Origin of the sequence: Ferrimonas sp. YFM, from assembly GCF_030296015.1 — a bacterium.
In the GTDB taxonomy this organism is placed as follows: domain Bacteria; phylum Pseudomonadota; class Gammaproteobacteria; order Enterobacterales; family Shewanellaceae; genus Ferrimonas.
On the sequence record NZ_AP027368.1, the window covers coordinates 1 to 114595 of the forward strand.

At 59.3% G+C, this 114595-nt stretch carries 98 protein-coding genes, 2 tRNA genes and 3 rRNA genes (1 of these 103 cut by a window edge); 49 read left to right on the plus strand and 54 right to left on the minus strand.

Annotation, left to right across the window (positions count from 1 at the left end; translation table 11 throughout):
- Positions 1–27: 27 nt before the first annotated feature.
- Genes dnaA through gyrB form a run of 4 tightly spaced genes read left to right on the plus strand, consistent with a single transcriptional unit; the run spans position 28 to position 6013 of the window.
- Positions 28–1404 carry a chromosomal replication initiator protein DnaA gene (dnaA, locus tag QUE41_RS00005; RefSeq protein ID WP_286340990.1) on the plus strand — a complete coding sequence of 459 codons (1377 nt, stop codon included), beginning with the start codon at positions 28–30 and terminating at the stop codon, positions 1402–1404.
- Between the two features lie 15 nt (positions 1405–1419).
- On the plus strand, positions 1420–2520 hold the full coding sequence (gene dnaN / locus QUE41_RS00010) for a DNA polymerase III subunit beta (protein ID WP_286340991.1): 1101 nt from the start codon (positions 1420–1422) through the stop codon (positions 2518–2520).
- Entirely contained in the window at positions 2520–3584 is a 1065-nt protein-coding gene (gene recF / locus QUE41_RS00015; protein WP_286340992.1) for a DNA replication/repair protein RecF, read from the plus strand. Before dnaN ends, recF begins: the two co-directional genes overlap by 1 nt.
- 14 nt (positions 3585–3598) lie before the next feature.
- Entirely contained in the window at positions 3599–6013 is a 2415-nt protein-coding gene (gene gyrB, locus QUE41_RS00020; RefSeq protein WP_286340993.1) for a DNA topoisomerase (ATP-hydrolyzing) subunit B, read from the plus strand.
- Between the two features lie 274 nt (positions 6014–6287).
- On the opposite strand, the gene QUE41_RS00025 is transcribed toward gyrB, so the two are convergent.
- The 3 genes from QUE41_RS00025 to glyQ form a co-directional block, all read right to left on the minus strand.
- A complete protein-coding gene (locus tag QUE41_RS00025; RefSeq protein ID WP_286340994.1) occupies positions 6288–7325 on the minus strand; it encodes a GMP reductase in 1038 nt (345 codons plus the stop codon).
- A 228-nt stretch (positions 7326–7553) separates the two neighbouring features.
- Complete coding sequence (glyS, locus tag QUE41_RS00030) at positions 7554–9626, minus strand: glycine--tRNA ligase subunit beta (RefSeq protein WP_286340995.1); 2073 nt, start codon at positions 9624–9626, stop codon at positions 7554–7556.
- Positions 9627–9632: 6 nt separating this feature from the next.
- Positions 9633–10544 (minus strand): glycine--tRNA ligase subunit alpha, encoded by a 912-nt coding sequence (gene glyQ / locus QUE41_RS00035; RefSeq protein ID WP_028110351.1) that lies wholly within the window; start codon positions 10542–10544, stop codon positions 9633–9635.
- Positions 10545–10666: 122 nt separating this feature from the next.
- Between glyQ and QUE41_RS00040 the strand changes: the two genes are divergently transcribed.
- Positions 10667–11245 (plus strand): DNA-3-methyladenine glycosylase I, encoded by a 579-nt coding sequence (locus tag QUE41_RS00040; RefSeq protein ID WP_286340996.1) that lies wholly within the window; start codon positions 10667–10669, stop codon positions 11243–11245.
- Positions 11246–11292: 47 nt separating this feature from the next.
- Here the strand turns inward: QUE41_RS00040 and QUE41_RS00045 are convergent, their stop codons facing one another.
- From QUE41_RS00045 to fadB, 4 genes are all read right to left on the minus strand, one after another.
- A complete protein-coding gene (locus QUE41_RS00045; RefSeq protein WP_286340997.1) occupies positions 11293–14469 on the minus strand; it encodes an amidohydrolase family protein in 3177 nt (1058 codons plus the stop codon).
- 230 nt (positions 14470–14699) lie between these two features.
- Positions 14700–14945, minus strand: coding sequence for a sulfurtransferase TusA (gene tusA, locus QUE41_RS00050; RefSeq protein ID WP_286340998.1), 246 nt, complete (start codon positions 14943–14945; stop codon positions 14700–14702).
- A gap of 147 nt (positions 14946–15092) precedes the next feature.
- Positions 15093–16256 carry an acetyl-CoA C-acyltransferase FadA gene (gene fadA / locus QUE41_RS00055; RefSeq protein WP_286340999.1) on the minus strand — a complete coding sequence of 388 codons (1164 nt, stop codon included), beginning with the start codon at positions 16254–16256 and terminating at the stop codon, positions 15093–15095.
- Positions 16257–16267: 11 nt separating this feature from the next.
- Positions 16268–18421, minus strand: coding sequence for a fatty acid oxidation complex subunit alpha FadB (gene fadB / locus QUE41_RS00060; RefSeq protein ID WP_286341000.1), 2154 nt, complete (start codon positions 18419–18421; stop codon positions 16268–16270).
- A gap of 196 nt (positions 18422–18617) precedes the next feature.
- On the opposite strand from fadB, the gene pepQ reads away from it, so the two are divergent.
- The 4 genes from pepQ to hemG (QUE41_RS00080) are packed head-to-tail and all read left to right on the plus strand — an operon-like array spanning position 18618 to position 22567.
- Entirely contained in the window at positions 18618–19937 is a 1320-nt protein-coding gene (pepQ, locus tag QUE41_RS00065) for a Xaa-Pro dipeptidase (protein ID WP_286341001.1), read from the plus strand.
- A complete protein-coding gene (locus tag QUE41_RS00070; protein ID WP_286341002.1) occupies positions 19937–20548 on the plus strand; it encodes a YigZ family protein in 612 nt (203 codons plus the stop codon). Before pepQ ends, QUE41_RS00070 begins: the two co-directional genes overlap by 1 nt.
- Positions 20549–20575: 27 nt before the next feature.
- Complete coding sequence (locus QUE41_RS00075) at positions 20576–22033, plus strand: TrkH family potassium uptake protein (protein WP_286341003.1); 1458 nt, start codon at positions 20576–20578, stop codon at positions 22031–22033.
- A 9-nt stretch (positions 22034–22042) separates the two neighbouring features.
- Positions 22043–22567: a menaquinone-dependent protoporphyrinogen IX dehydrogenase gene (hemG, locus tag QUE41_RS00080; RefSeq protein ID WP_286341004.1), complete on the plus strand. Its 525-nt coding sequence runs from the start codon at positions 22043–22045 to the stop codon at positions 22565–22567.
- A gap of 48 nt (positions 22568–22615) precedes the next feature.
- On the opposite strand, the gene QUE41_RS00085 is transcribed toward hemG (QUE41_RS00080), so the two are convergent.
- Positions 22616–22930: an ArsR/SmtB family transcription factor gene (locus QUE41_RS00085; protein WP_286341005.1), complete on the minus strand. Its 315-nt coding sequence runs from the start codon at positions 22928–22930 to the stop codon at positions 22616–22618.
- Between the two features lie 189 nt (positions 22931–23119).
- Between QUE41_RS00085 and hemG (QUE41_RS00090) the strand changes: the two genes are divergently transcribed.
- Positions 23120–23659, plus strand: coding sequence for a menaquinone-dependent protoporphyrinogen IX dehydrogenase (hemG, locus tag QUE41_RS00090; protein WP_286341006.1), 540 nt, complete (start codon positions 23120–23122; stop codon positions 23657–23659).
- 39 nt (positions 23660–23698) lie between these two features.
- Here the strand turns inward: hemG (QUE41_RS00090) and QUE41_RS00095 are convergent, their stop codons facing one another.
- The 5 genes from QUE41_RS00095 to def are packed head-to-tail and all read right to left on the minus strand — an operon-like array spanning position 23699 to position 29324.
- Positions 23699–25141, minus strand: a complete 1443-nt coding sequence (locus tag QUE41_RS00095; RefSeq protein WP_286341007.1) for a TrkH family potassium uptake protein — start codon at positions 25139–25141, stop codon at positions 23699–23701.
- A 9-nt stretch (positions 25142–25150) separates the two neighbouring features.
- Positions 25151–26551, minus strand: coding sequence for a Trk system potassium transporter TrkA (gene trkA, locus QUE41_RS00100; protein ID WP_286341008.1), 1401 nt, complete (start codon positions 26549–26551; stop codon positions 25151–25153).
- Between the two features lie 8 nt (positions 26552–26559).
- On the minus strand, positions 26560–27864 hold the full coding sequence (gene rsmB / locus QUE41_RS00105; RefSeq protein ID WP_286341009.1) for a 16S rRNA (cytosine(967)-C(5))-methyltransferase RsmB: 1305 nt from the start codon (positions 27862–27864) through the stop codon (positions 26560–26562).
- A complete protein-coding gene (gene fmt, locus QUE41_RS00110) occupies positions 27861–28802 on the minus strand; it encodes a methionyl-tRNA formyltransferase (protein WP_286341010.1) in 942 nt (313 codons plus the stop codon). Before fmt ends, rsmB begins: the two co-directional genes overlap by 4 nt.
- Before the next feature lie 9 nt (positions 28803–28811).
- A complete protein-coding gene (gene def / locus QUE41_RS00115) occupies positions 28812–29324 on the minus strand; it encodes a peptide deformylase (protein WP_286341011.1) in 513 nt (170 codons plus the stop codon).
- Between the two features lie 133 nt (positions 29325–29457).
- Here def and QUE41_RS00120 point away from each other — a divergent pair, with 133 nt between their 5' ends.
- Genes QUE41_RS00120 through QUE41_RS00130 form a run of 3 tightly spaced genes read left to right on the plus strand, consistent with a single transcriptional unit; the run spans position 29458 to position 31946 of the window.
- Positions 29458–30408, plus strand: a complete 951-nt coding sequence (locus QUE41_RS00120; protein ID WP_286341012.1) for a LysM peptidoglycan-binding domain-containing protein — start codon at positions 29458–29460, stop codon at positions 30406–30408.
- Positions 30393–31469 carry a DNA-processing protein DprA gene (dprA, locus tag QUE41_RS00125; RefSeq protein ID WP_286341013.1) on the plus strand — a complete coding sequence of 359 codons (1077 nt, stop codon included), beginning with the start codon at positions 30393–30395 and terminating at the stop codon, positions 31467–31469. Before QUE41_RS00120 ends, dprA begins: the two co-directional genes overlap by 16 nt.
- A 3-nt stretch (positions 31470–31472) precedes the next feature.
- Positions 31473–31946, plus strand: a complete 474-nt coding sequence (locus QUE41_RS00130) for a DUF494 family protein (RefSeq protein ID WP_136854402.1) — start codon at positions 31473–31475, stop codon at positions 31944–31946.
- Positions 31947–32024: 78 nt separating this feature from the next.
- Here QUE41_RS00130 and QUE41_RS00135 read toward each other — a convergent pair whose 3' ends face one another.
- Positions 32025–33788 carry a collagenase gene (locus QUE41_RS00135; RefSeq protein WP_286342994.1) on the minus strand — a complete coding sequence of 588 codons (1764 nt, stop codon included), beginning with the start codon at positions 33786–33788 and terminating at the stop codon, positions 32025–32027.
- 160 nt (positions 33789–33948) lie between these two features.
- Between QUE41_RS00135 and QUE41_RS00140 the strand changes: the two genes are divergently transcribed.
- The 4 genes from QUE41_RS00140 to hemF are packed head-to-tail and all read left to right on the plus strand — an operon-like array spanning position 33949 to position 36575.
- Entirely contained in the window at positions 33949–34509 is a 561-nt protein-coding gene (locus tag QUE41_RS00140; protein WP_286341014.1) for a DNA topoisomerase family protein, read from the plus strand.
- A gap of 54 nt (positions 34510–34563) precedes the next feature.
- Positions 34564–35070, plus strand: a complete 507-nt coding sequence (purE, locus tag QUE41_RS00145) for a 5-(carboxyamino)imidazole ribonucleotide mutase (protein ID WP_136854400.1) — start codon at positions 34564–34566, stop codon at positions 35068–35070.
- A gap of 3 nt (positions 35071–35073) precedes the next feature.
- Positions 35074–35640 carry an L-threonylcarbamoyladenylate synthase type 1 TsaC gene (tsaC, locus tag QUE41_RS00150; RefSeq protein ID WP_286341015.1) on the plus strand — a complete coding sequence of 189 codons (567 nt, stop codon included), beginning with the start codon at positions 35074–35076 and terminating at the stop codon, positions 35638–35640.
- A gap of 17 nt (positions 35641–35657) precedes the next feature.
- Entirely contained in the window at positions 35658–36575 is a 918-nt protein-coding gene (gene hemF / locus QUE41_RS00155; RefSeq protein WP_286341016.1) for an oxygen-dependent coproporphyrinogen oxidase, read from the plus strand.
- Here the strand turns inward: hemF and QUE41_RS00160 are convergent.
- The gene (locus tag QUE41_RS00160) at positions 36572–37006 is read right to left on the minus strand and encodes a group II truncated hemoglobin (RefSeq protein ID WP_286341017.1); all 435 of its coding nucleotides are present in this window, start codon (positions 37004–37006) and stop codon (positions 36572–36574) included. The two genes, hemF and QUE41_RS00160, sit on opposite strands and share 4 nt — an antisense overlap.
- A 29-nt stretch (positions 37007–37035) precedes the next feature.
- Between QUE41_RS00160 and aroE the strand changes: the two genes are divergently transcribed.
- Positions 37036–37857 (plus strand): shikimate dehydrogenase, encoded by an 822-nt coding sequence (gene aroE / locus QUE41_RS00165; RefSeq protein ID WP_286341018.1) that lies wholly within the window; start codon positions 37036–37038, stop codon positions 37855–37857.
- Entirely contained in the window at positions 37854–38129 is a 276-nt protein-coding gene (locus QUE41_RS00170; RefSeq protein WP_286341019.1) for a DUF1488 family protein, read from the plus strand. Before aroE ends, QUE41_RS00170 begins: the two co-directional genes overlap by 4 nt.
- 3 nt (positions 38130–38132) lie before the next feature.
- On the opposite strand, the gene QUE41_RS00175 is transcribed toward QUE41_RS00170, so the two are convergent.
- Positions 38133–38666 (minus strand): gamma carbonic anhydrase family protein, encoded by a 534-nt coding sequence (locus tag QUE41_RS00175; protein ID WP_286341020.1) that lies wholly within the window; start codon positions 38664–38666, stop codon positions 38133–38135.
- Between the two features lie 414 nt (positions 38667–39080).
- On the opposite strand from QUE41_RS00175, the gene QUE41_RS00180 reads away from it, so the two are divergent.
- From QUE41_RS00180 to rrf, 5 genes are all read left to right on the plus strand, one after another.
- Positions 39081–40635: ribosomal RNA gene (locus QUE41_RS00180) — 16S ribosomal RNA — on the plus strand.
- Between the two features lie 66 nt (positions 40636–40701).
- Positions 40702–40778 (plus strand) — tRNA-Ile (locus tag QUE41_RS00185).
- Positions 40779–40814: 36 nt separating this feature from the next.
- A tRNA-Ala gene (locus QUE41_RS00190) sits at positions 40815–40890 on the plus strand.
- A gap of 360 nt (positions 40891–41250) precedes the next feature.
- Positions 41251–44137, plus strand: a 23S ribosomal RNA gene (locus tag QUE41_RS00195).
- Between the two features lie 92 nt (positions 44138–44229).
- Positions 44230–44344: ribosomal RNA gene (rrf, locus tag QUE41_RS00200) — 5S ribosomal RNA — on the plus strand.
- Together the 16S, 23S and 5S rRNA genes with 2 tRNA genes alongside form the textbook arrangement of a ribosomal RNA operon.
- Before the next feature lie 422 nt (positions 44345–44766).
- On the opposite strand, the gene QUE41_RS00205 is transcribed toward rrf, so the two are convergent.
- Positions 44767–45804 carry an IS110 family RNA-guided transposase gene (locus tag QUE41_RS00205; RefSeq protein ID WP_286341021.1) on the minus strand — a complete coding sequence of 346 codons (1038 nt, stop codon included), beginning with the start codon at positions 45802–45804 and terminating at the stop codon, positions 44767–44769.
- Between the two features lie 180 nt (positions 45805–45984).
- On the opposite strand from QUE41_RS00205, the gene QUE41_RS00210 reads away from it, so the two are divergent.
- Positions 45985–47022 (plus strand): IS110 family RNA-guided transposase, encoded by a 1038-nt coding sequence (locus QUE41_RS00210; protein ID WP_286339505.1) that lies wholly within the window; start codon positions 45985–45987, stop codon positions 47020–47022.
- Positions 47023–47630: 608 nt separating this feature from the next.
- Here the strand turns inward: QUE41_RS00210 and menE are convergent.
- The 7 genes from menE to glpK all read right to left on the minus strand — a co-directional run bounded on the left by menE (position 47631) and on the right by glpK (position 56038).
- On the minus strand, positions 47631–49022 hold the full coding sequence (gene menE / locus QUE41_RS00215) for an o-succinylbenzoate--CoA ligase (RefSeq protein WP_286341022.1): 1392 nt from the start codon (positions 49020–49022) through the stop codon (positions 47631–47633).
- Entirely contained in the window at positions 49010–49966 is a 957-nt protein-coding gene (gene menC, locus QUE41_RS00220) for an o-succinylbenzoate synthase (RefSeq protein ID WP_286341023.1), read from the minus strand. Before menC ends, menE begins: the two co-directional genes overlap by 13 nt.
- Positions 49967–49973: 7 nt before the next feature.
- Entirely contained in the window at positions 49974–50714 is a 741-nt protein-coding gene (gene menH, locus QUE41_RS00225) for a 2-succinyl-6-hydroxy-2,4-cyclohexadiene-1-carboxylate synthase (protein ID WP_286341024.1), read from the minus strand.
- Positions 50707–52425, minus strand: coding sequence for a 2-succinyl-5-enolpyruvyl-6-hydroxy-3-cyclohexene-1-carboxylic-acid synthase (gene menD / locus QUE41_RS00230; protein ID WP_286341025.1), 1719 nt, complete (start codon positions 52423–52425; stop codon positions 50707–50709). Before menD ends, menH begins: the two co-directional genes overlap by 8 nt.
- Positions 52422–53774, minus strand: coding sequence for an isochorismate synthase (locus QUE41_RS00235; protein WP_286341026.1), 1353 nt, complete (start codon positions 53772–53774; stop codon positions 52422–52424). The genes menD and QUE41_RS00235 overlap by 4 nt, the downstream gene beginning before the upstream one ends.
- 138 nt (positions 53775–53912) lie before the next feature.
- Positions 53913–54353: a hypothetical protein gene (locus QUE41_RS00240; RefSeq protein WP_286341027.1), complete on the minus strand. Its 441-nt coding sequence runs from the start codon at positions 54351–54353 to the stop codon at positions 53913–53915.
- Positions 54354–54532: 179 nt separating this feature from the next.
- Positions 54533–56038 carry a glycerol kinase GlpK gene (gene glpK / locus QUE41_RS00245; RefSeq protein WP_286341028.1) on the minus strand — a complete coding sequence of 502 codons (1506 nt, stop codon included), beginning with the start codon at positions 56036–56038 and terminating at the stop codon, positions 54533–54535.
- A gap of 233 nt (positions 56039–56271) precedes the next feature.
- On the opposite strand from glpK, the gene QUE41_RS00250 reads away from it, so the two are divergent.
- On the plus strand, positions 56272–56544 hold the full coding sequence (locus QUE41_RS00250) for a DUF3081 family protein (protein WP_286341029.1): 273 nt from the start codon (positions 56272–56274) through the stop codon (positions 56542–56544).
- Positions 56545–56708: 164 nt separating this feature from the next.
- The gene (locus tag QUE41_RS00255) at positions 56709–56957 is read left to right on the plus strand and encodes an HP1242/YdcH family protein (protein ID WP_286342881.1); all 249 of its coding nucleotides are present in this window, start codon (positions 56709–56711) and stop codon (positions 56955–56957) included.
- A gap of 43 nt (positions 56958–57000) precedes the next feature.
- On the opposite strand, the gene QUE41_RS00260 is transcribed toward QUE41_RS00255, so the two are convergent.
- Positions 57001–57210: a dodecin gene (locus QUE41_RS00260; protein ID WP_028109280.1), complete on the minus strand. Its 210-nt coding sequence runs from the start codon at positions 57208–57210 to the stop codon at positions 57001–57003.
- Between the two features lie 327 nt (positions 57211–57537).
- On the opposite strand from QUE41_RS00260, the gene QUE41_RS00265 reads away from it, so the two are divergent.
- From QUE41_RS00265 to QUE41_RS00275, 3 genes are all read left to right on the plus strand, one after another.
- Positions 57538–57768: a FeoA family protein gene (locus tag QUE41_RS00265; RefSeq protein WP_286341030.1), complete on the plus strand. Its 231-nt coding sequence runs from the start codon at positions 57538–57540 to the stop codon at positions 57766–57768.
- Positions 57769–57771: 3 nt separating this feature from the next.
- Positions 57772–60021, plus strand: coding sequence for a ferrous iron transport protein B (gene feoB, locus QUE41_RS00270; protein WP_286341031.1), 2250 nt, complete (start codon positions 57772–57774; stop codon positions 60019–60021).
- A 90-nt stretch (positions 60022–60111) separates the two neighbouring features.
- Positions 60112–60447 (plus strand): glutaredoxin family protein, encoded by a 336-nt coding sequence (locus tag QUE41_RS00275; protein WP_286341032.1) that lies wholly within the window; start codon positions 60112–60114, stop codon positions 60445–60447.
- On the opposite strand, the gene QUE41_RS00280 is transcribed toward QUE41_RS00275, so the two are convergent.
- The 7 genes from QUE41_RS00280 to QUE41_RS00310 all read right to left on the minus strand — a co-directional run bounded on the left by QUE41_RS00280 (position 60440) and on the right by QUE41_RS00310 (position 66652).
- Entirely contained in the window at positions 60440–60622 is a 183-nt protein-coding gene (locus QUE41_RS00280) for a helix-turn-helix domain-containing protein (RefSeq protein WP_286341033.1), read from the minus strand. The two genes, QUE41_RS00275 and QUE41_RS00280, sit on opposite strands and share 8 nt — an antisense overlap.
- Positions 60623–61072: 450 nt before the next feature.
- Positions 61073–62428, minus strand: a complete 1356-nt coding sequence (gene gorA, locus QUE41_RS00285; protein WP_286341034.1) for a glutathione-disulfide reductase — start codon at positions 62426–62428, stop codon at positions 61073–61075.
- A gap of 141 nt (positions 62429–62569) precedes the next feature.
- On the minus strand, positions 62570–63352 hold the full coding sequence (locus QUE41_RS00290) for a glutathione S-transferase family protein (protein WP_286341035.1): 783 nt from the start codon (positions 63350–63352) through the stop codon (positions 62570–62572).
- Between the two features lie 74 nt (positions 63353–63426).
- A complete protein-coding gene (gene sigZ / locus QUE41_RS00295) occupies positions 63427–63957 on the minus strand; it encodes an RNA polymerase sigma factor SigZ (RefSeq protein WP_286341036.1) in 531 nt (176 codons plus the stop codon).
- 112 nt (positions 63958–64069) lie between these two features.
- Positions 64070–64618, minus strand: a complete 549-nt coding sequence (locus tag QUE41_RS00300) for a hypothetical protein (protein WP_286341037.1) — start codon at positions 64616–64618, stop codon at positions 64070–64072.
- Between the two features lie 20 nt (positions 64619–64638).
- Positions 64639–65328, minus strand: coding sequence for a HupE/UreJ family protein (locus QUE41_RS00305; protein ID WP_286341038.1), 690 nt, complete (start codon positions 65326–65328; stop codon positions 64639–64641).
- Positions 65329–65959: 631 nt separating this feature from the next.
- The gene (locus QUE41_RS00310) at positions 65960–66652 is read right to left on the minus strand and encodes a porin family protein (protein ID WP_286341039.1); all 693 of its coding nucleotides are present in this window, start codon (positions 66650–66652) and stop codon (positions 65960–65962) included.
- A 494-nt stretch (positions 66653–67146) separates the two neighbouring features.
- Here QUE41_RS00310 and prlC point away from each other — a divergent pair, with 494 nt between their 5' ends.
- Positions 67147–69186, plus strand: coding sequence for an oligopeptidase A (gene prlC / locus QUE41_RS00315; protein WP_286341040.1), 2040 nt, complete (start codon positions 67147–67149; stop codon positions 69184–69186).
- A 74-nt stretch (positions 69187–69260) separates the two neighbouring features.
- Here the strand turns inward: prlC and QUE41_RS00320 are convergent, their stop codons facing one another.
- On the minus strand, positions 69261–69875 hold the full coding sequence (locus QUE41_RS00320; protein ID WP_286341041.1) for a hypothetical protein: 615 nt from the start codon (positions 69873–69875) through the stop codon (positions 69261–69263).
- Positions 69876–70265: 390 nt separating this feature from the next.
- Here QUE41_RS00320 and QUE41_RS00325 point away from each other — a divergent pair, with 390 nt between their 5' ends.
- Positions 70266–70982, plus strand: coding sequence for a TetR/AcrR family transcriptional regulator (locus tag QUE41_RS00325; RefSeq protein WP_286341042.1), 717 nt, complete (start codon positions 70266–70268; stop codon positions 70980–70982).
- 100 nt (positions 70983–71082) lie between these two features.
- A complete protein-coding gene (locus tag QUE41_RS00330; protein WP_286341043.1) occupies positions 71083–71838 on the plus strand; it encodes a class I SAM-dependent methyltransferase in 756 nt (251 codons plus the stop codon).
- Between the two features lie 7 nt (positions 71839–71845).
- Here QUE41_RS00330 and QUE41_RS00335 read toward each other — a convergent pair whose 3' ends face one another.
- Positions 71846–71995, minus strand: a complete 150-nt coding sequence (locus QUE41_RS00335; protein WP_286341044.1) for a hypothetical protein — start codon at positions 71993–71995, stop codon at positions 71846–71848.
- An 81-nt stretch (positions 71996–72076) separates the two neighbouring features.
- On the opposite strand from QUE41_RS00335, the gene QUE41_RS00340 reads away from it, so the two are divergent.
- Positions 72077–72490: a GNAT family N-acetyltransferase gene (locus tag QUE41_RS00340; RefSeq protein WP_286341045.1), complete on the plus strand. Its 414-nt coding sequence runs from the start codon at positions 72077–72079 to the stop codon at positions 72488–72490.
- Here QUE41_RS00340 and QUE41_RS00345 read toward each other — a convergent pair.
- The gene (locus QUE41_RS00345) at positions 72481–74415 is read right to left on the minus strand and encodes a methyl-accepting chemotaxis protein (RefSeq protein ID WP_286341046.1); all 1935 of its coding nucleotides are present in this window, start codon (positions 74413–74415) and stop codon (positions 72481–72483) included. The genes QUE41_RS00340 and QUE41_RS00345 overlap by 10 nt on opposite strands.
- Positions 74416–74553: 138 nt before the next feature.
- On the opposite strand from QUE41_RS00345, the gene QUE41_RS00350 reads away from it, so the two are divergent.
- From QUE41_RS00350 to QUE41_RS00380, 7 genes are all read left to right on the plus strand, one after another.
- A complete protein-coding gene (locus tag QUE41_RS00350) occupies positions 74554–76188 on the plus strand; it encodes a sensor domain-containing diguanylate cyclase (protein WP_286341047.1) in 1635 nt (544 codons plus the stop codon).
- 61 nt (positions 76189–76249) lie between these two features.
- The gene (ftnA, locus tag QUE41_RS00355; protein WP_286341048.1) at positions 76250–76783 is read left to right on the plus strand and encodes a non-heme ferritin; all 534 of its coding nucleotides are present in this window, start codon (positions 76250–76252) and stop codon (positions 76781–76783) included.
- A 74-nt stretch (positions 76784–76857) separates the two neighbouring features.
- Positions 76858–78171, plus strand: coding sequence for an MFS transporter (locus QUE41_RS00360; RefSeq protein WP_286341049.1), 1314 nt, complete (start codon positions 76858–76860; stop codon positions 78169–78171).
- A gap of 8 nt (positions 78172–78179) precedes the next feature.
- The gene (locus QUE41_RS00365) at positions 78180–79613 is read left to right on the plus strand and encodes a DUF4145 domain-containing protein (protein WP_286341050.1); all 1434 of its coding nucleotides are present in this window, start codon (positions 78180–78182) and stop codon (positions 79611–79613) included.
- Between the two features lie 274 nt (positions 79614–79887).
- Positions 79888–81174 (plus strand): M16 family metallopeptidase, encoded by a 1287-nt coding sequence (locus tag QUE41_RS00370; RefSeq protein WP_502876007.1) that lies wholly within the window; start codon positions 79888–79890, stop codon positions 81172–81174.
- Positions 81174–82637, plus strand: coding sequence for a M16 family metallopeptidase (locus tag QUE41_RS00375; protein ID WP_286341052.1), 1464 nt, complete (start codon positions 81174–81176; stop codon positions 82635–82637). Before QUE41_RS00370 ends, QUE41_RS00375 begins: the two co-directional genes overlap by 1 nt.
- Positions 82638–82781: 144 nt before the next feature.
- Entirely contained in the window at positions 82782–83768 is a 987-nt protein-coding gene (locus QUE41_RS00380; protein ID WP_286341053.1) for a DUF4382 domain-containing protein, read from the plus strand.
- Positions 83769–83845: 77 nt separating this feature from the next.
- Here QUE41_RS00380 and QUE41_RS00385 read toward each other — a convergent pair whose 3' ends face one another.
- The 3 genes from QUE41_RS00385 to QUE41_RS00395 all read right to left on the minus strand — a co-directional run bounded on the left by QUE41_RS00385 (position 83846) and on the right by QUE41_RS00395 (position 88144).
- Positions 83846–84877, minus strand: a complete 1032-nt coding sequence (locus QUE41_RS00385) for a P1 family peptidase (RefSeq protein WP_286341054.1) — start codon at positions 84875–84877, stop codon at positions 83846–83848.
- Between the two features lie 141 nt (positions 84878–85018).
- Complete coding sequence (gene fusA / locus QUE41_RS00390; protein WP_286341055.1) at positions 85019–87043, minus strand: elongation factor G; 2025 nt, start codon at positions 87041–87043, stop codon at positions 85019–85021.
- A gap of 165 nt (positions 87044–87208) precedes the next feature.
- The gene (locus QUE41_RS00395) at positions 87209–88144 is read right to left on the minus strand and encodes a LysR family transcriptional regulator (protein ID WP_286341056.1); all 936 of its coding nucleotides are present in this window, start codon (positions 88142–88144) and stop codon (positions 87209–87211) included.
- A 100-nt stretch (positions 88145–88244) separates the two neighbouring features.
- Between QUE41_RS00395 and yjjG the strand changes: the two genes are divergently transcribed.
- Positions 88245–88919, plus strand: coding sequence for a pyrimidine 5'-nucleotidase (gene yjjG, locus QUE41_RS00400; RefSeq protein ID WP_286341057.1), 675 nt, complete (start codon positions 88245–88247; stop codon positions 88917–88919).
- Positions 88920–88965: 46 nt separating this feature from the next.
- Here the strand turns inward: yjjG and QUE41_RS00405 are convergent, their stop codons facing one another.
- The 4 genes from QUE41_RS00405 to QUE41_RS00420 form a co-directional block, all read right to left on the minus strand.
- Entirely contained in the window at positions 88966–91098 is a 2133-nt protein-coding gene (locus tag QUE41_RS00405) for a hypothetical protein (RefSeq protein WP_286341058.1), read from the minus strand.
- 199 nt (positions 91099–91297) lie between these two features.
- Positions 91298–91762: a tRNA (uridine(34)/cytosine(34)/5-carboxymethylaminomethyluridine(34)-2'-O)-methyltransferase TrmL gene (gene trmL, locus QUE41_RS00410; RefSeq protein ID WP_286341059.1), complete on the minus strand. Its 465-nt coding sequence runs from the start codon at positions 91760–91762 to the stop codon at positions 91298–91300.
- Positions 91763–91823: 61 nt separating this feature from the next.
- A complete protein-coding gene (locus QUE41_RS00415; RefSeq protein WP_286341060.1) occupies positions 91824–93248 on the minus strand; it encodes an ATP-binding protein in 1425 nt (474 codons plus the stop codon).
- Positions 93236–93910, minus strand: coding sequence for a response regulator (locus tag QUE41_RS00420; protein WP_286341061.1), 675 nt, complete (start codon positions 93908–93910; stop codon positions 93236–93238). Before QUE41_RS00420 ends, QUE41_RS00415 begins: the two co-directional genes overlap by 13 nt.
- A gap of 169 nt (positions 93911–94079) precedes the next feature.
- On the opposite strand from QUE41_RS00420, the gene QUE41_RS00425 reads away from it, so the two are divergent.
- The gene (locus QUE41_RS00425; RefSeq protein ID WP_286341062.1) at positions 94080–94565 is read left to right on the plus strand and encodes a Spy/CpxP family protein refolding chaperone; all 486 of its coding nucleotides are present in this window, start codon (positions 94080–94082) and stop codon (positions 94563–94565) included.
- A gap of 111 nt (positions 94566–94676) precedes the next feature.
- Positions 94677–95594 (plus strand): cation efflux pump FieF, encoded by a 918-nt coding sequence (fieF, locus tag QUE41_RS00430; RefSeq protein WP_286341063.1) that lies wholly within the window; start codon positions 94677–94679, stop codon positions 95592–95594.
- Here the strand turns inward: fieF and glnG are convergent.
- The 4 genes from glnG to glnA all read right to left on the minus strand — a co-directional run bounded on the left by glnG (position 95591) and on the right by glnA (position 100249).
- Positions 95591–96985 (minus strand): nitrogen regulation protein NR(I), encoded by a 1395-nt coding sequence (gene glnG, locus QUE41_RS00435; RefSeq protein ID WP_286341064.1) that lies wholly within the window; start codon positions 96983–96985, stop codon positions 95591–95593. The genes fieF and glnG overlap by 4 nt on opposite strands.
- Entirely contained in the window at positions 96982–98028 is a 1047-nt protein-coding gene (gene glnL, locus QUE41_RS00440) for a nitrogen regulation protein NR(II) (protein ID WP_286342882.1), read from the minus strand. The genes glnG and glnL overlap by 4 nt, the downstream gene beginning before the upstream one ends.
- 181 nt (positions 98029–98209) lie before the next feature.
- Positions 98210–98752: a DUF4124 domain-containing protein gene (locus QUE41_RS00445; RefSeq protein ID WP_286341065.1), complete on the minus strand. Its 543-nt coding sequence runs from the start codon at positions 98750–98752 to the stop codon at positions 98210–98212.
- Between the two features lie 87 nt (positions 98753–98839).
- On the minus strand, positions 98840–100249 hold the full coding sequence (gene glnA / locus QUE41_RS00450) for a glutamate--ammonia ligase (RefSeq protein ID WP_028109313.1): 1410 nt from the start codon (positions 100247–100249) through the stop codon (positions 98840–98842).
- Between the two features lie 282 nt (positions 100250–100531).
- On the opposite strand from glnA, the gene typA reads away from it, so the two are divergent.
- Positions 100532–102370 (plus strand): translational GTPase TypA, encoded by a 1839-nt coding sequence (gene typA / locus QUE41_RS00455; RefSeq protein WP_286341066.1) that lies wholly within the window; start codon positions 100532–100534, stop codon positions 102368–102370.
- 67 nt (positions 102371–102437) lie between these two features.
- Here typA and QUE41_RS00460 read toward each other — a convergent pair whose 3' ends face one another.
- The 4 genes from QUE41_RS00460 to QUE41_RS00475 form a co-directional block, all read right to left on the minus strand.
- Entirely contained in the window at positions 102438–103673 is a 1236-nt protein-coding gene (locus QUE41_RS00460) for a 4Fe-4S binding protein (protein WP_286341067.1), read from the minus strand.
- A gap of 114 nt (positions 103674–103787) precedes the next feature.
- On the minus strand, positions 103788–104420 hold the full coding sequence (locus QUE41_RS00465; protein WP_286341068.1) for a DUF2959 domain-containing protein: 633 nt from the start codon (positions 104418–104420) through the stop codon (positions 103788–103790).
- 9 nt (positions 104421–104429) lie between these two features.
- On the minus strand, positions 104430–104648 hold the full coding sequence (locus QUE41_RS00470; RefSeq protein ID WP_286341069.1) for a hypothetical protein: 219 nt from the start codon (positions 104646–104648) through the stop codon (positions 104430–104432).
- 101 nt (positions 104649–104749) lie between these two features.
- Positions 104750–105619 carry a DMT family transporter gene (locus tag QUE41_RS00475; protein WP_286341070.1) on the minus strand — a complete coding sequence of 290 codons (870 nt, stop codon included), beginning with the start codon at positions 105617–105619 and terminating at the stop codon, positions 104750–104752.
- A 126-nt stretch (positions 105620–105745) separates the two neighbouring features.
- On the opposite strand from QUE41_RS00475, the gene QUE41_RS00480 reads away from it, so the two are divergent.
- The 3 genes from QUE41_RS00480 (at position 105746) to dtd (ending at position 107663) form a co-directional block, all read left to right on the plus strand.
- Positions 105746–106621, plus strand: coding sequence for a virulence factor BrkB family protein (locus tag QUE41_RS00480; RefSeq protein WP_286341071.1), 876 nt, complete (start codon positions 105746–105748; stop codon positions 106619–106621).
- Positions 106618–107148, plus strand: a complete 531-nt coding sequence (locus QUE41_RS00485) for a hypothetical protein (protein WP_286341072.1) — start codon at positions 106618–106620, stop codon at positions 107146–107148. Before QUE41_RS00480 ends, QUE41_RS00485 begins: the two co-directional genes overlap by 4 nt.
- 77 nt (positions 107149–107225) lie before the next feature.
- Positions 107226–107663 carry a D-aminoacyl-tRNA deacylase gene (gene dtd, locus QUE41_RS00490; protein ID WP_286341073.1) on the plus strand — a complete coding sequence of 146 codons (438 nt, stop codon included), beginning with the start codon at positions 107226–107228 and terminating at the stop codon, positions 107661–107663.
- Between the two features lie 72 nt (positions 107664–107735).
- On the opposite strand, the gene QUE41_RS00495 is transcribed toward dtd, so the two are convergent.
- Positions 107736–108608, minus strand: a complete 873-nt coding sequence (locus QUE41_RS00495) for a chemotaxis protein (protein WP_286341074.1) — start codon at positions 108606–108608, stop codon at positions 107736–107738.
- A gap of 160 nt (positions 108609–108768) precedes the next feature.
- On the opposite strand from QUE41_RS00495, the gene QUE41_RS00500 reads away from it, so the two are divergent.
- The gene (locus tag QUE41_RS00500; protein ID WP_286341075.1) at positions 108769–109620 is read left to right on the plus strand and encodes a bifunctional GNAT family N-acetyltransferase/hotdog fold thioesterase; all 852 of its coding nucleotides are present in this window, start codon (positions 108769–108771) and stop codon (positions 109618–109620) included.
- Positions 109621–109691: 71 nt separating this feature from the next.
- Here the strand turns inward: QUE41_RS00500 and QUE41_RS00505 are convergent, their stop codons facing one another.
- The 3 genes from QUE41_RS00505 to QUE41_RS00515 all read right to left on the minus strand — a co-directional run.
- The gene (locus QUE41_RS00505; RefSeq protein WP_286341076.1) at positions 109692–110567 is read right to left on the minus strand and encodes a DUF3014 domain-containing protein; all 876 of its coding nucleotides are present in this window, start codon (positions 110565–110567) and stop codon (positions 109692–109694) included.
- A 306-nt stretch (positions 110568–110873) separates the two neighbouring features.
- Positions 110874–112949, minus strand: a complete 2076-nt coding sequence (gene recG / locus QUE41_RS00510) for an ATP-dependent DNA helicase RecG (protein ID WP_502876008.1) — start codon at positions 112947–112949, stop codon at positions 110874–110876.
- Positions 112950–113060: 111 nt separating this feature from the next.
- On the minus strand, positions 113061–114595 hold the 3' portion of the coding sequence (locus QUE41_RS00515; protein ID WP_286341078.1) for an AMP-binding protein. The gene runs 139 nt beyond the window's last position; only the last 1535 of its 1674 coding nucleotides appear in the window; its start codon lies beyond the right edge, outside the window; the stop codon is at positions 113061–113063.

Consider the following 114595-nt stretch of genomic DNA (forward strand, 5'->3'; position numbering starts at 1 on the left):
GTGATCATTTTTTTTGGAGTAATTACGGTGACTTTGTCTGTTTGGCAGCAATGCGTAGCAACCCTTCAGGAGGAGCTGCCGGCGCAACAGTTCAGCATGTGGATACGTCCACTCCAGGCTGAATTTGAAGATCAGACACTGACGCTGTACGCCCCCAACCGTTTTGTGCTCGACTGGGTCCGGGACAAATACCTGGATCAGATCAACAGCTACCTTCAGGGAGCCATGGGGGATCAGGCCCCGACCCTGAAGTTTGATATCGGCAGTCGTCCCTCCGCGACCAAGGCCAGTGCTCCCAAGCCGGTTCAGCCTGCCTCGCCGGTGCCTGCCCAGGCAGTGGGTAATGTGGAGCCACCCCAGGTGACCCCGGTGGCCGGTGGCAACCGCAGCAACATCAACCGCACCTATCAGTTCGACAATTTTGTCGAGGGTAAGTCCAACCAACTGGCCCGCGCGGCCGCCACCCAGGTGTCCGACAATCCTGGTGGCGCCTACAACCCCCTCTTCCTTTATGGGGGAACCGGCCTGGGTAAGACTCACCTGTTGCACGCCGTCGGTAACGGCATCCTGAAAAATAATCCCAACGCCAAGGTGATCTACATGCACTCGGAGCGTTTTGTTCAGGATATGGTGCGGGCGCTGCAGAACAACGCCATCGCAGAGTTCAAACGCTACTACCGCAGCGTGGACGCCCTGCTGATCGATGACATTCAGTTCTTTGCCAACAAGGATCGCTCCCAGGAGGAGTTCTTCCATACCTTTAATGCGCTGCTTGAGGGCAACCACCAGATCATCCTGACTTCGGATCGCTATCCCAAGGAGATCGATGGGGTAGAGGACAGACTCAAGTCCAGATTCGGCTGGGGCCTGACTGTGGCCATCGAGCCGCCGGAGCTGGAAACCCGGGTGGCGATTCTGATGCGCAAGGCCCAGGAGAGCAAGATCCATCTGCCCGACGAGGTGGCGTTCTTCATTGCTAAGCGTCTGCGCTCCAACGTACGGGAACTGGAAGGGGCCCTGAACCGGGTGATCGCCAACGCCAATTTCACCGGCCGCCCTATCACCATCGATTTCGTCCGCGAAGCGCTGCGTGATCTGCTGGCCCTGCAGGAGAAGTTGGTGACCATCGACAATATTCAGAAGACAGTGGCCGAATACTACAAGATCAAAGTGGCGGACATTCTCTCTAAGCGACGCTCCCGTTCTGTGGCCCGTCCACGCCAAGTGGCCATGGCCCTGGCTAAGGAACTGACCAACCACAGTCTGCCCGAGATCGGCGACGCCTTCGGTGGCCGGGACCACACCACGGTGCTGCACGCCTGCCGCAAGATTGAGCAGTTGCGGGAAGAGAGCCACGACATCAAAGAGGATTACGCCAACCTCATCCGGACACTTTCCTCTTAATCCAGAGAGACAAAGATGAAATTTTCCATTAACCGCGAAGCCCTGTTGAAGCCTCTGCAGCTGGTTTCCGGAGCCGTTGAGCGGCGCCATAACCTGCCAATCCTCTCCAATGTGCTGATGGAAGTAAGTGATCACTTACTTAAATTGACCGGCACCGATCTGGAAGTGGAGCTGGTGGGGCAGTGTGCCCTGGAAGGTGAGGTGATACCCGGCCGCACCACGGTGCCCGCCCGCAAGTTCCTCGATATCTGCCGCAGTCTGCCCGACCTGGTGGAGATTCAGATCGAACAGCAGGACAACCGGCTGATGATCCGCTCCGGCCGCAGCCGTTTCAATTTGACCACCCTGCCTGCCGAAGACTACCCCAACATGGGTGATTGGCATGAAGAGCAGCAGTTTACCCTGAAGCAGGGGGTGCTCAAGCAGCTGATTGAAGCCACTCAGTTCTCCATGGCCAACCAGGATGTGCGTTACTACCTGAACGGCATGCTGTTCGAGACCGAAGGCAGTGTCCTCAGAACCGTGGCCACCGACGGTCACAGGCTGGCGGTGGCCTATCGGAACATTGACGCCAACCTCCCGGAAAAGCAGGTTATCGTGCCGCGAAAAGGGGTGATCGAGCTGGTTCGTCTGTTTAACGAAGAGGACGCCGACATCACCCTGTGCATCGGTAACGGCAACATTCGCGCCGTAACCGAGGATGCCATCTTTACCTCCAAGCTGGTGGATGGCCGCTTCCCCGAGTACCGTCGGGTTCTGCCCCAGGGCGGAGATAAGGTGCTGATTGCGGACCGGGAGGTGCTTCGCAACGCCTTCGCCCGGGCCGCCATCCTCTCCAACGAGAAGTTCCGCGGCGTTCGACTGAATCTGGACAACAACGAGTTGAAGATCACCGCCAACAACCCGGAGCAGGAGGAGGCGGTGGAGATGCTGGACGTCCAGTATCCCCATGGTGAGCTGGAGATCGGTTTTAACGTCAGCTACGTGCTGGACGTGCTCAATGCCCTGAAACGGGAGCAGGTGAAGCTGATCATGAGTGACGCAAACTCCAGTGCCCTGTTTGAGAACGTGGAGGACGATGAGGCCCTCTATGTTGTGATGCCGATGCGGTTGTAATGGCCCTCAGTCAGCTTAGGCTAACCCACTTTCGCAATATCGAGACCGCTGACCTGCAACCCGCCGGCGGTCTCAATCTTATCCACGGCGCCAACGGCAGCGGCAAGACCAGCGTGCTGGAGGCGATCTGGTTTTTGGGGCTGGGGCGCTCGTTTCGCAGCCTTCAATCCCACCGGGTGATTCAGTATCAGCAGGATGCCTTTACCCTGTTTGCCCGCATAGGCGATGAACGGGTGGGGCTGCAGCGCAACCGTCAGGGAGAGGCGGAAGTCAGAATCAATGGTGAGCGACCGGAGCGGATGGCGGAACTGGCCAAGCTTCTGCCACTGCAGTTGATCACCCCGGAGAGTTTCGCGCTGTTGCTGGACGGCCCCAAGGCCAGGCGAGAATACATCGACTGGGGAGCCTTCCACAGCGACCCACAGTTTCACCTTGTTTGGGCACGTTGTCGTCGTTTATTGAAACAACGCAATCAACTGCTGAGAAACCAGGTGGAGGACCGGCAGATCGCCATTTGGGATAAGCAGTTAGCTCAATACAGCCAAACCCTGACCGAGATGAGAAGGTCGTGGGTAAATTCGTTAAATGGCGTCTTGGAGGGTATAATAGGAACGTTTTTACCCCAAGTGCCTGTTCGTGTATCGTTCAGCCAGGGATGGGATTCTAAATCCGATATAGAACAACTACTTACTGAGCAACTCCAACGTGATAAACAGTTGGGGTATACGGTGTCCGGTCCCCATAAGGCGGATCTGCGACTCAGGGTCAACAACATTCCGGTACAAGATGTGCTGTCCCGGGGCCAGTTGAAACTGCTGGTCTGCGCCTTAAAGATTGCCCAGGGCGTACTGCTCAGTAAACAGCACAACAAGCAATGCATTTATTTAGTTGATGATTTGGCCTCCGAGCTGGACGCTGAAAAGCGTACTCTGTTGCTCAGGCAACTGGAGCAGACCGGCAGCCAGGTCTTTGTGACCGCCATCGATCCCGAGCAGCTGACCATGATAGGTTGGCAGCGCAAGTTCCACGTGGAACATGGCAGGGTCACGACAAAGGATAGTTAACCAGAGACAAGCGTATGTCAGAGCAAAGTTACGGATCCTCGAGCATTAAGGTCCTTAAGGGTCTGGACGCCGTTCGTAAGCGTCCGGGTATGTACATTGGTGATACGGATGACGGCACCGGCCTGCACCACATGGTGTTCGAAGTGGTGGACAACTCCATCGACGAAGCGCTTGCAGGGCACTGTAACGACATCATCGTGACCATCCACATGGATGGCTCTGTGTCGGTCCAGGATGACGGCCGAGGCATTCCTGTGGATATTCACCCCGAAGAGGGGGTGTCCGCCGCACAGGTGATCATGACCGTGCTGCACGCCGGGGGTAAGTTCGATGACAACTCCTATAAGGTGTCCGGTGGTCTGCACGGCGTAGGTGTGTCCGTTGTAAACGCACTCTCCGATAAGCTGGAACTGACGGTTCGACGTCAGGGTAAGGTACACCAGCAAATCTACCATCTGGGTGAGCCTGAGGCGCCCCTGGGCGCCATCGGCGAAACAGACAAGACGGGTACCGCCATCCGTTTCTGGCCGAGCCCGGGCACCTTCTCTGATATCGAATTCCACTACGATATCCTGGCGAAGCGACTGCGCGAGCTCTCCTTCCTGAACTCTGGCGTATCCATCAGGCTGGTGGATGAGCGCGACGACAAGAGTGACCACTTCTGCTATGAAGGTGGTATTCAGGCGTTTGTTGAGTACCTCAACCAGAACAAGACACCTATCCACCCCACGGCGTTCAGCTTCAACAGCGAGCGCGAGGACGGCATCTCCGTTGAGGTGTCCATGCAGTGGAATGATGGTTTCCAGGAAAACATCTACTGTTTCACCAACAACATTCCTCAGCGCGATGGTGGTACTCACCTGGCCGGTTTCCGAGCCGCACTGACCCGGACTCTCAACTCCTACATGGAGAAAGAGGGCTTCAATAAGAAGAACAAGACCAGCGCCACCGGCGATGATGCCCGTGAAGGTCTGACCGCGGTGATCTCCGTGAAGGTGCCGGATCCCAAGTTCTCCTCTCAGACCAAGGACAAACTGGTCTCCTCCGAAGTGAAGTCTGCGGTAGAGCAGACCATGGGTGAGAAGCTCAGCGACTACCTGATGGAGAACCCCAACGACGCCAAGTCGGTGGTCAACAAGATCATCGATGCCGCCCGTGCTCGTGAGGCCGCCCGTAAGGCCCGAGAGATGACCCGTCGTAAGGGCGCCATGGACCTGGCCGGACTGCCCGGCAAACTGGCGGATTGCCAGGAGAAGGATCCTGCACTCTCTGAAATCTACATTGTGGAGGGTGACTCGGCCGGCGGTTCCGCCAAGCAGGGCCGAAATCGTAAGACCCAGGCTATCCTGCCTCTGAAGGGTAAGATCCTGAACGTCGAGAAGGCGCGCTTTGACAAGATGCTTTCCTCTCAGGAGGTGGCGACCCTGATCACCGCCCTGGGCTGTGGCATCGGCCGCGAAGACTACGATCCTGAAAAGACCCGTTACCACAACATCATCATCATGACCGATGCTGATGTGGACGGCTCCCACATTCGTACTCTGCTGCTGACCTTCTTCTACCGTCAGATGCCTGAGCTGATCGAGCGTGGCTACGTCTACATTGCCCAGCCCCCCCTGTACAAGGTGAAGAAGGGTAAGCAGGAGCGTTACATCAAGGACGAGCCTGCCCTGACCGAATACCTGACCACACTGGCGCTTGAGAAGTCCTCTCTGCACGTGAATGCCGAGGCCCCTGGTATCGCCGATACCGCCCTGGAGTCCCTGGTAAACCAGTACCGTGGCGTTGAGGCGGTGATGGATCGTCAGAGCCGTCGTTTCCCTCGTGAACTGCTGGGCGCCCTGGTCTATGCCGGTGGCGTCGCCGATACTCAGCTTCAGTCCGAGTCCGAGATGAAGGCCTGGGGTGATGCGGTGGCCGAGGCGATCAACGACAAGAGTGGTGACGGCTCCTACTACCGTGCCGAGGTGGTGTTCGATGCCGAGCGTAACGTTCAACAGCCGAAACTGGTGCTGCGCCAGCACGGCATCGATCATGAGTACTTGCTGACCTACGACTTCCTTCAGTCTCCTGACTATCAGGCCATCGTTGCCCTGGGTAACGAGATTGCCGATCTGGTTGAAGAGGGTGGCTATGTGCGTCGTGGTGAGCGTACCCGTCCTGTGACCTCCTTCGAAGAGGCGCTGACCTGGTTGATGACCGAGTCCAAGCGTGGCCTCTACATCCAGCGTTATAAGGGTCTGGGTGAGATGAACCCTGAGCAGCTTTGGGAAACCACCATGGACCCAGAAGCCCGTCGCATGCTGAAGGTGACTATTGAGGACGCCATCGCCTGTGACCAGCTGTTCACCACCCTGATGGGTGACCAGGTTGAACCACGTCGCGACTTCATCGAGCGAAACGCGCTGTTGGCAAACCTGGACGTGTAATCACACGCGACAGAGTAGAGAAAAGGGCGCCTCAATGGCGCCCTTTTTTATTGGTTCGTCGCGGCCAGGTCTCCCATGGCCGAAGGCTGTATCCGCTGATCTGTCGCCCAGGGCGACGAGTCACTTAAAGGCGCTGTTGGGGGCAGAGCATCGACCTTGGTCAAGGAGTGTTCCACGTGGAACATCTAAGTGAACTTAGGGCCCTAAGTATCAGGTCACGAAAAAGGGGACAAATTCTGTCCCCTCGGCGCAGCTCAATGTTTCACGTGGAACATCAATTGAACACGCGGTTTTCCTGCTCCTGAACCCGGATGAAGGTGGTGCGCTTTGACAGCTCTTTGAGCTTGGCGGCGCCGACATAGGTGCAGGTAGAGCGCACGCCCCCCAGTACGTCCTGAACCGTTTCCTCGACGTCGCCGCGGTAGGGGACCATCACCGTCTTGCCTTCGGAGGCGCGGTAGTTGGCCACCCCGCCGGCGTACTTACCCATGGCGGTGGCGGAGCTCATCCCATAGAAGGCACGATATTGTTTGCCATCCTTTTCTACGGCTTCGCCGCCACTCTGATCATGGCCGGCAAACATGCCGCCAATCATCACAAAGTCGGCACCGCCACCAAAGGCCTTGGAAACGTCACCGGCGCAGGTGCAGCCACCGTCACTGATGATTTGCCCCCCCAGGCCGTGAGCCGCGTCGGCACACTCGATCACGGCGGAAAGCTGAGGGTAACCCACGCCGGTCTTCACTCGGGTGGTGCACACCGACCCGGGGCCGATGCCGACCTTGACGATGTCGGCGCCGCTGATCAACAGCTCTTCCACCATCTCGCCGGTGACCACGTTGCCCGCCACGATCACCTTGTCGGGGTAGTGCTGACGGACCTTGCGCACGAAGTCCACAAAGCTCTGCTGGTAGCCGTTGGCCACGTCGATGCAGATGAACCTCAGGTCAGGGTGCTGGCAAAGGAGTCGTTGCAGTTTGCCGAAGTCGTTGTCGGACACGCCAGTGGAGACCATGATGTGCTCGAAGAAGTTGCTGTCTTTATCAGCCAGCCATTGCTGCCACTCCTCTTCGCTGTAGTGTTTGTGCACCGCACAGAGCATCTTATGGCGGGCCAGGGCCTCGGCCATCTCGAAGGTGCCTACGGTATCCATATTGGCGGCAATGATGGGCACACCGGTCCAGGGTTGGGGGGCGTGTTTGAAGATAAAGGTACGTTCAATGTTGACCTGGGAACGGCTGGCCAGAGTAGAGCGCTTGGGGCGGAACAGGACGTCTTTAAAACCCAGTTTGATGTCTGCTTCAATATGCATGATCGATTCCCGAATACTACGAAATTGGGGGGACAGGAATCGGTGGGATCTTTGAGGAGTGCACCGATACACTGACCCATGAAATTGGTCGTACGCACCGGTTTTCGACATTCTATGTCGAGTTACGCCAAAGACAACAAAATTCGCTCGAACACAGCGTTTCTGTTCAGGAACAATTAAAAAAGGGGCGCCCTGAGGGCGCCCCTTCAATCAACAGAAACCGCAGTGTTACTGCTGTAGCAGGGAGATGTCGGCAGCCTGCATAAACAGGCCACGCAGCTGCTTGAGCATCGCCAGGCGGTTGGCCTTCAGGGCGGGATCGTCGGCGTTGACCATCACTTCTTCGAAGAAGTTATCGATGGTATCGCGCAGACCGGCCAGAATGGCCAGGGCGTCGCCGTAGTTGCCCTGGGCAAACAAAGGCTCAACCTTGCCCTTGGTGTCGCTGATGGCGGCAGCCAGGGCCTTCTCAGCGGCTTCCTGCAGCAGGGCATCATCGATGCTGTCGGCAATGGCGGCGTCGGACTTGGCCAGGATGTTGCCCACTCGCTTATTGGCGGCGGCCAGCGCCTGAGCTGCGTCCAGTTGACGGAAGGCCTGAACCGCCTTCACGCGGCGATCGAACTCCAGGGGACGGCTGGGGCGCAGTGCCAGAACCGCTTGGATGACGTCCACCGGGTAACCTTCATCCTGGTACCAGGCGCGGAAGCGACCCAGCATGAACTCCAGTACGTCATCGGCCACCTTGTCGTTGGTGAGCTTGTCACCGAACAGCTCCTGAGCCTTGGCGATGAGGTCAGCGAGATCCAGGGGCAGGGCCTTCTCTACGATGATGCGCAGGGCACCGATGGCCGCACGGCGCAGGGCGAAGGGGTCGGCGGCACCCTTAGGGGCCTGACCGATGCCGAAGATGCCCACCAGGGTATCCATCTTGTCGGCCAGGGCCAGGGCCTGAGCCACGCCAGAGGCGGGCAGGTCGTCACCACTGTAACGCGGCATATACTGCTCGTTCAGGGCGATGGCCACCTCTTCTGCCTCGCCGTCGTGGCGGGCGTAATGCATGCCCATGATCCCCTGGGTATCGGTAAACTCGAATACCATGGAGGTCATCAGGTCACACTTGCACAGCAGGCCGGCACGGGCGGCATGCTCGGTGTTGGCACCGATCTGGCCTGCGATGTACTCAGACAGGGCCAGGATGCGGTCTGTCTTGTCGCGCAGGGTGCCCAACTGTTTCTGGAACAGCACGCTCTGCAGACGCGGCAGTTGATCCACCAGCTGCTGTTTCTTATCGGTTTCGAAGAAGAACTCGGCGTCTGCCAGACGGGGACGCACCACCTTCTCGTTACCCTCAATCACCTGACGGGGATCTTTGGAGTCCACGTTGGCGACAAACAGGAAACGGGGCATCAGCTTGCCGTCGTTGTCATAGAGGGGGAAGTACTTCTGGTCACCCTTCATGGTGTAAACCAGGGCTTCGGCGGGCACGTTGAGGAACTTCTCTTCGAAGGAGGCCATCATCACCACCGGCCACTCGACCAGTGAGGTAACCTCCTCCAGCAGTTCATCATCCATGTCCGGATTACCGCCAATCTCGGCCGCGGCGGCGATCAGATCAGCCTTGATCTTGGCTTTACGCACCTCGTAGTCGGCAATCACCTTACCCTGCTCCTCGAGCAGAGCAGGGTACTGGGCAGCGTCGGCAATGGTCAGGCTTTGCTGGCCCATAAAACGGTGGCCCAGAAGGGTCAGGCCACTCTTCACATCCAGGATTTCGGCGTCCAGGGAGGTGTTACCCAGCAGCAGAGTCAGGGTATGCACAGGGCGGATAAACTGAGTCTCGGAGCTGCCCCAGCGCATCGCCTTGGGGATGGGCAGTTTGGACAGGGCTTCCTTGACCAGTTGTGGCAGCAGGGCGTCGGCGCCCTGGCCCTTAACCTCGGCTTTATGCAGCAGCCACTCACCCTTGTCGGTGACCATACGGTCGGCCTCGGCTACGGTGATGCCGTTGCTGCGGGCCCAGCCCTCGGCGGCCTTAGTGGGGTTGCCATCGGCGTCGAAGGCGGCCTTCACCGCCGGACCGCGCTTCTCAACCACCTTGTCCGCCTGGGATAGGGTCATCTCGGCGATCTTGACCGCCAGGCGGCGAGGGGAGGCAAACCATTCAACCTGACCGTGGGGCAGTTCCGCCTTGGCCAGCAGTTCCACCAGGTTGTCGCGAAACGCTTCACCCAGCTGTCGCAGTGCCTTTGGTGGCAGCTCTTCGGTGCCCAGCTCTACCAGAAATGTTTCAGTAGCCATTGTCTCTTACTGCTCCTTTTGGCACATGGGGAAGCCCAGGGCCTCACGGGAGGCGTAGTAGGCTTCAGCGACGGACTTGGTCAGGGTGCGGATCCGCAGGATGTAGCGCTGACGTTCGGTCACGGAGATCGCCTTGCGGGCGTCCAGCAGGTTGAACGCATGACCCGCCTTGAGGATGCGCTCATAGGCAGCCAGTGGCAGAGGCGCGTCCAGCTCCAGCAGGTGCTTGGCTTCCTTCTCACACTGGTCGAAGAAGGTGAACAGGAAGTCCACATCGGCGTGTTCGAAGTTGTAGGTGGACTGCTCCACCTCGTTTTGATGGAACACGTCGCCATAGGTGGTCTTGCCCAGAGGGCCATCGGACCACACCAGGTCATAGACGTTGTCTACGCCCTGCAGGTACATGGCCAGACGCTCCAGGCCGTAGGTGATCTCGCCGGTAACGGGACGACAGTCCAGGCCGCCTACCTGTTGGAAGTAGGTAAACTGGGTGATCTCCATGCCGTTCAGCCACACTTCCCAGCCCAGACCCCAGGCGCCCAGGGTGGGGTTTTCCCAGTTGTCTTCAACGAAGCGGATGTCGTGCACTTCGGTGTCCAGGCCCAGCTCGCGCAGGGACTCCAGGTACAGCTCCTGAATCTCCGCCGGAGAGGGCTTGATGATCACCTGGAACTGATAGAAGTGCTGCAGGCGGTTTGGGTTCTCGCCGTAACGACCGTCGGTAGGACGGCGGGAAGGCTGAACATAGGCGGTGGCGATTGGCTCGGGGCCAATGGCACGCAGGCAGGTCATGGGGTGGGAAGTACCCGCACCCACTTCGATGTCCAGCGGCTGCACTATGGTGCAACCCTGGCGAGCCCAGAAGTCCTGCAACTGCAGGATCAGACCCTGGAAGGTCTTGACGTCAAACTTTTGCATGGGGTATCACCTGGATACGTCTAAATGGCGTGAAACTTGCGCGAAATGGGCAATAGTATACCTTCCTAGAGGCCGGGTATGTAGGCTAAATTTTGTCGTCTTGAGTAAGGAATAGGGAATCGATGGATAAGCAACGTTGCTCCTGGTGTGGAGAGGACCCTCAATATGTCGAGTATCACGACACTCAGTGGGGCAGGCCGGTCACCGACGGCCGGGAACTCTTTGCCAAATTGTGCCTGGATGGTCAGCAGGCGGGACTCTCCTGGCTGATCATCTTGCGCAAGACGCCGCGCTATTACGAGGTGTTTGAGCAGTTCGAACCGGCGCGCATCGCCCTGTTCGATGAGGAGAGGGTCGAACAGCTGCTGCTGGACCCGGGCATTGTCCGTAACCGGCTCAAGGTGAACTCCATCATCAAGAACGCCCGGGCCTACCTGGCCATGCAGGAGCAGGGCATCGACTTCTCAGAGTTTCTCTGGTCCTTTACCGGCCACAAGACCCTGGTGAATGCCTTGGAACCGGGTCAGCCTTACCCCACCTCCAGTCCGGAATCGGACGCCATGAGCAAGGCTCTGAAGAAAGCGGGATTCTCCTTTGTGGGCACCACCATCTGTTACGCCTTCATGCAAGCGGTGGGGATGGTGAACGATCATCTGGTCACCTGTCCCGCCTATGAGGAGTGTCTGGCGCTGGCCAGGTAGCCAAAAAAAGAGGGCTCATCTGAGCCCTCTGGTCTTAGTGTGAGCCTCTACTTCTCGAAGTAGAAGGGGGCCCTTTCCCGCTTGCGACCATTGAGTTCATTCATCGACACCGCATCATAGAGTCGGCCGCCTACCATGGTGTGGGTCACCCTGTCGCTGTGTCGGATGTTTTCCAATGGGTTGCCGTCGATGACGATCAGGTCCGCCAGCTTGCCGGGTTCAATGCTGCCCAACTGATGGTCCATGCCGAAGTGCATCGCCGGGTTGAGGGTGGCGGTCTTGAGGGCCTCCAGGTTGCTCATCCCGCCCTGGGCGAACATCCAGATCTCCCAGTGGGCCCCGAGGCTCTCCCTCTGGCCGTGAGCACCGATGTTGGCATGAACTCCCAACTGACTCAGTTCGTTGGCAACCCGGGCCACATTGAAGTGGTTGTAATGCTCATCCGGCGCCGTGGTGCGACGCATGGCCCTGGGCCTGAGAATCTCCTGGGGCACATACTTGGACAGGCGAGGGTGCTTCCACACGTCGGTCTTGTCGTACCAATAGTGCTCACCCCAGATGCCGCCGTAGGCCACCACCAGGGTGGGGGTGTAACCGACCTCTGTCTGGCTCCAGAACTGCTTAATGTCGTCGTAGACCGCCGCAACGGGTATGGCGTGTTCCACCCCTGTGTGACCGTCGGCAATCATCGACAGGTTGTGCTGCAGCAAGCTGCCCCCTTCGGGGACCACCATCATCTCCAATTCGCGGGCGGCGGCGATGATCTGCTGCCGTTGATTGCGCCTGGGTTGGTTGTAGCTCTTCACCGAGAAGGCGCCCACTTTCTTGAGTCGCTCCAGGTGAAATTTGGCGTCCTCCAGGCTGTCCACGTGGGAGGTGTAGCCCGGGATGTTGGCGCCGTAGAGGATGGTGCCAGTGGAGAAGATGCGGGGTCCGGTCACCTCTCCGGCTTTTTGCAGTTCACTGGCAGAGAACACCTCTGTGGTGTCGTTGGAGGGGTCGTGGATACTGGTGACCCCCAGTGCCAGGCTGGCGTAGTTGATGCGGTTCTGTCTGGGGATGATCTCGTTGCTGCCCTGACCGCCATGGGCATGGGCATCGAACAGACCGGGCATCAGGGTTTTGCCCCGGATGTCGATCACCTGGGCATCCTCAGGGACTGGAACGTCACTGCGCTGGCCGACGGCGATGATGGTGTTGTCCTTCACCACCACCACACCATCTTCGATGACCTTATCCCCCTCCATGGTGATGATGCGGCCACCGGAGAAGACGATGGTTCCACGTGGAACATAGGTGTCAGACGTAAAGCCGATCTCGGTCATCTGAGCCTGGGTGTCCCCTTCGAAACCCGGGGTAAAGAGATCGGAGATGCCCACCTGGTACAGCTCCGGCCCCAGGGACCAGTAGAGAGATTGGCTGTCGCCGCTCCAGTTGATGTTCTCACCGGCTCTCTGGGACAACTGCTTCACCGGCAGTCCGCCCCCGTCCGGGCCAATGTGCAGGGTCTCGCCATGCTGGCCAAAGGGGGTGACAAACACCTTGAACCGCTCGGCGAAGGCGAGGCGCTCACCATCCGGGGAAACGTGGAACTCGGTGGCGTGGTCTGAAGTGAAGTGCACCCGCTTGTCGAATCCCTGAAGATTGACAGACACCAGGGCGGGCTTGCCTTCGGTCAGATCGGTGAGAAACAGCCTGCCCGGGTTGGCACCGAAGTGAGGCATGCTGCCGCTGTCGCTGACCAGACGGGGTTCGCCGCCCTTGACCGGGACGACGTAGATGCCGGGATCTCTGTCCCAGGTGGGGGAGGTGATGTAACCACCGGTTGCCTTACGGAAGACCACGCTGTTGCCATCCGGGCTGAAGGCGGGTTCCACGTACTTGCCCGGTTCCTCGGTCAGGGTGGTGATCTTGCCCCGGCGCAGATTCATCACCTTGATGGCGCCCTGCTTGTCGTCCTGCCAGGTGACGAACGCCAGAGACTTGCCATCGCGAGAGAAACGGGGGAACAGTTCGAAGGCGTCCTTTTCCCGGGTCAGCCGCTTGGGCTTGCCGTCGGGCAGGCTGCGCTGCCACAGCTTGCCCAGGGCCTCAAACACCACCCGCTTGCCGTCAGGAGACACCTGAACCTGACGCAGCATCTTCACCTGGAACCGATCCGGGTCCAGTGTCTGGGCAAACCGTACCGCCGGTTGCACCTGCTTTTGAGTGCTGACGTGGAAGGGGATCACCTCTGAGTTGCCGCTGCCGAGATCCAATCTGTGGATCTTGCCCCCGGCCCAGAACACCAGGGCGCTGTTGTCCGGGGTCCAGGCCAGGGTGGGATACACCCCATGGATGGCCCAGGTTTCTTGCATGTCCCTGTCCAGTTTGTCGTAGACCTTGCGCTTCTCCCCGGAAGCCAGGTCATAGAGGTAGAGGCTGGACTGGAAACCATCCCGACTGATGTAGGCCAGGGTCTTGCCGTCAGGACTCGGGGTGGGGCGGATGGCGCCGCCGGTGCCGCTGAGCAGCACTTCGATGTCGCCGCTTTCGCGGTCGTAGCGCTTAATCTTGTAGATACCCTGCACCGAATCCTTGGAGTAGTGGAAGGTCTTGCCCGGTGTCGCATCCTGGGAGAAGTAGATGTAGCGGCCATCTGGGGAGAAGGCGGGTTCGCCCAGGTCTTTCTGGTCGTTGGGGCGCTCGGTAAGTTGAATGCCTTCGCCACCCTGGATGTGGTACATCCACACCTCGCCGGCGCCCAGGCTTCGGGCGGCGGTGTAGTGCTTGCGACCGACCAGATACTGACCATCTGGGCTCCAGGCCGGGCTGTTGAGCAGCCTGAAGGACTCTTCGGACACCGGACGCGGGTCGCTGCCGTCTGCCTTCATGATCCACAGGTTGTCGCCGCCATCCTGGTCTGAAGTGAAGGCGATGTAGTTGCCGTCCGGGCTGAACCTGGGTTGCATGTGCCAGGCTATCCCCTTCATCAGCGGAGTGGCCTCACCGCCGTTGATCGGCATGGCGTAGATGTCCCCCAGCAGGTCGAATAACAGGGTCTTGCCGTCCGGACTGATGTCCAGGTTCATCCAGGTGCCCTGGCGGACGTCGATGCTGATCTTCTGCAGCGGTCCCTGGGGCTCATTGACCTCCCAGCCAGGGGCTTCATTGGCCAGGGTGGATCCGGTGAACACCAGACCGGCCGCCAGCAGGGCGGCATAGAGGGGTTTTAGAACTGACATAGGACTCCCTGTCTTGGTTTTTATTCGCTGGAGACCGAGTCTACTGAATGGCCGGGTTGGTGAATACTTCCCGGTCGTTGACGCTTCAGGGGGATCCTCTGGGGGGGCACTCAACGGCCATTGATGGTGCTCAGAATCGGCGTAGGATCGGAGGATTCGCCGAGCAGGCACAAAAAAAGCCGTGATAAACGGCTTTTTTGCATAGGAGTATGTCTTAAGGACTCGGCAGCCTAACTGCCCTTGCGAATCAGGTACTGATAGGGGGCCTGGTCGGTCTGGCTGGCCACCAGGGTGTGGTCCATGAAGCGACAGAAGCTGGGAATGTCCCTGGTGGTGGAGGGATCGTCTGCGGTGATCAGCAGGGTTTCTCCCTGGGCCATATTCCGCACCGTTTTACGCACCATCATGACCGGTTCCGGGCAGCGCAGCCCAATGGCATCCAGGGTGTGTTTGGCGTCGGTGAAGGTGTCGGACATGGGGTCTACCAGATTCTTTAAACAGGGCGGTAATGATACGCCGCTGACGTGATGACGCAAGAGATGGCGGCTGGCTGAACATAATTTGTGCAGCGCGATCACAAAAAAGGGGAAGCACAGGCTTCCCCTTGAAGTGGTTTGAGAGGGTTATACCCGTTCGAAGACGGTGGCGATCCCCTGGCCCAGGCCGATGCACATGGTGGCCAGACCCAGCTGAACGTCGCGATGCTCCATCAGGTTGATCAGGGTGGTGGAGATGCGCGCACCTGAGCAGCCCAGTGGGTGTCCCAGGGCGATGGCGCCACCGTTGAGGTTCACCATGTCATCCATCTTATCCAGCAGCCCCAGGTCCTTGGCACAGGGCAGGGATTGGGCGGCAAAGGCTTCATTGAGCTCAACCTGCTGAATGTCCGCCATGGTCAGGCCACTGCGTTTCAGCGCCTTTTGCGTGGCGGGCACCGGGCCGTAGCCCATGATGGAGGGATCACAGCCGGCGATGGCCATGGCACGGATGCGGGCACGAATGGGCAGACCCAGGGCTTTGGCCCTCTCTTCACTCATCAGCAGCATGGCAGAGGCGCCATCGGACAGGGCGGAGGAGGTGCCGGCGGTGACGGTACCGTTGACCGGGTCAAACACCGGGCGCAGGGCAGACAGGCTTTCGGCGGTGGTTTCCGGACGAATCACCTCATCCTGAGTCACCTGAATCAACGTGCCGTCGCCATCGTGCCCCTCGATGGGGACGATCTCATTGGCAAAACGTCCTTCAAGGGTGGCCTGATGGGCCAACTGATGGGAGCGGGCTCCAAACTCATCCTGAGCCTGGCGGCTGATGCCGTGCATCTTACCCAGCATCTCCGCAGTCAAACCCATCATGCCCGCGGCCTTGGCCACGTTGTTGGCCAGGCCGGGGTGGAAGTCCACACCGTGGTTCATGGGGACATGGCCCATGTGCTCGACACCGCCAACGATAAAGACGTCGCCCTGGTCCAGCATGATGGCCCGGGCTGCATCGTGAATCGCCTGCATGGAGGAGCCGCACAGCCGGTTGACGGTGACGGCGCCCACGCTCTTGGGCAGGCCTGCCAGCAGGGCGGCGTTGCGGCCGATGTTGAACCCCTGCTCCAGGGTTTGCTGCACACAGCCCCAGATCACATCCTCAATCTCGTTGGGATCCACCTTGGGGTTGCGCTTGAGCAGCTGCTTCATCAGTTCCGCTGACAGGGTCTCAGCACGAACGTTGCGGAACACCCCACCCTTGGATCGTCCCATGGGGGTGCGGATGCAATCGACGACTACCGCATGTTTCATTGCCAATCTCCTTATTTAGCGGGGTAGAAACGGTCGCCAGAAGCGGCCATTTCGCGCAGTTTGTCGGTAACCTGGTACATCTCGCCCAGGTGAGCAAAGCGGTCAGCCATGGCTACGAATTTGTCCAGTCCCAGGGTGTCCAGGTAGCGGAATACGCCACCGTGGAAGGGAGGGAAACCGATGCCGTAGACCAGGGCCATGTCCGCTTCTGCCGGGGTGGCCACGATGCCCTCCTCGAGGCAGCGCACGGTTTCATTGATCATGGGGATCATGGTGCGGGCGATGATCTCTTCGGCCTCGAATGCCTTGGTGTCGCCATAGGCCTCCTTGAGGGCGGCAATGGTGAATTCGTCCACGCTCTTCTTCGGCTTGCCCTTGCGGTCAGGGGCGTACTGATAGAAGCCCTTGCCGTTCTTCTGACCGAAGCGCTCCGCCTCGAACATGATGTCTACGGCGTCACGGAAGGTCTTACTCATGCGGGTGGGGAACCCTTCGGCCATCACGGCCACCGCATGGTGGGCGGTATCGATACCGACCACGTCCAGCAGGTAGGCGGGACCCATGGGCCAGCCAAACTGCTTGCTCATCACCTTGTCCACCTGCTGGAAGTCGGCGCCGTCGCGCAGCAGCAGGTTGAAGCCAAAGAAGTAGGGGAACAGCACCCGGTTAACGAAGAATCCGGGGCAGTCGTTGACGACGATGGGGGTCTTGCCCATCTTGGCGGCGTAGGCCACCACGGTAGACACCGTCTCTTCACTGCTGTGCTCGCCACGGATGATCTCCACCAGGGGCATGCGATGCACCGGGTTGAAGAAGTGCATGCCGCAGAAGTTCTCAGGGCGCTTCAGGTTTTTGGCCAGGGCATTGATGGAGATGGTGGAGGTGTTGGAGGTCAGCACCGCATCATCACGCAGAATCTCCTCCGCTTCCGCCAGCACGATTCCCTTCACCTTGGGGTTCTCTACCACGGCTTCCACCACCACATCGGCGTGCTTGATGGAGGAGTAGTCCAGGCTGGGGACGATGTTATTGAGGACACCGGCCATCTGGGCGGGCTTCATGCGGCCACGCTCCACCTGTTTGGCCAGCAGCTTGGAGGCTTCGTTGAGACCCAGTTCCAGGGCGGGCTGGGCAATGTCTTTCATTACCGCAGGTACGCCTTTGCGGGCAGACTGGTAGGCGATGCCACCACCCATGATGCCGGCTCCCAGTACGGCGGCACTGTTGACCGGACGCGCCTGCTTGCCCGCCTTCTTGGCCTTGCCCTTCACATACTGGTCGTTGAGGAAGATGCCCACCAGGGCTTGAGCGACGTCGCTCTTGGCCAGCTTGATGAAGGCGGCCGCTTCCCCCTGAAGGGCTTCGTCACGGCCACAGCCGGCCACCTGCTCGAGCAGTTTGACGGCGGCGTGGGGGGCAGGGTAGTGAGGTCCGGCCTTCATGGCCACCATCCCTTTGGCGGTGGTGAAGGACATGGCGGCTTCAATCTTGGACAGGTTCAGCGGCGACTGTTTGCGCTGGCGGCGTGCCTGCCAGTCGATGCTGCCTTCGATGGACTGCTGCACCATCTTAACGGCGGATTCCATCAGCTTCTCGGGCGCGGTCACCGCGTCCAGCACACCCACCTTCAGGGCGGCATCGGCACGGTTTTCCTGACCTGTGGTGATCCACTCCATGGCGTTGTCGGCACCGATAATGCGGGGAAGACGGACGGTGCCGCCAAATCCGGGGATGATCCCCAGCTTGGTTTCCGGCAGGCCGATGCGGGCAGTGACGTCGCCCACTCGCAGGTCACAGGCCAGAATCGCTTCACAACCGCCACCCAGGGCGAAGCCGCGGATCGCCGCCACTGTGGGTACGGGAAGGTCTTCCAGCTTGTTGAAGATGGCGTTGGCTTCTACCAACCAGTTGCCGAGAACCTCTTCCGGCTCGGCGAACAGGCCGAGGAATTCGGTGATGTCGGCGCCAACGATAAAGACATCCTTGCCGCTGCTGACCACCAGCCCCTTCAGGCCAGATGCCTGCTGCAGTGCGGTGAGGGCCTGATCGAAATCGTTCAGTGTGGTTCGGTCGAACTTGTTCACTGAACCCTCAGCGTCAAAACAGAGGTTGGCGATACCGGGCTCCAGCCAGCTGACCTTAATGGTGCTGCTTTGATAAATCATGCTTGGTTTCCTTTTTACCGCGGGGGGTCACGTCCGAATTGGTGACCGATTACTCAAAGTGTGTCCTGCGTCACAGTAAATTGCAACACCTATTTAAAACACCTGTTTGATATTCGTCGTCGCTCAGTTCCTGAGCTGCCTTGGGGACTGTGTTACACTGCCGCCACAGATCACTATCACGACAACAGAGAGAGTCATGGACCGTTTCGCCCCCCTCTATCAGGAGCACCTGGCCACCCTGACCCAACGCACCGAAACCCTGCTGGAGCGGGAAGGGTTGCAGGGGCTGGTGATTCACGCCGGTGTACCCCAGAGAATCTTCCTGGATGACATGGATTACCCCTTCAAGGCCAACCCCCATTTCAAACACTGGGTGCCGGTAACCGACAATCCTCACTGTGTGTTGCTGATCCGTCCCGTTGAAAAGCCGACTCTGTTGTTCTATCGCCCGGTGGATTTCTGGCACAAGGTGCCGCCGCTGCCACAGGGCTTCTGGACCGATGCGGTCGAGATCAAGGTGATTGAGAAACCGGAACAGGCGAGAGCCCTGTTGCCCGATGATCTGTCCGCCTATGCCTTTATCGGTGAGCCAACAGAACTGGCCGCTCAGTGGGGCCTGGACAGGGTGAACCCTCAACCGGTGATGGACTATCTGCATTATCACCGTGCCTACAAGACCGACTATGAACTGGCCTGTCTGCGCGTCGCCAGTGAGATTGCCGTCTGTGGCCATGAGGCGGCACGCGATGCCTTCTTCGGCCAGAAGAGTGAGTTCGACATCCAATTGGCCTACCTGAGTGCCACCGCCCAGGGAGAAAACGAGGTGCCCTACGGCAACATCGTGGCCCTCAATGAGAACAGCGCCATCCTGCACTACACCGCCCTGGAGCGGGTGGCGCCGAAACAGCTGCGCAGTTTCCTGCTGGATGCCGGAGCCAGCTTCCATGGCTATGCCTCCGACATTACCCGGACCTATGCCTTCGACCCGGCCAGCCGTTTTGCGGAGCTGGTGGCGGCGATGAATGAGCAGCAACTGGCGATCATCGACACCATCAAGCCGGGCATGGCCTACACCGAGCTGCACCTGGATATGCACCAGCGGGTGGCTCAGTTGCTGAGTCGCTTCGAACTGGCCAGAGGCTCCACAGAGGCGCTGATCGCCGAAGGGGTCACCGCAGCCTTCTTCCCCCATGGCCTGGGTCACCAGATTGGCTTGCAGGTGCACGATGTGGGCGGCTTTATGCAGGATGAGCTGGGTACTCACCTGGCCGCACCTCAAGCCCATCCGGCCCTGCGCTGTACCAGGATGCTAGAGCCTGGCATGGTGCTGACCATCGAGCCCGGCCTCTATGTCATCGATACCCTGCTGAATAACCTGAGTGACGGCGCCAAAGGGATGCTCAACACCTCGGTGATCGATGAGTTGCGCCCCTATGGCGGCATTCGCATCGAAGATGATGTGGTGCTTCATGGCGACCGCATCGAAAACCTGACCCGGGATCTTGGTCTGGCCTGATGAGCACCGGATTCCAGGTGCCCGCCCACTTCTATGAGGTGGAGGAGGTGATCAAGCGCAGCCGCTTCATCACCTGGGTGGCTCATGTCACCGAGGGCAAACAGGCCCGTGAGCTGCAACAACGGGCTCGTGAACTGCATCCGGAGGCCAGCCATCACTGTCTGGCCTTCAATGCCGGCCCCCCAGGGGATACCCGGGATATCGGTGCCAGTGACGATGGCGAGCCCGCAGGAAGCGCCGGCCGTCCCATGCTCAATGTGGTGTTGGGCGCCGACGTGGGTCAGCTGGCGGTGGTGGTCATTCGCTACTACGGTGGCACCAAACTGGGGGTTGGCGGGTTAGTGCGCGCTTACTCCGGTGGGGTGAAACTGGCCCTGGACACCTTGCCCACCTGTGCCTTTGTGCCCATGGTGCAGGGCCGGATCAGGGTGGATTATGCCGACCAGCCCACCCTGGAACACTGGCTGGGTCACTTTGATGGCAAAATTATTTCCCAAGAATTTGAACAACAAGTAACTTATAGCCTGGCGTTGCCCGAGGAACAGAGGCAGCGCTTCACTTTGCAACTGGCCCAGAGCAGTCAGGGCCGACTGCAGGTTGAGTGGGACTGACCCAGGACAAGAACAGCTGACACACTGATGCAATATCGATCGATAGTTCGAATCATCGGCCTGTTGGTGATGCTATTTAGCCTCACCATGGTGCCTCCGGCCCTGGTTGCCGTTATCTACAAGGATGGAGAGGGCGCCACCTTCATGCAGGCGCTGGTGATCAGCCTGGTGCTCGGGCTGATCGCCTGGTACCCGAACCGCAATGTCAGGGAGGAGCTCAAGGCCAGGGAGGGGTTCCTGATTGTGGTGCTGTTCTGGACGGTGCTGGGATCCATTGCGGCCATCCCTTTCCTGCTCTCCTCAGAGCCGGACTTGACGGTGACCAACGCCTTCTTCGAGGCCTTTTCCGCCCTGACCACCACCGGGGCGACGGTGATCACCGGCCTGGAACATCTGCCCAAGGCGATTCTGTTCTACCGTCACCTGCTGCAGTGGCTCGGTGGCATGGGGATCATTGTACTGGCGGTGGCGGTGCTGCCGATGCTGGGCATTGGTGGCATGCAGCTGTATCGCTGCGAAACCCCGGGTCCGGTTAAGGACAACAAGATGACCCCCCGCATTGCCGAGACCGCCAAGGCGTTGTGGTACATCTACCTGGCGTTGACCCTGGCCTGTGCCGGCGCCTACTGGTTGGCGGGGATGAGCGCCTTTGATGCCCTGGGCCACAGTTTCTCTACCGTCTCCATTGGTGGCTTCTCCAGTTATGATGCTTCCATTGGGGCCTTCGACAGCCAGTTGATCAACACCATCTGCGTGGTGTTTCTGTTGATTGCCGGGGTGAATTTCAGCCTCCATTTCGGCGCTTTCAGTCGCCGGGGCATCAACCTGAAGAACTACTGGCGCGATGCCGAGGTCCGGGTGTTCCTGTTGTTCCAGCTGATCCTGACCCTGCTCTGCTTCATGGTGCTGCTGGACAGCGGCATTTACGATTCGCCGGAATCGACCCTGGACTACGCCCTGTTTCAGGCGGTCTCCATCTCCACCACCGCCGGTTTCGGTACCCACAGCTTCTCAGAGTGGCCGCTGTTCCTGCCGGTGCTGTTGATCCTCTCCAGCTTCGTGGGCGGCTGTGCCGGGTCCACCGGTGGAGGGATGAAGGTGGTGCGTTTCATTCTGCTGCTGTTGCAGGGGGGGCGTGAGCTCAAGCGTCTGGTCCACCCCAGGGCGATGTTCTCCATCCGCCTGAACAACAAAGCGGTACCGGATAGGGTCATCGATGCGGTGTGGGGCTTCTTTGCCGCCTATGCCCTGGTGTTTGCCGTCTGTCTGGTGGCGCTGCTGGCCACCGGCCTGGACGACATCACCGCCTTCAGTGCCACCGCGGCCTGTTTGAATAACCTGGGTCCTGGCCTGGGGGACGTGGCGTCGCACTATGGCGACGTTGGCGACGTAGCCAAGTGGATTCTGGTGTTGGCCATGCTGTTTGGCCGACTGGAGATCTTTACCTTGCTGGTGCTGTTTACCCCGGCATTCTGGAAGAGCTAAGGAGAGGCTGTGAGGCGGATTTTGATTCTCTATTCCACCGTGGACGGGCAGACTCGCAAGATAGCCCAGCGGATGCAGTCACGGCTGCAGGCCACGGAAAACCAGGTGCAGCTGGCGGAGATTGACCACCCTCCCAAGGAGATGAGTGGTTTCGATACCCTGGTGATAGGGGCCAGCATCCGCTACGGCAAATACCGGCCTGCGGTCATCGACTTCGTCAAGGCCAATCAGGGCTTGCTGGCGCACAAGCGCACAGCCTTCTTCTCGGTCAACCTGGTGGCGCGTAAGCCGCAGAAGAACAGTGCCGACACCAACCCCTATGTGGCCAAGTTTCTGAAGATGGTGCCCTGGCAGCCACAGCTGCTGGATGTGTTTGCCGGCTCCCTGAACTACCCGGCGCTGGGGTTCTGGGATCGCAACATCATCCGCTTCATCATGTGGATCACCAAGGGGCCAACGGAGCCGTCGACGGTGAAGGAGTTTACCGATTGGGGCAGAGTGGAAGCGTTCGCCGACAGGGTGGCTGGCGAATAGAGGAGGAGCAATCCGCTCCGGTAACCGTCAAGTCGGCTACGGGAGGGATTACTGTTCGACGCCGCAGTACAGATCGTACAGCAGGTTGATGATCGCCTCGACCTCTTTGCTGTCCAGGCTGTACCAAACCAGTTGTGCTTCTTTTCGGGTCTTTACCAGACCTTCGTTACGCAATACGGCCAGATGTTGAGACAGGGCTGATTGGCTCAGGGGCACCTGCTCATTCAATTCACCCACGGTCAGTTCCTGCTTGCCGATCAGGCACAGCAGCATAAGTCGGTGTGGGTTGGCTATGGTCTTCAACAACTTCGACGCTTCCTGAGCGTTCGTTGTCATATTCTCCAGGTCAATTGTCAGTGCCATAATCTACCTCGGCTTTAGGAGAGACTAATATTAATCCGAACGCGGCGTTTTGTTAAGCAGTGCCAGATCCCGATTCAACCAATTCTTACAAATTCTCCTTAAAAAAGTGTGATCTTTCTCCATAGATGAGAAGGTGGGCAGACCTATATCATCCATTAGTCGAGATTTGCCCAGAATGGCGGAGGCCAAGTGAAGCGTTTTTTAATTTTGTATATGAGCCGTGGTGGACACACCGCACGGGTAGCCCGGGTCGCAATGGAGACCATCCGCGAGCAGGGGCATCAGTGCGACATGATGGATATTGTCGAAGCAACCCATGAGCCGGTGGACTGGGACAGCTATGATGTCGTGGCGCTCGGGGCGCCGGTGCTCTACGGTAACTACGATAAGCGCTTTATGCAGTTCGTGGCCGATCACCAGGAACAGATTCAGGCGAAGCCCAACAGCTTCTTTAACCTCTCCGTGGTGGCGCGTACCCCAGAGAAGGCCACGGTAGAGGGCAACCGCTACATGCAGAAGTTCCTGGAGTTGTCCCCATGGAAGCCTCAGGATCTGAAAGTGATTGCCGGTAAGGTGGATTATCCCGCCTGGGGGACCCTGGACACCCTGATGATTCAGATGATCATGAAGATGACCGACGGTCCCACAGACAAGAATTCGGTGATCGACTACACCGACTGGGAGGATGTGAAGGCCTATGGCCGTCACCTGATTACCCTGGCAGGCTAAGTCCAGGGGCGGAGCACCTCAGGTCATCTCTATGGTGCCCTAGTAACGCCAGAAGGAGGGCAGGAACAGCACGGCGACCGTGATGATCTCCAGCCTTCCCAGCAACATTCCCAGGCTGAGTGCCCACTTGGCCGAATCCGGCAGGCTGGCAAAGTTGCCAGCCGGGCCGATCACTTCGCCCAGCCCCGGTCCCACATTGGTGACCGCCGTAATGGAGCCCGTCAGGCTGGACACAGGATCCACCCCAACCAGCACCAGGAACAGGGCCAGCACTATGATGGTGGCGATAAACAGAATGGAGAAGCTCACCAGGGAGCGGACAATGTCTTCGCTGATGGTGCGCCGGTTATAGCGTTGAGGAAACAGCGCCGACGGATGGATCTGCTGCTTCAGCGCCTTATGCAAAATGGCGCCGGCCAGCTGGAAGCGGAAGATCTTGATGGCGCCCGAGGTGGAGCCTGAGCAGGCACCCACAAACATCAGGAAGAAGAAGATCACCCAGGCCGCCGGGCCCCAGGCACTGTAGTCGGTAGAGGCAAAGCCGGTGGTGGTCACCACGGACACCAGATTGAAGCTGGCCAGGGTGAGGGCCTCGAAGAAGGGCAGCTGCTGTTCGTTGCTGAGCCACCAGCCCAGGGCCAGGGAGGCCAACACCACAAAGCTCAGGTAGCCCTTCACCTGCTGATCATTCCAAACGCTGAAGGAGCGCATGTGCACCATCTGCAGGTAGATCAACATCGGCAGGCCGCCTAGGAACATGAACAGGGTGCCGTTCCAGTGGGCCAGGGTGCTGAAGTGGGTCATGGAACTGTCGGTGGTGGAGTAGCCGCCGGTGGACAGGGTGGTCATGGCGTGGTTTATCGCCTCGAACGGGGTCATCCCCGCCAACAGGTAGCCGATGCAGCACAGGCCGGTCAGCAACAGGTAGACCTTGACCAGGCCCCGGCCAATCAGTTGGGTGCGAGGCATCCATTTATCGGACCAGTCTGAGGACTCGGTGCGAAACAGCCGCATCCCCCCCACGTTCAACATGGGGAAGATGGCCACCCCCATGACGATGAAGCCGATCCCCCCCAGCCACTGCAGCAGTGAACGCCAGATCAGGATGGACCAGGCGGTGTCATCCAGGCCGGACAACACAGTCGAGCCTGTGGTGGTGATCCCCGACATGGTCTCGAAGAAGGCGTCGGTATAGCTGATGCCGTGGTAGAAGGTAAAGGGCAGGGCCGCAAACATGGACACGATGATCCAGGTCAGGGTGGTGAACAGGTAGAGATCCCGGGTGCTCAACGTCAGGTGGCTGCGGTAGCCATTGCTCACCGCCACCAGGGCGGCGATGGCGGTCAGGGAGGCGGATTTAAAGAAATCCTCGGCCAGTCCTTCGCCGTGATAGAGGGATACCCCCGCCGGGACCAGCATCAATCCGGCGACCACCGCCAGAAAGAGCCCCAGCAGGAAGGAGAGTGGCCTGATATTGATCATGATTAAAGTCTAGATAAACAGCGCACTGGGCTGGAACAGTTTCTCGACTTCCGTGATGTACTTCTTATCCACCAGGAACATGATCACATGGTCGTCCGCTTCGATAACGGTGCGGTCGTGGGCGATCAGTACCTGTTCCTTGCGGACGACGGCGCCAATGGTGGTGCCGGGCGGCAGCTTGATGTCCTGAATCTGTTTGCCCACCACCTTGGAGGTGCTCTCGTCTCCGTGGGCGACGGCTTCGATGGCCTCAGTGGCACCGCCGCGCAGGGAGTATACGTTGGTGATGTCACCCTGGCGTACGTGGGTCAGCAGCGAGCTGATGGTGGCCTGTTGAGGGGAGATGGCGATGTCGATGTTGGCGTCCTTCACCAGGTCGACGTAGGCCTCCCGCTGAATCAGTACCATCACCTTCTTGGCGCCCAGTCGCTTGGCCAGCAGGGCGGACATGATGTTGGCTTCGTCGTCGTTGGTGACGGCGATGAACACATCGGTCTGGTTGATCTGTTCTTCGTTAAGCAGCTCCTGATCCGAGGCATCCCCATGGAACACCGTGGTGGAATCCAACCATTCGGACAGGGCGGACGCACGTTCGCCGTTGCGCTCAATGAGCTTCACTTCGTGGTAGGGCTCCAGGGCCTTGGCCAGGCCGAAGCCGATGTTACCACCACCGGCGATCATGATGTGACGGTAGCTGGATTCCAGCTCCTGCATCTCACTCATCACCGCGCGGATGTGTTTGGAGTCGGCAACGAAGAACACTTCGTCGTCCGCCTCGATCACCGTGGTGCCCCGAGGCAGAATGGGGCGCCCCTGACGGAAGATGGCGGCAACCCGGGTGTCGATGTTGGGCATATGCTCACGCAGGGCGGAGAGGGCGTTCCCCACCAGGGGGCCACCATAGTAGGCCTTGACCGCCACCAGGCTGACCCGGCCTTCGGCAAACTCCACCACCTGCAGGGCGCCGGGGTACTCAATCAGGCGACGGATATAATGGGTCACCAGCTGTTCCGGGGCGATCAGCTCATCGATGAAGAAGCGGCCGCGGCAGTCGTTGCCCTGGCCGCTGCGTTGAAACAGCGCCTCCTGGCGCGCCATGAACTGCTCGGAGCGGATTCGGGCGATCTTGGTTGGCGTACCATAGAGGGTGTAGGCCAGATGGCAGGCCACCATATTGGTTTCGTCGGAGTTGGTCACGGCAATCAGCATGTCCGCGTCCTCCGCGCCCGCTTCATGCAGCACACCCGGATGGGCAGCGTGACCATGAACCACCCGCAGATCGTATTTATCCTGCAAAGAGCGCAGGGTGACCTGGTCGTTGTCGACTATGGTGATGTCGTTGTTTTCGCCAACCAGGTTTTCGGCCAGCGTGCCGCCCACCTGGCCGGCTCCGAGAATGATGATTTTCATCTGCTAATTCAGTGCTTTTTGGTCATTCTGGCGTAGTAGAAACCGTCACCGCCGTCGGGACGGGGCAGCAATTGCCAGCCAGGTTGGTCACTGGTGTCTTCCGGATTGATGCTAAGCAGCATAGCATCCGGCACCTGTTGAAGAAATGTCTTGATCTGGTTCACATTTTCTTCAGGAAGTATGGAGCAGGTTGCGTACACCAGGGTGCCGCCGGGCTTGAGCATTTTCCAGCAGGCGTGAAGGATGCGCTGTTGCAACTGGGCCAGGGTGTCGATGTCGCTCTCCCGGCGCAGCCATTTGCTGTCCGGGTTGCGGCGAATCACGCCGGTGGCGGAGCAGGGGGCATCCAGCAGGATGCGGTCGAACTGTTGCCCGTCCCACCAGGTGTCGGGGTCGGCACCGTCTCCGGCCACCAGGGTGGCGGTGAGACCGAGGCGGTCCAGGTTCTGTTGCACCCGCTCAAGGCGGTTCTGGTCGATGTCCAGGGCCACCACTTCGTCCAGCTGTGGCTGATACTCCATCAGGTGGCAGGTCTTGCCTCCCGGCGCGGCACAGGCATCCAGCACCCGCTCTCCGGGGCGAGGATCCAGCAGGTAGGCGGACCACTGGGCCGAGTGGTCCTGGACGGACACGCTGCCCTGATCGAAACCGGGAAGTTTGGTGACGTCCATCCCCTGGGTCAGGCGCAGGGCATTGGGGCTCTGGCCGGCGACCGCGTCGATGCCCAGCTCTTCGAGAGCATCGAGGAAGGTTGCCCGGGTCTGCTGGCTGGCGTTGTTGCGCAGCCACAGCGGGGGGTGTTGATTGTTGGCCTCCAGGATCTGCTGCCAGCCTTGTGGGTAGGCGTGGCGCACCCGCTCGATGAACCAGCGGGAGTGCAGATAGGTGCGGCTGTCGTCGTCGAAACGTTGCTGCTGCACCTGCTCCAGTTCGCGACAGAAGCGGCGCATGACGCCATTGACCAGCCCGGAAAGGCCACCTGCCTTGAGCTGGCGGGTGGCCTCAACGGTTTCGGTAACGGCGGCGTGCTGCTTCACCCTCATGTGTTTGAGCTGATACAGCCCGGCCAGCAACAGGCAGTGAATGATGCGTTTCTTGCCCTTAAGGGGGTTATCCAGGCAGGCCAGAACCTGGGTGTCCAGCACCGGCAGCTGACGCATTACGCCGTAACAGATCTCCGCCAGCAGTCCCTTGTCCTTAGGGTTGGCAAGGTGCTGCTGAGCCTGGGGCAGACAGGTGGCCAGGGACTGGCCTTTGTCGATCACCTGTTCGATGACCCAGGCGGCCTGGGCACGAGTGTTGCGTTTGCTCATGACAGCAGAGTCCCGGTTTCAAACCACTCTTTGCGGGCGTTCAAGACGTCGGTGGCGGCCATCGCCTTCTTACCTGGCAGCTGGATGGTGTCCAGCTTCAGGGCTCGGTCGCCGCAGTTGACCACCAGGCCCTGCTTGTCCGCCTGGATAATGGTGCCGGGCTGACTGTCGTTGCCCTCGACCACACTGGCTTGCCAGAGCTTCAGGCTGTTGTCTCCCGCTTCAAAGTGGCTGACAGGCCAGGGATTGAAGGCGCGAACGCAGCGCTCGATGAACTCGGCGCTCTGAGTCCAGTCGATGCGTGCCTCCTCTTTGGAGAGCTTCTCGGCGTAGTTGGCCAGGCTGTCATCCTGCTTCTCTGCCTTGGCGGTGCCGTCGGCGATCTGGCTCAGGGCCTCCAGCAGACCCTGGGGGCCCAGTTGTGCCAGCTTGTCATACAGGGCCGCCGAGGTGTCGCTGGTGTCGATGGGCAGCTCCACCTTGTGCAGCATGTCGCCGGTATCCAGGCCCTCGTCCATCTGCATGATGGTGACGCCGGTGACCTCATCGCCGGCCCAGATGGAACGCTGGATGGGCGCGGCACCGCGCCAACGGGGCAGCAGGCTGCCGTGAACGTTGATGCAGCCCAGCTTAGGGGTCTCCAACACCACTTTGGGCAGGATCAGGCCGTAGGCCACCACCACCATGATGTCGAAATCCAGGGCGGCCAGCTCCTGCTGGGCCTCCTCCTGGCGCAGAGACTTGGGTTGGTAGACCGGGATGTCGTGCTCCATGGCCAGAGTCTTAACCGGGCTGGCGGTCAGCTTCTTGCCTCGGCCGGCAGGGCGGTCGGGCTGGGAGTAGACGGCCACCACCTGGTGGTCGCTGTGGATCAGCGCGTCCAGGTGACGCGCGGCAAAATCCGGCGTACCGGCAAACACTATCTTCAGGGGGTTCAAGGCCGTCTCCTAGGCGTGGCGGGCATCCAGTCGGGCTTGCTTTTCCAGCTTCTGGCGGATGCGCTGGCGTTTCAGCGGGGACAGGTAGTCCACAAACAGCTTGCCGTTGAGGTGATCCATCTCGTGCTGAATGCAGATGGAGAGCAGCTCATTGGCGTCGATGGTGAAGGGGGTACCGTCCCGGTCCAGCGCCTTGATGGTCACGGTTTCATAACGGTCGACCTTGGCGTAGACGCCGGGCACGGACAGGCAGCCCTCTTCGTTGGTGAAGGAGCCGCTTTGATTGCTCAGCTCTGGGTTGATGAACACCATGGGCGCAGACTTGTCTTCGGAGTGATCCATTACGATCACCTGTACGTGGCGATCCACCTGGGTAGCAGCCAGGCCGATGCCCTTCTCTTCGTACATAGTTTCCAGCATGTCATCAACAAGTTGCTGGAGGTCGCCATCAAATTCGGTCACCGGTTTGGCAACCGTTCTCAGGCGCTCGTCCGGGAAACGCAGGACTTGCAAAGTAGCCATGTTTCTCTCGTCTTCAAATCTGTAAAAACACTCAACCTGATTATACTTAGGTTGTCATTGGCTCAATTTTAACTGTTTGCCGAGGTCATGAACAGGCACAGGCGAAACGGTTATAGGTCGACAAGGATGTTGAATGCGCCGAACCTTTCTGATGCTTTTTCTTATCCTCGCCATTCCCGGGTGGGCCGACGGCCTCTCCCTTCGTCCGGGTGCTCCTAAGATATATACGGTAAAACAGGGGGATACCCTTTGGGACATCTCGGGTCTCTATCTGGACGATCCCTGGCTCTGGCCCAGGCTGTGGCAGGTGAACCCGGCCATCGCCAATCCCCACCTTATCTACCCTGGCGATCGCCTGTTGCTGACACTGGTAAATGGGGTGCCGGTGCTGAGGCGTCAGAGGGGGAGGGATTCCTCACTCCCTCTGCCGACCCTGGACAGGGCCCTGATTGGCCCTCTGTTGGATCATGTGGCGGTACTCAGCCCTGAGGCCCTGAAGCAGGCTCCTGTGGTGGAGTCCGGCAGTCGCAACTCTCTGAGGTTTGTTGCTGGAGATACCCTGTACCTCAGCGAGGCGTTGCCAGCGGGCGGAGAGTTTGGGGTGTTTCATCATCGCCAAAGCCTTATCGACCCCGACAATGATGCGCTGCTGGGGGAGGAGATGGTGCTGGTGGCCACTGGGGTGGCCGACGGTGCGGGACACCTCAAGCTGATACACAGTCTGCGCGAGGCGTCTGTGGGCGAGCCGTTGTACGCGCTCTCCCAAATAAAGGCGCAACCGCTGGTGTTTCCCCTGGAGCCGGCAGAGCCCGGCACCGAGTTGCCCTTGCTGGCGGCACCGAACCAGGCCAGTGAGGTGGGGCCTGGGGAGCTGGTGTATCTGAGGCGCAGTGAACAGCTGAAGCCGGGCAAACTGTTGACGGTGGTGCACAGTCCAAGGGCGGAAGCCAGGTTGACCCGTGGAGAGCTGATGGTGGTGCGCTGCTATGAGCGGGTGTGCCTGGCCCTGGTGACCCGAGCGGGGCACCCCTTGCAGATGGCCGATCGTGCGGTCACTCCGGAGGGGCGATGGCGTCTTCTTTGACCGATTGGCTGGCCCTGGAGCTGGCCAGGGGGGTGGGACATGGTGCCAAACTGTCGTTGTTGGAGGTGGCGCCGGTCGAGATCCTGCGTCAGTGGGCTCTTGCCGGGGATCTGCCCGGTGGCCACGATGAATTCGCCCAAGCCCTGGCCTATCCGGATCGTCGGCGCCTGGATCTCGCTCTGAGTTGGGCCGACGGGGATAACCGACAGATTTTGACTATGGACCACCCTGGGTACCCTGAGGCGCTCAGGCAGATAGCCGATCCGCCCCTGCTGTTGTTTGTCCAGGGCAATCCGGCGCTGTTGGCGGGCCCGGCACTGGCGGTGGTGGGCAGCCGCCGGGCCACTCCCGCTGCGCTGGAACGCACCCAGCAGTGGTGCCGGGGGTTGGCCGCCGAGGGGTGGGTCATCGTCAGCGGCCTGGCGGAGGGGATAGACGGTGCTGCCCATCGTGGGGCCCTGGAAGGAGGAAAAACCTTGGCGGTGACGGGGTGTGGTCTGAGTCGTTGCTATCCACGTATCCATAACAGGTTGCAGAATGAGATCGCTGAAAAGGGCGCGGTGGTGTCCACCTTCTGGCCGGACATGCGTCCCCACAAGGGGTGTTTTCCCAGGCGCAACCGGGTGGTCAGCGGCCTGTGCTACGCCACCTTGGTGATGGAGGCCGGGCTGAAATCCGGCTCCCTGATCACCGCCCGACTGGCGGCCGAACAGGGCAGGGAGGTGTTTGCGGTGCCCGGCTCGGTGGACAACCCTCAGGCCCAGGGCTGTCATTTTTTGATTCAGCAGGGTGCCAAACTGGTCTCTGCCCCGGTCGATATCTTTGAGGAGTTGATGCCGCAGTTGCCAAGGCGGCCTCAGCCAAGGATTCGCCCCCAGGCACCGGAGTTGCCTTTGCCCAGGTTGTTGGATAGTGTGGGCTATGAGGCCACTCCAGTAGATGTAGTGGTGGCTCGGAGCGATTTGCCAGTAGATGTTGTGCTAGAGCAACTGTTGTTACTGGAGTTAGAGGGTCGGGTCACGCAAGTGCCCGGCGGTTACATCCGGCTTAGGGGAGGGTAGCGCATGTTCGACATACTGATGTACCTGTTCGAGACCTATGTCCAAAGCGATGTTGAGTTGTTGTTGGATCGCGAAGAGCTGACGGAAGAGCTAAGTCGTGCGGGTTTTAAGTCAGAGGAGATTGGCAAGGCATTAATCTGGATTGAGAAGCTGGCGGCGTTGCAGGACGGCACTGACCAGCCCTATCTGTACACTAACCCCAACCACAGTCTTCGCGTCTACACAGAAGCGGAGCAGATCCGACTGGACACCGCCTGTCGCGGGTTCCTGCTGTTCCTGGAGCAGATCCAGGTGCTGAGCGGAGAGACCCGAGAGATGGTGATCGACCGTGTGATGGAGCTCGATGGTGAGCCTCTGAGCCTGGACGATCTCAAATGGGTGGTTCTGATGGTGTTGTTTAACGCCCCCGGCAACGAAGGTGCCTATCGTCAGATGGAGGACCTGGTGTTTGAAGAGCCCGAGGGGATGATCCACTAAGCCAGAACAAGAAAGCGGCACCTTAGCGCCGCCGTCGGAAGGGGAGGGCCACAGGAGCCCTCTTTTTATTTGTCTGTATTACAGGTGCAGATGAGCGTCGCTTCGAGCCAGGTGTGCTGGCTTGAGGTAATCCCTGTAGCTGTAGCGGTTCTCCTTGCGAGGCACAGGGGTGGCGGCCAGCTGCATGGGAACGGTTTCCAGGGGCATGGCATCCACCAGGGTGCTGAGCCACTCATTGAACCCCTCCTGATTCTCCTCGGCGAAGGCCAGCAGGGCCTCGTCATAGGAGCTGAAGTCGTTCTGCTTCAGAGCGCGCCCCAGTGCCTGCAGCGCCTCCCGGTCGTTCTCGCAGAAGTAGCGCACCGCCAGGTAGCTCCAACGGTAGGTACGATCCAGGCCGTCGTGGTAATGAGTGGAGAAGATCTCCTCCAGAGAGGGCCAGCTGCCGACACCATAGTCCCGAGCCAGGGTGAGGGCCTGATCGTTGTCCCGCCCCTTGGAGACATACTCAGCCATCCCTTCGGCCCACCACACCATCTTTTCCGGAAAGTGGCCAAACCCGCCGTACTTGACGAAACGGCCATCCAGATAGTGGATGTACTCATGGTTCAGATTCCAGACCTGAAACTCCTCCTTCCACCAGGCGCGGTAGGCGTAAAAGGTGGCCTGATTGTTCTGCTCGTCCGGGTTGCCCTCGATGTACATGCCACCGTTGTCGGTATTGATGTCATAGAGCAACTGACCGTAGGCGTTGTACTGGCTCCAGTTCTTGAAAACCACCACCTTGAGGGCGTCGTTGTGGTCGTTGGCTACCGGCTGTTGATTGGTGGCCAACAGCATGTGGAAGTCCTGCTCCTGAGAGGTGAGACGGCTGCAGGTCTGCTCCAGCTCCTCCAGAGTCAGATCCTGAGCGCGAATGTAGAGGCTGTCGGAGCATTGATGCTCGATGGGCAGAACCTCTTCCTCTTTCGGCAGGGTGCACAGGTCGCCATAGTCCTGGGTGCAGGCTTGCTGCCCCAGGAAGGCATTGACCAGGAAGCCCATGGTAAAGGCCTGGCCAGCTTCGGCGCCGCGAATGCTTTGATCGTCGCGGGCCACCTGGGCCACACGCTGCTCGGTCAGCAGGCGAATCTCTTCGGGTTGATTCAACTGCCACATGGCCAGTGCCCAGTAGGCATTTTGCTGGGCCCAGTCACCAGAAGGGCGCTGGGCGCCGTTGCTGGCGGCGAAACGGAGCAGGGCGTCGTCCAGATCGCTCTCCAGCAACTGCTCTTTAAGAGGACTCTCTGGTACTCGGCGCACTGACTCCAGCAGCATGCCGGCACCTCGCAGTAGCTCCCAGAGGGCATAATCCTGGATGGCGGAGCCACTGCCGGTCTGTTCGAAGGAGGCCAGTTGCTGTGCCATCAGCTCCGGAATGGAATCCAGGTCCTGGCCCATGCCATCCTGACGATAGTAGCGATACACCAACACTGCCCACTGCTCCAGCAGCTCGGGAGTGCGGCGATCCAGAGATTGACCCAGAGTGATGATGCCGTGATGCAACTGCTTAATCTGCGCATCGTCGATAAGGTCTACATCGGCAAAATAGCTGTAGGCGCGCAGATACTGAAGTTGGTTGAACAGGGCTTGGCGGTTGCTTATGGGGTCAGCGGCCATGGCTGAAACGGCTGCGATGCTGCGTGCCAGCTGATGATCATTGATGACCTCGGCGTCGCCGCGGTTCGCCAGGGAGAGATCCACGGAGTTGGTGATGACGGCTTGGGCGTTCTCCTGGGTGCCGGCGCAGCCAAACAGCAGGGTTGCCGCGGCAAGACAAAGAGAGACACTCTTCAATTTCATCACCAGATACTCCTCTACAAAAGTTTGCATACAGATCTAAATGAGGTTTCAGAAGCCAATTCAGGGTAAACACCGTGCCCCCCGCCTTGGGCACTGGTACTATATTCAAGCACCCTGGGTGTGTCGATGATTGTTCATTTTTTGAGCGGAAAAGTGTGACGTGAGTAGAATTGATGACGGTTTGTTCAATGCCCATGAGCATGCCCTGGAGCGGGAGTACGAGGTTTGCCCCCAGTGCGGGTCCGAACTGCATATTCTCAACGGCAAGCGCGGCCAGTTTCTTGGATGTCAGAGTTACCCCGCCTGTGACTACAGCAGACCGCTGAGCCATAAAGAGGTGGGCATCATCGAAGTGATGGAGGATCAGCCCTGTCCCCAATGCGAACGCCCCCTGGCGTTGAAGTCCGGTCGATACGGCATCTACATCGGCTGCACCGGCTATCCTGAGTGCGATTTTATCGTCCGCGAAGAGGAGGAGGACTCCGAGGTGGTGTGTCCGGATTGCGGCAAGGGACATCTGCTTCACCGAAGTGGTCGTTCGGGAAAACCTTTCTATGGCTGCAGTAACTACCCAAAATGTAAATATGTGGTAAATGCCCCGCCGCACGAGCAGAAATGCCCGGATTGTGGTTGGGGCATCCTGGTGGAGAAGCGTCTCAGGGGCGAATTGAGATTAATTTGTCCGCAACGAACCTGTAAATATCGGGGCAAAGCGATATAATCGCTCGCGAAGTACCCTACCCATAATAAAACGGTATAAAAAGGAAGTACCACAATGACCACACCCTTTGTTGCTGTACTCATGGGGTCAGATTCCGATCTGCCCGTAATGCAGTCCACTCTGGACGTCCTCAAGAGCTTTGATATTCACTTCGAAGTCAAGGTGACCTCCGCACACCGCACCCCTGCGGCGACTCACGCCTATGTGAAGGATGCCGAAGAGCGCGGTTGCAAGGTGTTCATCTGTGCTGCAGGCCTGGCCGCTCACCTGGCTGGTGCCGTAGCCGGTATCACCACCCGCCCTGTCATCGGTGTGCCTATCGATGCTGGCCCACTTCAGGGCCATGACGCACTGCTCTCCACCGTAATGATGCCTGGTGGCGTGCCCGTAGCCGCGGTGGCCATCGGTAAAGCCGGTGCCAAGAATGCCGGCTATTTGGCCGCTCAAATGCTGGCGGTTGCCAGCGAAGAGATGGCTGAGCGGGTTAAGGCGGATCGTCAGAAGAACGCCGAGGCTGTTATGGCCAAGGATGCTGCTCTGCAGGAAAAGCTGGGCCGCTAATCCATGAGTAAGTGCATTACCCCCCAGCAAGGGGCCGAGATGATGACCGACGGCGGCGTGATTGCCTACGCCACTGAAGCGGTATTTGGCCTGGGGTGCGACCCCGACAATGGGGATGCGGTAATGCGCTTGCTGTCCATAAAGCAGCGTCCGGTTGAGAAGGGGCTGATCTTGCTGGCGGCGGATGTCGACCAGCTCAGCCCCTATGTGGATTTCGATGCTCTCACCGATGCCCAGCGACAGCGGGTATTGGACAGCTGGCCTGGCCCCTATACCTGGGTGGTTCCGGCCAAACCCGGTATCCCGAAGTGGATTACCGGCCAATTTCAATCTGTGGCGGTTCGGGTAACCGGCCACGCCCAGGCGGCCGAACTGGCTCGCCTGTTCGGCAAACCCCTGGTGTCTACCAGTGCCAACCTGACCGGTGAAGAGCCGGGCCGGAGCGTTGCTGAGGTTCAGCTGGCTCTGGAAGGGCTGCTGGACGGGGTTGTCGACAGTCAAACCGGGGAATCTCTTGCCCCATCTACCATCAGAAATGCCATCACCGGCGAGACTCTGCGCGCCGGCTAACGTCGACCGAGGGAACCATGGAACAACGGATTGAGCAGGTACGTCAGTTTTTGCTGGCGCTGCAGGACAGTATTTGTGCCAGTCTGGAGCAGGCTGACGGCAAGGCAAAGTTTGTCCAGGATGAGTGGCAACGTGCCCAGGGGGGCGGAGGCCGCAGCCGTGTCCTGGCCGAAGGCGAGGTATTTGAGCAGGCGGGGGTTAACTTCTCCCATGTGTTTGGCGACCGCATGCCTGCGTCAGCCACCGCCCAGCGCCCAGAGCTGGAGGGGTGTCACTTTCAGGCCATGGGCGTCTCCCTGGTGATCCATCCCAAAAACCCTCATGTGCCCACCTCTCACGCCAATGTACGCTTCTTCATCGCCCAGAAAGAGGGGGCGGAGCCTATCTGGTGGTTCGGTGGTGGCTTTGACCTGACCCCCTTCTATCCGGTGGATGACGATGTGCTGCACTGGCACACCACCGCCCGGGATCTGTGCCTGCCCTTCGGCGATGACATTTACCCCAAGTACAAGAAGTGGTGTGATGAGTACTTCTTCCTCAAACATCGGGGTGAGACCCGGGGGGTCGGAGGCCTGTTTTTTGATGACCTGAATGAGCCTGGATTTGAGCAGAGCTTTGCCTTTATGAAAGCCGTAGGCGAAGGCTTTATCCCTGCCTATGATCCCATCGTGGCTCGTCGAAAGGACACCCCCTTTACCGAAGCGCAGCGACAGTTCCAACTGTATCGCCGTGGCCGCTACGTGGAGTTCAATCTGGTGTGGGACAGGGGGACCCTGTTTGGGCTGCAGTCCGGCGGTCGTACCGAATCGATCCTGATGTCCATGCCGCCGCTGGTGCGCTGGGAATATCAATATCAGCCGGAGGAGGGGAGCGCAGAAGCGAAGTTGTACAGCGATTATCTGCGCCCACGCGACTGGATCTCTGAGCTGAGTTAGTCCTCATTCACATTGCGCATATGGTCTGCAAGGGGGATAAGGGCTTTGAGTATCGCCTGACGTCCCTCTTTGTGACTGACCGTGTCGTTCAGTGCCTTTCGCATGCAATCCAGCCACTGATCTCTCTGCGCCTTATCTACTCGGAAGCTCAGGTGTCTGGCCCTGAGCATGGGGTGGCCATGAGCCTGTTCGAACAGTGGCGGCCCACCTAACCAGCCTGACAGAAACATAAACAGCTTGTCGGCACTCTCAGCCATGTCATCCGGATGCTGTTGTCTCAGTGGCCGATACCTGGCGTCCTCCTGCATCAGCTGGTAGAAGCGGTCGGCAATGGCGCGCACCACAGGTTCCCCCCCAATGAGTTCATAAGCACTGGCGGGCTCTGCCGCCTCTTGCTTGCGGCCGACCAGGCGGCGTATAACAGATAGCATTCCTTTCCCTCTTACAGATAACGACGCCAATGGACAGATACGCCGTATTCGGTCATCCCATTAAACACAGTAAATCGCCGCTGATTCACGCCCGCTTCGCCGAACAGACGGGGCAGCAGCTTAGTTATGAGGCGATTCTAGCACCTCTGGATGGCTTTACTGAGGCGGTTGAGCAATTTAGAAGCGCCGGCGGTCAGGGAGCCAATGTGACCCTGCCGTTCAAGCAACAGGCCGCAGAGCTGTGTGATTCACTGAGTGAGCGTGCGCGCCTGGCGGGTGCGGTGAACACCCTTTATTGGCAGGAGGGCAAACTGTGCGGTGATAATACCGATGGCGAGGGCCTGGTCAGGGATCTGCTCAAGCATAAGGTGGCCCTGGCGGGTAAGCGGGTCTTGGTACTCGGTGCCGGGGGCGCGGTACGCGGCGTCATTCCTGAGCTGATGGCGGCCCAGGTGGGCGAGTTGGTGATCGCCAACCGCACCGCAACCAAGGCGAAGGAGTTGGCGGCGTTGTTTCATCACCTGGGTCAGGTCCAGGGAGGCGGCTTCGATGAGGCCGAGGGTGCCTTTGACCTGATCATCAATGGTACCTCGGCATCGCTGTCGGCGACCCTGCCGCCCCTGAAGTCAGAGATGCTGGCGGAGAGAGGAAGCTGCTATGACATGGCCTATGGTGACAAACCCACGGTATTCCAGCTTTGGGCTGAGGACGCCGGGGCGGTCATCAATCTTGCCGGCTTGGGGATGCTGGTGGAGCAGGCGGCGGTCAGTTTTGAGATTTGGCGGGGGGTGTCTCCCTCAACGGATGAGGTCTATGATCTGCTTATGGCCCAGCTGGGAGAGGCAAAATGAATCAGCAGATACAGTTTAATGATCAGCTTCAGGTGGATATGCAGCAGCATCACCTGAGCTTTACTGCGTTGGTGGCGGGTCAAAAAGTGGGGTGCTATATCGCGTTACCGGCATTGGCGCACCTGGCAAACGCCGAGATCACCACTCAGGAGCAGGCGATCCAGGCGTTTGAACAGCACAGGTTTGATCTCGAAGATGAAGCGGAAACCCTCATCGAAGAGGAGAACTTTGATGCTCAGGGCCGGATCTGGTTACAGCATCCGGCCATCTGATAGCTACTCCTGGTTCAGGTACTCATTCTTCAGTTTCACGTAGTTTTCTGCTGAAACTGCCAGGAAAGCACGTTCTTTGTCATTCAGGGGACGTGCTTGTTTGGCCGGACTACCCACATAGAGAAAGCCGGACTCCAGGGTCTTACCCGGAGGCACCAGGCTGCCGGCACCCAGGATCACATCGTCTTCAATGATGGCACCGTCCAGAACGATGGCGCCCATGCCCACCAGCACCCGATCCCCGATGGTACAGCCGTGGAGCATTGCTTTGTGGCCTACGGTCACGTCCTTGCCGATAAGCAGGGGATAGCCATCGGGGTTGGACTCCCCTTTGCGGGTGACGTGCAGTACGGTACCGTCCTGAACGTTACTGCGATCGCCGATGCGGATGTGGTTTACATCGCCCCGGGCGGCCACCAGAGGCCAGACACTGACATCTTCGCCTAGGGTGATATCACCGTATAGGACCGCACTGGTATCGACGAAGGCGGTGACCGGTACTGTCGGAGTAATGTTATTGAAAGACTTAACTGCCATAAGATGCTCCCTAAATGCCCAGTTTGACTGCTTTGTCGTCCATGCTGGGGGTTTTGTGAACAAACGGGTTTGTAACACCATAATAGCGCTTGTCAGGATAAAATAACCCCCTATAATGCGCCTCCGTCGACAGGGCAAAACGGCTGAAAACGCCGCTTTGACTGAAGACTCTAGGTCAAAATCGGATTTATGAAGAAAATTTCAAAATTCCCTTGACTTAGATGCTGGGGAGCGTATCATTCGCATCCCGCTACGGTAGAAAAATCGTGGCACGCTCTTTAACAATTAGTCAGACAATCTGTGTGGGCACTCGCGCAGGATTGATATCTCATATATCAATGTTGCACTGAGTGACTATAACAAGTTAATTCAGTAATTCATTGAGTCGGAATTTTCGGATTCCAAAAAACTTTTTAATTGAAGAGTTTGATCATGGCTCAGATTGAACGCTGGCGGCAGGCCTAACACATGCAAGTCGAGCGGAAACGACAACAAAGATTCTTCGGATGATTTGTTGGGCGTCGAGCGGCGGACGGGTGAGTAATGCTTAGGAATTTGCCCAGTCGAGGGGGACAACAGTTGGAAACGACTGCTAATACCGCATACGCCCTACGGGGGAAAGAGGGGGATGCTTCGGCACCTTTCGCGATTGGATAAGCCTAAGTGAGATTAGCTAGATGGTGAGGTAATGGCTCACCATGGCGACGATCTCTAGCTGGTTTGAGAGGATGATCAGCCACACTGGAACTGAGACACGGTCCAGACTCCTACGGGAGGCAGCAGTGGGGAATATTGCACAATGGGCGCAAGCCTGATGCAGCCATGCCGCGTGTATGAAGAAGGCCTTCGGGTTGTAAAGTACTTTCAGCGAGGAGGAAAGGTTAACGGTTAATACCCGTTAGCTGTGACGTTACTCGCAGAAGAAGCACCGGCTAACTCCGTGCCAGCAGCCGCGGTAATACGGAGGGTGCGAGCGTTAATCGGAATTACTGGGCGTAAAGCGCATGCAGGCGGTCTGTTAAGCGAGATGTGAAAGCCCCGGGCTTAACCTGGGAACTGCATTTCGAACTGGCAGACTAGAGTCTTGTAGAGGGAGGTAGAATTTCAGGTGTAGCGGTGAAATGCGTAGAGATCTGAAGGAATACCAGTGGCGAAGGCGGCCTCCTGGACAAAGACTGACGCTCAGATGCGAAAGCGTGGGGAGCAAACAGGATTAGATACCCTGGTAGTCCACGCTGTAAACGATGTCTATTAGGAGTCTGTGCCCTTGAGGCGTGGGTTCCAAAGCTAACGCATTAAATAGACCGCCTGGGGAGTACGGCCGCAAGGTTAAAACTCAAATGAATTGACGGGGGCCCGCACAAGCGGTGGAGCATGTGGTTTAATTCGATGCAACGCGAAGAACCTTACCATCCCTTGACATCCACGGAAGCTTTGAGAGATCGAAGTGTGCCTTCGGGAACCGTGAGACAGGTGCTGCATGGCTGTCGTCAGCTCGTGTTGTGAAATGTTGGGTTAAGTCCCGCAACGAGCGCAACCCTTGTCCTTAGTTGCCAGCGCGTAATGGCGGGAACTCTAGGGAGACTGCCGGTGATAAACCGGAGGAAGGTGGGGACGACGTCAAGTCATCATGGCCCTTACGGGATGGGCTACACACGTGCTACAATGGTCGGTACAAAGGGTTGCGAGCTCGCGAGAGTCAGCCAATCCCATAAAGCCGGTCGTAGTCCGGATTGGAGTCTGCAACTCGACTCCATGAAGTCGGAATCGCTAGTAATCGTGAATCAGAATGTCACGGTGAATACGTTCCCGGGCCTTGTACACACCGCCCGTCACACCATGGGAGTGGGCTGCACCAGAAGTCATTAGCTTAACCTTCGGGAGGGCGATGACCACGGTGTGGTTCATGACTGGGGTGAAGTCGTAACAAGGTAGCCCTAGGGGAACCTGGGGCTGGATCACCTCCTTACGAAATAGATACGGTTTTGCGTTGAGTGTTCACACAGATTGTCTGACGAAAGATAAGAGTTTCGATGGGTCTGTAGCTCAGCTGGTTAGAGCGCACGCCTGATAAGCGTGAGGTCGGTAGTTCAAGTCTACTCAGACCCACCAATCTTTCCCTTAAGATTGGGCATCGAGAACCATGATGGGGCTATAGCTCAGCTGGGAGAGCGCCTGCTTTGCACGCAGGAGGTCAGCAGTTCGATCCTGCTTAGCTCCACCACTTCTCCTTTGAAACTCAATATCTGGCAAGAAGCCAAAGCTAAATACCAGTATTTACCTTTGGCTTTTTTTGGGCCTCGGCCTGAATAAGCATGCTCTTTAACAATTTGGACAAGCTGATAATTTCTCGAGATATTTGCAATTTTTGCAAGTGCCTTGAATATCTGGCGATAGATTAACGTATTGGTTGTTTAATCGTATTAAGCAGCTTCAGTAGTTTCTGCGCAGGAATTTGGTGCTTAGGTGAGGCGAAAGCCGAACGAGCGAGGGCGTGTGGTTCATCCACATAACCGAGTGAGTGAGGATTTCAACGACGCATAAGCGACAAAGACCCAGCAGAAAAGACCTATTGGGGTTGTATGGTTAAGTAACTAAGCGTACACGGTGGATGCCTAGGCAGTCAGAGGCGATGAAGGACGTACTAACTTGCGATAAGCGGTGATGAGGCAGTAAGAGCCATTTGAGTCACCGATTTCCGAATGGGGAAACCCGGCCGCATAAGCGGTCACTGTGCACTGAATACATAGGTGTACAGAGCGAACCAGGGGAACTGAAACATCTAAGTACCCTGAGGAAAAGAAATCAATTGAGATTCCCTAAGTAGCGGCGAGCGAACGGGGATTAGCCCTTAAGCACAGAGGGTGTTAGTGGAAGCTTCTGGAAAGTAGCGCGATACAGGGTGATAGCCCCGTACACGAAAACTAACTTTGTGTGAAATCGAGTAGGACGGGACACGTGATATCTTGTCTGAACATGGGGGGACCATCCTCCAAGGCTAAATACTCCTGACTGACCGATAGTGAACCAGTACCGTGAGGGAAAGGCGAAAAGAACCCCTGTGAGGGGAGTGAAATAGAACCTGAAACCGTGTACGTACAAGCAGTGGGAGCCCTTCGGGGTGACTGCGTACCTTTTGTATAATGGGTCAGCGACTTACATTTTGTAGCAAGGTTAACCGAATAGGGGAGCCGTAGGGAAACCGAGTCTTAACTGGGCGAATGAGTTGCAAGGTGTAGACCCGAAACCCGGTGATCTACCCATGGGCAGGTTGAAGGTTGGGTAACACCAACTGGAGGACCGAACCGACTAATGTTGCAAAATTAGCGGATGACTTGTGGGTAGGGGTGAAAGGCCAATCAAACCGGGAGATAGCTGGTTCTCCTCGAAAGCTATTTAGGTAGCGCCTCGTATCTCACCATTGGGGGTAGAGCACTGTTAAGGCTAGGGGGTCATCCCGACTTACCAACCCTTTGCAAACTCCGAATACCAATGAGTGCAATTACGGGAGACACACGGCGGGTGCTAACGTCCGTCGTGGAGAGGGAAACAACCCAGACCGCCAGCTAAGGTCCCAAAGTTCTAGTTAAGTGGGAAACGATGTGGAAAGGCTCAGACAGCCAGGATGTTGGCTTAGAAGCAGCCATCATTTAAAGAAAGCGTAATAGCTCACTGGTCGAGTCGGTCTGCGCGGAAGATGTAACGGGGCTAAACTAGACACCGAAGCTGCGGATGCACACTTGTTGTGCATGGTAGAGGAGCGTTCTGTAAGCGGTTGAAGGTGTGTCGAGAGGCATGCTGGACGTATCAGAAGTGCGAATGCTGACATGAGTAACGTTAAAGCGGGTGAAAAACCCGCTCGCCGGAAGACCAAGGGTTCCTGTCCAACGTTAATCGGGGCAGGGTGAGTCGACCCCTAAGGCGAGGCCGAAAGGCGTAGTCGATGGGAAACGGGTTAATATTCCCGTACTTCTTCTTACTGCGATGGAGTGACGGAGAAGGCTAGGCCAGCGCACTATCGGATGTGCGTTTAAGGTTGTAGGCGGTGTGTTTAGGCAAATCCGGACACACATTACGCTGAGAGCTGATGACGAGGTGCTACGGCACTGAAGTGGTTGATGCCATGCTTCCAGGAAAAACTTCTAAGCTTCAGGTAAGAAGGAATCGTACCCCAAACCAACACTGGTGGTCAGGTAGAGAATACCAAGGCGCTTGAGAGAACTCGGGTGAAGGAACTAGGCAAAATGGTACCGTAACTTCGGGAGAAGGTACGCTGCTGACGGTGATGGGACTTGCTCCCTAAGCTGTCGGCAGTCGCAGATACCAGGTGGCTGCAACTGTTTATCAAAAACACAGCACTGTGCAAACACGTAAGTGGACGTATACGGTGTGACGCCTGCCCGGTGCCGGAAGGTTAATTGATGGGGTTATTCTTCGGAAGAAGCTCTTGATCGAAGCCCCGGTAAACGGCGGCCGTAACTATAACGGTCCTAAGGTAGCGAAATTCCTTGTCGGGTAAGTTCCGACCTGCACGAATGGCGTAATGATGGCCACGCTGTCTCCACCCGAGACTCAGTGAAATTGAATTTGCGGTGAAGATGCCGTATACCCGCGGCTAGACGGAAAGACCCCGTGAACCTTTACTACAGCTTGGCACTGAACATTGACCCTACATGTGTAGGATAGGTGGGAGGCTTTGAAGCGTTGTCGCTAGATGACGTGGAGCCGTCCTTGAAATACCACCCTTGTAGTGTTGATGTTCTAACCTGGGCCCCTGAATCGGGGTTAGGGACAGTGCCTGGTGGGTAGTTTGACTGGGGCGGTCTCCTCCCAAAGAGTAACGGAGGAGCACGAAGGTTGGCTAAGTATGGTCGGACATCATACGGTTAGTGCAATGGCATAAGCCAGCTTAACTGCGAGACAGACACGTCGAGCAGGTACGAAAGTAGGTCATAGTGATCCGGTGGTTCTGCATGGAAGGGCCATCGCTCAACGGATAAAAGGTACTCCGGGGATAACAGGCTGATACCGCCCAAGAGTTCATATCGACGGCGGTGTTTGGCACCTCGATGTCGGCTCATCACATCCTGGGGCTGAAGTCGGTCCCAAGGGTATGGCTGTTCGCCATTTAAAGTGGTACGCGAGCTGGGTTCAGAACGTCGTGAGACAGTTCGGTCCCTATCTGCCGTGGGCGTTTGAGAATTGAGAGGGGCTGCTCCTAGTACGAGAGGACCGGAGTGGACGAACCTCTGGTGTTCCGGTTGTCACGCCAGTGGCATTGCCGGGTAGCTAAGTTCGGAATCGATAACCGCTGAAAGCATCTAAGCGGGAAGCGAGCCTCAAGATGAGTTCTCACTAGACCTTCAAGGTCTCTAAAGGGCCGTCCAAGACTAGGACGTTGATAGGCAGGGTGTGTAAGCGTTGTGAGGCGTTGAGCTAACCTGTACTAATGACCCGTGAGGCTTAACCATACAACACCCAATGGGTTTTGATATCCCAGATATAGAAAGCGCTTGCGAGAATGCAAACGAGAAAACAGCTTGTGCGAATTGTTCCAAATTCGTCTGACGACCATAGCGCTGTGGTCCCACCTGATCCCATGCCGAACTCAGCAGTGAAACACAGTAGCGCCGATGGTAGTGTGGGAGTTCCCATGTGAGAGTAGGTCATCGTCAGGCACTCATTCAGAAAAAAGCCCAACCGCAAGGTTGGGCTTTTTTCGTTTTAGGTCCTAAGCACGCATGAGATCAGGCCCCTGATCCCATGCGCTAATTCCCGCCGCCACGCACAATCGTCTCCCTGGCGCAGGCCAGGGTCCAGCGGCTTTCCTGTGCCTCACCAAAACTAAAGACGTATATGGACGCCCCTGCAGTTGCAAGACATTGATGAGATCGGTTTGCGGACGTATATCCGGCGTCTGTATTACCTTCGAGAGGTAGCGCCACAATGTGGTCCGAACCTGACCACCTTCACGCTGGAACGACATTCTCTGTCGGTCTTATGTCAGGCTCTTGCCAGGCCGGATAACCGTTTTTCATCAAGTTATGCAAACTCAGGTTGCTTGGTACCCTCTATTCCCCTCTTAAAGTGGAGGAAGTGGTTATTTGGAAGCTGTGAAAGCGTGATTCAACTCGAACTGGCTGCCGCTGACCGTCATGCTCCAGGCAATCCGGGCCAGTTTATTGGCCAGGGCCACGATTGCCTTGCGCTTGCCCCGGCGCACTATCAGATTGCTCAGCCATCTTCCCAGCCTGTCATTTCGTTTGGCCACATGAGCGAAGACCGCTCTTGCCCCGTGAATTAACAGCACCCGCAGTTGCTTGTTTCCTGCCTTGGTAATGCTGCCCAGCCGGGTTTTGCCTCCGGTGCTGTGCTGCTTTGGAACCAAGCCACACCAAGCCGCCAGTTGACGACCGTTGGAAAACTGTCGGCCGTCACCCACTTCACTGACGAAAGCTGCCGCGACAATGGGACCGAACCCCGGAATGCTCTGCAAAAGTTGATAGCGGGGTTGCTGTTTGCACAGCTGATGAATCTCCTGCTCTATGGCTTTGATCTCCTCATCCAGAGCCTTGAGCTCCCGCTCCATCCGCAGCAACAGCCCCCGCATGACAAAGCTCAACCCGTTATCGCCATCTTCAACGGATTCGGGTAACTGATTTCTCAACAGCTTTATCCCGGTACTGAAGTTAACGCCATATTCTCCTGCCAAGCCACGTATCTGACAGGCCAGTGCCGTTCTGTAGTCGACCATTCTCTGCCGGACGCAGCGCAGAGCCTTAATGTCTTGCTGCTCAATGGTCTTTATGGGAACTGGATGCAACTTAGGGCGGAAAGCCGCTTCGCAAATGGCCAGCGCATCATTGGCATCGTTCTTTTGCGCAGACACCATGGGTTTTACATGTTGTGCGGGGATGAGCTTCACCTGGTAACCGGCTTGCTGGAGCCGCCTTCCCCAATAGTGAGAACGAGCACAAGACTCCATGGCCACCAGTGTATCCGTTGGGAATTCAAGGAGTGTGTGCAGCAGCTTTTCTCTTTTGACCTTGCGGTTCCAAAGGATGGAGCCATCCTCCAGCAGAACGCAAACCTGAAAAACACTCTTGGCTAAATCAATTCCAATGGCTTTAATAGACATGATGGACGCTCCTCTCTGAATTATGTGTCGCAACTTAATTCTGGCGCATTTGACGCCGTATCGTAGGGGGCGTCCATCACATCACTGGATACCGGCGTCCGCGATGTATGGACTCCTCCCTCCCCTAAGGGGCTAGAGTTAAGTCACCACAACCGCTCTAACAGCGAAAGGAGCCCATACATGCTTAACCTTAATATCATCGGCATCGACCTGGCAAAATCTTCTTTCCAAGTGGCAACGCTCAGTCCGGAACATCAAGTGTTGAATAACCGCAGTATGTCACGCGCACGACTTGAGCAATGGCTGGCCAAGCAGAAACCCTCCATTGTTGCCGTGGAGGCCTGTGGCTCCGCCCACTACTGGGGCCGCTTCGCTGAATCTTTTGGCCACTCCGTCATGATCATCGCCCCCAAAACAGTCACCCCATATCGGCAGGGCCATAAAACCGATAGCAACGATGCACTGGCCATCGCGATAGCAGCCCGTCAGCCAAGCACTCGCTCTGCAGCAGTCAAATCGGTTGAACAACAAGCTTTGCAAAGCATTGAGCGGATGCGTCAGCACTGGCTGGATCATAACCGCTCAACCAGCAACATGATGCGTAGCTTGCTCTATGAGTTTGGTATCACCATCGCCAAAGGGAATACAGCACTTATACGGATCATGCCAGAGCTTCTAGACGGCTCGTCTGAGCTTCTTCCTCAGGCCTTCAAAGCTCAGCTTTCAAAGGTGTACCAGCAATGGCAACGGGGGAGAGATGAGCTCAAACAAATAGAGAATCAGCTATCAGAATTGATAAAGCAGCAGTCGCCCTGCAAGAGGCTCATGAAGCTTGAAGGCGTTGGCGAGGTTAATGCCTTGGCCTTGTATCTCATCTTAGGTGAGCGTGGTGAAGGGTTTAAGAATGGCCGGGAAGCCGCGGCCTGCATTGGAGTGACGCCTAAACAATTCAGTACCGGGGGCGTCACTTCTTTAGGTGGTATTGGCAAGCGGATTGGCCATAAGCGGCTGCGCGCCAACCTGATTCAGGGGGCATTAGCTGTGGCCATGCAATTAGGCCGTAGGCCACCTAAGACACTCAAAGAAAAATGGCTGTTGGCAATTATCGAGCGACGCGGGCTTCGACGTGCGGCAGTGGCGCTAGTTAACAAAACCATTCGCACTGCCTGGGCCATGTTGCACCGAGATCAGGATTATCAACAACCTCAAGCTATCTAACCATCGATTCAAGAGTTAAGAGTGACAACCAAGAGCGCATAACAAACAGGTGAGACCGACCACCAAGAGCCTGATCTTGCCGGCGAGAATTCAATTCCGCGTTCGCGTAGAGGCATGGTGGTGCGAAAACATCAGTGGCCAGGGATCGCAACCCATCAAGAGCCCGAATATACGCCTGCATCTTACTTTGTCTGTCTGCGCTGGAGGTTGAAACTCGGGAGGAGTCCATATACGGCATGACGGTGCTGGGGGAGGCCGCGTCGTAATGAATAAGCACCGAGCGTTCTGATGGTTCAGGCAGAGAGCCTAAGGACCTATGCCAAGGTGAGGAGGGACTAATCCTTCCTGTAGCAGCGACGAAGCGCTTCCCGCCTCTCACGCACAATCGTCTTCCTGATGAACATCAGGATCCAGTGGCTTTCTTCTCAGGCCTCTGTAAGGGCAACAAAACCAAAGACACCGCCGGCACGACAGTGCTGGGGGAGGCCACAGAGTCCTGAGATGGCACCCTGGGAGCTGACAGCACCAGTAGGAAACACGGCTTCTAAATTCCGGATAAAGCAAAGCCCATAGCAGACGCTATGGGCTTTGTTGTAGGCCACCCCGTTCTAATCCAGTTTGAGGTGCTCTCCCAGGGCGGCTGACAGCCCCTGTCGGCTGACTTTCAGTCCCTGTTGGACATACTCCTTTGGCCAGGCAAGGTAGCGGCGGGGACGCTTGAATCTGGCCACTCTGGTGGCGAGGAACTGGTCCATCTCCTTCTGGTCAGGAAGCTGGGCGTTGCCGAGAATGACGGCCACGGGCAGCAGGCCAAAGGTGTTATCCGGTACGGGCAACACCACGGCGTCATCGATTTGTGGGTGCTGTTTGAGCGCCGCCTCGATCTCTTCCGGTTGAACGTTTTCGCCGCCACTGATGAACATGTTGTCGGCCCGGCCTAGTACCTTGAGGCTCTCTCCAAGCCACTCACCCCGGTCTTTGGTGTGGAACCAGCCCTGATCGTCGAAAGGCTGATGCAGGCTGCCGTCCTGGTAGTAGCCCATAAAGCGGGTGTCACCACGGACCTCGATGATCCCCTGGTGAATCCTCAGCTCCCTCCCGGGGAGAAGGCTGCCGGAGAGCCCCTGGTCGTTGGCCGGTCCCGTGGTGATCTGCGAGGCCATCTCGGTCATGCCGTAGCTGGTCAGGGCCCGTATGGGGTGGTGACTCAGCCGCGTCAGCAGGGCTTGGGGAATGGGGCCTCCTCCCAGCAGCACCAGCTTCAGTGGGGCCATCAATGCCGCACTGTCCTGGGCATCCAGCAGCCAGCCCAGCTGGGTGGCCACCAGGGAGAGGTGACTGACCCGGGTCTCTCTCAGGTTGTGCAACAGTTCCTTGTGTCTGGGCAACACCAGGGTGGCACCGGCATCCAGGCAGCGGAACATCAGGGCCAGGCCACCGATGTGGAACATGGGCAGCGAGGCCAGCCAGCGGTCTCCCGGCGCCAGGGGTATTTGCTCCAGGGAGCCGACAGCCGAAGCGAGGTGATTGCCCAGGCTGTGCATGGCCGCCTTGGGGTGACCTGAGGAGCCGGAGGTGAGGATCAAACTGACCGGTTGCGACTTGGACAGGGGGTTACCATCACTGGGGGGCAGCCCCTCTTCCAGGCTGAGGCTGGTCAGCCCACTCAGTGACACCCCCTGATGATGCCAAAGGAAGCGGGCGTCGATCTGTTTCAGCAACTGAATCAGTTGGGCGTCGGGGAAGCGGGGTGAGAGTGGGGCGAACACGGCGCCGAGCCGGATGCAGGCCAGTTGCAGCAGTACCAGTTCCAGGCTGGTGGGACCTACCGCGGCCAGGTGACTCCCCTGCTCTACCCCTTGGCGGGCCAGACGGGCAGTGAGTTGTCCCACCTGACTGTCCAGCTGAGAGAAACTTATTGGACCCTGGGGGCCGTCGATGGCGATGGCGCTGGCAAATGCATCTGCCCCCTGCCGGGCCAGACAGACTAGCTCTGCCATAGGCACTCCAGCTGATCCTCGCCATAGCAGGGGGTTCCCTGTCGTTTTGGGGCGATGAGATCGGCTTCGAGGGCGTCCAGGGTATCCAGTCCAGGTGACTGGTCCGGGGTCAGCTCCGCCGCCAGGTCTGCCAGGGTGCTTAGGCCCAAATTGGACTCGAAGGCGCTGGAGAGCACCACATTGATGCCATGGTGGTCCGCCTCACCGACAATGTCGGCAAGGGTATCCAGATCGCCGATCAGCTGGGGTTTGAGTACCAGGGCTTTGACGCCGGGCAGGGGCTGGAAGCGGTAATCCTCAGCCTGGGTGGTCTCATCCAGGGCCAGGGGCAGTCCCATTGAGGCTGCCAGGGCCAGGTTGGTTTCCAGGCTCGGAGTCGGCTCCTCGATGTAGTCCACCTGTTTCAGGGGGATGGAGGCGGCAAACTCGATAGCCTGTTGCTCAGTCCAGCGCTGATTGGCATCCAGGCGGAAGCGGCGCTTGGGGTCTTGCTCCAGCAGGCTGTAGATGAGGCGGATCTCCTCCTCTACAGACATCCTTCCCACCTTCAATTTGAGGCACCTTGCGTCGATTGAGGCGGCTTTGTCGATGATCTGCTGCGAACTGCCAGACAGCAGTGGTGCAGCTTCAAGGTGAGTCAGCCTGTGGGTTTTGTGCAGTTGCCACTGGGCACAGGAGATGGCAAAGCGCACTGAGGGCAGAGTGGCTCCTTCAGGGAGTTGATCACTCTCCTTGAGGGCGGGCATCAGGGAAAGCAGCTGCGCCTGAGCCTCCGCCAGGCTTTCCCGGGAGAATCCGGGCAGCGGCGCCGCCTCGCCCCAGGCGATGCGCCCGTCGTGCTCCAGCTTGAGCAGCAACCCCTCCCGTTGAGTCAACCTGTGGCCATTGAAGTCGATGGCGCTGTGGAAGGGAATGGCGTAACGGTAGAGGGCAAGGGCGGTCATTGGGGCCTCAGGGGATCAGAGTTTGAATCAGTGTATCAGCAAAGGGGGCCGGGCAGGCACGGTGAACATTATGGCCACAGGGGAAGCTGTGCAGGCTGGTGAGCAATCCCAGGGAGTCCATCTCCATGCCCAGGGCGACAAATTTGCTGTCTTCCCGGCCACAGAGGTAATGCACAGGTACCGTCAGCTTTGCCAGCAGCTGGCTCATATCCTGTTGCCAGCCCAGGCCGGTGTTGTGATAGAGGGCTGCCAGGGCGTTTGCGTCATTTCCAAGCCTGGCCTCTATCATCTTTTCCCTGGCCTGCTCGGAGAGGTTGGCAAACACCGGCTGGCGATACCAGCGCTCTAGGAATTCGCTGAGGGAGTGTTGCTGCAGCACCTGCTGCCACTGGCCATCGGCCTGACGCCGGAGCGCCCTCTCCGACTCCAGCTTAAGCCCAGGGTGAGCGGACTCCAGGGTCAGGCTCAGCAGACGCTCTGGACGACGTTGGGCCAGATGCAGGGCGATGCGACCGCCCAGGGAGTAACCCAGCAGATGAAAGGGCTGTGGTGGTAACTGGGATTCCAGATGAAGACACACCTCATCGAAACCCGGGCCCTGACTCAGGGGAAAACGGTTGTCTCCATGGCCGGGGAGATCCAGCGCCAGGCAGTGGAAGTGCGACTCCAGTGCCGAAAGCACTGGTTGCCAATCCGCGGCGCTGCCCAGAAAGCCGTGGAGCAGCACCAGGGTGGGACGATCAGCCAAGGGGGACATCTTTGACCGCTTTGGCCAGCTCTACCAGCAGTTCGGAAGACTGTTTGGGTGGCAGACTCAGCTCGATGAGGGAGGCGCCATTGGTGGCCGTGGCACTTTCCAGGCCCTCCCTGAACTCATCCAGACTCTGTGGGTTGAGATAGGGCAGTTGGAACTGCTCTGCGGCCCCCTTGAACTGCAGGCCGTGACCCAGCCGGTAGTAATCCTGGCGCAAGGGTTCATTGGGGACTGGCAGCAGGTTGAAGATGCTGCCGCCGTCGTTATTGATGGCCAGAACCACCATGGGGAAGTCGCAGTTCCGGACCAGTGCCAGGGAGTTGAGATCGTGCAGCAGTGACAGGTCGCCGATGGCCAGCACTGTGGGTCGACGGTTGCCTCGTCCCACTCCGGTGGCTGTGGCCAGCAGGCCATCGATGCCGGAGGCGCCCCGGTTGGTGTAGATGGGGGGCGGTGTTGCTGTCGGTGCAGCCAGGGTGTCGAACAGCCGAACCGGCAGGCTGTTGCCGATAAACAGCTGGGCCTGGTCCCCCAGGGCCTGACTCAGATGGCGAATGGCCGAGAGTTCGGTGAGTTCGCCATGCCCGTGGAGGCGTTCAATCAGACGATCCAGCGCCTGACTGGCCTGGTTCAGCTGTGGTGTCCAGAGGGGCTTGGTCGCCTGGGGCCAGGGCAGGGCCATCAGATCCTGAAGGTCCCCCACACACACCAGTTTCGGTTTGTGATTGGGGTCCAGCCTCTGGGGGTGCTGCAGCCACTGCCACTGCTTTTGCCACTGATGGTTGTCGATAAAGCTCAGCATCCGTTTGGAGAGGGTGCGGGCGCCCACCAGCAGCAGATGCTCCGCCTCACCCAGAAGTGCCTGGCAATCGTCCCGGTGCAGTAACTGATCGATGTGGTGCACCACGCCGTCCGCTTGGCGAAGCTGTGACTGACAGTCGGCCAGCAGGGGCCACCCCAGGCGCTCGGCCAGTTGGACAAGCTGTTGAGGGTCCTGCTCAGGAGGCAGGGTGCCGGCGACGATCACCCCCTTGGCATCGGCAAACGCCTGGCATTGTTCCTCTGTGGGCAGCGCCTTGCTGCTGAGGTTGGCCATTGGGCTCCAGGGACGGTCGCCGCTGAGCCATTGACCCACAGGGGAGAGGTAGTCGCTGAAATCGGTGCGGTCTGCCTTGGGATAAAGCGGCTCGCGAAACATGCAGTTGACGTGAATCGGGCCTGTGTTGCTGCCGATGGCATGATCCAGCTGAGTCAGCAGGGCCTGAGGGGGGATGGTCAGATCCGGCGTCGGCAGGTCCACCCTGGTGCAGTAATCGGCAAAGATCCCCGGCTGAATGATCGCCTGGTTGGCGCCACAGTCGATAAGCTCCGGTGGCCGGTCACCGGTGAGCAGGATCAGCGGCACCTTGGTCAGGAAGGCCTCGACGATGGCCGGATAGAGGTTGGCCAGGGCGGTGCCAGATGTGGTCACCAGGGCGACCGGACTGCGGCTGGATTTGGCCAGGCCCATGGCCATAAAGGCCAGCCCGCGTTCGTCGAAGTGGGTGTGACGGGTCAGTCCCTGATGTTCGGCCGCGGCCAGAGTCAGAGGAGTGGAGCGGGATCCTGGGGCCAGGCAGATGTGTTTTACGCCCAGTCGCCACAGCTCCTCCAGCATCAGTTTTGACCACAGAAGGTTTAGATCGGCGATTGGTGTCGTGTTCATAGGCCGTTGAGAATTCCCATAATGGTGGCCAACTTGTTTTCCAGCTCCTGCCACTCCGCTTCGGGGTCGGACCCGGCGACAATGCCGGCCCCGGCGAACAGAGTAATGGTGTCGCCGCTGAAGCGGGCGCTTCGCAGAGCCACGGAAAACTCGCTGCCCAGACAATTGAAATAGCCGCAGGCGCCGGCATACCAGCCGCGGCTGAACCCTTCCCGCTGACGGATGAAGGTCATGGCGCTTTCCCTGGGGAAGCCGCCCACCGCCGGGGTGGGGTGCAGGGCCTGCAGCAGCTGCAGGTCGTTGACGCCATGTTTCACCTCTGCCTTGATGGTACGGTGCAGGTGTTGGATATGGTTCAGCTTCAGAATGGAGGGGCTCTCCTCGGTGCCGACGTAGTCGCACAGAGGCTGAAGCTTCTGTTCAATCAGCAGGCGAACCAGCTGGTTCTCGTGCTGGTTCTTATCATCGTCCAGCAGCGCCTGGGCCAGGGCATCGTCCTCTTCCTGGGTGAAGCCACGCACTGTGGTGCCTGCCAGAGCCTCAGTGCTCAGCTCCTGCTGGCGTCGCTGGAACAGCCGCTCGGGCGAGCAGCTGATGAAACTGTCATTAGGGTTTAGCTGGAAGCCGTACTGATAGCTGTTGGGGTTGAGCAACTGCCAGGCGTGCAGCACGGTCCAGGGGTGGGGCTGGTGACTCAGTTGCAGTTGACTCTGACGAGCCAGCACCACCTTGGGGGTATCCTGGTTAAATTCCGGTTCGGTGACCTGTTTGACCAGCTCGTGCCAGTGGGACTCCGACGGGGTGTCCTGGCGGGAGAGGATGTGTCCCGGCGCCAGTGGCGGCAGGGGCTTGATCCCCTGAAGCTGTTCCAGAAAGGCGGCCGCGGTGGTCAGCTCCTGCAGCCAGGAGTCGGGATTGCCGTCCAGGTTCAGCAGCAGCTGCGCTTCCTTCTCTCCCTGGCGTATCTCCAGCCTTGGCAGGATGAACTGGGCCTGGCCGAATGTCTCCCAGGCAGGCTGTTTGGTGTCGAAGGCGATGCCGCCATACCAGCGAAGACCGGCATGGTTGAGGCGGCAGCACTCCTCGTAGAACTCGCTGAGCTGTTGGGAGGGCTGCTGATCGATGCGCCGTGTCTGGCAGGCGCCTATGGCGGCAACCTGCTCCCCCTGGTTGCGTCCTCGCCAGTAGATCTGGGGCCATTGCTGCTGAGCAGCCAGCCAGGGAAGCAGCAGGGTGGGCTGAATCGATTCGGAGAGCTGGACCTTGGAGTTTTCCGGTTGCCTGTGGGCTAACTGGGCAAGCCTCGACTGCATGCGACTGATGGCGGTCGAGAGAGATGGCTTATCCATCGCATGACTCCGAAGGTGGTTTGGAAACGTTAAGCTGCTGAAAGTAAGATTCGAAGCAGTTTGCTGTCAAGTGCCGTTCAGCAATGCGTGATCCGGTCGGCGCCCTAGTATACTCATTCACCGCTGAGGGTACAGGGCTCAATCCATCAGTATTGCAGCTCCGATGATCGATGCCAAGGTAGCCAGGAGTTCCTCGCTGCCTAACTTGCCGATAAATAGGAAGTTCCAAACCGTTTTGCCCAGAGAGACCACGGCAATCAACACCAGTCCTGAGCGGCATTGCTGCTGCCAGAACACCAGCAATAGCACGCCTATGAGGGCCGTCAGTCCAAGCGCCACCGTTGCCCGGACCCAGGGTGAAAGAGACATCATCGCCCTGCACTCTTCATGCAGCACCTCAGGTAGGCCACCCTGGTGATAGCGCCGGGGTTGATACCAGACCAGGTAACTGAGGAACGCCAGCAGAGAGGCCAGCATCCAGGGCAACTGTTGCATGTAGGCACCGACACAGGCGAGGGTCAGCAGCAGGGGTCTTAGGGTCAGCCCCCTGCGGTGGGAATGATGAGCGAGTGTGATCATGTCTGCCGTTACAGGTCTTCAGTCTCCCCCTTTTTGTACTCCGGATTGGTGGCAAGATCCGCAATTGCCGCCGATTGGTCGGCAAAACTGTGCGCTAACCCGATGATGTAGCGCAGGTATTCCAACGAGGTAATTTCAAGGTTGCAGAAAAAAGCAGCAATGACCCCACCCCGTTAACCTTATTCCTGTCCCAGGGAGGACCAATGGCGGCTGGCAGCCAGGGCCCGTTTCCAGCCTTTAACCAGAGTCTCTCTGGTGCTGTCCGTCATCTGAGGTTGGAACTGCTGAGGCTCAGTCACTTCCCTGGTCAGGGTGGTGAGACTGGGCCAGTAGCCACAGGCCAGCCCCGCAAGATAGGCGGCCCCGGCGGCGGTGGTCTCCACATTGGCGGGACGTACCACGCAGGTATCCAGAATGTCGGACTGGAACTGCATCAGGAACTGGTTGGCGGTGGCGCCGCCATCGACCCTGAGCTGGCTCAGCGGCTGACCGGCATCCTGCTCCATGGCCCTGAGGATATCCATGGACTGATAGGCGATGGACTCCAGGGTGGCGCGCACCAGATGCTGACGGTTGGTGCCCCGGGTCATCCCCACCAGGGTGCCCCGGGCAAAGGGATCCCAGTGGGGCGCCCCCAGTCCGGTGAAGGAGGGCACCAGGTAGGCCCCCTGAGTGTCCGGTACCGACAGGGCCAGGGCCTCGGTTTCCGAGGCGTGGCGGATCAGCCCCAGTTCATCCCGGAGCCACTGCACGCTGGCACCGCCCATAAACACCGCTCCCTCCAGGGCGTAGTTCACTTCTCCCGGCAGATTGCAGGCCAGGGTGGTGAGCAGGCCATGATTGGAGGCCACCGGCTTCTGTCCGGTGTGCATCAGCAGGAAGCAGCCGGTGCCGTAGGTGTTCTTGGCCATGCCTGGGTCATGGCACAGCTGGCCGAACAGGGCAGCCTGCTGATCGCCGGCCACGCCACTGATGGGCACCCGAGCGTTGCCCAGTTGGGCCTGGCCGTAGAGCTCACCACTGGCTTTGACCTGGGGCAGCATGGACTCTGGGATATCAAAAGCACTCAGTAGCTCCTGGTCCCACTCCAGGGTGTGGATGTTGAACAGCATGGTGCGACTGGCGTTGGTGACGTCGGTGGCGTGTACCCTACCCTCGGTGAGGTTCCAGATGAGCCAGCTGTCGATGGTGCCGAACGCCAGTTTGCCCTGTTCTGCCCGCTCTCTGGCCCCGGGGACCTGATCCAGAATCCAGCGGATCTTGGTGGCAGAGAAGTAGGGATCCAGAACCAGGCCGGTTTTCTGCTTCACTGTGGCTTCGAGTCCCTGGCGTTTCAGTTCGCTGCAGAGTTCGGATGTCCTGCGGCACTGCCAGACGATGGCGTTGTGGATCGGTTGGCCGGTTTCCCTGTCCCAAACCACAGTGGTTTCCCGCTGATTGGTGATGCCGATGGCCGCCACCTGCTGATGGTTCACCCGGCACTTGGCCAGCAGTTCGGTGAGGGTGGCCCGTTGACTGGCCCAGATCTCTATGGGGTCATGTTCCACCCAGCCCGGGCTGGGGTAGTGCTGGGTAAATTCCCGTTGGGCGGTGCCGATGACCTGGCCCTGACGATCAAACAACAGGGCTCGGCTGGACGTTGTGCCCTGGTCAAGGGCAACGATGAACTGGGTGGATTCAGACATAATTCAATGGCTTGATTGGGCTTTATCTCATACTAGGGCATGTTGGCCTCGGCTGTACATCTTAGTACCCGACGGTCAGGGAATTGATCGGTGCGCCCTGGCCATGGGCGAGCGGATTGAGCCAGAACGCGGCTCCCATCGTAGACATCTTGGAGCTCACCGCGAAAGGCAGGTCTATGTTTGGAGGGTGGCGGGATTACCTGATTCGAAAATTGGTCTTGGGACGAGGTGATATGAAAAATCAACTGGATACCCGAAGGTTGCTGCAGATCTACCAGAAGGTGTGTGATGGTGGCGTGCCTGGACCACAGGGGCATGAGTTCAAGGGGATATTGGCCTGGAGCGACTTTGATGGCTACACCCTGTTTCTGTCGGACCAGGTTGTGACCCTGACCCTGTTTTTTCACAACAGATACCAGCTGGATTACCCGGACGGTGCCGCCCTGGAGCAGTTTCTGGTGCGCATAGAGGCGGTGGCCGCTGCCGCTTCCTCCTCCAGTCCCTGATGGCTAGGTGTTGAACGGTTTTTGTTCGGCTTCTCACTCTTTCCTTTGGCCAATGTGACCAAAAAATGAAGCAACTTCATAACGAATAATTTACTGATCTGCATCAAACAAATGCGCAAGTGAGGGGAGCATTATGGAATCAGACCCCCAAGGAGGAATGCGTGATGATAATTCAAGACCACAGCCTGGTGAACGAATTTCCCAACCAGGTGGAACTGATTCAGGAACTGAACCTCTCCGACGATACCTTCCATAAGCTGTACAACGAATATCACGAACTGGACCGCGAAGTCCGCCGCATCGAGGAGGGCCTCGAAAACACCACAGACGAGTATCTTGAGAGCTTGAAGCTTAAGCGCCTCAACCTGAAAGACGATCTCTACAGCAGGCTAAAGCAGGCAGAGAGCGCCTGATCTTGCCCTGCCCTGTCGCAGGCTGGGGTGGTCCTGGCCTGCTCTACTCTTCCAGAGTGAATCCCACCTTCAGTGTGACCTGCCAGTAGGCCACCTTGCCGTTCTCTATCTGACCTCGGGTCTCCACCACTTCAAACCAGCGCAGATTGGCCACCGTCTGGTGGGCCCGGTCGATGGCGCTGCTGATGGCGTCTTCCATGCTGGTCCGTGAGGAGCCCACCAGCTCCAGTTTCTTATAGGTGTGATTGCCCATGGTCACTCTCCTCTGAACAAAGTTTCAGTATAGGTGACGGATCTGAATTGATTCTTTTCAAGCATCCGGCTGATGAAGCGGCATTGAGGCCTGTTTTGGGCAGGTGAGAGAGTGTAGGGCGGCTTTTCTCTGGAGAGAGAATGCTATTCAAGATGCCGGAAACTATAAAGTTACTAAAATTTGTGCGTTGTCTCAGAGAAAGATAACTCAAACGTGAATTATTTCTATTTGAGGTGAAAACGGCGAGCTAGGTCAAAGAATTTTTGAAGGCAGTCAGTATACTTGACTGAAAATGATATCAATTCTTGTTTGTAGTTGGGTGCCGCAATGGTTTTATCAGATTTAGATCAAGGGCAAGTGGGCTGTGTCGCTAGCTTGGGCGACCAAACCATGTCGCTTGCACTTAAGCGTCGCCTCATGGCGTTGGGTTTCACCAAAGGCAGTGAGGTTCGTATGGTTCGCTCTGCGCCCCTGGGCGGTGCCGTTCAGTTAAAGGTGCGGGGAGCCAGCCTCTGTCTCAACAACCGCCTGGCTGCACAGATTCACGTAGAGGTTTAACAAGTGTCTAAAGTACTGCGTTGCGCGACCGTTGGTAATCCCAACTCCGGTAAATCAACTCTGTTTAATGCCCTGACTGGTAATAACGTGTCTGTAGGTAACTGGGCAGGTGTCACCGTCGACAAGAAAGTGGGTAAGTTGAATCTGGCTGGAAAGAGTGCAGAGATTACCGACTTGCCGGGCCTTTACGATTTGGAAGCCGCCGATGGTGATGCGTTCATCGATGAAAAGATCAGTCGTGAATTCCTGCTTGGGCAGGAGATTGATCTTCTGGTTAACGTTGTGGACGTGTCCCAACTGGAACGAAACCTCTATCTGACCACTCAGCTTCGTGAATTGAATGTTCCCATGCTGTTGGTACTGAACAAGTGTGATGTGACCGAGCGTCGCGGTATTAAGGTTGATACCGACGCCCTGGAAAAGCGCCTGGGTTGCAAAGTGGTGCAGATCAGCGCCAAGACAGAAGCCGGTCCCAAACAGGTGAAAGAGGCGATGTCAGCCATGGCGAAGGCCAATGAGGCTTGCGAACCTCTTGCCATCGATCTGGGGGCCGCTGTTGAGCAGTCTGTGACTGAGCTTGGGGGAGGCCGAGCCAGTGCCATTACCCGTCTTCTGTCCCAGGCTGATGAAGCAGCCCAGCAGGCGTCCAATAGGCTGGTGGCGCAGGATATCTCCCCCGCCGAGCATATCGCCGATCGCCGTTACCAGTTTATCGGTGAACTGATTCAGTCGGTGCTCTCTAAGCCTTCTGTTATCAAATCAATGACAGAGAAGCTGGACCATTATGCCCTGAGCCCCATGACTGGGGTGCCGATCTTCCTGGGTATGATGTACCTGACCTTTATGTTTGCCATTAACATCGGGGCCTCCTTTATCGATTTCTTCGATATTGTCGCCGGCGCCATTTTTGTGGATGGTTCTGCCCTGCTGCTGGAGAGCGCGGGTCTGCCTGACTGGGTTGGTGCCATTGTGTCTGACGGCGTCGGGGCTGGTATCCAGACCGTGGCGACCTTTATCCCTGTTGTGGCCTTCCTCTATATCGCTTTGAGCATTCTGGAAGTCTCCGGTTATCTGGCCCGAGCCGGTTTCGTCATCGAAGGTGTAATGCAGAAGATCGGTCTGCCTGGCAAAGCCTTTGTGCCCCTGATTGTTGGCTTTGGCTGTAACGTGCCTGCCGTAACAGCAACCCGGGCTTTGGATACCAAGAGAGAGCGTATCGTAACGGCCATGATGGCACCCTTTATGTCCTGTGGTGCTCGTCTGCCTGTATATGCCCTGTTTGTGGCGGCGTTCTTCCCTGAAAATGGCCAGAACCTAGTGTTCGCCCTGTATCTGATCGGCATCGTGGCGGCCATCCTGACGGGCTTGCTGCTCCGCCATACCCTGCTGCCCGGTGAAGCCAGCCAGGGCTTCATGGAGCTGCCTGACTATGAGATGCCGACTCTGGGCGCCATCGGCCGCCGCACCTGGCAGCGCACCAAGCAGTTTGTTCTGGGCGCAGGTAAGACCATCGTTATCGTTGTCACCATTCTGAGCTTCTTTAACTCCATGGGTACCGACGGCAGCTTTGGCAACCAAGACTCTGAAAACTCTGTTCTGTCTGCGGCAGCTCAAGTTGTGACCCCAGTGTTTGATCCCATGGGTGTCAAAGAGGAAAACTGGCCTGCCACCGTTGGTGTAATTACCGGTATCTTCGCCAAAGAAGCGGTAGTGGGTACTCTGAACAGCCTGTACAGCCAGGGTGGTGAAGAGGAAGCCGGAGAGTTCAGCCTGATCGGTGCTGTAAACGAAGGTCTGGCGACCATTCCCGAGAATATGTTCGGTATTGCCTGGGATGATCCTCTGGGCCTGAACATCGGTGACGCTCAGGATACTGACGCCATGGGTGAAGAGTTTGGTTTCGAAGCGGCGACCCTGAAGAACCTGGAAGCCCAGTTTGAAACCGGTGCGGCGGCCTTTGCCTACCTGCTGTTTATCCTGATGTATACCCCCTGTGCCGCAGTGCTGGGTGCCATGGCCGGTGAGTTTGGATCTCGCTGGACCGCTTTCAGCGCGGTGTACACCTTTGTAGTAGCCTACGCGACAGCGACTCTGTTCTACCAGGCTTCCCGCCTGGTGGAAGAGCCAGCTCATGCCCTGTTCCACATCGGCATCATTCTGATGCTGCTGGTGGCGGGTATCGCTTACTTGCGCAAAGTGGGCAAGCGCAGCCAGATGGGTGTCGGTGACATTCCGGTAGCCATTCAAGAGTAAGTCAAACTACTGATATAAGGCAGCCCTAGGGCTGCCTTTTCTTTTTGTGTCCGATTCGGTGTATAAGGGGTCATTGAAGCGGGAGAGACTATGATGAGATGGGTATCTGCCACGGCTGTGGTGCTGGCGTTGTTGGGCTATGCCCTGTTCCAACTGGGGGCTGGCGGCCGGCTGGCGACTCAGTTAAATCAGCAACACAACAGCGATGTGGTGCTCTACAGCGCCAGCTGGTGCAGTGCCTGCGCCGCCACCCGCCAGTTTCTGACCGACAACCGCATCCCCTTTGTGGAGCTGGACATGGAGCAGGATCCACAGGGCTCCCGGGAGTTTGCCCAGTTTGGCGGCCACGGCATTCCCCTGGTGCTGGTCAAAGGCCGGGCCATTCGCGGCCATCAGCCCCAGCTGCTGATTCAGTCCCTCAGGTAGAGCCGTCCCAGCCATACTCCTTCAGTTTTCGGTAGAGGGTGGCTTTCCCAATGCTGAGAATTTTCATCGCCTGGGCCTTGTTGCCTTTGCAGGCCCTTACCACCGACAGAATGTACTCCCGTTCCATTTCCTCCAGACTGAGGGCGTGGGCGGCGATCCTCTGGGGCAGGCCCATGGGGGCGTTCCCGCCTCTACCCCCTCACCTCCGAGGGAATAGTGGGAACCAGAGGTGGCGGCCAGTGCGCTGTCCATCATCGCCAGGGGCAATGCCAGGACGGCGGTACGTAGTAGGCATTTCATCATTTTTCTCTCCAGAGCTGCCTCAGGAGACAGCCAACCCTGTGTGTAAGGAATCGGGCTCTCTCATCGATTTGGCAATTCAGGAATAACCACTGGGGGTGCTTGATGGATGGGGCCCCGACATTGGAGAGTGCAGGGTTTATCCCATTGATTTGGTGTCTAAAAGCGGCGTCATGGTTCTCACTATAGGCATTTTTTTGATGTCCGTATTCTCAGGGTGAAACCCGAGTCTTGATTTGATTACTGGGTGTTTGTTCAGTGATGCGAAGGCGGGAGGTACAAATAAGCCGCTCAGATGAGCGGCTTTTTCAGTTCAGTTTGGCCCTTAGCGCATAGTAACAAACTCTTCGGCGCTGGTGGGGTGCAGGGCCACTGTGTTGTCGAAGTCCGCCTTGGTGGCGCCCATCTTGATGGCCACGGCGAAACCCTGAAGGATCTCATCCATGCCGAAACCGATGCCGTGCAGGCCGACGATCTTCTCCTCGGGGCCGGCACACACCAGTTTCATCTGGGTCTGCTGGCGGTGGGCGGTGACCGCGGTGTACATGGCGGCAAAGCCTGAGGTGTACACCTTGACGTTCTCCTCACCATACTGCTCCACGGCCTGAGGTTCGGTGAGGCCGATGGTGCCGATGGCCGGGTGGCTGAACACCACAGTGGGGACCAGGGAGTAGTCCATCTTGGCGTTGGGCTGGTTGCCGAACAGGCGCTCGGACAGCTGGCGACCCGCTTTGACCGCTACCGGAGTCAGCTCGATGCCCCCCTCCATGATGTCGCCCACGGCGTGGATGCCGGGCACATTGGTGTTCTGGAATTCATCCACCGGGATAAAGCCACGCTCATTGACCTTGACCCCGGCCGCCTCGATGTTGATGACGTCTGTGGCAGGTTCGCGGCCGATGGCCCAGATCAGGCTGTCCACATTGAGGCTGTTGCCGTTCTCCAGCTTCAGGGTCAGGCTGCCGTCCGCTTCCTTGACCACCTCGCTGGGGATGGAGTGGGTGTGCAGGGTGGGCCCCTCCTTCTCCATCAGTTCCACCAGGGTCTGGGTGATCAGCGGATCGAAGCTGCGCAGGGGCGCATGCTTGCGCACCAGCAGGTGGGTTTCGCTGCCCAGGGAGTGCAGTACCCCGGCCAGTTCCACCGCAATGTAGCCGGCGCCAATCACCGCCACCCGTTTGGGCTGCTCGGTGAGGGCGAAGAAGCCGTTGGAGTCGATGCCGTGCTCGGCGCCGGGAATATTAGGGATGGTGGGGCGACCGCCGGTGGCGATCAGGATGTTCGGGGCGGTGTAGAGCTCGCCGTTCACCTCGACGGTGCGCTCATCGACAAACTTACCGAAGCCGTTGACCAGGGTGACGCCGTTGGCGTCCAGGCCACGGTTGTAGCCGCCGTGGATGCGCTCGATGTAGGCCTCGCGGCTCTCCACCAGCTTGCCCCAGTCAAACTTGTTGAGGGTGAGGTCGAAGCCGTAGTCCGGTCCGTACAGGTTGACCGCTTCCGCCACCTGGGCGCCGAACCACATCACCTTCTTCGGCACGCAACCGACGTTCACGCAGGTTCCACCCAGGTGCTTGGCCTCGATAAGCAGCACCTTGGCGCCGCGCATGGCGGCCCGGTTGGCGGAAGCGATGCCGCCGCTGCCGGCACCGAGAACGATATAGTCAAATTGCTGAGCCATGGGAAAAATCCTTTGATGGTGAGCTGTAAATTGGCATAACTAGCCTAAGTTGTACTCTGATCTGGGGCCGGTCTCAAACGAAAACAAGGGATTGATTCAATCGGTTTAGGCGGAGGCAGCCTCCGCCTGAGAGAGTGAAGATCAGCCGCAACAGCCACTGTCGCCACATCGGCTGGCGTCGGTGTCGCAGGCCTGGAGCTGATCACAACACTGCAGTTCGGTGCATTGCTGCTCCAGGGTGTGAGCATCGCAGTCGCACTTGGGGCAGTGCTGGTGGAGGCGCCCCAGCAGGGTACGTTCCGACAGGTAGTAGCCCTCGAAGCTGTCCATGAAGGCGTCGGAGACACTGGGGGCGGTCAGGCCACTGTCCATCAGCGCCGCCTGCCAGGCCTGGACCCTTGGGAAACCGGCCAGGAAGTCGTAGCCGGTTTTCTCTTTGATGATCCAGGCTCGGTGCAGCACCGGCAGCCAGGCGATGTCCACCATGGAAAGGCTATTGCTGTTGAAGTAGCGGTGAGTGCCCAGCACCTTTTCCGCCTTGGCGAAGGCGCCGGCCAGCTTGGCGGTGCGCTCCACCAGGGTCTCGGCATCGCCGCTGCTCTGAGCGGAACACTGGACCAGGTACTGTTTGCTGCCCAGGTAGCTCCAGGCGCGGTTGAGCGCCTTCTGTTCCGGGGTGAGGTTTGGCTGTAGGGGGCCGAACTTGTCCTCCAGGTACTCGGCGATGGCGTCGGACTCGAACAGGGCGTTGCCCTGTTCGGTCAGCAGCAGTGGTACCTGGCCATTGGGGGAGATCTCCAGGAACCAGTCCGGTTTGTTGGCCAGCTCGATGTATTCCACTTGGTAGGGCAGCCCTTTGGCTTCCAGCAGGGCGGTGATGCGCTGGACGAAGGGGCAGATGGTAAAACTGATCACTTTCAGCATGGGGTTCTCCTAAGACATTTACTGTGATGCCTTAAGAGACGCAGGCGCTCAGCAAAGGACGCAAAATATTTTGGTCAGCAGTCGCAATTGCCCTTGGGGGTGTAGGCCTGCACCCCGCCTGGTCCGGTTTCCAGGGCGCAGCATGCCAGGATCTTCTGCCTCAGCTTTTCCCTTCCCCGCTGAACCCGGCTCTTGGCACCGGAGAGACTCAGCCCCAGCTGTTCGGCTACCTGCTGCTGGCTCTTGCCCTCCAGATCCGCCAGGGTCAGGGGCAGGCCATATTTCTCCGGCAGTTCGTTGATCAGCGGCCGCAGGCACTGGGCCAGTTCCTGATGGGCGAGCTGAGCCGTATCCTGTTGTGGCGCTTCGGGCTCCTGGTCCAGGGGGGCCCAGTCAGGGTGACGGCGATAGTGATCCATGATGGTGTTGTGGGCAATGCGGTAGAGCCAGGCCCCCAGGCTCTGCTGCTCCCTGAGTTGATGCTGCTTGCTGTGGGCCTTGAGGTAGATCTCCTGCAGGGCATCGTCGACGGCGGCTTCATCCGGGAGTCGGGCGATGAGGTAGGCGCGAAGCCTGTCTTTGTGGGCCTGCCAGTGATCCAGCATGGGCGTTTCTCCTTCGGGGGTTAGTGTCACTGTAAGAGAGGTAAGACGGTGGGGGAAAGAAAAAGACGCAAAAAAAGGAGCCGATTGGCTCCCTTGTTGATGTGTCACCGGATTAACCCTTGATGGTGTAACTGCCCTTGATGGTCAGGGTTACCTCCACCGGCTTGCCGGAGCGGTTTTTCCAGTACCAGCCGTGGGAGCCGGCGAAGGGGGTGGTCAATGAGCCCTTCATCTTGTCTGAGGTGGTGATGGCAAAGCTCTCGAAATAGCCGGTGGTGTCGCCCTCAGGTTCACCGTGGAAATCGAAGTAGAGGGGAGTGCCGTTGGTCTGCCACTCGTACTCCAGGTGGGCGTACTGGTCCATCAGCAGCTTGTATTCCAACCCCTTGCCGGCGGGAATGGAGATGCTGACCTGGTCTTGACGCTCGGGCTTGCTGCCCCGATCGAACTGAGGCTGAGCCAAGAGCACCTCCTGCTGGGGGGCTGCCTGGGCCTCGGACAGGACGGTCAGGCCCAGGGCGCTGCCGGCACCCGTGGGGTCGATGCCGTACTCGGCGGGCAGGATGCAGGTGGTCAGAACCACCGCTGCCAGGGCGGAGGCTGCGATGCTGGCTTTCACCAGAGTGGCGGCGGAGTGCACCGGAATCTTTGGTTGAGTCATGGGGTTACCTCTTTATCTGTCTAGTTGGTGAAGTAGCCGGTGAGCTGAAAGCCCATCAGCATCAGGCCGCCACTCATCAGCAGGGTGTTGCTGACGGTGGCAAACTGCAAGTAGCTGGGGTGACGGCGCCAGGCGCTCATCAGGATCAGCACCAGCCCCAGGGCGGCAAACTGTCCCAGCTCCACCCCCAGGTTGAAGGCGAGGATGTTGGCCACCAGGCCGTCGTCCGGCAGCTGGAACTCCTGGATCTTGGTGGCCAGACCGAAACCATGAAACAGGCCGAAGAGGATCACCGCCCCCTTGGTGTTGGGCTGGTAGCCCAGCAGTCGCTTGAAGCCGCCCAGGTTGTCGAATCCCTTATAGACGATGGAGAGGCCGATGATGGCGTCCACCAGGTAGGGGTTCACCTGGATGTCTGCCAGCACCCCGTACAGCAGGGTGATGCTGTGGCCCAGGGTGAACAGGCTGACGTAGAGCAGCACATCACGGGCGCGGAACAGGAAGAAGATCACTCCCACCAGGAACAGCAGATGATCGTACCCGGTGACCATATGTTTGGCGCCGATGTAGAGGTAGGGGATCAGGGCGATCCCTTGGCTCTGGGTCAGGAACTGGCGGGTGTCCTCATCCACCCCGTGGGCCCACAGGGAGAAGGAGGCCAGGGTGGCCAGCACCAGTACCAGGGCTTTTGGCCATAGAGATGGCGTCATGAAAACGCTCCATTTTTGTATAGTCAGACGGGGGTTGAACCCTCGTCTATTGGATCTCATTGGTATCACTTCTTGATGTATCGACCTTTGGTTACCGTGCAGGCTTAGGTCGTCACGCAGGAAGCGTACCGAGTAAAAAAGTTGGTGTCGTGGTGTAAAGATCTTTAGGAGTTTGGGGGGGGGATTGGGGGGGCGAAACCAGGGCTTTGGTAGTGACAATCTCCATAGGGGATCACTTCCGTTGGCATGTTTTCCATTGCCGTATAGTGCCCCTCAACTGGGTGGCCACTGAAGTGAACATGATCCGAGTGTTCATGGGATAAGGATTCGACGGGATCGCTGTCAGGGTGATGCTCTTGGGAGCCGTGACTGTGAAGAACATCGACCCCATAGGGATGACTGGCATCTGGGTAGTCGAGTGTCAGGAGATGATTGGAGCCCCACAGCTGGCAAGATACCACCACTATCAGCAGTACAACTATCCAGCTGAATTCAGATGGTTGAGTGTGGCACGTGGGCAATGTGCTTCCTCGATTCCTGGATGGCAATTTTGGCAGCCCATTTAACCAGACTCTTTCGTTACTGGCCAATACTGAAATCAAAAAGGGAAGCCTGGGCTCCCCTTTGTGTCTTAAAATGCGGCGATGAAGTGGATGCCCGCCCAGGTGTGGCCATCGTCGTTACCTACATCCAGCTCGACATCTTTGTCACCCTTCTGGTGCTCTACAGTCGCACTTAGTGCCCAGGTGTCGTTCAACTGATACCCCAGGGAAGCACCAAAAGTATGGTGGTTGGCACCATCATGCTCAGGGCTGGCATAACCGTAGTCGAAAGCGGCAATTACGTAAGGGGTGAAGGTGATGGCCTCGTTGATGGCGAACTCCCGCTGGACGCCAATCTCCAGGAAGCCACCTTCGGCTTCGGTGCTGTATACGTAGTCTACAAAGGGCTCGAACCACTCCAGGCCGCCGTAGGCAATTCCGGCGCCCAGTTCGTTGTCTGACTCATCATCTTCGAAGAACTCGAGTCGGGTGTAGCTACCGTAGAAGCTGAAATCACCTACTTCAAAGCCGTATTCGATACCAAGATTCAGCTCATCGTAGTCGACACTGGAGTCGGCGGCGTAGCCATAGGCGGCGGACAGGGTAATGCCGTTTTCGAACCCAGCGGCACCATTGAGCCAGTAGATACCGCCCTTTTCGAGGTTGTCACGACCTTCGGAGATGTACTTGGAGTCGTAGCCAAAGTCCACTTCATAATCTGCTGCAGCAACTGAGAAGCTGGCCAGCGCCAACACTATGCTGGTGGTCAGGATGGATTTCATTGTATTTACCTATTCGCTGGTACATTGTGATTGCGAGTGAGAATGGATTCTATTCTTATTGGTCGTTGTGTTCTGTGAGAGGTCTCCCGAAAACCTTAGTGGGAAGAGGGAATAATCCAGCTCGTGTCACAAATATGGTTTCTACAGAGGTCAAAATGCAGGGTTTTCCTCTGTAAGCTTTTGTAAAGAAAGGCTTATCTTTCAACATCACCATAAGTAATAACAATTTAAAAATCTTCATACAATTTGAGGTTGGAAGAGTGTGAACTCAATCGGCAACTCATTCATTTGTCGAGGGCAAAGTTTCGGGTAACACCTTGTTTTTGTGCCGACGACGCCCCATGTTGTGAGGAGATACCAGGGTGTATTGATCTTTGTTGGTGGGCACTTTTCCCGGAAAGAGGGCTGCCAACTATTGTCTCAAAAAAATGCTCAGCAAAGATCAACACGCCTTATCCTTTAATGCGGGAAGCACAGACCAACAAGGAGCCCCCATGACCAACCCCTTGATGCACACGGATCAATTGCCTCAGTTCTCAGCCATCAGACCGGAACACGTTCAGGAAGCGGTGGAACAGGCCCTGACCGCCTGTCGTGAGAAGGTGGAGCAGGTGGTGGCCGCTGGCGCGCCATACACCTGGGACAGCCTGGTGGAGCCTCTGGAGGAGGCGGATGATCATCTGGGTAAGATCTGGTCGCCGGTCAGCCACATGAACTCTGTGGTCAGCAACGATGAGTTGCGGGAAGCTCACGATGCCTGCCTGCCGGCTCTGTCAGAGTACGGCACCTGGGTGGGTCAGCATAAGGGGCTGTACGAAGCCTACAAATCCCTGAAAGAGTCTGAGCACTATGAGGCGCTGACCCTGGCGCAGAAGAAGGTGATCGATAACGCGCTGCGTGATTTTGAACTTTCCGGCATTGGCCTGGATGAGGCGAAGCAGAAGCGCTTTGGCGACATTCGCATGCGTCTGTCCGAACTCTCCAGCCAGTACGCCAATCGGGTGCTGGATGCCACCAATGCCTGGACCAAGCAGGTGACCGATGTGGCTCAGTTGGCGGGCTTGCCGGAGAGTGCCGTCGCTGCCGCTCGCCAGACCGCCGAACAGCGCGGCCATGAGGGTTACCTGCTGACCCTGGAGTTTCCCTCCTACATCGCGGTGATGACCTACGCCGATGATGCCGAGCTGCGCCGGGAGGTCTACACCGCCTACTGCACCCGGGCCTCGGATCAGGGTCCCAATGCGGGCGAGTTTGACAACTCCCCGCTGATGGCGGAGATGCTCTCTCTGAAGCACGAGCTGGCAGAGTTGCTGGCGTTCGACAGTTACGCCGACATGTCTCTGGCCACCAAGATGGCGGAGGAGCCCGCCCAGGTGATCAGCTTCCTCAATGAATTGGCGCTTCGTTCCCGCCCCCAGGCTCAGGAGGAGCTCAAGCAGCTGACCGCCTACGCCAGGGAGCATCATGGTGCCGGGGAGCTGAACGCCTGGGACATCGCCTACTTCTCGGAAAAGCAGAAGCAGCATCTGTACAGCATCTCCGATGAGCAGCTGCGCCCCTACTTCCCGCAGGAGCAGGTGCTCAGTGGCTTGTTCTCCACCGTCGAGAAGCTGTTCGGTGTGGCCGTATCCGAAGTCGAGGGGGTGGATGCCTGGCATGAGGATGTGCGCTACTTCGACATCCATGATGCCCAGGGAGAGCTGCGCGGCAGTTTTTACCTGGACCTGTTTGCCCGTCAGAACAAGCGTGGTGGCGCCTGGATGGACGACTGCCGCGGTCGTCGACTGCGCAGTGCGGGCCTGCAGAGCCCGGTGGCCTACCTGACCTGTAACTTCAACGGTCCGGTGGGAGACAAGCCCGCCCTGTTTACTCACGATGAGGTGGTGACCCTGTTCCACGAGTTTGGCCACGGCATTCATCATATGCTGACCAAGGTGGACGCCAGCAGCGTCGCCGGCATCAATGGGGTGCCCTGGGATGCGGTGGAGCTGCCCAGTCAGTTCCTGGAGAACTGGTGCTGGCAGGAGGAGGCGTTGGCCTTTATCTCCGGCCACTATGAGAGCGGCGAGCCGCTGCCCCACGAAATGCTGGAGAAGATGATGGCCGCCAAGAACTACCAGAGTGCCATGATGATGGTGCGTCAGCTGGAGTTCTCCCTGTTCGATTTCCGCCTGCACCTTGAGTACCAGCCTGAGCTGGGTGACCGGATTCAGCAGACCCTGAACGAGGTGCGAGATCAGGTGTCGGTGATCAAGGCGCCTGAGTTCAACCGCTTCCAGCATGGCTTCAGCCACATCTTCGCCGGGGGCTATGCGGCCGGATACTACAGCTACAAGTGGGCCGAGGTGCTCTCCGCCGATGCCTTCAGCCGTTTCGAGGAGGAGGGGATCTTCAGCACCCAGGTAGGCGCCGACTTCCTCGACTGCATCCTGGAGCGGGGCGGCAGTGAGGAGCCCATGGAGCTGTTCAAGCGATTCCGTGGACGGGAACCGGAGATTGACGCCCTGCTGCGTCACAGTGGCATCGCCGCCTAAACACAGAAGAGGCCCAATCGGGCCTCTTTGTTTTTTGGGGACACGCCTGAGCACGACCCAATGGCCGGCATGCCCTAGAAGTAGAAGCGGGTCTCCAGCAGCAGGCTGTTGGCGATCTCGTTGTGTTCGGCCCTCAGGTTGAGGGCAATTTGAGGGGTAGGGTAGAACACCAGGCCGACGCTGGAGTGGTTCCACTGCTTGTCGAACTCCTTGGCCACCTGGTGGCGAATCTCCAGGTCCAGCTGGTTGGTGAGCTTGCCCCGAATCTGGAAGGCCACCACCGGGGAGATGGAGTACTCCTTCAGGTCACCCTGACTCCAGCTGGCCAGGCTGGTGCCGACGCCCACCAGGAAATCCCAGTGTTCGTCCCCGCCAACCCGATAGTCGAGGCGGGCCTGGAAGCGGTTGAGCGCCGCCTGCTGGTACTGTGAACCCTCCTCCTGCCAGTTCATCTCCGCATTGATGTCCAGCAACCAGCGCTGATTCAGCTGGGCCAGAGCTCCGGCGGAGAGCTGCATGCCGCTGTCCTCTGTGGCGTGGATCTTGGCCAGGGCAGCGTGGGCGTAATTGTAGTCCACCGGGGTGAGGTAATCATCAAACCAGTTATCCAGCCATTGGCACAGGTCTCCGCACATGGCGAAGCCAGGTGCAGGAAGCAGTGCAATCAAGAGGGGGGTGGCACGGATCACAGTGGACTCCTCTGTTGGTGTGACCCATTGAGTACCTGATCCAGGCGGAAGATAAAAGGAGAGTTTGATGTCGGGTGAACGTTATTCGATCTTGGTCAAATTTTTACCATAACAATTTAAGTTGTACCCGGTTAACGTCGATGTAACCCTTATGGCACAAGCCATCTCGCTTGTTTTTTACCTCTTCAGCTGGCAGGGCGAAAGGTGCAGTTCGAATGATATTTTGACCTGTGTCAGTTTTTTCCGAGAAAGTTTCGCAACCCCTTGTTTCTAATAGGAATGCTTCTGTAAGTGAGATCTATATCTCGGAAGGGGTATCTGGAATCTGGTTATATATCCGCATCGTGCCGGTAGCGTGCCGCGCCCTTGGCAAACAGGAGTAAAAGGACGATGAGTAAATCAGATTTATACAAGGTTAGGGAAACCCGCATTCTGTTGGCTGCCCTGAATACTGCGAGCAGCAAAGGTGCTCTCGACTTTCGTATGGCCGATGTTGCTCGCGCTGCCGAGTGCTCCGTCGGAACCCTCTACGGCCACTTCATCAGCAAAGAAGATATGATGGCCGCCCTGGTGCAGGTGGGGCTGACTCGCCGTACCGAGTTCGCCAAGCGTCTCTCCGCCCTGGAGCTGAGTGGTATGGAGCGCTTCGTCAGCTTGCTGGTGCTGGAGCAACAGCGTCTGGCCCATGACGACATCCTGGCTCAACTGGAACTGCTGGTTTGCTACAGCGATCTGTGGCGTCGTGCCGCCGATAAGCGTGTGGCAGCCCTGCGAGATGCGTCCGAAGAGTTTGACCGTCAGCTGGAAGAGGCTCTGGTGGCCGCTGAGAAGGAGGGTTATCGCCTCAACGAAGAGCAGCGTGCCCGTCTGACCGCCCGTGGCCGTGCCGCGGTGCTGGGCAGCCAACTGCAGACCTCTCGCCAGACCCTGATGCCATGTGGCGTCATGGCCGGTGATGGTGAGTTCTTCAATGTGCTGGCGGACATTGTCCGTTGTGGCAATGGTCCGGTTCTGGATGGCAACGAGTGGCTGGGCAAGTGTCAGAACGCCCTGGAACTGGGTCGTGAAATGATCGAACAACCTGTGCTGGGCCAGGTCGCCGCCTGAGTCCCCGCATAGTCGAATAAGCGCGCCAGAGGGCGCGCTTTTTTTGTGCCTGTCACTGGCCATGGGTATACTTCCGCCATCGATACTCCCCGGACTGAACATGTACTCCCTTTATCTGGACTCACAGGGCGATGACGCCCAGCGACTGCCCGACATCGCCCGCCGTTGGCAGCTTGAGCATAGCGAGACTTCCCTTTTCGCCCTGGGCTTTGAGCAGGGGAAACTCAGCCTGAGACTCAGGGATGAGCCCAAAACCGGTGCCATCAGTGTGGATCTGGTGTCCGGTGCGGCAGCCCACAGGCGCAAGTTTGGTGGCGGCCGGGGCCAGGCCATTGCCAAGGCGGTGGGTCTTAAGGGCGGTGTCACGCCCTTGGTGGTGGATGGCACCGCCGGCCTGGGGCGGGACAGCTTTGTGCTGGCCAGTCTCGGTTGCCGGGTGATCATGGTGGAGCGCCATCCCGTGGTGGCGGCCCTGTTGGAAGATGGTCTGCGTCGGGCCTGCGAGGACAGCGAGATTGGCCCCTGGGTGTCACAGCGCCTGAGTCTGGCGCCCGGCAACAGCATCGACTCCCTGAGCGCCATCGAAGAGCAGGTGGAGGTGGTCTACCTGGACCCCATGTACCCACACCGTGCCAAGTCCGCCCTGGTGAAGAAGGAGATGCGGGTGTTTCAGCAACTGGTGGGCAGCGATGAGGATGCGGATGCCCTGCTGGTGCCGGCACTCGAGTTGGCTCAAAAGCGGGTGGTGGTGAAGCGGCCCGATTACGCCGAACACCTGGACGGCCGCCAGCCCACCATGGCCATCGAGACTAAGAAAAACCGCTTCGACGTCTACGTCAAAGCGGCTTTATCTTAATCTGCGGTTAGCGAGGGCTGGTGGGCAAGCGGTCGTACTTGCGACGTCCGAAAACCTGCCGGCGGTCGCTGCTCTCCTCGCCATCCCTGGGTTGGGTGCGACGGTCTTGATTCTGGCGCCGGTCCTCCCGGCGCCGGTCAAAGGGGAAGCTGTTCATGGCACCTCCACAGCCTGGGCTCGAGCGCCGTACCTATAGATATAGCTGTTTTTACCCAGCTCACAACCTGGAGAGACCCTATTGGCCTCATTAAGCATCGAAGCCTTATCGGCCCAGGCGCTGCCTCTGGCTGACCGCTTTTATCGTGAGCAGGGCGAAAAGGACCGTTGTCGCCGTCACGATAGGGTGTGGTTTGCTCGAATCGATGGGCGGGCGGTGGCGGTGGCCCGCCTCTCTCCCCAGGGGGGCGCACTGCTGCTCAGAGGGGTGTGGGTAGTGCTGGAGTGTCGCCGCCTGGGCGTCGGGGCCGCCCTGGTGAGTGAGGTGATCAGTCAGGCCAAAGAGCCAGTGTGGTGTTTCACCCAGCCAGATCTGATGGCCTGGTACCTGTCTCTGGGCTTTCAACAGGTCGAATCCCTTCCCGAGACACAGGCCGCTATGTTGGCGGCCTATCGTCGCAGTCGTTCTTCGCTGCAGGCCCTGCGTTATTCCTGAGCCTTGAGAATGGCTTCGATGCTGCTGGCCTGGTTGGCCACCGCATCGGCGATGGCCCGGTTGCGCTCCAGCGCCGCCTGGCTTTGATGGTTCAGTGAAGACATCTGGGCGTCGAACTCCCTGAGTTGCTCCGCCTGCTGGTGGGCGTTGACTGACGACTGTCTGGAGGCGACGGCCGCCTGTTCCGCCTGAGTCCTGGCGCTTTCCAATTTTGTTTTCAGCAGCTCGGTCTGACTCACCTGGTGAGTGGCGGCCTCGCGGATCTGGGTCATATGATTCTGCAGGTTGTCCTTGGCACTGTTGAGCTGATTAAGGATGGCGAGGATCTCCTGCAGGGAACTCTGGGTGCGGGTGGAGAGATTACGCACTTCGTCGGCCACCACGGCAAAGCCGCGGCCCTGTTCGCCGGCCCTGGCCGCCTCGATGGCGGCGTTCAGCGCCAGCAGGTTGGTCTGCTCGGCGATGCCGCTGATGGTGTCCAGGATGGCGGTGACATCGGTCACCGAGCTGCTCAGGTTGGCCAGGGACTGCTGACTGACGTCGATCTCCTCGCTGGTTTGCTGAGACAGCTGGCTCAGGTTTCCGAGCTGGTTCAGGCCCTGGGTCATGGCCAGATCGGTCTTCTTGGCACCGTCGGCCACGGCGCCGGAGGCGCTGTCCACCTCTTTGGCCAAACGCTCCAGTACCCGGGAAGACTCGCGGGCCTGCTGAACATCCGCCTGTTGCTCCGAGGCCATGGAAGCGACGGCGGTGATCTCCTGCACCAGAGATTGCAGTCGGCCTGAGACCTCCTCCATCTGCTGTTGAGCCTGGTTGTCCCGTTGCGCCATCTGGCGCAGAAGCTGATTAAACTGCAGGGCCACCTGATTGGTTTCTGCCGAGCTGGAGGTGGTGTCCATGGCGTCCCGGCGGCCGCTCTGCACCAGTTTGGTGAAGGCGGCCAGCAGTTTCTCCAGTGGACGCACCACGATGCGGTGCTGTACCCAGGCCATCGCCAGGGCCAGGATCACCAGGGCGAGGCTGATGCCGATCATCAGGGAGTTGAGTTGCAGCTTGATCGTTTCCGCCTGGGCCAGGCGAGCCTGCTCCAGGGCTTCCAGGCTGTTCTGCATCTGAATCATGTCGTCACTGAGGGCGGTGCGCATGGCTCTGAGACTGGCCAGGGTCGCCTCGGTGTTGGCCAGCTCCTGGCGATAGCGGCGGGCCAGGCTGACCAGTTCGCCCTGGTACTCTTCCCCAGGGTCTTCGGCATCCTCTTCATCCAGGAGGAAATTGTCTTCCATCTCTTCGCCAGATTCTGCGGTTAACCCAAGTAGAGGCAGGGTGTCCAATCGGTTGGCCCAGGCCTCCAGATCCTGCAGGGACTGGGGGTTTACCTGATCGCCCCGGGTCAGTTTGTTCAGGGTGGAATCGGTGGCCAGGGCATACACCAGTTGCGGCAGCTCCAGAGAGGCACTGAGCAGAGCGTCGGCCGCCTGTGGGTTTTCGCTGCGGCCCTCCTGGGCATACTGACCCAGATAGCGGGCGTAGGAGAGCAGATTGCGCTCCGCATTGTTCAGAAGGCCTCGTGGGTCGCCTGCCAGCTTGCCGGCGCCGCGGTAATCACTGTCCAGCCTGGTCCCAAACTGCAGCAGCAGTGCTCTCGGTGCCTGAGTCAGATCATCGGGGAAGCTGTCCAGGTGTGCCAACAATGCCTGGGCACCTTTGCCGGATTCGGAGAGCATCTGGGCATTGCCCTGGGACAGGTAGAGGTTGACCGGTTCCAGGAGTTGCATTTTGAACGCCTGGTAAAGCTGGGCACTGGCCAGAGCCTGCTGATCCAGGCGTTCTCGCTGCTGATTGCTGTAGAGCTGGGCCACCAACAGGACTGCGGCGGCCAACAGGAGAAGAGCCGAACTGATCAGAGCATGAGTCTTTGTTTTCATTAGTGATTTCTTCTCTGCATGGGCAAGCGCAGTTTACGAAACTTTAATGACAACGGTGTTACATCGGCACTCTTGGGGAAACTCTCTATACTTACAATAAGTTGGCCATGGATGGTCGCGACCCCACATGGATGAGTCATGTTCAAATCCTCAGTTAGTCTCTGGCAACCCCTGGCGTTGATGGTGGTGATCCTCAGTGTATTGATGGTGTTCCTTACCCAGGTGTTTGAGTCCCAGATTCGACAGATGCATCAGGCAAGGTTGCAGCAACTGGCACACATCGGTGCCGGATTGGTGCTTCACAGCGGTTACTCTGAAGAGGCGTTGCAGACAGGCGTGCTGGCTCAGATGTTGGAAGGCAGCCAAGCCCGATTGCAGGTTCTGGACGATACCGGCCAGGTAGTGCTGGACTCCAGGGGTGAGAGGGGAGGACGCATACCCGTTACCTTCCCTGAGCTGAAGCAGGCCATGACCAATGGCATCGGCGCTGCTTTGCGACACGAAGCGTCCCTCGGAGAGGTGTATTTCCTGGCTTTGTCCCTGAACCAGGGAGGTCAGAACCGCCTGATTCGCATCTCTGAACCCAATTCCGTACTGACCGGGATCCTTATGTCTCTCAGGTTCTGGGTATTGTTGACCTGGATGCTGGGGCTGTTTGTGGTACTGGCTTTCTGGCGTTGGTTGAGGTTTACCCTTGAAAATGGCCGGCGGGATGCGGCCGCCAGTCAGGAGATCCAGGTGGTTGCACGAACCCGGGATCTGGCGATGTTACAGCGGTTGGGCAGCCTGATGTCCGCCTGCACGACTGTGCGTGCTGCTTGCAAGGTGATGGAGCCCATCGCCGAGCAGCTGCTGCCCGGAGCCCGGGGCAGCATTGCACTTATTCGCTCCAGTCGGGGGCTGGAGATGGTGACCAACTGGGGAGGAAACTGGCCCGGTCCCAGTGAGTTTGGCTCAGAGGAGTGCTGGGCACTGCTCAAGGGCAACACCCACCTGAGCTGCGACGAGGGAGTTGAGATTCATTGTGAGCATCAGACTCAGCCGGGCAGTCAGCTCTGCATTCCGTTGTTGGCTCAGGGGGAGGCCCTCGGGGTGCTCAGCCTGATGTTTACCGACGAGGTGCAGATGCTGGCAGGCAGGGCGGTGGCCGAATCCATGGCGGAGCAAGTGGGGTTGGCTCTGGCTAACATTCGCCTGAGAGACAATCTCAAGGAGCAGGCGATTCGCGATCCCCTCTCCGGCCTGTTCAATCGCCGCCATATGCTGGAGTTTCTCGAGGCGCAACTGGCCCTCAGTGAGCGTCGCCAGGAGCCGCTGTCCATGCTGATGATGGACATCGACCACTTTAAGAAGTTTAACGATACCTTCGGCCATGACTCCGGCGACTTTGTGATCCAGCGGGTGGCCAAGGAGTTGACCGAACTGGTGCGCAAATCGGATCTGGTGTGTCGTTACGGAGGAGAGGAGTTGGTGGTGATCTGCCCGGATACCGACGCATCAGGGGCACTGGACCTGGCTAACAAGCTGATCTCTTCGGTGGCGGCATTGGAACTCAGCCACAATGGTCAGGCATTGGGGCGGGTCACCCTGTCCGCCGGCGTCAGCTGTACCGAGGGCAATCCGGTCTCCCTGGAGCTGTTGATGAAGATGGCGGATGAGGCGCTCTACAGCGCCAAACAGAAGGGGCGCAATCGTGTCGAGGTGGCCGAGGGGTTGCTGCCCCAGGTGCTGGCCTCATTGAATTTACCTGCTCAAACCACTGAACCCGGTTGATATTTGATGCGTAACTAAGAACAATGTCACCAGTTGTTGTTGAAACCGGAGATCCCTACCCATGCTATCGAAGACCATGATCGACAAGCTCAATGAGCAGATTAACCTGGAGTTTTTCTCCTCCAACCTCTACCTGCAGATGAGTGCCTGGTGTGAGGACAAGGGGTTCGAAGGGGCCGCCGAGTTCCTGAGGGATCACGCCGACGAGGAGATGCAGCACATGCGTCGCCTGTTCACCTACGTCAGCGAAGCCGGCGGCCTGCCGATGATCGGTCAGATTGAAGCGCCAGACCACAACTTCGAATCTCTGGCGGACATCTTCGCCAAGACCTATGAGCACGAGCAGCTGGTGACCCGCAGCATCAACGATCTGGCCCACACCGCCTTCTCCACCCAGGACTACTCCACCTTCAACTTCCTGCAGTGGTATGTGGCCGAGCAGCACGAAGAGGAGAAGTTGTTCAAGTCTGTTCTGGACAAGCTGACCCTGGTGGGCGACAGCGGACAGGGCCTGTACATGATCGACAAGGAGCTGGCGCAGCTGGCCCAGCAAGAGGGCGGCAGCATCATGCACGACGCCGAAGGCGGCGCCTAAGCACGCGCTCTGTTCACAGACTTTTTCTTCAGACTGTGGTGCAATGGCCATGAGCTAAACCCCACGGAGCCACCATGCCACAGTCTCTTCCCGCCCGGACGCTGATCCTGTTCGGGCTGGTTAACCTTCCCCTCTCCATGCTGATGTCGCCCACGGCGGCGATTCTGCCCAATTTCTATATCGAGCACACGGCGGTAACCCTGGGGATGATGGCCACAGTCACCCTGGTATCTCGCTTGTTCGATGGTTTTACCGATCCCATTATTGGGGTGCTGTCGGATCGGCTGGGTTCCCGCAAGCCCCTGATGCTGGTAGGCGCCCTGGTGTGTGCCCTGGCGGTGTGGCAGCTGTTCAGACCGGCCCCGGAGGCGGGCCTGGGTTACCTGCTGGGGTGGTATCTGTTGCTGGCGTTGGGCTGGACCCTGGTGGAGATTCCTCATTCGGCCATGGCGGCGGAACTCAACAGGGATTATCAGCAGCGCAATCGCATCTCCATGTGGCGGCAGATCCTCGGCTTTGCCGGAGGGGTGCTGTTTATGGCGTCCCCTATGCTGCTGGGTCAGGGCAAGTCTTTCACCCCTGAGGTGATGGCGGCGTTGGCCGCCTTCGTCGCCCTGACTCTGCCCCTGACCCTGGTGTGGATGTGCTGGCGGGTGCCTGAGCCCAAGGTCCATGGCCAGCATCGAATTCGCCCAGGTGACATGCTGCAGGTGCTCAGGACTCTGCCCTGGCTGCGTCACTTCCTGTTGACTCAGGTGCTGTTTGGCCTGGCCACCGGCGCCGTCTCCTCCCTGTTTGTCATCTACGCCAGTCAGTATCTTGAGCTGGGGGATTCCATCGCCCGGATCGCCGTGCCCATGACCCTGGCCATGGTCCTGTCCATGCCCCTGTGGTTGCAGCTGCTCAAGCGGGTGGACAAACACAGGCTGTGGGCGGTGTCGGCGCCGGGGATGATGGCGTTGTTGCTGGTGATCATCAACATCGAGCCTGGCCCATCGGCCCTGATGCCCATGACGATCACCATGACCCTGTTTGGGTCGATGATGGGGCTGTCTGCCCTGGTGCTGCCCTCCATGTTGGGGGATCTGGTGGATGCGGATCTGGTGCACAATGGCCGGGACAGGGCGGGGATCCTCTTTGCCTTTCAGGCCCTGGTGGTCAAGCTTAATCAGGGAGTGGGCGGCGCCATCGGCCTGAGCATTCCCGTCTGGTTTGGCTTCAGCGCCGAGGGCGCCCTGACCGACTCGGCGGTGACCGGCCTCAAGCTGGCCTTTGCCGGCTGGCCCTGCCTGTTGCTGGCCCCCATGGTGGTGCTGGCCTGGCGCTATCCGCTGGATCGCAAGACCCATTCAGAATTGGGCGCTACAATGACGGCCTCAAACAGTTAGGAGACACCGTGGCCATTAACGATCTTGAGCTGGTTCGCCGGCTGGAACCCGCCCTGCTGGACGATTATCGGCTGGCACGAAACTATTGCCTGGATGTGCCAACCCACGCCCTGGTGCATCTGCGGTCCGTGGCCTACAAGCTGGTGGAGGCCCTGGCTGCGAGTGCGGAGATCAAGTTCAAGAGCAAAAACCTCTATGACCGGGTCGAAGTGCTCAATCGCGCCAGAGCCATCGATGTGCGCCTGGCGCGCAAACTGCACAAGCTGCGTGAGGGGGGCAATAAGGGGGCCCATCCTGAGAAGTACCGACTTTCTCAGGAGCAGCTGGTGGAGCTGGCGAAACGGTCGGTGGAGTTGACCGCCGCGGTGTTGGCAGAGTCCTACACCACCTTGAAGGCGGCGCCTTGCCCTGAGTGGACCTTTGAACCTCTGGATCAGGTGGCGGGGCGCGAGCTCTGTTACCGGGCGGTGATGGAGGAGGATGCCGAAGCCCAGTATCTGGTGGGCGTGTCCCTTAAGGCCAAGGGGCTGATGCAGCGGGAGCGGGAGCTCTCCTTTGCCATGGCCAATGACAGCGCCGACATCAACACCGAAGCTTCTCAGCGTCGCCTTGCCCAGGCGGGATACTGGTTTGAGCGGGCCAGCGACAATCACCCCGGGGCCCGTTTCGAATATGGGGTGGCCCTGATCCACGGTTACGGTGGCCAGGAGGAGCCGGCCCTGGGGGAGACCCTGGTGCAGCAGGCGGCGGAGTCTGGCCTGGCGGAAGCCCAGGCGCTGCTTGGCTATTTCTACCTCTCCTCCAGTACCGCCTTCGATCAGGACCTGTCCAAGGCGGAGCACTACCTTCTGCTGGCGGCGGAGCAGGACCAGGCCGAGGCGATGGCCAACCTTGGGGTGCTCTATCACCACCATCTGCCCGATGCCGAAAAAGCGCTGAGCTATACCCGGCAGGCGGCCCAGGCGGGCTACCCGGTGGCTCAATACCATCTGGCGCTGATGCTGGAGCAGCAGCAGGAACTGGAGGACGCCATGGGCTGGCTGCAGCAGGCGGCGGAGCAGAACTACCCGGATGCCATGGCGGCCCTGGCCAGGCACCTGCTCGATGGTGAAAGGCTGGCGCCGGATCCCAAGCGCGCCAGCGCCCTGTATCGTAAGGCGATTCGTTACGCCGCCCTGCCCGAGGCGATGTTTGAACTCAGCCTGGCCATCTTCGACAACGAAGTGCCGGACGCGGATCCTGTGGAGGGGGCGGCCCTGCTGCAGGCGGCTTATCACTATGCGTCCACGCCTGAGCTCAAAGGGGCGATTGAACAGCTGACGCCGCCCCTGGTGGCAGCCCTGGACGCGGCAGCGGGGGAGGGTGAACAGCAGCAGAGACTGAAGCTGGCCCGCAGCCGTTTCGATGCCGAGGGGCTGCCTCTGCCCTTTGAAAGCCGTTAACAAAGCGTAACTTATCCAGCCTTGTCCCCAGCCAGGTCATCCAGTAGCGTGGTGGCTGGGCCTGTTTGCCGGCGAACTTTTCTGTTCGCCCGGCCCCTAATCAAGAGATACCCGGGGGCACTCATTGGGAGTGCCCTGCCTAAGATGTTGTGAATCCGTTAATTTTTTTGCTCTGCTGGCCCGTGGCTGGCATGATGCATCTCTACTTTTTTCTGTCACAAGGAGCGGTTCGGTGAAACAGTTACTCACGCCGGCTTTGGCGCTCTCCCTGGCGATGGCCCCTGTGGTAACACAGGCGGCGGATCCGTCTGAGGTGAAGAGCTTTACCCTGGATAACGGCATGAAGGTGCTGGTGTTGGAAGACGACGCCATTCCCAATGCCAACATGTACCTGTTCTGGAAAGTGGGGTCCCGCAATGAGGTGCCCGGCATCACCGGCCTCTCCCACTTCTTCGAGCACATGATGTTCAACGGCTCCAAGAACTACGGTCCCAAGATGTTTGACCGCACCATGGAAGCCGCTGGTGGCGCCAACAACGCCTACACCACAGAGAACGTCACCGTGTATACCGACTGGTTCCCGGCGGAAGCCCTGGAGACCATCTTCAAGCTGGAGTCGGACCGCATCGCCCACCTGAACATCGACCCCAAGATGGTGGAGAGTGAGCGTAATGTAGTGGCCTCCGAGCGCACCACAGGTTTGGAGAACTCCAACTGGCGCGCCCTGCAGGAGGAGGTGAAGGCCACCGCCTTCCGCGCCCACCCCTACAGCTGGAGCGTCATCGGCCACGAGTCCGACATCTACGCCTGGACCCTGGATGACCTGAAGCAGTACCACAAGACTTACTACGCCCCCAACAATGCGGTGGTGGTGATCGCCGGGGCGGTGGATTACGACCAGGTGAAACAGATGTCCGAACACTACTTCGGTGCCATCCCTGCCCAGACCCCACCTGCGGAAGTGCGCACCGTGGAGCCTGAGCAGAAGGGGGAGCGTCGGGTCTATGTGCGCAAGGAGTCAGTCACCAGCCCCAACCTGATGTTTGCCTACCATGTGCCTCAAACCTCCCATGAAGACAGCTATGCCCTGGACGTGCTGATGTCCCTGCTGATCGACGGCAACAGCTCCCGCCTGAACAAGGCGCTGGTGGATGAGCAGCAGATTGCCCTGGGCGTGGACGGTTATGTGCCGCAAAGCTTCGACCCCAACCTGCTCTACCTGTTTGCCGTGGCCAAGCCCGGTGTGGAAGCCGCTACCCTGGAGCAGTCGTTGATCACCGAGATCAACAAGGTCGCCCAGGAGGGGGTGACCCAGGAGGAGCTGGACAAGGTCAAGAACAGTAAGCTGATGGGCTTCTACGACACTTTGGAAACCATCAACGGTCGTGCCAATACCCTGGGCACCTATGAGCTGTTCCAGGGTGACTGGAAGAAGATGTACACCGCCCCCGAGGCCTACGCCAAGATCACCCGCGAAGATGTGCAGCGAGTGGCCCAGACCTACCTGAAGAAGTCCAACCGCACCGTGGGCGTGCTGGCGGCCGAGGAGGATAAAGACTGATGAAAGCCCTGACTCAATCCCTGCTCGCCGTGTCCCTGGCGGCCCTGATGGCCACCGGCTGCAGTCAGACCACCCCAAAGGCGGAGGTCAAACCCGTGGAAACCGTGAACGCCCCCACTTTTAAGGTGGCAGAAACCAAGCCCTTCACCCTGCCCGCCTATGAGACGGTGACCCTGAAGAACGGCCTGACTCTACAGCTGATGGAGAAGCGCAATGTGCCGCTGATCACCGCCGACGTCACCATTCGTGCCGGCGCGGTCAACGACAGCGTTCCTGGCCTGGCCACCATGACCGCCGATGGCCTGCTGCTGGGTACCGAGCGTCGCACCAAGCAGCAACTGGAAGCCCTGGTGGACAGCCTGGGTGCCGAGCTGGGTGCCTATGCCGGCAAAGAGGGCACCTCGGTGTCCATGCGCTTTATGAGTAAAGACGCCGAAGTGATGTTGCCGCTGCTGGCGGAGCTGCTGCGCAAGCCCAGCTTCCCCGCGGAAGAGGTGGACAAGGCCAAGGCCCGTTACGCCGCTCAGCTGAAGCAGCGCAAGGAGAGCCCGCGTCAGGTGGTGGGTGCCTACTTCGACAGCCTGCTCTATGGTGAGCACCCCTACTCCAATGCCGCCGCCGGTGAGGCCGCGGCCATTGAGGGGATGGACAACTATGACCTGAAGATCTTCCACGGCAGCTGGTACCAGCCCCAGAACATGGCGATCACCCTGGTGGGGGATTTCGATGCGGCTCAGATGAAGCAGCGCCTGGAGGGGCTGTTCGACGACTGGCGCGGCGCCGATACTCCGACCATGCCGAAACTGGCAAAAGCACTGCCGGAGCCTTCCAAGGCCCAGGTGTTGCTGGTGGACAAGCCGGACGCCATCGAGACCACCTTCGTCATCGGTGGTCCGGGCATCTCCCGTGACGATCCCGACTATGTGTCCCTTCAGGTGATCAACACCATTCTCGGCGGCCGCTTTACCTCCTGGCTCAATGATGAGCTGCGGGTGAACGCCGGCCTGACCTATGGCGCCCGCTCCCGCTTTACCACCTACTCCGAAAGCGGCAGTTTCGTGATCAGCACCTTTACCGCCACCAAGAACACCCAGGCGGCGGTGGATCTGGCGCTGAAGACCTACGCCCGTCTTTGGGAGCAGGGGCTGGATCAGGCGACCCTGGATTCCGCCAAGGCCTATGTGAAGGGCCAGTTTCCGCCCAAGTATGAGACCTCGGGTCAGCTGGCGTCCCTGCTGGGTCAGATGTACCTCTATGGCTTCGGCCCCGAGTTCATCGACGGTTTCCAGCAGCAGGTGGACAGCCTGAATCTGGAGAAGGCCCAGGCCCTGGTGGCTAAGGCGTTCCCCAAGGAGAACCTGCAGTTTGTGATGATCGGTAAGGCGGACGACATCCGCGGCGTGGCCGGTCAGTACGGCCAGGTGAAAGAGGTGAGCATTCAGGGTGAAGGTTTCCGCTTCTGACATTGACTCCCTACCACAATGAGGGGCCCTGGCGGGCCCCTTTTTTTGATCTTTTTCGCCCTGTTTAGCCAGACTAAATCAAAACAATCTCTGGTGATTTTTCGTACATTGTAGCGTTGTCTAATGTAGCAGGGATGAATAAACATGAACCCGAGATACCTTTTAGTGCTGCCACTGCTTTATGGCTGTGGCGGCAGCGACTCCACACCGGCGCCACAAGATCCCGAGCCGCCTCAGGCAAGCCTGAGTGTGGCGGTGTCCGATGCCCCTATGGACGGCGCCGAGGCCGTGGTGATGGCGTTTCATCGCATGGTGCTGACCCCGGTGGGCGGCGGACAGGCGCACAATATCGATCTGTCTCAGCACAGAGTGAATATGCTCGATTACCAGCAGGACAGGGCGCACTGGCTGTTTGAAGATCACCCGGTGCCGGCGGGGCGTTACCATCTGAGGCTGGAGATGGAGCCAGGCAGTGGCGATCAGGGGTCCTATGTGGATGATCACCAGGGGCGCCATGCGCTGCGCATGGAGCAGAGGCACATCGATCTGGGGGAGATGGAGCTGGGCTCCGGTCAGCATCAAGGCTTCACCCTGGAGATGGATCTGCGCCAGGGGCTCTATTATGACCCGGAGCAGGGCTATGGCTATGGTCATAATGGCTGGCGCTGGGTGGACAACCAGACCATGGGGCACCTGATGGGCAGCGTGGACGAGGCCTGGATTCAGGCTTGTGAAGCGGATAACGCCGATAAGGCTGCCGACGGAGGGGTGTTCTATCACACCGCCTATCTCTATCCGGCTGAAACCGGTTTTGAGGCGATGGACGACATGGCTCTCGAGGCGGAAGCAGCAAAGGTGCTGCCTATTGCCACCGCCTATGTCCATCAACTGCCAGACGGCAGCTGGGGATTTGGGATGGGTTTCCTGCCCGAGGGCGAGTACCAGGTGGGTTACAGTTGCCTGGGTCACCTGGACCAGCCGGAGACCAATGAGGACGCCGAGTCTGGCTTCGCTTTTTATGGTGATGGCGGATCAGTGATCATCGATGCCGGCGAGTATGGCGGGCAGCGCAATGGCCACCGATGTGGCGGTCAAGGGGGCGGAGGCCCGGGCCATGGCGGACGCGGTTAACGCCTCACAACCATTCGTTGGAATTGAACTGCTTTAACAGACAAACGGAGCCTGGTGGCTCCGTTCTTTTTATTTGCTCAGTGGCCTGGCTGAATATCTCGGCTGGCGGGCAGGCCTCCGGCGGCGGTGGCGGCTTTCACCGCACGGTGAATCGCCTCTTCGACCACCTCGGCGGCGATCACCCCGACCGCATTGATGTCTTTGACCTGAATCTCTCCGGTGCCGGCGGCGAACAGGGTGTCGCCGTCGTACATGGAGTGCACCGGACGAATCGCCCTGGCGTAGCCGTCATGGCCCATCTGCGCCAGCTTCAGGGCTTGGGACTTGGTGAGGGTGGCGTTGGTGACGATGGCGCCAATGGTGGTGTTGCGCCCGGCAAACCCCTGGGCGTTGGCCCCGGCGAGAATCAGCTCTGTGCCGGAGACAAAGCCATCGCCGGCCTCGTTACGGGTGGCGGCCAGCAGGGTCTCTCCCTCAATCACGTCTCCCCAGGCGTTGACCGCCACCACGGCGCCGACAATCAGGCCGTTGTCCAGGGTGACACTGTAGCTGCCGATGCCACTCTTGGTGGCCCTTGGCATGCCGGCGATCTTGCCGACGCTAGCACCGGTACCGGCCCCCACGCTGCCCTCATCGAACCCCATGCGGTGGGCGGCCTTGGCCGCCTGATAGCCCATGCCAGCATCGGGGCGAGCCTTGGCATCCCCCAGGGCCAGGTCGAACAGCACCGCGCCGGTGACGATGGGCACATAAGCCACGCCGGTGTCGAAGCCGATCTGCTGCTCCTCCAGGTAGCGGGCCACGCCGCTCATGCTGTCCAGGCCGAAGGCGCTGCCGCCGGAAAGGACGATGGCGTGCACCTTGTCCACCAGATTTTCCGGGCGCAGCAGGTCGGTTTCCCGGGTGCCGGGGGCGGCACCGCGAACGTCTACTCCGGCGGTGGCCCCCTTGTCGAAGCGCAGGACGGTGACCCCGGTCAGCCCCTTGGTGTCCGATGCCTGGCCTATGGCCAGCCCCTTGATGCCGAAGATGGCGTCGGTCTGGTAATCGCCTGCCATGGCGGAGCCTCCCAGCAGCGCCCACAGCGCCGCAATTGCCCAAAGTCTCATGATGGTCTCTCAGTGGTGTGGTCGCACGACTATCTCTTGTAGATCAACCGGGTAACCCAAAACAGTATGGATGCAGCTTAGCAGAGGCACAGGGGAAAAAGAAAAGGCGCCCGCAGGCGCCTTATGGGTTAGTGAGCCGGATCAATGGGTCAGCGACTGCTGCACATTGGGTGGGGCGATCTCGTAGCGGCTGAAGGTCATGGAGTACTGGCCTTCACCTCCGGTCATCGCCTTGAGTCGGGTGGCGTAATCGTCCAGCGCTGCCAGGGGCGCCTCGACGTTGATGTCCACCTGGGCGTTGTCCAGGGCTTCGGTGCCGCACACCATGGCTCTCAGGGCACTGAGGTCGCCGGTGATGTCACCCATCTTCTCCTGGGGCACCTGCACATGCATGTCCACCAGAGGCTCGAGGATAACCGGTCCCGCCTTGGAGACCGCTTCCAGGAAGGCCTTCTTACCCGCCGAGATAAAGGCGATCTCTTTGGAGTCCACCGAGTGGTGCTTGCCGTCCAGTACCACCACCTTGATGTCCTGCATGGGGTAGCCGGCCAGATAGCCCTGGCTCATCGCCTCGCGCACTCCCTTCTCCACCGCCGGGATGAACTGGCCTGGAATGGCACCGCCCACCACCTGACTTTCGAAGTGGAAGCCCGCGCCACGCTCCATGGGTTCGACACGCAGGGACACCTCACCGAACTGGCCGGCGCCGCCGGTCTGCTTTTTGTGCCTGTGCATCCCTTCTGCACCTGTGGTGATGGTTTCCCGGTAGGCCACCGAGGGCTTGGCGGTATCCATGTCCACGTTGAACACCTCATTGGCCTTCTCCAGGGCGATCTGCACGTGGAGGTCACCCAGGCCCTGAAGCACGGTTTCGTTCTGACTCTCCTGATGTTCGACGTGCAGGCTGGGGTCTTCGGCCACCAGCTTGTGCAGCACCTCGGCGAGCTTCTGTTCATCGCCGCGCTTCTTGGGTTTTACCGCCAGGCCGAAGATGGGCTGAGGCATGTCCAGTTTGGGCATGTGGTAGAGATCTTCGTCGTGACTGTCGTGGAGAATGGCGTCGACCTCCAGTCCGTCGACCTTGGCCAGGGCCAGGATGTCGCCGGGAACCGCTTCCTCCACTTCGATCTGCTTGGCGCCCTGCAGTTTCAGCAGGTGGTTGACCTTGAAGGGCTTGCGGCCATCGCCGATGAGCAGGCGCATGCCGGGCGTCAGGGTACCCTGATGCAGGCGGATGACGCCCATGCGGCCGACGAAGGGATCGATCCCCACCCGGAATACATGAGCCAGCACATGATCCTTGGCATCCTGGGTGATGGTGACCGGTTGTTCCTCGTCACCCCAGCCTTTGAGGAAGGCCGGCGGGGTGGCTTCCCGTGGGTTGGGCATCACTTCACACAGCACCTTGAGCAGGGCGGAGAGGCCGATGTCCTTCTCTGCGCTGGTGAAGCAGATGGGCACCAGATGGCCTTGGCGAAGGGCGGTTTCCAGGGGCTCGTGAAGCTGATCGGGGTTGACCGATTCACCCTGCTCCAGGTAGAGCTCCATCAGGGCTTCATCCTCCTCCAGAACGGTGTCCACCAGTTCGTCGTGAACCGAGGCGGCATCGCTGAAGAGGGTGGGGGTGTCCTGTGGGTCAAAATAGCAGTCCACAACGCCATTGCCGTCGGCGTTGGGGAGGTTGATGGGCAGGCAGCCATGACCAAAGCGGGTCTGGATCTGGTCTACCAGGGATTCAAGCTTGTCCAGATGATCATCGATGTGGTTGATCACTATGATTATCGCCTTGCCCTGATGACGGGCGGCTTCGAAGGCGCGTTGAGTCACGGCTTCGATGCCTCGTTCGGCGTGAATCACCAGCATGATCGACTCGACCGCGGGCAGCGGCAACAGCGCTCGGCCAAAGAAGTCGGCCAGTCCGGGGGTGTCGATAAGGTGGATGTGGTGTTTCTGATAATCCAGGGAGAGGAAGGAGGGTTCCAGGCTGTGGTGATGGGCTTGTTCCTGGGCAGTGAAATCGGCGTGATTTGTGCCCTTGTCGACCCTGCCACGGTCATTGATGGCATGAGCTCGGAACAAGAGGGCCTCAATCAACGAGGATTTACCACTTCCGGTATGGCCCATCAGGGCCAGGTTCCTTATCTGCGCGGTGCGATACTCAGGCATAGTCGCCTCCTTTATCTTTGTTGAATCCGGCAGTCCCTTCCGAGTATAGGTAGCAAATAGGTGGTAATTATTGACCAAGGTCACGCTTTTTGCGGTCGATAATTGTTCGGAATAACCCGCCTGAGTTTCATATTCACCAAGGATTAACCTGTTGCAATATTGTGACTAAGAGGAGGATCCTTCTGGAAATTCCCGTGGAATCTCCCTCTCCCACACCGGGGTGTCACCTCCCAGGCGGCCTTTTATAACCTCCAGAAATTGTTTGGTTTTTGCTGGTATTCCTTGCCGGTTCGGCAGCAAGGCGTAGACCCAGTGCCGTGGCAGAGGCCAGGCGCCCAACAGAGGAATCAGGGTGCCTGATCTCAGGTGAGGGGCGGCGATGAAGGTGGGCAACTGGCCGATGCCCGTCCCGGCCAGAAGTGCATCCAGCAGGGCTTCGGAGTTGTTGACCCGGTAGTTGCCCCTGGGCTCGACCTTTTCCTGCCCCAGCTGCCAATGGCGCCCACCACGGAAGTAGCTGTACTCCAGGCAGTTGTGCCGTTCGAGTTCCGCCGGCTTTTGGGGCGTGCCATGACGGGTCAGATAGGCCGCAGAGGCGCAGAGCACCGAATCACAGGGGGCGATGGGCACCGCCACCTGGGGTGAGTCGGGCAGATGGCCAATGCGAATCGCCAGATCCACGCCTTCAGCCACCAGGTCCACCATGCGGTCGTCCAGGTTCAGATCCACTTTTACCTGGGGGTGGTCGGCGAGAAAGCCGGGGATCAGCGGGGCGACATAGCGGCGGCCAAACACCATGGGCAGGCTCAACCTCAGGGTGCCTTGGGGGTGTTGCCTGCCTTGCTGCAAGTGCAACTGGCCCCGCTGCACCAGTTCCCAGGCCTGATGAGCCTCCTCATAGAAGGTGTGCCCCTCATCGGTGAGTCCCAGGCTGCGGGTGGTGCGCTGCAGCAATTGGCATTGCAGACTCTGCTCCATCGCCTGAATTCGCTTGCTGACCGCCGAGGGGGTCATTCCCAGCCGTTGTGCTGCGGCACTGAAGCTTCCGGTCTCGACGACCGCCACCAGCACCGGGATGGAGGCGAAGGGTTCTCTGCTCACATCTGTTCCTTATGGGATTTTCTGTTTTTCCTAAACCGCTATTATATAGCCAGGTCAGCTTGTGTAGAGTGGCTGACAGTACCCACAGCGGAGCACCGATTTGAATTACGACTGGATCCTGTTTGACGCCGACGACACCCTGTTCCATTTCGACGACTTTGCCGGGCTGTCCCGGCTGTTTGCCGACAAGGGCCTGCCCTTTGCGAGGGAGGAGTACCTGGCTTACCAGCAGCGCAATCGTCCTCTTTGGGTGGCCTACCAAAATGGCGAAATCGGCGCCCGGGAGGTGCAACAGGTCCGCTTCGAGCCCTGGCAATCACAACTGGCCATGAGCGCCGCCGAGATCAATGCCGCCTTCCTCGGGGCCATGGCGGAGGTGTGCCGCCCCCTGCCTGGGGCGAGAGAGCTGTTGATGGCCCTGGAGAGCCGGGTCAAGCTGGGGATCATCACCAATGGTTTTACCGACCTGCAGCAGGTCAGATTGGAACGAAACGGGCTGGATGGGCTGTTCTCCCTGGTGGTGATCTCAGAGGAGGTGGGGGTGGCCAAACCCGACGCCAGAATTTTCGACCATGCCAAAGCTCGAATGGCTCACCCACCGTCGGACAGGGTGCTGATGGTGGGGGACAACCCCCATTCCGACATTCTCGGCGGCAATCGCGCCGGCTTCCACACCTGCTGGCTGAATCACCACGATGACGATTGCCCTGAGGGGATCACCCCTCACTACCAGGTGCGCCACCTGAGGGAGTTGCAGGCACTGTTGCTGGCCTGATGACAACAACGCCCGCAGATGCGGGCGTTGTGATGTGCGCTGATGACTAGTTCAAGCCATCCAGGGTGCCCTGCTCCAATGAGCGTTGATAGGCCTCTTCGAACTGAGACAGGTCAATAGGGGCCAACACCGCCATCCGAGGGGGAATGCTGAGATAGGAGATGTCTTCGTAGGCCTCATTGGAGTAGTCGCGGTAAACCATTTCCTGTTCAATCACCACCTGGCGCCCATCCTCCAGTTTGCGAACTGAGGTCCACTGTCCCTGACGCAGCTGAGTCCCCCCGCCCTCATTGGTGGAGTTAACCAATCCGTAGCTGTATTCGCCAAGCTCCTCCAACTTTTGCCATCCCTCTGACCAGTCAGATGCGGTGAAGTACCACTTTCTGGTGTGGTCGTAGTTTTCATCCTGGTCACGGGATCTGATGGTGTGGGCGCGACCGCTCGCTTCCAGCAGGTAGCCTCTGACGGATTCTATGTGGGCCTGAGTATGACCACCCCAGTATTGAGACCAATCGTAGGAGAACGATCCGATCACCATCGGCAACTCCTGAATCAGACTCTGTTCCAAACCAGCCTGCTCGGGCGCATATTGGGCCATCCAGCTTAAGTTACTCTGGCGATGCCCCTCCTTAGACGCGATGTGCATAACACTGTAGAGGCCTGAATTCTCCGCTACCGGCGTGTAGATCATCTCCCAGCCGGAGTCCAGGTTAAGCTTCAGTGAGCCGTTCTCAAACCGCCACTGGCCTATGGCTTTGCCCTGGCTGTCCAGAAGCTGGTTGTTGGCTGAAAGATCCACAACACGGGGGACCACCTGCTCGACCAGTCCACTGGGATCGGAGCTGAGCATGGTCACCTGGTCTGGCATCGACAGCGCCCAGGTACCGCTGGGGGCCGAAGTCCATAAGCTGGGCTGCTCAGGCAGGGGTTGCCAGATCATAAAGGTCTGTTCACTGACTACGTAGCTGGGCAACTCACCTTCCCAGCCCGCCGCGTCCTTTTCCCGCTCCAGGGTAACCCGATAGCTGCGCTGGACCACCACCTCGTCGCTGCCTGTCAGCCGGGAGATCTTCAATGGTTCTTGAGTGGTGATGGAGGCCAGGTAGTAGTTGTTCTGGTCCTTGGGCAGAGCGTCGGCGACCTCCTGGCCCCAGCGCTCGACCACTTGTTCATAGTCGAGTTGATGGAAGATCTTCTCGGCTTCCAAGTCTACTGAGATCGTCAGTGCACCTTGGTCATCAAGCTGCCAGCGACCGGTCACATCCTCTTGAATGACGCGAGTGGAGCCGGCGTTGTAGTTGAGTATTGCCTTGCCATCTTCAGACAGCTGAGCGACGTAGCCCAGATTGGCCACCCAGCCTTCGGCCGGAGTGAAGGAGAACACAGAGGTGCCCACCAGAGCGTCGTTGGTAAACTTTGCTTGAACACCGTCGTCATTCAGCAGGGTCAGTCGTGCCGCGTCCCGGGCTTTTTTGAACTCCGGGTCGATATTGCCCGCGTTGCCCATCCAACCCAGGTTCACCAGACTTTGTTCTATCTGCGAGCGGAGTGCTTGGGGAGCGGCGCTGAACAGGGACAGGGTGGTGCCCTCTGCCGGCGTATAGTCAGGGTTATCCGCCAGGGTCCTGATGGTGGCGGCCAACTCCCAGACTCGTTCACTGGACAGCGTGGCTTCCGCGGAAGTCAGTGATGCGTCACTGTTCAGACTTGTGGTGCTGTTCTTTGCCCACAACAGGGTGGCTGTGCCCAGGTGACTCAGTTGAGTGCGTACGGATTCGCCGGTGCTTAGCACCAGATCCTCTCCCGCCTGATTCTTGATGGCGCCGAATGATCCCAGAATCGACGCCAGCTCAATGTGAGACTGATGACCCAGCCCCTTGGCCGTAAGCTGAATCATATCGCTGTCCAGGAGAGCGCCAGCGTCATACTCCATGGCCAGGCTGAAATGACCACTGTCGTCGGCATTGGTGGTAAAGCTGTCATCGCCTATGGTGGCGGTCACCAGGGCGTTGGCCAAGGGGGTCCCTTGGGTTGCCCCCTCAATGGTGAAGGTCTCTTTGACAGTGGCTGGTGGCTCAGGAGTGGGGGGAGTGGGCTCGCTGCCACCTCCGCCTCCTCCGCCACATGCGGTGAGACCTAACAGGGAAACGGCGAACAGGCTGGACGTCTTGAAGCGCATCCTTTTGCTCCTTGCTGAAGATTGTCCGTAATCTTCCGGTGCTCTTGAGGCTGACCTTAACCTTCCGGCACTGCTGTGAGTGCACGCCGGAGACAACGGGGTGACAGACGATGGGTCAGATTATGGTCGGTCAAACTATCAGCAAGACACTATGGCGTCAACGGTACCGCTTTGAAATTGCTAGGGAATGATCTTTAGATCACAGTGCGCCTTCAAACCCCTGCTGACGCCAGGCTTCGTAGCTGACGATGGCCACGGCGTTGGAGAGGTTGAGGCTGCGACTGGTGCCCTGCATGGGGATGCGGATCCGCTGGGATTCGGGAATGGCGCTGCGCACCGCTTCCGGCAGGCCGCGGGTCTCCGGCCCAAACAGCAGCACATCGCCGGATTGATACTGGGGCTCGATGTGGGGGCGGCTGCCTTTGGTGGTCAGGGCAAAGATGCGCCTGCCGGCCATCGTCTCCAGGAAGCTGGGGTAGTCCCTGTGGCGGGTGACCCGGGTGAGATCCCCATAATCCAGGCCAGCCCGGCGCAGTTTCTTCTCCTCCAGGTCGAACCCCAGGGGTTCAATCAGGTGCAGATGGCAGCCGTTATTGGCACAGAGGCGGATGATGTTGCCGGTATTGGGGGCAATTTCCGGCTCATACAGGGCGATCTCAAACATGGTGTTCACTGGCTGATGGTCAGGGCGGGCCAGTATGACAGCGGGCCCCAGGGCCCGCAAGTCACTCGAGAGGCAGGGTCAGGGTGACACAGAGACCGCCGAGTGGGCCTATCTCCGCCCTAATCAGCCCCTGGTGGGCGGTGACCGCACCCTGGACTATGGCCAGGCCCAGTCCCCAGCCGCCGCTTTGACGATCCCTGGCCTTGGAGACCCGATGGAAGGGCTTGAAGATGTCACCGAGCTGATCCTCGGGCACGCCTGGGCCATCGTCTTCGATCCTCAGGCAGACATTCTCCCCCCAGCGCCAGGCGCTCAGCCTGACCTGCTGATTGCCATAGCGGATGGCGTTGCGCAGCAGGTTTTCTACCGCCCTCTGCAGCAGGGTGTCATTGCCGTTGAGGGCCAGGCCCTCGGGCAAGTCCACCTCAAGGTGTTTGCCGGCCTGTTCCGCTTCGAAGGTGGCACCGTCCACCACCCGTTCCAGGGTTTTCTCCAGATTCAGCAATTTCTTGGTGTCGGTGACCTGGCTGTTGAGCCGGGAGAGCTGCAGCAGTTCCTGGATCATCCCCTCCATCTGAGACGCCTGTTGTTCCAGCCGGGTCAGCTCATTGCTTTCCTGGCCCTTGCGCTTGGCCAGGGCCAGGGCCAGCTGGATCCGGGTCAGCGGGGTGCGCAGCTCATGGGAGATGTCGGAAATAAGCCGCTGCTGTTCGCGCACCAGGGTACTCACCGAGTGCGCCATGGTGTCAAAGCTGCGTGCCAGTTGGCCAACCTCATCCCGCCGGGAGAGGATTTTCGGCTCCACCCGGGCGTCCAGGTCCCCTTGCCCCAGTTGCAGGGCAGTCAGTCGCAAGGCGTTCAGGGGCCTGCCGAAGTGCCAGGCCACCAGGCCAAAGATCACCCCGGAGACCAGGGCCACCATCAGCACGAACACGAAGGGGTTCTCCTGCAGATAGAGGATCCAGTTGCGCGGATTAGAAGCTTTCATCTCCACCAGCAACAGGGTGGGTTGTCCGGCCAAAGTTAGCGGCTCCGGGCCAAAAATCACCGAGCGGACACTGTAGAAGGCCATGGGGGAGAGGGTGTCATTCTCCAGCAGGAAGCGGCGCGCCGCCCTCGGCAGGCGTTTGGCTTCGTGGCCCAGCGGGCGGCCATCCAGGGTCAGCAGATGGAAGCGGAATCGTTCGTCGCGCAGGGGGCCGGCTCCCGGGCCGGGCGGCCGGCGCTCTCGCCCCTCTTTGGGGTGAATGCGGTGGCGCATCATGTCGGCGAAGCGGTTCAGGTCCCGAATGGGCAGGGCTTCAATTCGGCGGGCCGATTTGAGTAGAAACTCCTGTTGCCAGGGTTTCAGGGGCTGCAGCTCCTGAGGCTGCAGAATCTTGGGCAGCAGGATCACCGAGCCGACGATCAGGCTGGTGGTGATCCAGAATGCCAGTAGCAGCTTAAGAAAGAGTCGGTTGGGAAGGGCGACCTCTATTCGAGCCATATGTAGCCTTTACCCCTGACGGTCTTGATGCGGGGGCGGCCATCCTGGCGCTCGGGCAGCTTGCGCCTCAAATTGGACAGGTGCATGTCCAGGCTGCGATCGAAGGGCATCAGCTTCTTGCCCAGCACACTGACACTGAGCTCCTCTTTGGCCACCACTTCACCTGTGTGGTTGAGCAGGGCCTGAAGCAGGGAGAACTCGGTGGAGGTCAGGGGAAGCAGCTCCTCCCGGTACCACACCTCTTGGCGGCCAGGGCTGACCACCAGATCGTTGTCGGTGATGTGGTCCGACGGGTCCCACTCCTGGGTCCGGCGCAAAATGGCACGGATGCGGGCCACCAGCTCACGATCGTTGAAGGGCTTGGGCAGGTAGTCATCGGCGCCGATCTCCAGTCCCACCACCCGGTCGATGTCGTCGCCGCGGGCGGTCAGCATCAGCACCGGCATGCGGCTGTGTTTTCTCAGCTCCTTCAGGATCTCGAAACCGTTCATCTCTGGCAGCATGACGTCCAGCAACAGCAGATCAAAGTTGCCGCTCATCGCCAGTTCCAGTCCCTCGCGACCGTTTTGGCAGCAGGTGGGTTGATACCCCTCCATCTGCAGCAGTTCGGTCAGCAGTTCACACAGATCCAGATCGTCTTCGACTAGAAGAATCTTGCCCATTTTTGCCCTCCAAAAAACCCTTGAAGCCGTAAGCCTACCGCGGCCTGAGAGTCCATTTGACTCTACTTTACACAGTTTTACTCACGACTGCAGTTGCCTGACTTCGGGAGGCATAGACTGAAAACGTACCAAGACGACCAGACACCCAGATGAACAGAAGGACAGACTTATGAAATTGACCAAGACATTGACCCTGGCCGCCGTAGCGGGTCTGGTGCTCTCCATGGCCGCCGTCTCCACCGCCTCCGCCAAAAACCATGGCCAGGGCTACCATCAGGAGGTGGGCGGTGAGTTCCACCAAGGTCGTGGTGGTGGCAAGCACATGAAGCGGATGCTGCGGGGCCTGGACCTGACCGATGAGCAGAAGCAACAGGTGAAGGATATCCTCGCCAAAGCCAAGGCGGACCGCCCAGAGCGCGATCCCCAGTCCATGAAGGCGCAGATGGAGCGTCATCATCAACTGATGTTGGCCGCGGAGTTTGATGAGCAGGCGGCCCGGGAGGCGATCGCCGTACGCCAGGCCAAGATGGCAGAGATGCAGCTCAAGCAGATGAAGGTGCAGCATGAGATCATGCAACTGCTCACCGCGGAGCAGAAGCAGAAACTGGAGGAGCGCCGCGCAGAGCGTATGAAGCGTTTCGAAGACCGTTTCTAATTCTCATTGTGTATCAACAAAAAGGGTGGCATTTGCCACCCTTTTTTCATTGGGGTCGCCGCCGCAACTGGTACACTTGGCTCAGTTCACCCCTAGTTTTATGGACAGACCATGCCCCAACCTGTCAGTGACAATTACAAGTTTTGGATCACCTGGGCCAGTCGTGCTTCTGTGGCCACCGCCACCGTGCTGATTGTGGCCAAGCTGATCGCCTGGTTCTACTCAGGCTCCGCCAGCATGCTGGCCTCTTTGACCGACTCCCTGATGGATGCGGCGGCCTCCCTGATCAACCTGATGGCGTTACGACTGGCGATTCAGCCCGCCGATGACAAGCACAGGTTTGGTCATGGCAAGGCGGAACCCCTGGCCACCCTGGCACAGGCGGGCTTTATTCTGGGCTCCAGTTTCCTGCTGGTGTTCCACGGGGTGGACCGCATCCTCAAACCGGCGGCCCTGACCCATGGCAGTGTGGGCATCGGCGTGTCGGTGTTTGCCATCGTCATGACCCTGGCCCTGCTGGCGGTGCAGCGTCACGCGGTGAAGGTGACCGGCTCGACCGCCATCGCCGCCGACGCCCTGCACTACCGCTCCGATCTGCTGCTCAACTTGGCGGTCCTGGTGGCCCTGGTGCTGGCAGGGCAGGGGATGTTGTGGGCGGATGGGGTGTTCTCTGTATTGATCGCCCTCTACATCGGCTATGGCGCGGTGACCCTGGGGTACGAAGCGGTTCAGCTGTTGCTGGACAGTGAAGCTGAGCCGGAGGTGCGTCAGAAGGTTGAGGACCTGGCCCGTGAGGATCAGCGGGTACTGGGGCTGCATGACATGCGCACCCGTCGCTCAGGCCACATGCTGTTTGTCCAGCTGCACATCGAACTGGACAGTGACCTTTCCCTGCGGGAGGCCCATGACATCGCCGAATCGGTGGAGGATCGCATTCGCGCTCACTTCCCCGACAGCGATGTCATCGTCCATCAGGACCCCCAGGAGGTGGTGCCTGGGTTCCAGCCCGAGCCGGAACCCAAAGGCTAGAGCCCCAGCTCCTTCAGTTTGCGGGTGAGGGTGTTGCGTCCCCACCCCAGCAGCTTGGCCGCCTCCTGCTTGTGGCCACCGCTGTGGGCCAGGGCGGTCTCCAGCATCACCTTCTCGAATTGAGGCAGGGCGGTGGTCAGCAGCTCTCGCTGGCCGGAAGCCAGGGCGTCCCGGGCCCAGTTGGCCAGGCCACTCTGCCAGTCAGCCCCCACAGGCATGGGCGCCGCCTCGCCCCCGGGATGAAGTTCCGGGGGCAGGTCCGCCGGCAATACCTCCTGACCCGATGCCATCACCGTCAACCAGCGGCAGCTGTTCTCCAGCTGGCGCACGTTGCCGGGCCAGGGCAGTGCCACCATGCGCTCTACGGTGTCCGGGTGTAGGCGTTTGGGCTCCACCCCCAGCTCGGAGGCGGCCCGGGCCAGGAAGTGGCGGCACAGGGCCGGAATGTCTTCCCGTCGGTCCTTGAGGGCCGGCAGGTGGACGCGGATGACGTTGAGGCGGTGGAACAGATCCTCGCGGAACTCGCCGGCAGTGACCCGGCTCTCCAGATCCTGGTGGGTGGCGGCGATGATGCGCACATCCACCTTCACCGGTTGATGACCGCCGACCCGGTAGAACTGTCCGTCCGCCAGTACCCGCAACAGCCGGGTCTGCACATCCAGCGGCATGTCGCCGATCTCATCCAGGAACAGGGTGCCGCCATCGGCCTGTTCGAACCGTCCCTGACGCACCCCGGCGGCGCCGGTGAAGGCTCCCTTCTCATGGCCAAAGAGCTCAGACTCGATGAGATCCTTGGGGATGGCGGCCATATTCAGGGCGATGAAGGGACGGCTGGCCCTGGGGCTGTGTTTGTGCAGGGCATGGGCCACCAGCTCCTTACCCGTACCGGACTGGCCGTTGATCAGCACGCTGATGGTGGAGCGGGACAAACGACCGATGGCGCGAAACACCTCCTGCATCGCCGGTGCTTCGCCGATGATCTCTGGCACCGGGACCGTCTCTTCGGCCACCGTGGGTTTGCGGCTGGCGGCCTGCTCCAGGGCACGCTGTACCAGGGTGACCGCCTCATCGATGTCGAAGGGCTTGGGCAGGTATTCGAAGGCACCGGCCTGGTAGGCGCCCACGGCACTGTCCAGATCCGAGTGGGCGGTCATGATGATCACCGGCAGATCCGGGTATTGCCGCTGAACCTTTTCCAGCAGAGTCAGGCCGTCGGTGCCTGGCATCCGGATGTCGCTGATGATGGCACTGGGCTGGGATTCCCCCAACGCTTCCCACAGGGAGTCGGCGCTGGCGAAGCTGGCGCAGCTGATCCCTTCGGCCAGCATCGCCTGTTCGACCACCCAGCGGATGGAGCTGTCGTCATCCAGAATCCACAGTTGCTCGGTCATTTCTCCTCCTTGGCAGTAATCAGCGGCAGGACCAGGGTAAAGGCGGTGTGACCTGGCCAGCTCTCAAGATCGATGCGTCCCTGGTGTTGGGCCACGGCATTCTGGGCGATGGAGAGGCCCAGCCCCGAGCCCTCGGTGCGACCGGTCACCATGGGGTAGAACAGGGTGTCCTTCAGCTTCTCATCGATACCCGGTCCGTCGTCGATGATGCTCACCGCCACCGCCATGCGGTGGCGTTTACCGGCGATGGTGATCTGGCTGCAGGTCCGGGTCTTCAGGGTGATGGTGCCCCGGCCCTCCAGGGCCTGGGCGGCATTGCGGACGATGTTGAATACCGCCTGCTGCAGCAGGTCTCTGTCCATGTCGAAATCCGGGATAGACGGGTCGTAATCCCGGACAAACTTAAGTTGGTCGGAAAACTCCAGGGCACAGAGGCGGGCCACCTGTTCCAGGATGCGGTGGATGTTGCCCTGCTCTCTCTGCCCCGGTTTCTGCGGGCCAAGTAGCTTATCCACCAGGCCGCGAAGCCGGTCTGCCTGCTCGATGATGATGCCGGTGAACTCCTTGAGCCTGGTCTCGGTGAGCTGTCGTTCCAGCAACTGGGCGGCGCCCCTCAGACCGCCGAGGGGGTTCTTGATCTCATGGGCCAGTCCCCGTACCAGCAACTGGGCAGCGTGGTGCTGGGCGTATTGGTGCAGCTCCTGGCTGATGCGCTGCTGCTGGTCAATGACCCGGATCTCCAGCAGCCCCTTGCCCGGGGAGAGGGGGGTCAGGAACAGATCCACCGTATGGTGGTGCCCCTCCAGGGTCGCCAGGCTCATGGCATAGAAGGCTGCGGCTTGATTGTCCGCCAGGTTCTCCTTGAGTTGGGCGGCTTTCACCCCCAGGTGAGAAACGCATTCGCTCAGGGTCAGTTCACCGAGTCGGCGCTGGCTGAGACCGAACAGCTGCTCGCTGGCCTGGTTGGCGTATTCGACGCCCAGGGTGCGGTTCACCACCAGCAGGGCGGCGTTGAGGTGATTGAGCAGGTTCGCTTCCTGTATGTCGGCCATCTTGGGTGAAACTCCTTGGGCATCCTTAGGCTAAGATACCATTGCACCAATATGGTGCAAGTCTTGGGGTGGTGTCTGCCCTAAATTGGGGAGCTTGGACACTTAGGGCCCCAGGATGCTTGGTTTTGCACTAATGGTCAGAGGTGCTGCAAGAGCCCTGCCAATTCTCCATTCAGGGGACAGGTGTCTGAACAGGCGGTTGCTGATGACGGGGTTTGCCAAACAGCCTGGATTGGCGGTGCAGATGCACGGTGACCGGCGGGCTTTGCGCCAGCAGCGCCCCCTGTTGGTCCACTATGATGGCCTGCAGTTGGTGGCTGCCCCGATCCAGGTTGGCCAGGGTGAGGCGAGAGCCTGTCACCTGGTGTGCCTGACCGTCGATCAGCAGTTGCAGGCTGTGGTCCGGTGCGGGTTTGGGCTCGGTGGCCAGTCTGATGGTCAGCTTGCCTTCATTGCTTCGCACTGTGGCGTCCTGCTGTGGGCTGAGGATGGCCAGACTGTAGCCTGGGACCACCGCTTCGGCCTGGGGCTGGGCCTGGCGTTGAGGGGAGAGAGTGCGCCAGGAGACCTGGCTGCCTGGGGTGATGGTGACCGGTTGGGCCTGGCCATGGGGAGGAAGGTCGCTGTAATGGGCCACCCCGTTGTCATCCACCCAGCGGTAGATGGCGGCCTGGGCGGAGGCGCACAGCAGCAGTAGCAGCAAGAGGGTTCGCATCCTTTCTCCTCCTCAAGGTTCTGCTTTTCAGTGTAGCAGCCACAAAAAAGCCCACCTGAACAGGTGGGCTTTCTCAGACAACCGGGTTTAGCAGCTGTAGTACATCTCGAACTCAACAGGGTGAGTGGTCATGTCCAGACGCTCAACTTCGGCGCGCTTCAGCTCCAGGTAGGAGTCGATGTAGTCATCGGAGAATACGCCACCGGCAGTCAGGAACTCGCGGTCTGCGTCCAGGCATTCCAGAGCCTGGGCGAAGGAAGCGGCGACGGTTGGGATCTCTGCGGCTTCCTCGGCAGGCAGGTCGTACAGATCCTTGTCCATGGCTTCGCCGGGGTGGATCTTGTTCTTGATGCCGTCCAGGCCAGCCATCAGCATGGCCGCAAAGGCCAGGTAAGGGTTGGCGGTTGGATCGGGGAAGCGCACCTCGATACGACGGCCTTTCGGGCTGGGTACCACAGGGATGCGGATGGAAGCGGAACGGTTACGGGCGGAGTAGGCCAGCATTACCGGGGCTTCGAAGCCGGGAACCAGACGCTTGTAGGAGTTGGTGGAGGCGTTGGCAAAGGCGTTGATGGCACGGGCGTGCTTGATGATGCCGCCGATGTAGTACAGGGCTGTCTCAGACAGGCCGCCGTACTTGTCGCCAGCGAACAGGTTCACGCCGTCCTTCAGCAGAGACTGGTGGCAGTGCATGCCGGAACCGTTGTCGCCAACCACAGGCTTGGGCATGAAGGTGGCGGACTTGCCGTAGGCGTGGGCCACGTTGTGTACCACGTACTTGTAGATCTGAATTTCGTCAGCCTTTTCAACGATGGTGTTGAACTTGGTGGCGATCTCGTTCTGACCGGCAGTGGCCACTTCGTGGTGGTGGGCTTCAACAGTCAGGCCCATCTCTTCCATCACCAGACACATGGCGGAGCGCAGGTCCTGGGAGGAGTCCACAGGGGCCACTGGGAAGTAGCCGCCCTTGACGCCGGGACGGTGACCCATGTTGCCGCCTTCGTAATCCTTGGCGGAGTTCCAGCTGGCCTCTTCGGCATCGATGCGGTACATGGAGCCGGCCATGTCGGTGTGGAACTTCACGTCGTCAAACAGGAAGAACTCAGGCTCAGGACCGAAGAACACTTCGTCGGCGAAGCCGGCGGAGCGCATGTAGCCTTCGGCACGCTTTGCGATGGAGCGTGGGTCACGATCGTAGCCCTGCATGGTAGTGGGCTCGATGATGTCACAGCGGATGTTCAGGGTCGCTTCTTCAGTGAAGGGGTCCAGAATGGCGGTGGCAGGGTCAGGCATCAGCACCATGTCGGACTCGTTGATCCCCTTCCAGCCGGCGATGGAGGAGCCGTCGAACATCTTGCCCTCTTCGAAGAAATCTTCGTCCACCTGGTGGGTGGGCAGGGAGACGTGTTGCTCTTTACCCTTGGTATCGGTGAAGCGCAGATCGACAAACTTCACATCATTTTCTTTAATCAGTTCCAATACGTGTTCGACAGACATCCGATTTACCTCCAAATGGCGATTGCGCCCCTAAGTTTCTGTCACCTCTTATGCCAGAGGTGTGCCAAAAAATTAAGTGGCTGATTATGAAGAGTTTGTTACAGATGAGGGGGATGGAAGGACGCGTTGTTGCACCGATATGGTGCATGTTGTGGTCATTTTTGGTGCATTGCACCCGGGATAAGGCAGCGGCGTCCATGGCTTGCGTCCGTTGGTGAAAAAAAGCACTGTCCTGATGCGTGATGACAGAGTAGAATGGCCGCCTTTTTGATGCAACCTAATATGGAGCCAGGCAGAACAGTGCTGGATAAATTAAGAAATATTGCGATCATTGCGCACGTCGACCACGGTAAAACCACCTTGGTAGACAAGCTGCTGCAGCAGTCCGGAACCCTGGAGAGCCGCACCGAGCTGGATGAGCGGGTGATGGACTCCAACGATCTGGAAAAAGAACGCGGTATCACCATTCTGGCTAAGAACACTGCCATCAAGTGGAACGACTACCGCATCAACATCGTGGACACTCCCGGACACGCCGATTTCGGTGGTGAGGTAGAGCGGGTAATGTCCATGGTGGACAGCGTACTGCTGCTGGTGGACGCTCAAGAGGGCCCCATGCCCCAGACTCGCTTCGTAACCCAGAAGGCGTTTGCCCAGGGTCTGAAGCCTATCGTGGTCATCAACAAGATCGACAAACCAGGTGCCCGTCCCGACTGGGTGATGGACCAGGTATTCGACCTGTTTGACAACCTGGGTGCCACCGATGAGCAGCTGGACTTCCAAGTGGTGTACGCCTCCGCTCTGAACGGCTGGGCCTCCCATGACGCCGAAGAGACCGGTACCGACATGACTCCTCTGTTCGAAACCATTGTCGAGCAGGTGGAAGCGCCCCAGGGCGACGTGGACGGTTCCTTCCAGATGCAGATCTCTCAGCTGGACTACAACTCCTACGTTGGCGTAATCGGCGTTGGCCGTGTGAGCCGCGGTAAGGTGAAGGTGGGTCAGCAGGTGACCATCAACTGCGCCAACGGCACCATCCGTAACGGTAAGGTTGGCCAGGTTCTGGGTTACCTGGGTCTGGAGCGTCACGAAGTTGAAGAAGCTCAGGCGGGCGACATCATCGCCATCTCCGGCCTGGGTGAGCTGAAGATCTCCGACACCGTGTGCTGCCCCAACGAAGTGGAGGCTCTGCCTGCCCTGTCTGTGGATGAGCCCACTGTGACCATGACCTTCCAGGTGAACACCTCCCCGTTCTCCGGCCAGGAAGGTAAGTACGTGACCTCCCGTAACATTCTGGAGCGTCTGCAGAAAGAGCTGGTGCACAACGTTGCCCTGCGCGTGGAAGAGACTGATGATCCGGACAAGTTCCGTGTTTCCGGCCGTGGTGAACTGCACCTGGGTGTTCTGATCGAGAACATGCGCCGTGAAGGTTACGAGCTGGCGGTATCCCGCCCCGAGGTGATTCTGCGTACCGTTGACGGTGTGCTGGAAGAACCCTACGAGACCGTGACCGTGGACGTGGAAGAGGAGAACCAGGGCAGCATCATGGAGAAGCTGGGTCTGCGTAAGGCTGAGCTGACCGACATGGCTCCTGACGGCAAGGGTCGTATCCGCATGGACTTCATCATGCCTTCTCGCGGCCTCATCGGCTTCCAGACCGAGTTCATGACTCTGACCTCTGGTACCGGCCTGATCTACCACACCTTCTTCAAGTACGGCCCTCACAAGGGTGGCGACATCGGTCAGCGCATCAACGGCGTACTGATCGCCAATGCCACAGGTAAGGCCCTGACCAACGCCCTGTTCAACCTGCAGGAGCGCGGTCGCCTGATGATCGGTCACGGTGTTGAGGTGTACGAAGGCATGGTGGTGGGTATCCACAGCCGTGACAACGACCTGACCGTGAACGTGCTCAAGGGCAAGCAGCTGACCAACGTCCGTGCCTCCGGCACCGACGATGCTCAGGTTCTGACTCCGCCCATCAAGATGACCCTGGAGCAGGCTCTGGAGTTCATCGATGACGACGAGCTGGTGGAAGTGACCCCGGAGAGCATCCGCATCCGTAAGAAGCTGCTGACCGAGTCTGATCGTAAGCGTGCTTCCCGCGAAGCGAAGAAGTAATTCCTCTCAAGGGATCAAAAAGGGCCGCATTTGCGGCCCTTTTTTTATGGTGTGCGTTTGCCTGGAATTACTCCGCCTCGGGCAGCAGGGTCAGGGTTTCCAGCTGGGGGAGGATGGACTGGCGAATCTGCTCCGGAGTGCTGCTCTGCCAGTAGCCGCTCAGGTAGCTGAGCAGGGGCACCACGGCGACAAACATCAGCAGCATGAACAGGATCACCGAGGGCTTCAGGGGCAGGTATCGCCCCGGCAGTGACAGGGTCAGGGCGCCCTTCTGTGGGCAGGCCTGGGCACAGCGATGGCAGGCGTGGCACTCATCCACGTTGACCGTATCCAGACGGTGTACCGGGATTTGAGAGGGGCAGGCCTGGTGGCACTTGCTGCAATCCTTGCCTTCGCTCTCCCTCAGGCAGGTGGCGCGGTCACGGCGGATCTTGAAGGGGCTCAGCAGGGAGAGGGCCCCCATCAGGGCGCCATAGGGGCAGAAGTAGCGGCAGAAGGCGTTGCGCTTGACCACCGACAGCAGCAGCAACATCGCCAGCAGCACCATCATCACCACATTGGGGTGGGTGAACTGCTTCCACATGGAGAGGTCCGCCATCAGGTGCTTGTCGCTGTCCAGGTAGGAGGCCAGCTCGATTGAGGGGATCTCCAGCACCAGGGTCAGCAGCCAGATCAGCACGCCGTATTTGGTCATACGCAGGCCGCTGTCCAGCCAGTTGGGGATGCGGATACCACTTTTCACCGCCTTATGACCGCGGCGATAGATCAGCTCGGAGATAAAGCCGACGGCGCAGATCCAGCTGCAGAAGGCGCGCTTGGTCACCAGGGCCGAGGCCATCAGTGCCAGGAACATCACCAGGGCGGCGGGATGCTGGTGGTCCAGCACCCCCTGCTCAACCCAGGCCCGCAGGGAGATGCCGGCGGTGACCGGCAGGTAGATGTCCACCACACTGGGCCGGGTCAGCCAGACGCTGCCCGCCTCCATCTGCATGGCGTACAGGCCGTACTGGATGGCGATCACCACCATGGCTACGGCGAAGGCGTTCTGGGTCATCTGCCGCAATCGGTCGAAGTGATCCAGGGTGCGCGAGGGCCGCCGGTTGGGCATCAGCTGGCGGCCGGCGCCCAGAGTCATCAGGAAGCACAATGCCGCCAACAGCAGCAGGGCATCCCTGGCCAGTAGCAGTCCCAGTCCCGCGGTCAGCACAGTGGTGACCAACCCGAGCGAGCGGCTCAGGGTAATGAGAATGCCCAGGGCCACGGTGCAGCCGGTGAGCAAAAGCAGGGACTCGAGAAAGGACATGGGCCATCCATATGGATTCAGATGGCCATAAGTATCTCAGCCCTTGCCCGCTAAAGCAGGGGCTGATGTGTGGATTTTAGACCCATTTAACAGTTTGGCATGGAAACCAAATCTTTATTGTCCCAGGGTCTGAATGAACTCGTCAGATTCAGCAATAGCACGATTCATCTCAGTTATGAGGGACTGAATCTCCTGCTTGAGGTCGCCGAATTCATTGCCGATGGCAATGACGGCGCGGGCGTTGAGGTTGTGCTTCAGATAGAGCTCGTTGTCTTTCAGTCGGGCCAGTACCGGCTCCATCTTGGCTTCGGCCCGGCGCATGCTGCTGAGCATCTTGTCGTATTGCCTCTGGGTGGAGCGCAGCTGCTTTTCACTGTTGCGGCGCAGAGAGGAGGACTGATACTGCTCCAGCTCATCCTGCCACTCGTCGAACATGGCTCCGGCCACATGGTCGATGGCATCGATGCGCTCAGACACCTCGTTGGCGGCACTCTCTGACGCTTCGTACTCGCCACGCACCTGGTCGTACACAGATTCCAGGTCGCCGCCCTCGAAATCCACCAGAGTCTTCAGCTGTTCCAGGGCAGAGCTGAACTGCTCCTGAGCCTCTTTCTGACTCTCCTGAGCACTCTCTACCCGGTCGGTGAGGATCTCACGCTTGTGGTAGCCCACCTGCTCAGCGGCAGCGTAGTAGGCGGATTGGCAGCCACTGAGCATCAGGGCCAGGGCAAGGATAAGAAAACGCATGAGGGCTCCTTAACTGCGGTAGCGGGCGGCGTCGATGATGCACCACAGGTGCAGCACGGCGGCGATCACCGCGGGGATGACCAAAAAGTAGAAGAAGTAGCCGGAGCTGACAAAAACGAAAAACAGCAGTGCCGGCAGTATCCGTCCCTGCACCAGCTGACCCAGGCCGGGAATGAAGAAACTGCAGATGGCGGCGATGACATTGCCGGCGGAACCCTGTTGGGACATACAAACCTCCTTGCTTCCCTCGTCCTGTGGGAGGGTGCTGATAACTCAGTAGTTTAGACAGTTATGTTAACACCCAAGCAACCTGGAGCAAGGCGAGTGTGTTAGCGATTGCGTCCCAGGAGGTTGAACAGGGCGCCGCCCAGGATCAGTCCGCCGCCCATCAGGGTCCATTGGGTGGGGATCTCGGCAAACACCAGCCAGCCCAGGGCGATGGAGAACAGGATCTGCACATAGGAGTAGGCCACTACCCGGTTGGCCACTTCACCCTGCAGCGCCTTGGTCAGGCCCACCTGGCCGACCTGAGTAAAGACCCCGACCAGCAGCAGCAGGCCCAGGGTCTCCCAGTCTGGGATCACCAGGTTGTCACCGAGCAGCACCAGCGACAGGGGCAGGGCCAGCATGGGGAAGTAGAGGATGATCACCGAGCTGTCCTCGGTTTTGCTCAGCTTCTTCACCAGGATGTAGGCCACGGCGCTGCCGCAGGCGCCCATCAGGCCGGCGCCTATGCTCAGCAGGGGCAGGGCGTTGTCCGTTGCCGACCATACAGGCACCATCATGGCGCTCAGTCCCGCCAGGGAGAGGGCGATGCAGATCAGGGTAAAGCGATGGATTCGCTCCCCGAGGAAATGGAAGGCCAGCAGGGCGGTGAACACCGGGTGCAGATACTGCAGCAGGGTCGCCTCCGCCAGGGGCAGGGTGGTGACGGCGTAGTAGACGCAGATCAGTGCCAGGGCGCCGGTGGCGCCTCGGGCCAGCAGCAGCGGTTTGTTGTTGCCCAAAGGCGCCAGCCCCTTGCGACGGATATCCAGGTAGCTGAGCAGCACCGAGACCAGGGCCCGGGCGGCGACTATCTCCAGTACGGGAATGCCCCGGGCACTGGCCAGCTTGACGCAGGCGGACATCAGGGCGAACCCCAGGGCCGACATCAAGGCATAGTAAACGCTGAGGTTCTGATTGGGTGCGCTGGGCATGGGGCTCTCCGGGGGCAAGAGAGGCGCACTATAGGGGGTGGATACCCCCGGGTCAACTGACGGAACTCTGTACAGGTCGGTTCCCGGTGTTATGATCCATTTATAGAGAAAAAACTTAGGCTTACTATGAACATCATCACCCGGGCGCGGCTGCAGTGGCAGAGCTTCCCCTGGCGGCGGATTCCCGCCTATTTTCGCTTTCTGTTCCGGCGCAGCATGGAGAATCGCCTGCAGGTGACTTCGGGCTACCTGGCCTACATGACCCTGCTCTCCCTGGTGCCCCTGATGGCGGTGGTGCTGTCCATCTTTTCCGCGTTTCCCGGTTTCGTCGGGGTGAAGGAGCAGGTGGAGCAGTTTGTCTACACCAACTTCGTGCCCACGGCCAGTGGCGTGGTGCAGCAGTATCTGACCGAGTTCGTTGCCAACGCCTCCAGGATGACCGCCGTGGGGGTGGTGTTCCTGGCGGTGGTGGCCCTGGCGCTGATCTCCGCCATCGACAAGGCGCTGAACCAGATCTGGCGCATCCAGCAGCGACGCCGCTGGGTGTACTCCTTCTCCATGTACTGGATGATCCTGACTCTGGGGCCCATTCTGATGGGGGCCAGCATCGCCATGACCTCCTACCTGGTGTCACTCAAGTTGCTTTCCGATGTGGGATTGTCCGGGATGGTGCCCTTCTTCATGGCCAAACTGCCCTTCCTGCTGTCGGTGCTGGCCTTTGTGTTGATCTACTCTCTGGTGCCCAATGCCCAGGTGCGCTTTCACCATGCCCTGACCGGCGCCGTGGTGGCGGCTCTGCTGTTTGAGGCGGGCAAGCGGGGTTTTGCCTGGTACATCACTACCTTCCCCTCCTATGAGGCGATCTATGGTGCCCTGGCCGTCATTCCCATTCTCTTCGTCTGGGTCTATCTTTCCTGGATGATCCTCCTGCTGGGAGCCGAGGTCACCGCCTCCCTGCCCGAGTTCTTTGCCGTGACCGAACCACAAAAGGACGTGAAATGATGAAACATTGGATGGCGATCGTGATGTTGATGCTGGTGACAGGGTGCGCGGCCACAGGCCAGTCCCAGGACCGCATCGACCTGAGCGGCAAGAACAATGAGCAGGCGACCGATGCCCTGCTGGCGGCGCTTGAGACGGAGTCCTATCAGGTGAAGCGGGCCGCGGCGGACAGGTTGCTGGTGGAGTATGACGGCAGCCACTTTATGCTGCAGCCAAGGATGCTGCCGGACAGCCTGGATCGGGTGGTGATCACCAAGTACTACCTGTTGCACCCGGATCTGGCTCAGACCCCTGAGCTGCTGCTGGTGATCGGCAAGCTGAACCAGCAGCTGGACTTCGCCAAGTTCATTGTCCGTCAGGAGGGCCGAGCCATCGAGGTACGCGGTTCTGCCACTTTCGTGGATGAGATCAGCCTGCTGGAACTGACCCGGTTCATGGCCTGGACCAACCAGGGACTGGCGCTGGTGCGTCAGCAGTTCCCTCAGGCCCAGCCCATGGCCAAAGAGGTGAAACTGGGCGACCTCTAGGACCAAGTGGCCGCTTGTCCCTTGAGTTGGCAGGCACACTTCGCCACACTGATGCGCTGAATCAGAAGAGGTAACAGATGATCGCATTAGTGCAGCGGGTGTCCACCGCCAAGGTGGAAGTTGAGGGGCGCATCACCGGCGAGATCGACCGGGGATTGCTGGTCCTCCTGGGGGTAGAGCAACAGGACGACGGCGAGCGGATGCGCAAGCTGGCGGACAAGGTGATGAAGTACCGCATCTTCAGTGACGATGAGGGCAAGATGAACCTGAATGTCCGCCAGGCGGAAGGCAAGCTGCTGGTGGTGAGTCAGTTCACCCTGGCGGCGGATACCGGCAAGGGACTGCGCCCCAGCTTCTCCGGCGCCGGCAAGCCGGATCAGGCCAAGGCCCTGTACGAAGAGTTTGTCGCCTACTGCCGCAGCACAGGGATGGAGGTGGAGACCGGCGAGTTTGCCGCCGACATGCAGGTGTCGCTGACCAACGATGGGCCGGTGACCTTCCACTTGCAGGTTTAGTGCCGCGTCGACAAGCTGCAACAACGAAAAACGCCGCGGACTCCGCGGCGTTTCTGTGTGTGCTGACCAGACTCAGTCGTGGTTGGCGCCCCGGGCGATGGCCGACAACAGGGCTTCCGGATCGAACTTGCACAGGCCTTCGTTGGCACCGCTGTTCTCGGTGTAGCGGCGGCAGACATCGCTGTTGAGGGAGGTGTGCAGGATGATGTAGGTCTCCTTGAGGCACTCCTCGCCGCGCACCGTGGTGGCCAGTTGGTAGCCGTCCAGCTCCGGCATCTCGATGTCGGAGACCAGGATCTGAATGGGTTGGCCGACATTGGCCTGATGCTGCAGAGTTTCCAGGGCGGCGCGGCCATTGGGGGCACTGTGATAGTCGATGCCATGTTGCTCCAGCACCATGGCCAGCTGACGGCGGGCGAAGCGGGAATCGTCGCAGATCAGGATGCGTTGGCCACGGATCTCTGCCAGAGTCTCCGGGGTCAGGATAAAGTCGTCCACCTGCTTGTTGGCGTTGAGCCCGACGGTTTCGTTGAGGATGCGCTCCAGATCCAGCACCTGCACCAGGTCATGCTCACGGCGAATCACGCCTGAGCTGTAGCTGGAATCCCCCAGCTTGGTGGGCATGGCGGCCACATCGTCGCTGTTGCAGTAGTGGATGGTGTCGATGCCGGTGACCAGCAATCCGAAGAATTTGCCCTGAACCTCACAGACCACCACCTGCTTGCAGTCATCGGGCCTCATGCCGATGGCACTGGCCAGGTCGATCACCGTCAGGGTGTGGCCGCGCAGAGGCATGGTGCCCACCACACAGGGATGGCTTCCCGGAATCTGGTTGAACTGGCGGGTAGTAACAATCTCCCTGACTTTCAGGGTCGTGATGGCAAAGGCGCGTTTAGGGCCCAGGGTGAATACCAGAAACTCCTGGCGATTGTTCTCTTTAGTCATCCCACAAATTCCAACAGACGGCAGATTATTAGTTATATCGACCACCGCGGCACAGGCTTGAATCCGCGGTTCGCCCAAGATGCCTTGGTCGGGTCAGGGTGTCCAGTTTAACTGTGATATTCTCACCGCTTATTTGCTCTGAAACAGGTTATGGCCATCGATGAAGCTGCTTGCCCCAACACCAGATCAATTGTCCCAGGCATTCGAGTTGAGATATCGCCTGCTCCGGGCCCCCTCGGGACAGCCCAAGGGCAGTGAGCGGGATGAGCTGGAGGCTGAGGCGATACATCGGGTTCTGGTGGATGAGCAGGGCAGGGTGGTGGCGACCGGGCGTTTGCATCGGCTCAGTCCGTTGCGTGGTCAGATACGCTTTATGGCGGTGGAGCCTGGGGCTCAGGGACAGGGATTGGGTGCCAAACTGCTGGCTGCCCTAGAGCAGGCCGCACAAGAGACCGGGCTGGAGGCCATTGAGCTGCAATCCAGAGAAGACCAGGTCGGCTTCTATCAGGCCAGAGGCTACCGGGATCTGGGGCCGGGGCACACCCTGTTTGACAGCATAGGTCACCGCCGCATGGCCAGGCTTTTGCCTGGGGCCGTGACCCGGCTGACCCAGACCTGGCATCAGACCATCCCGGTCTCCGAGTTTATGCAAGTGGAGGGGGTGAGCTTCGACGGCCAGAGATTCGAGACCCGGGCCAGCTTCGAGCGGGGCTGTAATCTTCATGGCACCCTGTTCGCCGGTGCCGGTTACACCCAGGCCACCCTGACAGGCTGGGGACGGGTCTGGCTGGAGTTGCAGCTCAAGGGTGTTGAGGGGGAGATTGTCCTGGCCCGAGCCGAGGTCAAATACAGCAAGCCGGTACGTGACATCCCCCATGCCTGGGTCCGGGCCGAGGAGCTGGACTTGTCGCGGCTGGCCCTGGGGCGCAATGCCAAGGTGCCCCTGACTATTGAGCTGGCGGATGGGCTGACCCTGGAGGCACTGTTTGCGGTGTTGCCGCCCAAGGGGTGAGGGCGTCGTTTTTTCCTGCCCTATAAACAGCAAAGCCCCGCAGTGCGGGGCTTTATTGATCCTGGGGCAACTCAGTCGTTCATGGCGGCCTTGAAGCGGCGCAGGGTGGACTTGAGTTTTCCGGCGTTGTCCGGACCCATGCGCAGCATCAGCTTCTCGGCGTCGCTCATCTCCTCCAGCTGTTCGTCCTGGAAGGTGTAGTTCACCGAGTGGCTCTCCAGGGCCAGGGCGGTGTCCATCTCAGGGGCGGCCAGCATCAGGTTGATGGCGTCCATCATCCGGTCACGGAAGCCGTCGCTGTAGCCCAGTTCGGCGTAGGCCTGCTCAAACAGCGGTTCCATCAACAGGTAGCTGTCGCGCAGTGCCTGCTCATCCAGACGGTAGAGGAAGCTGGTGTAGGCATCGAAACGGTGGAAGCCGTCGGGATCCAGGTAGAGCTGGCCGTTGACGTCCACCGCCTTGAACTCTTCAGTGAGCTTCTTAAACGGCCCCTGGGTGCGCAGTACGTTGCCCTCGGCCAGGTTGTCCACCAGGCTGACGAAGCGGCGTACCAGGCTGTCGGAGACCAGGAACTGGCCCAGCTGCATGCCATCGGCCAGTTTATTCAGCTCACCCTTGGCGAAATCATCGGACTCTCCCAGGCTGGGCAGGACGATTTCAGGTTCGGGCTCAGGCTGGGGTTCGGGCTCCACAACGGGCTCGGGCTCGACCACGGGTTCCGGCTCAGGCTCGGGCTCGACCACGGGCTCGGTCGGCAGCGGCTCGGCAGGCACCTCCACCGCAGGCTCGATCACCGGCTCAATGGGATCGGCGGTGACCTGAGGTGCTTCCGGCTCGCCGGCCAGGTACACCCAGGCGCCGACGCTGAGCAGGATCACCAGCGCCACCGCCCCCATCATGAGGGTGTTGCTGCTGGAACTGGAGGTATCGCGTTCGTTGGAATTCATCTGGTCTCTCTACTCCTGTGCCGACCCGGACTTCCATTGTGCAAAATTAGCCCGGGCTGTCTAGGGTCTGTTGAACTTTGGTGGTGTTTAGTTGGCCGAGAATAATGACATTCAATCAAGGAGTTCGATTGCAGGCATAGTGGTTCTACGTCCAGATCGAACGACGCTGAGTGAGGGTCATTAGTCCGGCCCCGCAGGGCGCCAACTCATCGCTTGTTTCTGGCCAGCGCGACGTTCACTCTCAGCGCTTGGGCTATGAGTCTCTTCGACGTTGGCGCAAATGACTTTGCCAAGGGTCAACAGGCCCTAGGCTTGGCTGTAAATCTCCCGCCCTTTTAACCACCTATCTATAAGCGGCTGCACACTTTGGGGGTGTTTCCGCATCAGGTGTTCCGCCAATCGCTTCACCTGGGGGATGAGGGCGCCATCCCGAACCAGGTCGGCAATCTTAAGATCCGCCAAGCCGGTCTGCTTGGTGCCCAGCACCTCGCCGGGGCCGCGAATCTCCAGATCCCGCTGAGCGATGACGAAGCCGTCATTGCTTTCCCGAAGCACGCCGATGCGGGCCTGGGCAGTTTTGGACAGGGGCGGATGGTAGAGCAGCACACAGTGGCTGGCGGTGCTGCCCCGGCCGACCCGGCCTCTGAGCTGGTGCAACTGGGCCAGGCCCAGTCGCTCCGGGTTTTCAATGATCATCAGGCTGGCGTTGGGCACATCCACCCCGACCTCGATTACCGTGGTGGCCACCAGCAGATCCAGGTCACCGGACTTGAACCTATCCATCACCTGCTGTTTCTCTGCCGATTTCATCCGGCCATGTACCAATCCGACCTGTAAATCAGACAGTTGTTCCCCTAGCTCAACGGCAGTGTCCTCGGCGGCCTGGCACTGCAGCACCTCGGATTCGTCGATTAGGGTGCAGACCCAGTAGGCCTGTCTGCCCTGCTCCTTGCAGGCCTGACGCACCCGCTCCACCACTTCGTGGCGGCGGTTGTCGCCGATGGCCACCGTGGTGACCGGCGTCCGCCCCGGGGGCAGTTCGTCGATGACCGAGGTGTCCAGGTCTGCATAGGCGGTCATCGCCAGAGTCCGGGGGATGGGGGTGGCGGTCATGATCAGTTGATGGGGATAGTTGCCCTCTTTGAGGCCCTTCTCCCTCAGCTCCAGCCGCTGATGCACCCCGAACCTGTGCTGTTCATCGATGATGATCAGCGCCAGGTGGTCGAAGCTGACCTGATCCTGGAAGATGGCATGGGTGCCGACAATCATCTTGGCGGTGCCGTCGGCCACGTGGGCCAGGGTCTGCTCCCGGGCCTTACCCTTGAGCTTACCGGCCAGCCAGGCGACCGGATACCCCAGGGGTTCCAACCAGTTGGCAAAGGCCAGGGCATGCTGCTCGGCCAGCAGTTCGGTGGGGGCCATCAGGGCGACCTGACGCCCCTGACTCAGGGCGGTGAGCGCCGCCAGGGCTGCCACCAGGGTCTTGCCTGAGCCTACGTCTCCCTGAACCAGGCGCATCATCGGCTGACTGGCGGCCAGGTCGGTGCGGATCTCGGCCACCACCCGCTTCTGGGCACCGGTGGGCTCGAAGGGGAGCCGGGCCAGGAAGTCGTTCTCCAGGGCGGTGTCCATGGTCAGGGGCAGGGCACTGTGTTCGTCGGCGCTCTGGCGCAGCTGCAGCATGGAGAGGTTCTGTGCCAGCAGTTCCTCCATGGCCAGTCGCTGCTGCGTCGGGTGCTGTCCTTCCGCCAGCAGCTCCACATCCGCATCTGCCGGAGGGCGGTGCACGTACTCCAGGGCCTGCTCCATACTCATCTGCTGATCGTAGAGCCCGTCGGGCAACAGCTCGGGGACCCTGGCACTGCGCAGCTTGTCCACCGCCTGCTCGGCCAGTTTGCGCAGGCTCAGCTGCTTCAGGCCTTCGGTGGTGGGGTAGATGGGGGTGAGACGCTCCTCCAGCTCCAGGCCATTGCTCTCGCCGGGCAGGCTGTATTCGGGGTGGATGATCTCCAGCCCGTGGAGGCCGCGGCGGATCTCTCCGAAGGCGCGGATACGCTTGCCGTTTTGCAGGGTGTTTTTCTGGGCCATGGCAAAGTTGAAGAACCTCAGGGTGAGGCTGCCACTGGCGTCCATCATCTTAACGGTCATCATCCGTTTGCGGCCGTAGGTGACCTTGCTGGAGAGGATCTCTCCTTCAACTGTGCCGTGGATGCCGGGCATCAGTTCGGCGATGGCCCACAGCCGGGTGCGGTCTTCGTAGCGCAGGGGCAAATGGAACAGCAGGTCCTGAACCGATTCGATGCCAATTTTGGCCAATTTCTCTGCTACTTTGCTGCCGACACCCTTGAGGGAGGTGATGGGCAGAGCCGCCAGATCCGTCACTCTGTTATCCACAACTACTGTAAATATGATCAGATAATAGCAGTCCTGCCTACGGGAATCAGCCCCTTATGGTTCGGGGGCCCTTGGGGCCCCCGAGTTTTTCGGTACTGATTAGCTGGCCTTGGCGGCCTTGGAGAGCTGGTCTTCCCACACCACCATATCGTCACGCATATGGCCGATCATCGGGCCGTAGCGCTTCTCCAGTACGTGGCGTTTGATCTTCAGGGTGGGGGTGAGGACGTCGTTTTCCACTGTCCAGGGCTCGTCCACCACCAATATGCCGCCCAGGGTAGAGTGGCTCTCCATGGTGCCGCTGACCTGACGACAGATGCTGCGCAGGGCGATCTCCACCTCGGTGCGGGTTTCCGCGCGGGCCGCTTCCGACAGCTGCACCAAGGCAACTGGGTAGGGCTGGCCCGAGCCGATGACGCAGAGCAGTTCGATGCGGCTCTCCTGAGCCAGCTTACGCTCCAGAGGCACAGGGGCAACAAACTTGCCTTTGGCGGTCTTGAAGTTGTCCTTCACCCGGCCGGTGATGGTGACGTAGCCGTCTTCATCCACCTCCGCCTGGTCGCCGGTGCGGAAATAGCCGTCGTCATCGAAGGCTTCGGCGGTGGCTTCCGGCTGCTTGTAGTACTCCCGGAACAGGCCCGGGCTCTTGAACAGCAGCTCGTTGTCGTCGCCGATCTTCACTTCACAGTCGATGCCTGGGGCGCCGACACTGCCGATCTTGTCGGCCTTATAGGGGAAGTTGAGGGTGGCGTAGGCGCCGTTTTCCGTCATGCCCCAGGCTTCGGTGATGTCCATGCCGATGCGGCGATACCAGTGCAGCAGGGAGGGGGAGACCGGGGCCGAGCCGCAGCCCAGGATGCGGGCGTTGTTCAGCCCCAACTGCTTGCGGATCTTGCGGGCAATGAAGGCGTTGAGGATGGGGATGTTCAACAGCAGGTTGAGCTTGCTCTCTCCCACCTTGGCGATGATGTTCTTCTGGAACAGGGTCCATAGCCTGGGCACCGACAGGAAGAAGTCTGGGTTGGCCACCTGCACATCCTCCACGAAGGTGTCCAGACTTTCAGCGAAGTAGACGGTGCCGCCGCCGGCGATGGAGCTGCCGAAGATGTAGGCCCGCTCGGTGATGTGCGCCAGGGGCAGGTAGGAGATCACCCTGTCCTTGGGGGTGCCGCCCAGGTGTTTGGTGAGGCGGTCTGCGGCCCAACTGAAGGCGCCAAAGGTCATCACTGCACCCTTGGGGTTGCCGGTGGAACCTGAGGTGTAGATGACGGTCATCACCTCGTCGGCGTCCGGGTAGTGGGTCTCCACCGGGTCGGCCATCTCCAGCAGTTGCTGCCAGTGGTACTGGGTGGTGATGCCGTCGTAGCCCATGCCCATGCGGATGATGTGGGCGGGGATGGCGGGTTCCTGCTCAGGGCCATCGTCCAGCTTGCCCACCAGGATGCCCTTGGCTTCAGAGTGATCGAGCACGTAGCTGATGGTGTCCACGTTGGCGGTGGGATAGATGGGCACACTGATGAAGCCGCCCACCATCAGCGCCAGGTCGGTGATGAACCACTCGGCGCAGTTCTTCGAGAGGATGGCGATCTTATCCCCTTTTTCAAACCCCAGTTTGTGCAGGGCGCCGGCCAGGC

Excerpts from the sequence above, each read along its gene's own strand:
- dnaN (WP_286340991.1), top strand. The coding sequence starts at position 1,420 with ATGAAATTTTCCATTAACCGCGAAGCCCTGTTGAAGCCTCTGCAGCTG.
- recF (WP_286340992.1), top strand. The coding sequence starts at position 2,520 with ATGGCCCTCAGTCAGCTTAGGCTAACCCACTTTCGCAATATCGAGACC.
- gyrB (WP_286340993.1), top strand. The coding sequence starts at position 3,599 with ATGTCAGAGCAAAGTTACGGATCCTCGAGCATTAAGGTCCTTAAGGGT.
- QUE41_RS00025 (WP_286340994.1), bottom strand. The coding sequence starts at position 7,325 with ATGCATATTGAAGCAGACATCAAACTGGGTTTTAAAGACGTCCTGTTC.
- glyS (WP_286340995.1), bottom strand. The coding sequence starts at position 9,626 with ATGGCTACTGAAACATTTCTGGTAGAGCTGGGCACCGAAGAGCTGCCA.
- glyQ (WP_028110351.1), bottom strand. The coding sequence starts at position 10,544 with ATGCAAAAGTTTGACGTCAAGACCTTCCAGGGTCTGATCCTGCAGTTG.
- QUE41_RS00040 (WP_286340996.1), top strand. The coding sequence starts at position 10,667 with ATGGATAAGCAACGTTGCTCCTGGTGTGGAGAGGACCCTCAATATGTC.
- QUE41_RS00045 (WP_286340997.1), bottom strand. The coding sequence starts at position 14,469 with ATGTCAGTTCTAAAACCCCTCTATGCCGCCCTGCTGGCGGCCGGTCTG.
- tusA (WP_286340998.1), bottom strand. The coding sequence starts at position 14,945 with ATGTCCGACACCTTCACCGACGCCAAACACACCCTGGATGCCATTGGG.
- fadA (WP_286340999.1), bottom strand. The coding sequence starts at position 16,256 with ATGAAACATGCGGTAGTCGTCGATTGCATCCGCACCCCCATGGGACGA.
- fadB (WP_286341000.1), bottom strand. The coding sequence starts at position 18,421 with ATGATTTATCAAAGCAGCACCATTAAGGTCAGCTGGCTGGAGCCCGGT.
- pepQ (WP_286341001.1), top strand. The coding sequence starts at position 18,618 with ATGGACCGTTTCGCCCCCCTCTATCAGGAGCACCTGGCCACCCTGACC.
- QUE41_RS00070 (WP_286341002.1), top strand. The coding sequence starts at position 19,937 with ATGAGCACCGGATTCCAGGTGCCCGCCCACTTCTATGAGGTGGAGGAG.
- QUE41_RS00075 (WP_286341003.1), top strand. The coding sequence starts at position 20,576 with ATGCAATATCGATCGATAGTTCGAATCATCGGCCTGTTGGTGATGCTA.
- QUE41_RS00085 (WP_286341005.1), bottom strand. The coding sequence starts at position 22,930 with ATGGCACTGACAATTGACCTGGAGAATATGACAACGAACGCTCAGGAA.
- QUE41_RS00095 (WP_286341007.1), bottom strand. The coding sequence starts at position 25,141 with ATGATCAATATCAGGCCACTCTCCTTCCTGCTGGGGCTCTTTCTGGCG.
- trkA (WP_286341008.1), bottom strand. The coding sequence starts at position 26,551 with ATGAAAATCATCATTCTCGGAGCCGGCCAGGTGGGCGGCACGCTGGCC.
- rsmB (WP_286341009.1), bottom strand. The coding sequence starts at position 27,864 with ATGAGCAAACGCAACACTCGTGCCCAGGCCGCCTGGGTCATCGAACAG.
- def (WP_286341011.1), bottom strand. The coding sequence starts at position 29,324 with ATGGCTACTTTGCAAGTCCTGCGTTTCCCGGACGAGCGCCTGAGAACG.
- QUE41_RS00120 (WP_286341012.1), top strand. The coding sequence starts at position 29,458 with ATGCGCCGAACCTTTCTGATGCTTTTTCTTATCCTCGCCATTCCCGGG.
- dprA (WP_286341013.1), top strand. The coding sequence starts at position 30,393 with ATGGCGTCTTCTTTGACCGATTGGCTGGCCCTGGAGCTGGCCAGGGGG.
- QUE41_RS00130 (WP_136854402.1), top strand. The coding sequence starts at position 31,473 with ATGTTCGACATACTGATGTACCTGTTCGAGACCTATGTCCAAAGCGAT.
- QUE41_RS00135 (WP_286342994.1), bottom strand. The coding sequence starts at position 33,788 with ATGAAATTGAAGAGTGTCTCTCTTTGTCTTGCCGCGGCAACCCTGCTG.
- purE (WP_136854400.1), top strand. The coding sequence starts at position 34,564 with ATGACCACACCCTTTGTTGCTGTACTCATGGGGTCAGATTCCGATCTG.
- tsaC (WP_286341015.1), top strand. The coding sequence starts at position 35,074 with ATGAGTAAGTGCATTACCCCCCAGCAAGGGGCCGAGATGATGACCGAC.
- hemF (WP_286341016.1), top strand. The coding sequence starts at position 35,658 with ATGGAACAACGGATTGAGCAGGTACGTCAGTTTTTGCTGGCGCTGCAG.
- QUE41_RS00160 (WP_286341017.1), bottom strand. The coding sequence starts at position 37,006 with ATGCTATCTGTTATACGCCGCCTGGTCGGCCGCAAGCAAGAGGCGGCA.
- aroE (WP_286341018.1), top strand. The coding sequence starts at position 37,036 with ATGGACAGATACGCCGTATTCGGTCATCCCATTAAACACAGTAAATCG.
- QUE41_RS00170 (WP_286341019.1), top strand. The coding sequence starts at position 37,854 with ATGAATCAGCAGATACAGTTTAATGATCAGCTTCAGGTGGATATGCAG.
- QUE41_RS00175 (WP_286341020.1), bottom strand. The coding sequence starts at position 38,666 with ATGGCAGTTAAGTCTTTCAATAACATTACTCCGACAGTACCGGTCACC.
- QUE41_RS00205 (WP_286341021.1), bottom strand. The coding sequence starts at position 45,804 with ATGTCTATTAAAGCCATTGGAATTGATTTAGCCAAGAGTGTTTTTCAG.
- QUE41_RS00210 (WP_286339505.1), top strand. The coding sequence starts at position 45,985 with ATGCTTAACCTTAATATCATCGGCATCGACCTGGCAAAATCTTCTTTC.
- menE (WP_286341022.1), bottom strand. The coding sequence starts at position 49,022 with ATGGCAGAGCTAGTCTGTCTGGCCCGGCAGGGGGCAGATGCATTTGCC.
- menC (WP_286341023.1), bottom strand. The coding sequence starts at position 49,966 with ATGACCGCCCTTGCCCTCTACCGTTACGCCATTCCCTTCCACAGCGCC.
- menD (WP_286341025.1), bottom strand. The coding sequence starts at position 52,425 with ATGAACACGACACCAATCGCCGATCTAAACCTTCTGTGGTCAAAACTG.
- QUE41_RS00235 (WP_286341026.1), bottom strand. The coding sequence starts at position 53,774 with ATGGATAAGCCATCTCTCTCGACCGCCATCAGTCGCATGCAGTCGAGG.
- QUE41_RS00240 (WP_286341027.1), bottom strand. The coding sequence starts at position 54,353 with ATGATCACACTCGCTCATCATTCCCACCGCAGGGGGCTGACCCTAAGA.
- glpK (WP_286341028.1), bottom strand. The coding sequence starts at position 56,038 with ATGTCTGAATCCACCCAGTTCATCGTTGCCCTTGACCAGGGCACAACG.
- QUE41_RS00250 (WP_286341029.1), top strand. The coding sequence starts at position 56,272 with ATGAAAAATCAACTGGATACCCGAAGGTTGCTGCAGATCTACCAGAAG.
- QUE41_RS00255 (WP_286342881.1), top strand. The coding sequence starts at position 56,709 with ATGATAATTCAAGACCACAGCCTGGTGAACGAATTTCCCAACCAGGTG.
- QUE41_RS00260 (WP_028109280.1), bottom strand. The coding sequence starts at position 57,210 with ATGGGCAATCACACCTATAAGAAACTGGAGCTGGTGGGCTCCTCACGG.
- QUE41_RS00265 (WP_286341030.1), top strand. The coding sequence starts at position 57,538 with ATGGTTTTATCAGATTTAGATCAAGGGCAAGTGGGCTGTGTCGCTAGC.
- QUE41_RS00275 (WP_286341032.1), top strand. The coding sequence starts at position 60,112 with ATGATGAGATGGGTATCTGCCACGGCTGTGGTGCTGGCGTTGTTGGGC.
- QUE41_RS00280 (WP_286341033.1), bottom strand. The coding sequence starts at position 60,622 with ATGGGCCTGCCCCAGAGGATCGCCGCCCACGCCCTCAGTCTGGAGGAA.
- gorA (WP_286341034.1), bottom strand. The coding sequence starts at position 62,428 with ATGGCTCAGCAATTTGACTATATCGTTCTCGGTGCCGGCAGCGGCGGC.
- QUE41_RS00290 (WP_286341035.1), bottom strand. The coding sequence starts at position 63,352 with ATGCTGAAAGTGATCAGTTTTACCATCTGCCCCTTCGTCCAGCGCATC.
- sigZ (WP_286341036.1), bottom strand. The coding sequence starts at position 63,957 with ATGCTGGATCACTGGCAGGCCCACAAAGACAGGCTTCGCGCCTACCTC.
- QUE41_RS00300 (WP_286341037.1), bottom strand. The coding sequence starts at position 64,618 with ATGACTCAACCAAAGATTCCGGTGCACTCCGCCGCCACTCTGGTGAAA.
- QUE41_RS00305 (WP_286341038.1), bottom strand. The coding sequence starts at position 65,328 with ATGACGCCATCTCTATGGCCAAAAGCCCTGGTACTGGTGCTGGCCACC.
- QUE41_RS00310 (WP_286341039.1), bottom strand. The coding sequence starts at position 66,652 with ATGAAATCCATCCTGACCACCAGCATAGTGTTGGCGCTGGCCAGCTTC.
- prlC (WP_286341040.1), top strand. The coding sequence starts at position 67,147 with ATGACCAACCCCTTGATGCACACGGATCAATTGCCTCAGTTCTCAGCC.
- QUE41_RS00325 (WP_286341042.1), top strand. The coding sequence starts at position 70,266 with ATGAGTAAATCAGATTTATACAAGGTTAGGGAAACCCGCATTCTGTTG.
- QUE41_RS00330 (WP_286341043.1), top strand. The coding sequence starts at position 71,083 with ATGTACTCCCTTTATCTGGACTCACAGGGCGATGACGCCCAGCGACTG.
- QUE41_RS00335 (WP_286341044.1), bottom strand. The coding sequence starts at position 71,995 with ATGAACAGCTTCCCCTTTGACCGGCGCCGGGAGGACCGGCGCCAGAAT.
- QUE41_RS00345 (WP_286341046.1), bottom strand. The coding sequence starts at position 74,415 with ATGAAAACAAAGACTCATGCTCTGATCAGTTCGGCTCTTCTCCTGTTG.
- QUE41_RS00350 (WP_286341047.1), top strand. The coding sequence starts at position 74,554 with ATGTTCAAATCCTCAGTTAGTCTCTGGCAACCCCTGGCGTTGATGGTG.
- ftnA (WP_286341048.1), top strand. The coding sequence starts at position 76,250 with ATGCTATCGAAGACCATGATCGACAAGCTCAATGAGCAGATTAACCTG.
- QUE41_RS00360 (WP_286341049.1), top strand. The coding sequence starts at position 76,858 with ATGCCACAGTCTCTTCCCGCCCGGACGCTGATCCTGTTCGGGCTGGTT.
- QUE41_RS00370 (WP_502876007.1), top strand. The coding sequence starts at position 79,888 with ATGGCCCCTGTGGTAACACAGGCGGCGGATCCGTCTGAGGTGAAGAGC.
- QUE41_RS00375 (WP_286341052.1), top strand. The coding sequence starts at position 81,174 with ATGAAAGCCCTGACTCAATCCCTGCTCGCCGTGTCCCTGGCGGCCCTG.
- QUE41_RS00380 (WP_286341053.1), top strand. The coding sequence starts at position 82,782 with ATGAACCCGAGATACCTTTTAGTGCTGCCACTGCTTTATGGCTGTGGC.
- QUE41_RS00385 (WP_286341054.1), bottom strand. The coding sequence starts at position 84,877 with ATGAGACTTTGGGCAATTGCGGCGCTGTGGGCGCTGCTGGGAGGCTCC.
- fusA (WP_286341055.1), bottom strand. The coding sequence starts at position 87,043 with ATGCCTGAGTATCGCACCGCGCAGATAAGGAACCTGGCCCTGATGGGC.
- QUE41_RS00405 (WP_286341058.1), bottom strand. The coding sequence starts at position 91,098 with ATGCGCTTCAAGACGTCCAGCCTGTTCGCCGTTTCCCTGTTAGGTCTC.
- trmL (WP_286341059.1), bottom strand. The coding sequence starts at position 91,762 with ATGTTTGAGATCGCCCTGTATGAGCCGGAAATTGCCCCCAATACCGGC.
- QUE41_RS00415 (WP_286341060.1), bottom strand. The coding sequence starts at position 93,248 with ATGGCTCGAATAGAGGTCGCCCTTCCCAACCGACTCTTTCTTAAGCTG.
- QUE41_RS00420 (WP_286341061.1), bottom strand. The coding sequence starts at position 93,910 with ATGGGCAAGATTCTTCTAGTCGAAGACGATCTGGATCTGTGTGAACTG.
- QUE41_RS00425 (WP_286341062.1), top strand. The coding sequence starts at position 94,080 with ATGAAATTGACCAAGACATTGACCCTGGCCGCCGTAGCGGGTCTGGTG.
- fieF (WP_286341063.1), top strand. The coding sequence starts at position 94,677 with ATGCCCCAACCTGTCAGTGACAATTACAAGTTTTGGATCACCTGGGCC.
- glnG (WP_286341064.1), bottom strand. The coding sequence starts at position 96,985 with ATGACCGAGCAACTGTGGATTCTGGATGACGACAGCTCCATCCGCTGG.
- QUE41_RS00445 (WP_286341065.1), bottom strand. The coding sequence starts at position 98,752 with ATGCGAACCCTCTTGCTGCTACTGCTGCTGTGCGCCTCCGCCCAGGCC.
- glnA (WP_028109313.1), bottom strand. The coding sequence starts at position 100,249 with ATGTCTGTCGAACACGTATTGGAACTGATTAAAGAAAATGATGTGAAG.
- typA (WP_286341066.1), top strand. The coding sequence starts at position 100,532 with ATGGAGCCAGGCAGAACAGTGCTGGATAAATTAAGAAATATTGCGATC.
- QUE41_RS00460 (WP_286341067.1), bottom strand. The coding sequence starts at position 103,673 with ATGTCCTTTCTCGAGTCCCTGCTTTTGCTCACCGGCTGCACCGTGGCC.
- QUE41_RS00465 (WP_286341068.1), bottom strand. The coding sequence starts at position 104,420 with ATGCGTTTTCTTATCCTTGCCCTGGCCCTGATGCTCAGTGGCTGCCAA.
- QUE41_RS00470 (WP_286341069.1), bottom strand. The coding sequence starts at position 104,648 with ATGTCCCAACAGGGTTCCGCCGGCAATGTCATCGCCGCCATCTGCAGT.
- QUE41_RS00475 (WP_286341070.1), bottom strand. The coding sequence starts at position 105,619 with ATGCCCAGCGCACCCAATCAGAACCTCAGCGTTTACTATGCCTTGATG.
- QUE41_RS00480 (WP_286341071.1), top strand. The coding sequence starts at position 105,746 with ATGAACATCATCACCCGGGCGCGGCTGCAGTGGCAGAGCTTCCCCTGG.
- QUE41_RS00485 (WP_286341072.1), top strand. The coding sequence starts at position 106,618 with ATGATGAAACATTGGATGGCGATCGTGATGTTGATGCTGGTGACAGGG.
- dtd (WP_286341073.1), top strand. The coding sequence starts at position 107,226 with ATGATCGCATTAGTGCAGCGGGTGTCCACCGCCAAGGTGGAAGTTGAG.
- QUE41_RS00495 (WP_286341074.1), bottom strand. The coding sequence starts at position 108,608 with ATGACTAAAGAGAACAATCGCCAGGAGTTTCTGGTATTCACCCTGGGC.
- QUE41_RS00500 (WP_286341075.1), top strand. The coding sequence starts at position 108,769 with ATGAAGCTGCTTGCCCCAACACCAGATCAATTGTCCCAGGCATTCGAG.
- QUE41_RS00505 (WP_286341076.1), bottom strand. The coding sequence starts at position 110,567 with ATGAATTCCAACGAACGCGATACCTCCAGTTCCAGCAGCAACACCCTC.